Below are 88112 nucleotides of genomic sequence, written 5' to 3'. Positions count from 1 at the left end.
TTCTTTCTCCGGGGGGGGGGGCCCGCGCCCCCCCCCCCCCCCCTAACCCGCTTTTTTTCTCTGCCCTCACCCTGGGGGGGGGCGGGCCCCCGCCCGCCCCCCCCCCCCCCGACCGGAGAGACAGCAGGCGCTCACGACACGACCCGTCGGTTCACCTTCGTCATCACCGAGACGGCGTTGCGTTGGGGCTTCTGCCCGCCGGAGGTTCGAGCGGGGCAGGCTGCGCACATCGCGTCGACGACCACCCTGCCCAATGTCGAGATCGGCGTGATCCCACTCGGCGCGCCAGTGCACGAAGTACCGCTGCACGGCTACGAGATGTTCGACGACCGACTCGTCAACGTGGGCCTGGAGCACGCCACCGTGGCGGTAACCGACCCGAGCGACATCGCGACCTGTCACGGGCTGTTCCGTCTGATGGCGGATGCCGCGTCGATGGGCGACGATTGCCGCGCACTCCTCGACCAAGTCCGCTCGTAGGATGCCGAACGACCGCGTCGGCGGCCCCGCCTGACTGCGCGTCAGCCTCGGGTGGCGATCAGGGTGGTTTCCGGGAGGCGGATGAGGGGAATTCGGCGGTCGGTGCGGGTTTGGTAGTTGGCGTAGTAGGCGCGGTCGGCGGTCAGGGCGGCCCAGGTCTTCGTGTACTCGTCGCCGTCGAGGATTTCCGGGACGCTCCAGTACGTCGCGTGCTGCACGCGGACCAGGAGCTGCGGGTTGGCCGTGCGGTCGGACAGGTTCACGTACCAGGACGGGTGCTTGGCGGCGCCGGCGAAGGAGCCGACCACGATGCGGTGGCCGTTCTCGTCCGCCCAGAACGGCAGGGCGACCTTGTGCATCCGGCCGCTCTTGCGGCCGACCGTGTGTACGAGCACGTGGTCCATCCCGGCCAGCAGCCAGACGTCGTCGCCGTCCGACTGTTCCATCTGCGAGACGTGCTCCTTGGTGAAGAGAACGATCTCCTCGGGCGAGGGCTCGATGAATTCGTCGTTCTTCTGTTCCGCCATGATGGTTTTCGCTCCAGAAAAGGCACGCGCGGCAGTTGGGTTGCGCGACTCTAGTCCGGGTCTCGCCAACCATCAATGCCGGTCTCGGGGATCCGGACGTGGTCCGCGTCACGGCTCCCGACCCCCGTCCGGGCCACCGCCGAGGCCGCTCGGACCAGCGCCGCCACCGCCGTCGAGCGGGACCGTTCGGGCCAGGCGACGGCCAGCACCGACGGCGGCGCGTCCACGACCGGCCGGAACACGACGCCCGGGCGGGGGTAGCGGGCGGCGACGGAACGCGGCAGCAGCGGGGTTCGGCACTCCAGGGTCACCAACGTCAGCAGTTGGGCGAGGTCGCGCCCCGCATGGCGGTGCTCCTGGATGTACCGATCCACCTCCTCGGCGCGCAACCCCAGGTCGGCGAGGGTCAACGACTCCTCGGCCGCGAGCGGGTGCGCGGCGGCGAGGGCGGCCACGCGCGGTTCGGCGATCAGCGTCTCGGCGTCCAGGCCGGCGCGGTCGAACGGCTCATGGACCAGGGCCACGTCCACCTCGCCCCGGCGCAGCAGGTCGGGCTGTTCCTGCCAGCCGCACAGCCGGATCCGTACCGGCATCGCTCCCGGTTCGGCCGCGTAGCGCGCCAGCATCGGCTCCAGCAGGTCCCCGTCACCATCCGCCTTCATCGCCAGCACCAGCTTCGGCGAGGCGTCGGCGGCGCGCCGGGCCCGGCGTCCGGCGGCCTCCAGCGCGTCCAGCGCGGGCCGCGCCTCCGCCAGGAGCACCGTGCCGGCGGGGGTCAGCGCCACACTGTGCGTGGTCCGCTCGAACAGGACCGCGCCCACTTCCGCCTCCAGCGCGCGGATCGCGCGCGACAGCGGTGGCGGCGAGATCCCCAGCCGCTCGGCGGCGCGCGCGAAGTTCAACTCCTCGGCGACGGCGACGAAGTAGCGCAGTGGGCGGGACTCCACGTACTCACCCTCTCCCCTACGTTCGGTTCGGTATTGCCCTGAGGGTAACAACCGGGAGCCGATCGATCCTTCAGTTCGGGGCTGCCGGCCACCAGGCTCGACGACATCCCTTCGAACATCTCCCCTGGAGTATTCGTGATCGTCGTCACCACCCCGACCGGACAGATCGGCGCGCAGGTTCTCACCGGCCTTCTCGACGCCCCGGGCGCCGTCCCGCCCGTACGGGTGATCGCCCGCGACCCCGCGCGCCTGCCCGCGAACATCCGCGAGCGGGTCGAGGTCGTCGCCGGTTCGCACGCCGACCCCGTCGTGTTGAAGGAGGCGTGCGCGGGCGCCGACCGCATCTTCTGGCTGGTGCCGCCGACGCCCGGGGCGGCGAGCGTCGACGGCCACTTCCGCGCCTTCACCGAGCCGCTGCGCGACGTGGTCGGCGACGACGGCATCCGACGTGTCGTCGCCGTCTCCACCCTCGGGCGCGGCGTGGCCGAGAACGCCGGGCAGATCTCGGCCTCGCTCGCCATGGACGAGGCGATCACCACCATGGACGTGCACTACCGGGCGCTGTGTCCGCCCTTCCTCATGGAGAACCTGCTGCACCAGGTCGAGCCGATCCGCCGCACCGGCATGTTCTTCCTGGCCACCACCGAGGACCGAATCCTGCGCACCTGTGCCACCGTGGACATCGCCGCCACGGCCGTCCGACTGCTCCTTGACGACTCCTGGACCGGTTCGGCCGACGTCCCGCTGGTCGGCCCCGACGACCTGACCCCGCCGGCCATGGCGGAGGTCCTGTCCGAGGTGCTGGGCCGGCCGATCGGCTTCCGGCGCACGAGCAGCGCCGAGTACAAGGCGACCCTGATCGGCCACGGCGCGAGCGAGGCGTGGGCCCAGGGGCTCGCCGACATGGTGGACTCGCTGGACGCCCAGGGCTACTACGGCGCCGACGCGGGCAGCACGCCCGAGACCGCACCGACCACGTTCCGCCGGTGGTGCGAGGAGGTGCTGCGGCCCGCCGTCACGGCCTGACCGAACCCGGCCCGCGTGCCGCGCAGTGCCGGTGATCACACCCATACCGGCAGGTCGGGGCGCCCTCCCCCTCGTAGGATCGCGACAAATCCTACGAGGGGACAACGGGGCATGGACGCACGGCGATTCGTGGTGGTCAGCGGCGGGGGCAGCGGCATCGGACGGGCCATCGCACGCCGGTTCGCCGCGCAGGGCGACCACGTGACCGTGCTGGGCCGCCGTCCCGGGCCGATCGCCGCCGTCGCCGAGGAGATCGGCGGCGTCGCGGTCGCCGTCGACCTGACGGACCCTCATGCGGTGGAGCGGGCCCGGGAGTCGCTGCCCGAGCGGGTGGACGTACTGGTCAACAACGCCGGCCGGCGGCTGCCCGCGCTCGACGACCCCGACCTGGCCGCCGTCGCCGACCACTGGCGCGGGATGTACGACCACGTCGTCCTGCCCACCATCTTGCTCACCGAGGCCCTGCTCCCCCGCATCGCCCGCCCCGGCGGCCGCATCGTGTCGATCGGCTCGACCGCCGGACTGCGCGGGAACAACGCGTACGGCGCCGCCAAGGCCGCCGTGCACGCCTGGAACCACACCCTCGCCGCCCGGGTCGGCCCCGACGGCATCACGGCCAATATCGTCGTCCCCGGCTACATCGCCGACACCGAGTTCGCCTTCGACATGGTCCAGGACGCCGCCGAACACGCCCGCCGCGCGGAGGCCACGCTCGTCAAGCGCGTCGGCCGCCCCGACGACATCGCCGCCGCGGTCGCCTTCGTCGCCTCCCCCGAAGCGGGCTACATGACCGGCGAGTTCGTCAACGTCAGCGGCGGCCACGTCCTGGGCCGCTAGGCCCTGTCCGATCCGCCGGACAGGGCCTGGATGACGCGCCGAGGTCCCGGACGCCAACGGCGGGCAGGAGTCGAGTCACCGGTCGACCAGCCGTGGACGCGGGGCCTCACCTGCGGATTCCGCGTCGATGTCGTCGGCCCCGACCGGGCCGCCGGGAAGCATCGAGTCCAGCCACTTCGGCAGCCACCAGTTGGCCCGGCCGAGGAGTGTCATGGTCGCCGGTACCAGCACCATGCGCACGACCGTGGCGTCGATGAAGATCGCGGTGGCCAGGCCGAGCCCGAACATCTTGGTGGAGGGGTCGTCGGTGACGGCGAAGGACAGGAAGACCGCCACCATGATGAGGGCGGCCGAGGTGATGATCCGGGCGGTGCCCGAGATGCCGTCGACGATCGCCGTGCCGTTGTCGCCGGTGCGCAGGTACTCCTCGCGTACGCGGGAGAGGAGGAACACCTCGTAGTCCATCGACAGGCCGAACAGGATGGCGAAGAGGAACATCGGGATGAACGACACGATCGGAACCGTCGCTTCCAGCCCGATGAGTGCGCCTCCCCAGCCCCACTGGAAGACCGCGACCATGACGCCGTAGGCCGCGCCGATGCTCAGCAGATTCAGCAGTACCGCCTTCAGCGGTACGAGTATCGAGCGGAAGACCAGCATCAGCAGCAGGAACGACATCGCCGCCACGGTGGCGACGAACAGCGGCAGGCGTTCGCTGGTGCGTCGGCCCACATCGGACAGGCTCGCGGCGGCACCGCCGACGTGGGCCCTGGCCGGACCGTGCCCGATCGCCGTGGGCAGCACCTCGGTGCGCAGCCGGGCGATGGTGTCGGCCGTGGCCTTGTCCTGGGGGCTGGTGGTCGGGAACACCACGAGGGTCGCGATGCCGGTGGCCCGATCGACGCGCGTCGGCGCAACGGATGCAATGCCCGGATCCGCCGCGACCTTCCCGACGAGTCGGTCCAGCACTCCCGGATCACCGGCGGGGTCTGCGGCGATGACGAGGGGGCCGTTGATGCCCGGGCCGAACCCCTCGGCGACGAGGTCGTAGGCCCGGCGCTCGGTACGGCTGTGGGGCAGTGAGCCGTCGTCGGGCAGGCCGACGCGCAGGCCGAGCACGGGCAGCGCCGCGATCAGCAGCAGCCCCGCCGCGCCGACCGCGTACGGCACCGGGTGCCGGCTGACGTGCCCGATCCAGCGACGCCACCCGGCGGCATGGGCGGCGCCTGCCGCCGGGTTCCGCCGCCGTGCGAGTCGGCCCGGCTTCCTCGTCCGCAGAGCCCGGCCGATCCGGCCGGGCCGGGCCAGGCGTGGGCCGGCCGCGCCGAGGAAGGCCGGCAGCAGCGTCACCGACGCGAGCACCATGGTCAGGACGACGATCGAGACGGCGAACCCGCCCACCGTCATGAACGGTACGTTCGCGACCGCCATGCCGAGGATCGATACGACGACGGTGCCGCCGGCAAAAACCACGGGCCGCCCCGCCGTGGCCACCGCTCGCCCCGCCGCGTCGCGGGGATCGACCCCGCGCGCGAGGTACTCCCGGTGCCTGGCGAGCACGAACAGCGCGTAGTCGATGCCCACTCCGAGCCCGACCATGCTGCCCAGGACCGGGGCGAAGGTCGGGACGTCCGTCACCCCCGCCAGTACCGTCATCGTGGCAACCCCGACGGTCAGCCCGAAGACCGCCATGCCGATCGGCAGCGCGGCGGCGACGAGCGAACCGAACGCCAGGAACAGGATTGCGGCCGCGGCGAGGATGCCGATCAGCTCGCTCACGCCGCCGTCGGGGCTGGAGAAGGCGTAGAAGAGGTCCCCGCCCATCTCGATGCGCAGGGGCAGTTCGGCGCGCAGCCGGTCGCCGAGGTCCACGAGCGCGTCGAGGTCTTTCGCCGACAGCCGGCTCTGGTCGGGGTACTGCACCCGGACGACCGCGATCCGCCCGTCGGCCGAGACCAGGCCGCCGCGCACGGAGGTGTCCTCGCCCGCGTCGAGTGCCCCGACCGGGTCGCTCGTGCCGAGCACGTGCGGCAGCCGCCGCACCTCGGTCTGCAGCCGCGTGAGAGCGGTGCGCGCGCCGCCGTGGTCGAAGAACGTCGCGCCGCCGTCGCGGGGGGTGACGACCACCTGGGCGGTCATGCCCTCCTGGCCGGTGCCGGCCCGCTCGATCAGTTGTGCGGCCCGTTGGGAGTCCAGTCCCGGAACGGTCATCGAGTCCGCGGTCCGCCCGCCGATGGCGATCGCGGCGAGGACGGCGAGCGCGGCGGCGATCAGCCATGCCGCGATCACCCGCCAGGGATGGCGGGCGGCGCTTGCGCCCAGGCGCAACAGGGCTTTCGAGAGCATCGATTTCTCCAACCACCTCGTCGGCCGTCCTTGTCCGGCCGCCGATGCCGAGGTTCGTCGCCACGGCGCTCCGCGGCATCGGCTCGCGGGCCGCGGATCCTTCGGCCCCGGGGCGGAAAGACGCCCCGTACTTTCGGCCGATGCGCGGTACGGCGCGGTCCCTAGGCTGAGAACCGTGCTGCGAAACGACCTGCGAACCCTGTGGACCGAACCCCGACCGCCCGACGCGCCCGCCCGGGTGTGGCGGGACTGGGCGCTGCTCGCCGCGGCCCTGGGCGGTGTGGTGCTGGAGGCCGGCCTGCGCGAGAACGTCGTGTGGCGGCCGGTGGCGGCGGTTTTCGCCGTATGGCTGTGCCTGCTGCTCCTGTGGCGCCGGACCCGCCCACTGGCGATGGTCACGTTGGCGTTCGGCTCGGTGATCCTGCTCCAGCTGGTCTCGCTGGTCGCCGCACCAGGGCCCGTCGGCCTGGACACCGGCGCGGTCGTGCTCGTGCTGGTGTACGCGCTGCCCCGGTGGGGATCGGGACGGGAGATCGTGCTGGGCGGCGGGGTGATCCTCACGGCCTTCGCGCTGTGTGTCGTCACGTACGAAACCCCGGTCACCCAACTGGTCGGGGGTTTTGTCTTCCTGCTGCTGCCCGGCTTGATCGGGGCAGCCGTGCGGTTCCTGGTGACCGCTCGCGAGCGGCAGTTGGAGCAGGTACGCTCCCGCGAGCGTGAGCAACTCGCCCGGGAACTGCACGACACGGTGGCCCACCACGTTTCGGCCATGGTGATCAGCGCCCAGGCGGGCCGGGTGCTCGCGGGCACCGACCCGTCCGCCGCCGTCGAGGCGCTGGAGGGGGTCGAGGAGGAAGGGGCGCGCACGCTGGAGGAAATGCGAGCCATGGTCACCGCGCTGCGCGACCGCGGGACCGGCACCGAGCTCGCGCCGCCTGCCGGTGTCGCGGATCTGGAGCGCCTGGTGCGCACCCCGGGTGGTCGGCTCAGGGTCGACCTGGGGCTCGACGGCGAGCTGGATACGCTGCCCCCGGCCTTGGACGCGGCCGTCTACCGCATTGTGCAGGAGTCGGTGACCAACGCCATGCGCCATGCGGTCGACGCGACCGAGGTCGTCGTCCGGGTCACCGCGGAACGGCGTACGGTACGGGTGAGCGTGCGCGACAACGGCCACCGCACCGGCCGAGGCCGTGCCGGATTCGGACTTGCCGGACTGCACGAGCGCGCCGCCCTGCTCGGCGGCGAACTACACGCCGGCCCCGGCCCCGAACAGGGCTGGCATGTCGAAGCCGAGCTGCCGAGAGGGAGGACCGAGAGCGGTGCCCATCCGCGTCCTCGTCGCTGACGACCAGACCATCATCCGCACCGGGCTGCGGATCATGCTGAACGCCCAGCCCGACATCGAGGTGGTCGGCGAGGCCGCCGACGGACGGGAAGCGGTCCGGATGGCCCGCGAACTGCGCCCCGACGTCTGCCTGTTCGACATCCGCATGCCCGTGATCGACGGACTGGAGGCCACCCGACTGGTCGCCGGCCCGGGCGTCGCCGACCCACTGGCCGTGGTCGTCATCACCACGTTCGACCTCGACGAGTACGTCTACGGCGCGCTGCGTGCCGGCGCCCGCGGATTCCTCCTCAAGGACACGGGACCGGACCTTCTGGCCCAGGCCGTACGGTCGGCGTCCGGCGGTGAGGCGCTCATCGCGCCCAGCGTCACCGTCCGGCTGCTCCAGGCATTCGCGGACCTGCCCGTCGGCCGGCCCGTGGCCCAGCCGATCTCCCCCGTCACCGCCCGCGAGGAGCAGGTGCTCCTCGCCGTCGCTCGCGGACTGACCAACACCGAGATCGCCGACGCACTGCACATCAGCCTCAGCACGGTGAAGACGCATCTGGCCGGTCTGATGGCCAAACTCGGCGCCCGCAACCGGGTCGAGATCGCGATGTGGGCCTACGAAACGCGCCGTATCCTCCCCGGGCCCTGAGCCGGCTGCCGGGCCACGTCCCATGAGTCCCCGTCAGGACCGGGTGAACGCCGGACTGTTGCTGTGCTCGGGGACCGTTGCCAGCGGCTCCGAGACCTCTGCGTGTGTCGGTCCGACCTCCGCCGCGAGCGCGTCCAGTGCGGCCAGGTCGAAGCCGTACAGCGTCGCCGCGTTGCCGGCCAGGATCGCGCGCAGTTCCTCGGGCGACGCGTCGTGGAACGAACGGCGCAACGACTCGCGCGTGTACGGGTAGGTGCCCTCGTCGTGCGGGTAGTCCGCGCCCCACATGTAGCGGTCCACGCCCAGTTCGTGCCGCGCCGCGGCCTCCGTCGGCGACGGGAAGCTCGCGCCCACCCAGCAGTTCCGGGCGAAGTACACGCTCGGCGGCTCGGGCAGCCGGTCCGCCTCGGTGTACTTGAGTTCGCCGATCCGCCCCGACGCCATCTGCGCGTGATAGGCGTCCAGTTGCCGCAGCAGCGGCGGAACCCACGCGGCGCCCTGCTCGGTGATCGCGAACTTCAGCCGGGGAAAGCGCGCGAACGCCCCGGACAGCAGCATGTGGGTCAGTGGCCGACGGGAGAACAGCGTCGCCTCGGCGATCCACAGGAACGTCGCCGCCGGGTAGTCCCCATAGTCCGGACTGCCGGAGCCGCCGTGGTTGACCACCGCCAACTCCAGGTCCTGGCAGACCTCCCACAGCCGATCCCACTCCGGCGCGTACAGCGGCAGGATCCCGGTCGCGTCCGGCGGCGTGGTCGGGATCAGGATGCCCGCGAGCCCGCTCTCCTTCGCCCACACCGCCTCGGCCACCGCGTCGTCGACGTCGTTCAGAAACACCTGGGCAAGCCCGGCCCGGCGTACGGCATTTGCTCCACCACACCACTGGGCCAGCCACCGGTTGTGCGCCCGGATCCCGGCCAGCCGGCGGGCGTAGGAGTGCGCCGACGACGGCGGGCGCGCGAGTAGTTGGCCGGTGGGGAAGAACGGCGGCACCGTGTTCGGGAACACCACCTCGGCGACGATCCCGTCGGCGGCCAGTTCGGCGATCCGCCGCTCGTCGTCCCAGTTGCGGGTACGCCCGTCGCCCTGAAGGTCGCGGAACGGGTTGCGGTAGCGCCCCCGCCAGGCGTCGAACTCCTCATGCCAGGCCGGGTCCAGGAACTCCCGGTAGACGTCCATGCCCGCGCCGGCATGCCCGTCCGCCGAGATGACGGTGTAGCGCCCCGAACCGCCCGACCCGCCTGAACCGACCGCACCGCCCGACCCGCCCATCACCGCTCCCCCAGCTTGAATACCCGCATCGCGTTCTCCCGCAGGAACTTCGCCCGCACCTCGGGCTTGAACGGCACATCCGGCAACTCGCGGAAGATGCGCTCCAGGGACAACCCCATCGGGTAGTAGCCCGCGTACATCACCTTGTCCGCCCCACGCGTGTTCGCGTAGTCGACGATCGCCTTCGGGTAGTACTTCGGCGCGAACGCCGAGGTCATGTAGTACAGCCCCGGCCACTTGAGCATCAGCTTGACCGCCAGGTCCTCCCACGGCTCCGCGCCGTGCCGCATCACGATCCGCAGCTCGGGGAAGTCGTAACAGACCTGGTCGAAGTGCATCACGTCCTGGCACGCGGACGGCACCCGCGGACCGGCGATGCCCGCGTTGGACACGATCGGCAGGTCCAGGTCGATGCAGGTCTGGTAGATCGGGTAGTAGCGCCGATCGCTGACCGGCACCTGCGGATTGCAGCCCGCCGGGAACGTGGTCACCGCGACGATCCCGTGCTCCTCGTACGCCGCCCGGATCCGCCGCACCGCCTTGGTGATGTCGTTCGGATCCACCTCCAACGTCGGCCGGAACCGCTTCGGATACGCGGCGATCGCGCGCAGCGCGGTCTCGCTCAGCCCGACCAGGCCGATCTCGACGCCGCACGCATCCATCCGACCGATCGTCACCTCGACCGGATCGGCTCCTTCGTCCAGCCGGTTCGGCACACCCTTGAACATGTACTCGGCGGGAAACTCCATCTCGCCGCTCTCCGCGTCACGCAGTTGCGGCTTCAGGAAGTCGTAGTGGCTCCTGGCCTGCGCACTCGGGAAGCCGATCATCAGATCGACCGCACCCAAGGCATCGGCGGACCCGGCTTCGGACATGGCGAACCCCCTGCCCATCAGTTGATTGACTCCATCAACTTAACAGCAGCAGGGGGCAACAGCCATAGGCAACGAGCGCGAGCGGCGCGGGCGTCAGCGGTTGGTCATCGCCTGCTTGATCAGCGTCCGACCGAAGTCCCACATCAGCCCCGTGCCCTTGTGCGCGTCGTCCATCACGTCCACGAAGCCCGCGACGAAGTGATCCACGTCCTCCTGCCCGATCACATACGGCGGCAGCAGCTTGATCACGTCCATGTGGTCGCCCGCCACCTGGGTGAGCACCCGGTGCCGCTGGAACAGCGGTACCACCACCATCTGCGCGAACAACCCGTGCCGGGCCGCCTGGAGCGCCGTCCACCCGGCGCGCAACTTCAGCGAGCGCGGCTTGCCGAACTCCAGGCCGATCATCAGGCCCCGCCCGCGCACCTCCGCGAACAGCTCGTACTTGTCGATCAGCGGGGTCAGCGCCGCCGTGAACGCGTCGCCCATCCGCGCGCTGTTCCCGATCAGGTCCTCGTCGTCGAGCACCGCCAGCGTGGCCAGACCCGCCGCCATCGCCTGATTGTTGCCGCCGAACGTGCAGTCGTGCACGAGCACCCGGTCCATCGTCGAATAGACCTTCTTGAACACCCAGTCACGGGTCAGCGTCGCGCCGATCGGCACATAGCCGCCCGACAGCGCCTTGGCGACCGTGACGATGTCCGGCTCGACGCCGTCCTCCCACTGGTACGCGAAGAACCTGCCGGTGCGCCCCATCCCGGTCTGCACCTCGTCGGCGATCAGCAGCGCGCCGTGCTCGCGCAACAACTTCTGCGCGGCGGCCAGCCACCCCGGCGGCGGCGCGAGCACACCCTTGCCCAGGATCGGCTCGATGATCAGCGCCGCGACGTCACCGCGCTTCAACTCCCGGGCCAACGCGTCCAGATCGCCCAGCTTGATACCCACGTCCGGGAGCAGCGGCTCGAAGCCCTTGCGGAACTCGGCCGCGCCGTTGACGGAGAGCGCGCCCGTGGTCAGGCCGTGGAAGGCGTGGTCGATGTAGACGATCCGGCGCCGCCCGGTGGCGAACCGGGCGAACTTCAGCGCCGCCTCGACCGCCTCGGTCCCACTGTTGCAGAAGTACACCCGATCCATCCCGGGCGCGCGGGCGAGCAGCCGGTCGGCCAGCGCGGCGGCCAGCGGCGGGGTGTGGAAGTGCACGATGTCCGGCAGGTCGAGCGCGATCACGTCCTGCATCGCCTTGCGCACCACGGGATGGTGCCGGCCCACCCCGTAGGTGCCGAACCCGGAGAGGAAGTCCAGGTACCGGTCGCCCTTGTCGTCGTACAGGTACGGCCCCTCGGCCCGGACGTACTTCCGGTCCATGCCGATCGTCCGCAGCACGCGCGGGAGTTGCGGGTTGAGGTGCTTCGCGTGCAGCTCGAAGCCGCGGTCCGCGTACGCCTCGTACGTCTCACCCAGGTCGAACGTCATCGCCCGCCGTACCTCCTGACTTGGTTCGCTCGTCGTTGGCCCAGTCAAGCAGGGCCGGGGTGGCGTGGCGCAACGTGCGGAACGCCCGGAACCCGTCCACCACCAGGCGGGGCCGGAGCAGTTCGCGCTCCGGGGTGTCGGTGATCACCCGGATCACCCCGGCCGGCCGCTCCCCCGCCGCCGCCAGCAGCCACACCGACTCCATGTCGGCGGCCAGCACGCCCCGTTCGCGAAGCGTGCCCCGGGCCCGGCCCTTGACCAGCTTGTCCACCGTCTCGATCGGGCCGTGATGCAGCCTCAGCTTCGGCGAGACCCGCTGCATCCACTCCGACAACACGCCGGACGTGGGCAGTTCGACCACGGTCCCATCCGGGCCGCGCACCTCGGAGGCGACCACCACGTCGCCCACCGCGACCCCGGGGCCGACCCCCGCGCCGAATCCCGCCACCGCCAAAGTGCCGAACTCCTCGGCCGGCAGCGCGGACAGGGCCCGCGCGCGGGCACGGGCCTTGTCCGCTCCCATGCCCGCGCGCACCACGCGCACGTTGAAAGCCCCCATCAGCCCCGCCTCGACCGCACGCATCTCGATCCGAAGCGGAGTGACCACCATCAAGGGCATGATCAGCCTGTCGTCCTGGCATAGCGGCCGAGCGCCATCACGGGGAAGACGAGCCGGTACATGTGGTACTTGATGTAGAAGTCGCCGGGGAAGCCGGTGCCGGTGAACTGCGGCTCGTCCCACCCGCCCAGCGCGTTCTGATGCGTGGTCAGCCAGTCGATCCCACGCTGCGCGACCTCGCCGAACTCGCCCGCCGCGTGCAGCGCGAGCAGCGCCCACGCGGTCTGCGACGCGGTCGACTCGCCGCGTCCCGACCAGGTCTCGGCCTCGTCGTAGCTGCGCAGATCCTCGCCCCAGCCGCCATCCGGGTTCTGCCGGGCCTCCAGCCACGCCACCGCACGCCGGATCGCCGCGTGCCTGGGGTCGACCCCCGCGGTCACCAGCGCCGGCACCACCGCGCCGGTGCCGTAGACGTAGTTCGCGCCCCAGCGGCCGAACCAGGAGCCGTCCGCCTCCTGATGCTCCATCAGCCACTTGACGCCGTCGGCGACATAGGAGCTGTAGCGGGCGCCGCCGTCGGCCAGCATCTCCACGATGTGCGCGGTCACGTCGGCCGAGGGCGGATCGGTGACCGCGCCGAAATCACTGAACGGCAACTTCAGCGGCAGGATGCTGACGTTGTCCGCGTCGAACGCGCCCCACCCGCCGTCCTTGCTGCGCATCCCGGCGGTCCACCGCTCGGCCCGGTCCAGGACCGCGGCCTTGCGCGCCCCGTCGGGGTGGTCGGTGTAGCGCAGGGCCATCACGATCTCGGCCGTGTCGTCGGTGTCCGGGTAGTAGTCGTTGGCGAACTCGAAGGCCCAGCCGCCCGGTTCCAGATGCGGCCGGCGCACCGCCCAGTCGCCGACCTCGCGGATCTCCTCGTCCATCAGCCACCCGGCCGCCTTGACCACCCTCGGGTCACCCGCCGGGACCCCCGCGTCCCGCAGGGCGACCAGGGTCAGGCCCGTGTCCCACACCGGCGACTGGCATGCCTCGAACCGGCGGCGCACCTCGCCGTCCTCGTCGGTGTCCACGATGGTGAAGCCGTCCAGGCCCTTGATGCCCTGGGCCATCACCGGGTGGTTGAGCGGATACCCCATCAGCCGCAGCGCGATCAGCGAGTAGACCCACGGCGGTTGGATGCCGCCCCAGCCGCCGTCGGCCTCCTGGCGGCGGATGATCCACTGCTCGGCCTTGCGCATCGCGGCCTGCCGGATCGGCTTGATCGGCCGCTTGCGGTACTGGTGCAGCCCGGCGTCCAGCGCCCGGAACACCCGCGACCACGGGTCGGATGCGGCGGTCTTGCCCACCACCGGCTTGGTCGGGCGCAGTTCGGCCAGGCCGAATGGCGCGGGCCGGACCGGGCGCATCGAGCTGACAATGGTCAGCGGAACGATGGTCTGCCGGGCCCAGCAGGCGAAGTCGTAGACGTTGAGTGGGAACCACTTGGGCAGATACACGATCTCCGGTGGCAGCACCGGCAGTTCGTCCCACGACCACCAGCCGAAGAAGGCCAGCCAAAAGCGGGTGAACACCCGGGTCTCGGCCAGGCCGCCGCCGTCGCGGATGAACTCCGCCGCCGCGGCCATGTGTTTGGCATCGGGGTCGTCGCCCGCCAACTTCAGTGCCACGTAGGCCTCGACCGTCACCGACAGGTCGGCGGGGCCGCCGAAGAAGGTCGACCAGGTGCCGTCGGCGCGCTGGTTGGCCCGGATCCACCGGGCGCTCGCCGCGGTCTGTTCCTCGGTGCGGATGCCCAGGAACTCGCGAAAGAGCAGATCCTCGGCGTCCATCGTGACGTTGGTCTCGAGTTCCCCCTTCCACCAGCCCGCATCGTCCTGAAGCTCCATCAGATGAGCAACGGCCTTGTCGAGCGCGTCCCTGACCCGGTCATCACTGACATCGCCGATTCCCGGCTGGGCGGTCACTGTCATCTCTTCACAACTCCCGAGTGGTGGTGAAGGCCGCGAGAGAGGTCAGGTCCGTGTAGGTACCTTGCGGGACGTCCAGGGAATCCAGGCAGGCCATCGCCTGCTCCAGGCGCCGAGCCGCCTCGGTCTCGGTGCGGGCACGTCCGCCCGACTCCTCGACCAGGCGCGCGGCCAGGGCCAGTCCCTCCTCGTTGCGCGGTCCTTCGTCCGTGTAGATGCGCGCCAGCTCACGGCCGGCGGTCGTGTCGCTCGCGAGCGCGGCGACGACCGGCACGGACTTCTTGCGCCGGCGCAGGTCGTTCCAGGCGGGTTTGCCGGTCACCTCGGGTCGACCCCAGATGCCCAGCAGGTCGTCCACCGCCTGGAAGGCGACGCCGAGGTGGTGCCCGAAGCCGTACAGCGCCTGCACGGTGCGCTCGTCGGCGCCCGCGAGGGCCGCCCCGATCGCCGACGCGCAGGCCAGCAGGGCCCCGGTCTTGTTGCCCGCCATGGTCAGGCACTCCTCGACGGTGACGTCGAGTCGGGCCTCGAAGGACAGGTCCTGGGACTGTCCGTCGATCAACCTGGCGGTCGCTTCGGTAAGCAGGCGGGCGGCGCGATCGCCGTCCGCCTCGTCGGCGTCCATCAGGACCTGTTCGGCCAACACGAGCAGTCCGTCGCCGGCCAGGACGGCGAGGCCGGGACCGAAGACCTTCCACGCGGTGGGCCGATGCCGACGTTCCTCGTCGCCGTCCATGAGGTCGTCGTGGATCAGCGAGAAGTTGTGCACGAGTTCGACCGCGACCGCGCCCGGCACGCCCACGGCGGTCGGCGCGCCGACCGCCTCGGCGGACAGCAGCGCGAGGGCGGGGCGCAGCGCCTTGCCGCCGTTGCCCGGCAGTTCGCGGCCCGCCTCGTCGGCCCACCCCATGTGGTACGCGGCCACGCGAGCCAGGGGCGGTTCGAGTCGGGCGGTCGCGACCCGCAGCGCGGGGCGGCTCGCCTCGCGCGCGCGATCGAGCACGGCGGGGGCGATCGATGCGTCGGCGAGCGTCATAGCGGCGTCGTCCTCTCCGGAATGGCACGGGTGCGGCCGAGATGCGGGAGGGCCTCACGAGCGGCGGAAAGGCCGCTGCGAACGGCGCCCTCCATCGTCGCGGGCCATCCGGTGGCGGTCCACGCCCCGGCCAGGGCGAGACCGGGGATCGCGGTCCGGGGGCCGGGACGAAGCCGGCCCGAACCGGGGGCGGGACGGAAGGTCGCGGATCGTTCCTTGGTGACCACGAACCGCTCCACCCGGGCCTGCCGGGCAGCGGGCAGCACGCGGGCCAGCTCCGGGACGAACCTATCCCGCAGCTGCGCACTCGTCAGGTCGATTTCCCGACCCGCCGCGGACAACGACACCGCCACGTAGCGGCCCGGCGCCAGTCCGTGTCCGGCGCTGCGGTCGAACATCCACTGGACCGGGCTCCCGACGCCCGCGGTGAGCGGGACGTCCAGGACCGGGCGGTCGTAGACCACGTGCAGGTTCACGATCGGCGAGGTGCCGAGGCCGGTGAGCAGGTTCGGGTCGGCGAGCACGTCGTCGAGCAGCAGGGCACCCGCGGGCAACAACCGGGCCGCGTCGTAGTGCGGCACGGCCAGCACCACCGCCTCGGCCTCGATCCGCTCGCCGCCCGCGTGCACGACGAAGCCCCCGGCGCCGGCGTCGAGCGCGTCGACCCGGGCCCGCAGTCGCACCCGGACCCCGGCCTTGGCGAGCGCGCGGGCGGAGGCGTCGCCGTGCAGTTCCTGGAGCGGGACCAGGCTCCACCCGATGTCCGCGCCGTCGTTGCGGTCGAGCACGCCGGTACGGAAGACCTTGACCGCCATGGCGAGCGAGGCCTCGGTCGCGGGCAGGTTGAGCGTGGCGATGCCGATCAGGTCCCACATCGCCTCGCGTTCGCGGGCGGTGACGCCGAACCGGTCCAGCCACGCGGCGAAGGTGACCTCGTCCAGGGCGGGGTCGGTCGGGTCGAGCCGGCGCAGGGCGAGCGCGGCGAGGCCGACCCGGGCCCGGCCGGCCATGGTCAGCAGCGGGTAGCGGGCCAGCGCCGAGGACAGGTGCAGCGGGGTGGGCAGGCCGGAGCGGGCGAGCCGGGTCCGGGTGCCCCAGGGGGTGCGGACCGGGACGTCCATCCGGGGCTGGAGGTAGACCTTGTCGGCACTGCCGATGCGCTCCAGGAACGCGATGTATTCGGTACAGCAGCGCAGGAAGACGTGTTGCCCGTTGTCGAGCCACATGTCGTCGCGGCGCAGCGAGAACGTCGCCCCGCCCAGTCTGGGTCGGCCCTCCAGGAGGGTGACCTCGACGCCGGCGTCGGCGGCGGCGAGTGCAGCGGTGATGCCCGCCAGGCCGCCCCCGATCACCACCATGCGTGCGCTCATGCCTTGCTCCGTACCCACGTGATCAATCCCTGTACCGGCCACTGCGACCGGTTTGTCCCACCGGCTCCGGGCCGGTCAACGCTCGACGTCTCACCGCCCGCGCGCGAGCAGCGAGCGGGCGCCGACCGGCAGTCCGGCCAGCGCGCGCGCGGCGATCTCGGCCTTCTCCCAGCCCGGGAGGGAGAGCCGACCTATCAGCACCCGGCCCGGCTCCTCGCGGATCCGGGTGAGCAGCCGGCGGTAGATGCCCGCCATCGCCCCGGTGCTGGCGGCGCTGCGCCGGTCGAGCAGCGGGAGCAGGGTCAGGCCCCGCTCGAAGAGCTGCTCGGCGCGCTCGGCCTCGAACCGGACCATGTCGTCGAACGCGCCGCTCTGGGTGAACCGGCCGCCCCGGTGCCACGCGTCCTCCAGGCCGAACTTGGCCAGGTCCTCGCGGGGCAGGTAGACCCGGCCGTTGTCCTTGTCCTCCTTGATGTCACGGAGGATATTGGTGATCTGGAGCGCGATGCCCAGGGTGTCGGCCAGGTCGGGCGCGTGCAGCGAGTCGCGGGAGCCGAAGATGCCCAGCGAGAGCCGGCCCACCGTGCCCGCGACGCAGCGGCAGTAGACCCGCAACTCGTCGAAGGTCTCGTATTCGGTCTCGCGTACGTCCATCTCGACGCCGTCGATGAGTTCGTCGAGCGCGGACAGCGGGATCGGAAACCGGGTCGCGGCGTCGGCGAGCGCGACCGCGACCGGGTCGCGGTCCGCGCTCAGGTCCTTGAGCTGCTTGCGCATCCGGGCCAGCTCGGCGACCTTGCGGTCGGCGGGCAGGTCGCCGTCGCCGATGTCGTCGATCTCTCGCGCGAAGGCGTACACGGCGCTGAGCGCGAGGCGCTTGGGCTCGGGCAGCAGCCTGATGCCGTAGTAGAAGTTACGCGCCTGATTGCGGGTCAGGCGCTCGCAATACGCATACGAAGCGTCGACGTCCATGGTTCCCCTTTTACCTCTTTCGTACCAGTACGCCGGACAGCTCGCGCAGCAGGGCGGCCTTCCCGGGCTTCGCCCGGTGGGCCAAGACGTCGAAGCCGACGTCGCCGATCGCGGCCAGGGCCGCTCTTCCACCGGCCACGAACCCGGCGATCGCGAGACGCTCGCGCCCTCGCAGTGTCCCCGCGAGCGGTGCGCCGCTGCGCAGCAGCCGCGTCGCGCGGTGAGCCTCGTAGGCGATCAGCCGCCGCACCGAGGGCGCGGCGGCGGGCGCGGCGAGGTCGGCCTCGGTGACGCCGAACCGGTCCATGTCCTCCTGCGGGAGGTAGATCCGGTCACGGGCGAGGTCCTCCGCCACGTCCTGCAGGTGCTCGACGATCTGGAGCGCGGTGCAGATCTCGTCGGAGCGGGCGATGCGTTCCTCGGTGGCGCGGCCGAACACGTGCAGCACGATCCGGCCGACCGGATCGGCGGACAGCGCGCAGTACGCGACCAGGTCGTCGTAGGTCGCGTAGCGGCGGACCACCTGGTCCTGCCGGTTGGCCTCGATCAGACCCAGGAACGGCTCGATCGGCAGATCGAGTTCGCGCACGCTCGGTTGCAGCCGGCGCAGCACCTCCAGGCGCGGTTCGCCGGTGAAGACCCGGCGCAGGTCCGTCTCGAACGCGTCGAGCTGGGCGACGCGGTCCCCCTCGGCCTCGTCGCCGATGTCGTCGACCAGGCGGGCGAAGCCGTAGACGGCCAGCAGGTGTCGCCGGTGGTCGGGGCGCAGGATCCCCATCGCCACGGGAAAGTTCTCGTGCCCGGCCTGACGCATGACCACGTCCGGGTCGATGATCGCGGCGTCGATGCCCGCCGTGTCGTCGTCACTCGCGCCGGGTGCGCGCTCGAGACCGCGGGAATCACTCCCCATATCTCTCCCTGGGCCCCCGAAAACATCCCCAACATTACAGTTGGCCAGGAATTCGTGCCGTCCCGGTCGGTCTGACGGTTCAGCTTGCCCGATCGAAGTCGGATCGATCAAGCACCGAGAACACGCGTGTCATAGCTCACCCGGACTTTTCCTTCGCGAAACACTTTTGTTATCACCACGAACGTCCGGGGCACCCTCGACGATCCCCGTACCACTCAGGACGTCCGGCATGCCCCGGTGGTTTCCGGGCACCTGAGGAGGTTTCGTCACCCGATCCCCTCCCTGCGGAGTAGTGCGGAGTTCCGCCTTCCGCATGAGGAGTACGGCGATTATCCGTGCGCAATGGACCAAGTGGGGTCGATAAAGCGAGTGCTCGGCGAAATGTTGATCAACTTTCCGGATTTGCGGAATACCCGGAGGATAGCGGTGCGCGCCGACACGCCGCCGTACACCGAATCGATACCCGAATGCGCGACTCCTCGGTGATCGGCCTCCACCCGGCCGACCGACGGTCCACACATCCGGGACTTTTGCCCCTGCGCGGGCGGCCGGCTCCGGAGCACGCTGGAGGCATGCGGCACGACACGAATCGATACGCGCGGGCCCTGCGCGAGCTTGCGCCCGAGGACGCGCTCGCCCTGATGGCCTCCGTGCCGATCGGGCGGGTCGTGTTCACCCTGGACGCGCTGCCCGCGATCCTGCCGGTGTGCTTCCGGCTCGACCGGGGCACGCTCGCCTTCCGCCTGGCCGCCGACCGGCGGCTACACGCGGCGCTGCACGACAGCGTGTGCGCATTCGAGGCGGACGCCTGGGACGCACGCGAGCACGACGGGTGGACCGTCACGGTCACCGGCCGGGTTTTTGGGGTGGACGAATCGCACGAGGGCGCGCGCTTGGCCGAGGTGCTGCCGCCCATGTGGGAGTCGGAACACCCGCACCGGTTCTTCCGGATCGTGCCGGAGGTGGTCGCCGGGCGGCTGCTCCGGGCGGCGGGCCGGCCGATTCCCGCCTGAGCCGCGCCGGGTCTCGGAGCGGGTTCGGGCCGGCCCCGCTCCGGTCTCAGTGCGGGTGGTGGCAGGCGACCTCGACGTCGTCCAGGGCCTCCCGCACCGGCCGCCGCTCGGCGCACACCTCGGTCGCGAGCGCGCAACGCGGATGGAACGCGCAGCCCGACGGCGGGTCGAGCGCCGAGGGCACCTCGCCGATCGCGCCCGCGCCGAAGTCCGCCGCGCTCGCGGGGCCGATGCGCTCGGGGTCGGGCACCGGCACGCTCGCGAGCAGCAGGCGCGGATACGGGTGGCGCGGCCGGGCCAGGACCGCGGTGGCCGGACCCACCTCGACGATCCGCCCCAGGTACATCACCGCGGCCCGGTCGGCGAGCCGGCGGGCGATGTCGATCTCGTGGGTGATCACCACGATCGCCAGGTCCGACTCGGTGCGCAGCCGCAGCAGCAGGTCGACCACGCTCGCCTTGACACTCGCGTCCAGGCTCGCGGTGGGCTCGTCCAGGACCAGCACCCGCGGGCGCACGAGCAGCGCGCGGGCCAGCACCAGACGGGCCAGTTCGCCACCGCTCAGCTCGCCGGGGAAGCGGTCCAGGTGCTCCGTCGACAAGCCGACCCGCTCCACCATCTCGGCCACCAGCGCGTCCCGTTCGGCGCGGCCGGCGCCCAGGCCGTGCACGCGCAGCGGCTGGTCGAGGGCGTGCCGCAGGGTGCGGCGGCGGTTGAACGCGGCGCGCGGGTTCTGCGTGACGAGTTGGATCAGCCGCTGGTCGGCGGGGGTTCGGGCGCCGGTCAGCTCGCGGCCGGCCAGGGCGACGGTGCCCGAGGTCGCGGTGTCCAGGCCCGCGAGCACCCGGGCGACGGTGGTCTTGCCGCAGCCGGACTCGCCGACCACGGCCAACACCTCGCCGGCCGCGACCTCGAACGAGACGTCCTCGACGGCGTGCACCACGCGCGGCGCGGTCCGCCGGCCGAACGGTCGCGGCAGGGTGAACCGACGGGTCAGCCCCTGTACGTCGAGCAGCGCGGTCATGCCCCGACCCGCTCACTCGCGAGGTGGCAGCGCACCATGCCCGCCCCGTGTGCGGTGGGCTCGGGCATGCGCTCCCGACACACCCCCAGCACCTGGGGGCAGCGCGGCGCGAACGGGCAGCCCGGCAGCAGGTTCGCCCCCTCGGCGGTGCCCTCGATCGCGCGCAGCGGCCGATCCGCCGGCGTGGTCGCGGGCATCGCGGCGAGCAGCGCCCGGGTGTACGGGTGGCGCGGCGCGGCGAACAACTCCCGTACGGGGGCGGTCTCGACCAGTCGGCCGCCGTACATCACCCCGACCCGGTCGCAGATCGTGGACACCACCGCGAGGTCGTGCGAGACGTAGATCAGGGCCAGTCCGAGCTTGTCCCGCAGGGTCAGCAGCAGCCGCAACACCTGGGCCTGCACGGTCGCGTCCAGCGTGGTGGTGGGCTCGTCGGCGAGCAGCAGTGCGGGTTCGTGCGCAAGCGCGGCGATGGCGATCACCACCCGCTGGAGCTGCCCGCCGGAGAAGCTTCCGGGCAGGTCGCGCGGGCGGTCCAGGACCGGGCCCAGGCCGATGCCGGTCAGTGTCTCGCGGACCTCGACGTCGTCCAGCCGATCGCCCAGGTACCAGCGCAGTTGGCGCACGACGGGCGTGGTCGGCGCCAGCGAGGTCATCGGTTGTTGCGGCACGAACGCCAGCCGCCGGCCGCGCACCCGGCGCAGGTCGCGCTCGCGCAGCGCGGCCAGGTCGGTGCCCTCGAACTCGATGGCGTCGGCGCGGCGGTGCGCGCTGGCCGGCAGCAGGCCCGTCAGCGCGGTGCACACGCTGCTCTTGCCGCTGCCCGACTCGCCGACCAGGCCCAGGATCTCGCCCGGCGCGACGTCGAAGGAGACCCCGCGCACCGCGGGCACCGGGCCGGGATAGGTGACGTCGAGGTCGCGCACCCGCAGCAGCGGCGCGGCACTCGCGCGCGTGTCCGCCATCACACGAACCGCAGGTGGTGCGGGTCGAGCCGGCTGATCCGCAACATCGTGGGGTCGAGCGGGGACAATTCGGCGCGCTGGGCGAGCGCGAGCTTGGGGTAGACCGGCGGGGTGATCACCGCGTCCTCGGCGAGCAGCCGGTCCACCCGGGACAGCGCGGCCACCCGCTCGGCGTCGTTCGAGGTCTGCCAGACGGTGTCGATCAGCCGGTCCACCTCGGGGTTGGCGTAGCCGCAGGAGAGCACGTTGGTGGATCCGGCGGGGGCGAGCGTGAGGTAGTTCGCCGGGCCGGAGGTGAACCCGGAGGAGAAGGTGTTCATCAACATGTCGTAGTCGCGCGAGAGCCACTTGTTCGACCAGGGACCGCCGGCCAACTGCTCGATGGTCACGTCGAGTCCGACCTGCTTCCAGCCGGCGACCAGCACCTGGGCGACGTCGCGGATGCCCTGGTTGGTACCGATGGTCACGGTGAACGAGCGTTTGCCGGTCTTGGCCCGGGCCAGCAGGTCGCGGGCCCGGGCGAGGTCGGGCGCGGGCGCGAACGGGGCGAACCCGGCGTCCCAGCCGAGTTCGGCGGGCCCGATCGGGCCCTGTCCGATGGTGCCCTCGCCGCCGTACACCCGCTGCAACACGCCCTGGCGGTCCATCGACAGCGCGACCGCCTTGCGGAAGTCCGGGTCGCTGAACGGCTCCTTGCGCATCATCACGTAGCTGAGCACGTCCAGCGGCGCCTCGGTGAGCACCAGCGCGAGCGAGCGGTCCTTGCGGATGGTGTCGAAGGTGGCAAAGGACGGTGCGGTGATCAGGTCGACCTTGCCCTGACGCAGGCTCAGTACGCGCGTGTTGGCGTCGGTGAAAACGGTGTACTGCATGCCGGCGAACGCGGGCGCGGTACCGGCCGGGTACTGGCCGCCGTGGTAGCGGTCGAAGCGGGAGAGGGTGAAGCTCTGGCCGGCCACGAAGGTGTCGAGTCGGTACGGCCCGGTGCCCATCATCGTGTCCTTGCGGGCCACGAAGTCCCGGTGGGTGATCGGCAGGTTGGTCAGATGCGAGCGCAGCAGCCCGTACGGCTTGCTCAGCACGATCCGCACGGTGTGCTCGTCGACCTTCTCGAACCGGGAGAGGTAGCCGAGCATGTAGGTGATCCACTCGCTGCCGGCCGACAGGTCGAGCATGTGCGCGAGGGTGGCCACCACGTCGTCGGCGGTGAACGGCGTGCCGTTGTGCCAGAGCACGCCTTGACGCAGCCGGATGGTCCAGGCGAGTCCGTCGTCGCTGATCTGCGGTTCGCCGTCGGCAAGCAGCGGCACGGAGGCGAGGGTGTTGTCGTAGCGGTACAGGCTCTCCATGATCGGCTCGGCGATCCAGCGGGTGATCTCCGAGCCGGAGTCGAGCGGATTGAGGCTGCTGGGCGCGGAGGCGACGCCGATCCGCAGGATGCCGTCCTTGTGCCGATCGGCCACCCGCTTGGCGCCCGAGGAGCCGGAGCATGCAGTGAGCACGCCGGTGCCGCCGGCCGCCGCGAGCGCCGCGAGGCCGAGAAAGCCTCGACGGTTCAGGCCGACTCTGCGCACCGGGGTCACTGGGTCTCCTTGGGGGTCGGGGTGGAGCTGTGTCGTTGGCCCGGGACGCGAGTGGCGCTCGGGGCCGGTCGCGCGCGGCGGCCCGGTCGGCCGCCGACCGTGTCGCCGAGCAGGTTGAAGCCCAGGATGCCGAGCATCAGGACCGTGCCGGGCAGCGTGGCGTACCACCAGTCGCCGCCGATGATCTGCCCGCCCGCGTCAGCGATCAGATTGCCCAGGGTGGCATGCGGCGGGGCCACGCCCAGACCCAGGAAGCTCAGACCCCCCTCGGCGAAGACCGCGATGGCCATCGCCAGACAGGCCTGACCGAGCACCGGCGGCCAGACGTTGACCAGCACCTCGCGGAACAGGATCTCCCGCTCCGGCACTCCCAGGCCGCGCAGGTTGGCCACGTAGTCCTCCTGCATCTCCACCACGGTCGCGGCGCGCGCGACGCGGGCGAAGTAGGGCACGAAGCCGAGGCCGATGGCGAACGCGACCCGGGCCCCGTTGCCCACGGTGAGCGGCCCGAAGTGCATGTCGGCCGTGCCCATCAGACCGATCAGGAACATCACGAAGACGAACTGCGGCAGCGCCTGGAGGGTTTCCACCGCGCGCATCAGCAGCCCGTCGAGCCGGCCGCCGTGCCGACGCCCGGCCAGCACGCCCAGCGGCACTCCGACCACGATCGCGAGGCCGACCGAGGACAGACAGATCAGCAGCGAGGTCCAGGCGCCCTCGGCGGTCCGGGCCAGCAGGTCGCGGCCCAGGTGGTCGGTGCCGAACGGGTGCCCGAGCGAGGGCGCCTCGGGTCCGGCGGCCACCAGCGCGGCGGGATCGCCCTGCAACCGGCCGACGGTGGCGACCAGGAGATAGAGCAGTACACAGACCACGCCGATCCACCCGGCCACGCCGAGCTTCCGGGCCCTCACGCGGTCCGCCCCGCGAGGTCGCCGGTCACGCCCGCGGCGGTGCGCGGATCGACGAGCGGGTAGAGCAGGTCGACCACCAGGTTCAGGAGCAGGAAGATCGCCGAGGTCGCGACGCACGCGCCGAGCGCGAGCGGATAGTCCTGCCGCTGGAAGGCGGTGACCATCAGCTGGCCGATCCCGGGGATCTGGAACACGTTCTCGATCAGCACGGTGCCCGAGAGCAGGCCGCCGATCAGTACGCCGGCCACGGTCAGCGTCGGCACCAGCGCCCCGCGCAGCGCCACCCGACGCAGGGTGAGCAGCCGCGAGCCGCCCATCGCGCGGGCGAACATCGCGTGGTCGGAGGCCATCGCGTCGGCAAGGCCGCCGCGCAGCGAGCGGGTGAGCATCGCGAAGGTGGCCAGGCCGAGCACGATCGCGGGCAGCACGAGCACCCGGAGGTTGGCCGCGGGATCCTCGCCGAAGGTGACGAAGCCGCCGGCGTTGGGCAGCAGATCGGGATGGCTGTCGCCGACCACCACGAGCGCGACCACGGCCAGCCAGTAGCCGGGCAGGGACATCGCGAGCACGGTCAGCACGCGGGTGCCGTGGTCGACGACCCCGCCGCGGCGCAGCACCGACCACGCGCCCAGGACGACGGCCGGGATCACCGCGAACACCGAGGCGATCAGCCCCAGTTCGAGCGAGACGGGCAGCGCCCGGCCGATCTGGTCGGCGACCGGGGTGCCGTCGTAGAGCGAGGTGCCGAGGTCGCCGCGCAGCGCGTCGCCGACGTAGTCGAGGTATTGGGTCACCAGCGGCCGGTCCAGACCCATCCGGTGCTCGACCGCGGCCCGGGCCACGGGGTCGGCCGCGACCTGCGGCGCGAGTTGGTTGACCGGGCTGACCGGGGAGGCGTGCAGCAGCAGGAACAGGCCGGTCAGGACGGCGAACATCACCACCACGACGCCCAGGACGCGCCGTGCCAGGTAGTTCGTCATTGCTCCCCCTGCCGATCCGATGCGCCATCCATTGTCGGACGGCGCATCGGACGGTGGGCCCCCGGGTCGTGCGGTGAGTCCGAAGCGGCGGGTTCGGAACGGTGCCGGAGGTGGTCTGCCGGCCGGTCGTGCCGAGGGCCGCGGGCGGGTCAGGCGGCCTTGCGGTAGCGGTCCAGGTCCTGACCCAGCTCGCGCAGTACGGCGCTGTTGATGTCGTACGCGAACAGCACCTCCTGGATCACCAGCTCCTGCTCGGCCTCGTCCCACGGGGCGTCGTTCATCGCCGCGCGGTACGCGTCCTTCCACACGGTCAGGTCGCCCAGTCCGTCGAAGACGTAGAAGTCGCTGCCCCGCGTGCCGGGCAGGTCGTAGTGCTTGCGCATCTGCTTGGCGATGAACTGGCCGCCGGACATGTCGCCGAGGTAGCGGGTGTAGTGGTGGGCGACGAAGCCGCCGGCCCAGTCGTAGCACTTCTCCCGCATCCGGTCGGTGTAGCGCCGGGTGGCCTCGTTGGCGGGCCAGCGCTCCTGCCAGCCCTCGCCGGCCAGGAAGAGCATGTCGGCCTCCAGGATCGCCCGGCGGTCGAGGCGCGCGTCCGCGAACGGGGCGCCGATCGGGTGCTCGCGCATGGTGTCGGCGGCGTCGTCGAGCACCACGTACGCCCAGTAGTGCTGGGCCACCATCGCGGTGTAGGCGTCGCGGGTCAGTTCGCCCTTCATCAGGGCCTCCAGGAAGCCCGAGCCCTCGGCCTCCTGGTGGAAGGCCCATGAGCGCTTGCGCAGCGTCTCGGCGAAGGTCGGGGTGGCACCGGCGGTTTCGGCGGTCTCGGTCGTGGTCATGAGGTTTCCCCTAGGTGCGACAAGATCTACCGGACACGCACGAATGGGTGCGTACGGTGCGAACTGTGGAGGATCGGGCGCCTTTGCCCGTGCGGAGTCGGCGCTTCGGCCATGGCGAAGCCCATGACAAAGCATCTGCGGGGAATCGGTTCTTCGCCCGTTTCCGCCGGCCCCCGCAGTCTGTGCGGCGCCGTACGGTGCCGTCAATAAGTTACCGACAACTTGTCGGCACGTTGTCGGTGGGGTCACATCGGGTGGGCCGGCGGGCCGGGAGAAACCCGGAGACGACCCGGGAGGAACATGGCAACGGGCCTACAGCGCCCGTCGGAACGCATCTCGGAAGCGTCTCGGAACCACCCCCCGAGCCTTCCGGTGACCCGACCCGTCTTAGGATAGCCTCACCTCCAATCATTCCGTACGCAAGCGTACGGTCGGCCCAGAGGAAACAACGTGAGCCCAGCCCGCACCGGACGCCTCGGCGGCGCCGTCGCCGCCACCGCGACCCTCCTTCTCGCCTGGCTGGTTCTCGGCCTCGCGGGCCCGGCGCACGCGACCGGCACGCCGGCGGCGGGCAAGGCCACGCTGAGCGCGGTCAAGACCACCGGCCTGAACCCGGCGGGCGACGTGGTCAAGCTGGTCGGCAAGGGCTTCACGCCGGGCGTACGGCTGTTCATCCTCCCGTGCGACCCCGCCCAGGGCGCGGGCCGCGCGTGCGACATGGGCTCGTTCGCCGGCCCCACCGAGGCGGACGCGACCGGCTCGTTCAGCACCGACATCAAGGTGGCCGCCAAGTTCGGCGCGGTCGACTGCCTGAAGACGCGATGCGCGATCGCCACCTCGAACTCGGCCAACGGCAAGGACCGGACCCAGGAGGTCTACCTGCCGATCGGCTTCGAGGGCGAGATCGCGGGCCTGCCGGCCACGCCGGGTCCGGCCACCGCCGCCCCGCAGGCCGGCGCCCCGGGCGCGGGCGGCGCGGCGCAGCCCCCGGCCTCCGCCGGCGCACCGGCCGCGACCGCCTCCGCTCCGGCGAAGTCCTCGGCCGCGGACAAGGACGACGACGACAGCAACACCGGCCTGATCATCGGCGTGGTCGCCGGCGTCGTGGTGGTCCTGGTCGTCGCCGGTGTCCTGGTCAAGCGCCGCCGCCCGAGCGCCTGATCCGCCGGCCCGCTCCCGCACCTCCCCTACCTCCTCACCAGCCAGTCTTCGTTCGGAGTCCACATGCACAAGTCCCGTACGGCCGCGGCCGTCGCCGCGACCGCGATCGCCGGCCTCGGCCTCACCGCGTTCGCGAGCGCTCCGGCCTCGGCCGCCGACGCGCCGACGATCACCCTGTCCAAGTCGACCGGCCTGGCCGCCGGCGGCGAGGAGATCACCGTCACCGGCAAGGGCTACAAGCCGGGCAAGGGCGTGTACGTCGCGCAGACCGTGGCCAAGCCGGCCGGCGGCGTGCCGACCCAGTACGGCAACGCGGGCTACGTCCCGCAGGTCGGCCCGGACGGCACGTTCACGGTCAAGCTCAAGCCCACGCAGAGCTTCGAGGGCAAGGACAAGGCGAAGGTCGACTGCGCCGCCACGGCGTGCTTCGTGGCCACCTTCAACGACCACACCGACCTCGCCAACCGCGACCAGGACGTGTGGCTCCCGGTGTCCTTCGCCGGCGCGGCCGGCGCACCCGCCGCCAAGGCCCCGACCGACACTCCGCCGCAGACCGGCACCACCAACGAGGCCGGTCAGCCGCAACTGCCGAAGACGGGCGCGTCGAGCACGCAGCTCGGCTACGTGGGCGCGGGCATGCTGGTGCTCGGCGTGGGCTCGGTGCTCGCGTCGCGTCGGCGCCGCGACTCCGTGTCCGGCTGACCACTCCCCCACCCGTATCCCCCACCGCATCCCCACCGCCGACCGCCGGAGGCGACCCGCATGAGCGAGGCGACCGTCAACCCGTTCGGAGCGGACGCGATCACCGCCGTCTGCAAGCACATGAACGACGACCACCCCGACGACTGCCTGCTGATCGCACGCGGTCTGGGCGGCCGGCCGGAGGCCACCTCGGCGACGATGACCGGCCTGGACGGCGACGCGGCCTACTACTCGGCGATCGTGGCGGGTGCGCCGGTCGAGGTCCGAGTGCCGTGGAGCCGTTCGATCACCGAGCGCCGGGACGTCCGGATCGAGGTCGTCGCGCAGTACAACGCGGCGTGCGAGGCATTGGGCCTGCCGCCCCGGGGCGAGGGCGAGCACTGAGCGCGCGAGCGGGGAACCGACGGGCGAAGCGGCCCGACCACCTGTAGGACGGGGTAAAGAACGGGGTAACGAGCGTCACGCCGACGGTCCGGGAGGAAGGTCTCCCGGACCGTCGGCGTTGTGGTGTCCGGGGCGCGGGGGCCGGGAACGCGCCCGGGCCGCAAATAACCTGTGGGCTACACGCGTACGAAAAGATATACTGAGCTTCGCTCAGTATAAATAAGCTGCGCCCGCTCTCCCCCTCCTCGCCTCCTGATTGAAGGCCCCACCCGTATGCCGCCCATATCCGCGTCACGTCTCAGCCAGAAGGTCGTGGTCGGCGCCGTCTTCGTCGCCGCGATGTTCGTCAACATCCTCGACGTCACCATCATCAACGTCGCGCTGCCCGCCATCGGCAAGGACCTCGGCGCGTCCCAGGCGTCGCTCGCCACGGTCGCCGTCGGCTACCTGGTCAGTCTCGCGGTGTTCATCCCCGCGTCCGGGTGGCTGGGCGACCGGTTCGGCACCAAGCGCGTCTTCCTGATCGCGCTGGCCCTGTTCACCGGCGCGTCCGCGCTGTGCGGCCTGGCGCAGAGCATCGACCAACTGGTGCTCTTCCGCATCCTCCAGGGCGCGGGCGGCGGCATGCTGACGCCGGTCGGCATGGCGATGATGTTCCGGGTCTTCCCGCCCGAGGAGCGGGTCCGCGCCTCGCGCATCCTGATGGTGCCCACGGCGCTGGCCCCCGCGCTCGGTCCCGTGCTCGGCGGGTTGCTCGTGGACAAGGCGTCCTGGCACTGGGTCTTCTACATCAACCTGCCGGTGGGCGTGGCCGCGTTCGTGTTCGGCCTGATGTTCCTGGAGGAGTACCGCAACCCCAAGGCGGGCCGCTTCGACCTGCCCGGTTTCGTACTGTCCGGGGCCGGCTTCGCACTGCTGATGTACGCGCTGAGCGAGGGCGCGACCAAGGGCTGGGGCTCGCCGATCATCCTGTCCACCGGGATCGTGGGGCTGCTCCTGTGCGTGGCGATGGTCTTCGTCGAACTGCGGGTCAAGGAGCCGATGCTGCACCTGCGGCTGCTCCGGGACCGGCTGTTCGTCAGCACGAACGTGGTGTCGATGGTCAACTCGGCGGCGTTCCTGGGTGTGCTGTACGTCTTCCCACTGATGCAGCAGCAGGCGTTCGGGAAGTCGGCCCTGGAGACGGGTCTGCTCACCTTCCCGGAGGCGTTCGGCGTGGTGATCGCCACCCAGTGGGTCTCGCGCCTGTACCCGGTGGTCGGCCCGCGCCGACTGATGGCGGGCGGCCTGCTCGGGATCGGCGCGTGTGCGTCGCTGCTCGCGCTGGTCGACGGGGACACGGCAGCCGTGCTGATCGTGGTGCTGATGTTCTGCACCGGCGCGTCGATGGCGCACGTGATGATCCCGATGCAGGCGGCGGCTTTCGCGCGGACCGCGCCGGCGGACAACGGCCGCGCCTCGACGATCTTCAACGTGCAGCGCCAGCTCGGCTCGGCCCTGGGCGTGGCACTGCTGGCCAGCATCCTGGCCGGCATCGGCACGATGACCGGCCACGGCGGCGGCGCGCCGACCCCGAACCTGCACGCGTACCACGTAGCGTTCCTGGTCGCCGCGGCCCTGGCAGTCCTCGGCGCCATCGCCGCCCTGACCATCCGCGACAACGACGCAGCCTCCACACTCCGCAAAAACCCGGAGCCCACCACGACAACCCCGACCCCGTCCACGGAACCGGCCAAGGTCTGACCCAAACCTCGCGTGGGCCCACACCAACCGGGAGACACCCACCCCACCCCGTCCGGGCCCCACGCGCCGAGGGGAACGGCACCAACTCAGCCGGCCCCTTCCGGCGCAGCCCACGCGTCGAAGGGAACCTCACCACCTCCAGCCCGTCCGGCGTTTGAGGACGCCCGCCGCAGGCGCCACGGACCGCAACCAACGGCACCAAGCACAACCAACACCAGCCCACCCGGCGCGAAGCCCGCGCGTCGAGGGGAACGGCACCGCCTCCAGCCCGTCCGGCGTTTGAGGACGCCCGCCGCAGGCGCAACCAACCGCAGCCGCCGGCCGCACGCAACGACCCACCACCCGGCCGCCAGGCTCGGGCCCGGGCCCGAGCCCGGGTTCAGGCCCGGAACCGCCAGGCCACGTGTTCCGCGCGCCTTCGCAGGGACTCGTGCCGCTCGGCGGCCCCGATCGTGCGCGTCGACGGGTGCACGTGCTCCCGCACCGACGTGCGCGGAACGACCACCGCCCGAACCGCCGGCTGCGCGTACGGGTCGAGCCACCGGTGCGTGGCGAAGACCTCCGCCCGCCCCTCGGTGTCCAGCCAATTCGGCACGCCCGGATCCACCGCCCCGATCACGACCCGGATCCACCCGTCCGGATCGTGCTCGGCCTGCACGTGGTTCAGCGAGGTCTGCCGGTTGGCGAAGTCGAGCGATTCGAACCAGCCGGGGCTGTACAGCTGCAGGTCCCACTGCCCGGAAACCCGGGGATCGGTCTCGACCACAAGCACCTGATCATCCGTCAGCCGCACCCGCGCAAAGCCGTAGACGACCTCCTTGACCCCACCGGCCACCGTCGAGGGCGTACTGAACGTGTTCACCGGCTGCCGATCACCCGTCGCCCGAACCCAGTCGTTCCAGACCTCGATCGAGTTCTCCACCGAGGTCGCCGCGCCGGCCAGCATGCCCGCGACCCGCTCCGGGGTGACCCGCGAGGCCGGTCGCCCCTGGGTGTCCAGGCGTTCCAGAGCGAGCATCGCGGGTTGTTCCGGCGTCCAGTCGAAGTAGTAGTCGCGCACATGCAACACCCGCGCGTCCGGCGTGAGTTCGATCCAATTGCCCGGCTGCCGGTCGGCACTGAGCACGATCTCGACCGTATCGCCCGGCCCCACACCCAGCACGGTGGAGGAGGTCTCCGCCAACACCTCGGTGCGCCCCGCGTGCATGTCCCCCGGCTTGACCTGGAGTACGAACTTCTCGCAGGCGTTCATGGTCACGGTCAGGCGGTACACGCCGTCCCCGGCGATCGGCGCACGCCGCGCGTTCTGGTCCACGTTCGGGCCGCCCCAGCGGTAGGCCAGGTCGTTGTGGGTGAAGAAGGCCGGGTTCTCCGGATCGGTCGCGGCGAGTTGGTAGGTCAACCAGCACGCGACCTGATTGGCCAGGTGCCGGATGCCCTCGGCCCGGTCGGCGTCGGTCGCGCCGGGGAAGTCGGCCTCGAGAATACGATCGCCCAGCGCGGCCATGCGCTCGCAATAGGCGCGCCAGGCAGTGCCGTCGACCACACCGGAGGCGGAAGTGTCGGGCCGGGGCCGGTCGTTCGGGTCCAAGTGCACGTCAGATCTCTTCCGTCGGAACCCGGAACCGCTTCTGATAGTCCGTCAGTCGGGATCGTACGTCCTCCCGCTCCAGGCCGAGGTCGCCGAACGCATAGGCGTGCCGCCCGTGCCGCCCCTGCGGGCGCGCGGCCAGATACGCCCGCATCCGGCCCTCCGCCTCCGCACCGAACTCCAGCCCGAACCCGGCGTACAACTCCCGTACCACCACGATCGGATCGCGCATGAAGTCCGCGTAGGTCGAGTCGTGCCAGTCGGATTCGGCGATCCGGCCCGCGTCGCGAAACGCGGTGAGCCGGGCATAGGCGGTGCACCACAGGTCGCTCTGGGTCCGCGCGACGTCGCGGATGTCGGAGCGATTCCCGTACGCGTGGTGAATGGTGGCGATCAGGCTGCTCAGCGAGGCCAGCACGGTGAGCGGGTCGCGGTGGGTCACCGCCAGGCGCGCGTCGGGATACACGTCGACCAGCGCGTCCAGGGTCAGCAGGTGCGCGGGCGACTTGAGCACCCAGCGGGTCGCCCCCGGCGTACGTCGCTGCAGGATCTGCAGGACCAGCCGGTGGTAGGCGTACGCGGGCCGCATGTCGCAGTCGGCCAGCCACGCGGCGTACGACGGGATCGCGAACTGCCCGGTGAAGTCCTCGGAGCGGAACGCGAGCGCGTGCGCGCTGATGCACTCCTTGGGCAGCGTGCCGCTCTTCTCGTGGATCGCATCCATCGCGGGAACGGCCGCGGTGACGAAGCGAATCTCCCGCTCGGCGAGCGCGATGCGCGGATCGGCGTCGCGCGTGGCGGGCTCCGGCGGAGGGACGGGGCGCAGGAACTCCCAGGTGGTGGGCACCCGGTTGGCCGGATCGCGGGCGAGCAGCGCATGCAGGATCGAGGTGCCGGTGCGAGGGCCGCCGGTGACGAAGATCGGGCGCTCGATCTGCTCGTCGCGCACGCCGGGGTCGGCGCGGACGTAGCGGGCGACCTGGAGCCGGACGTCCAGGAGCCGATTCACCCAGGTATACGCCCACCAGCGGCCGACCCGGTCCAGATTCGCCTCGTGTTCGAGGGAATGGAGGAGGCGGTCCAGACCCTCGCGGAAGGCGGGGTCGGTGTCGGTGAGGGCGCGGTCGACGTCGGCGGTCTCCGGGTCGCCGGCCGGGTCCACCGCGCCGCCGGCCCGGGCGCGGGCCTCGCCGAGGAGGGTGTCGGCGTCGAAGGGGCGGTCGAGGTCGTCGGTGAGCGGTGGGATGGCGCCGGCCGCCAGGATCTCGGTCCAGGCGGCGCGTTGTGGTGGTGTCCAGGCCATGGCCGGTCGGCCTCCCTCACGTTCGGGTCTCACATCTCGCGTCTCGCGTCTCGCGTGTCGCGTCTCGGGCCCGGGCGGGTGTGGCTCGGTCCCGCGCGCAGGTTAGCTCTTTGTGAAGGTAAATCTGAAGAGGCGTCAGATTCGCATCGGTTTCGCGAATCGCCTGCTCGGCGTCCGGGTGCTGGACCGGGACCGGGCCGCGCCCGGGCGCCCCGTACGGTACGAATCCTCGGGTTCAATGCGAACGGGCGGATGGAGAGTCGTGAGCGAGCGCAACGTGGTCTGGCACGAGGGCGGAGTGACGCGCGAGCAGCGTCCGTCGCTCGGGGCGACGGTCTGGTTCACCGGCCTGTCGGGTTCGGGCAAGTCGACGGTCGCGGTGATCGCCGAACGGCTGCTGGTCGAGCGCGGGGTCACCGCGTATCGCCTGGACGGCGACAACGTGCGGCTGGGCCTGAACGGTGACCTGGGCTTCGGCGCCGAGGACCGGACCGAGAACATCCGCCGGGTCGGCGAGGTGGCCAGGCTGTTCGCCGACGCGGGCGTGGTCGCGATCGTCCCGGTGATCAGCCCGTACCGCGCCGACCGCGACCGGGTCCGCGCGCTGCACGCCCGGGACGGGTTGCCGTTCCTGGAGGTGTTCGTCGACACCCCGATCGAGGAGTGCGAACGCCGCGACCCGAAGGGCCTGTATGCGAAGGCCCGGCGCGGCGAGATCGGCGACTTCACCGGCATCTCCGCCCCGTACGAGGCCCCTGAGAAGCCGGAGTTGCGCCTCACCCCGGCGGACGGCGACCCGGAACAGCAGGCGGAGCGGCTGCTGGCGTTGTTGGAGACGATGGTGGGCGAGGGATAGTCGGCCGGGTCGCCGACCGAATCACTGGCGGGTATCGCCGACGCGGCGTCAGATCCGGTGAATCCCCCTCGGATCCACGGGTCCTGACGCCGCGTCACACACCGCGAGCGGGTGTGCGATCGGTGGTGCGGCCGGCTCGCGCCTGCGCGGGCGCACGCACAGGCGCTAGTGGAGCAGGCCGCCCGTGGCGGGCTTGCGGCCGTGCCGCATGACCAGCGCGATCACCAGCGCCAGCAGTCCGCATACGATCAGGATCCAGAAGCCGGTGGTGAAGGCGTCCGTGGTGTAGGTGCAGCCGCGCGGGTCGCAGGCGTCCTGAGTGGCCAGGCCCTGGCCGCTCGGCGCCGGACCGGTGATCCGCAGGCGGTTGTTGGTGAAGATCGGCGACAGCAGCGCGACGCCGACCGAGGCGCCGAAGGACTGGGCGACGACCAGCATGCTGGACGAGATGCCCTGCTGCTCCTGCGGCACGGCCTCGATGATCAGGTTCGGCGCGGCGGCGTAGTACATCCCGAAGCCGATGCCGTAGACCACGCCGCAGATCAGCATGAGCTGCCAAGAGTCGTGCATGAACACGTACATGAAGCCGGCCAGGGTCAGCGTCGTGACACCCACGATCATCGGCATCCGCAACCCGCTGCGCTGTCCCCAGAGGCCGGCCAGCGGGCCCGCGATCATGCTGGACATCGACTGCCAGATCAGTACGTGCAGGGCGAGGCCGAGGAGGGTGAAGCCGAGCGCGTAGTCGAGCGAGTCGTTGAACGACACCGCCGCCTTGACCTGGTCGGCGATGCCGGCCCACATCGCCTCGGGCGCGCCCATGGCCTTGGCGCTCTGGACGGCGCCGTCGCCGTACTTGTCGAGCGTGCTCTGCTTGACGTTGTCCGGGGTCAGGCCCATGTAGCTGGTCAGGTAGTTCTGGATGCCGATGATCATGTTGGCCAGGAACGCGATCCCGAGCACCAGGGCCACGCGCGGCGCGGTGAGCAACTTCAGGTCGATGATCGGGTTCTCCACCCGCTTCTCCCACAGCACCCACAGCCCGATCACGGCCACGCCGGCGAGCGCGTACCCGAACGCCGAGGGCTTGCCCCAGCCCCAGGCCTGTCCCTGGCTGATGTACAGCAGGATCAGCGCGAGTCCGCCGCCGAGGATGACGCCGCCGACGTAGTCCACCTTCTGTGGAACCCGCAGCTTGGACTCGGGCACCACGATCAGCAGCAGCGGGATCAGCACGGCCATGTAAACGACCAGGAACCAGAACAACGAGCGCCAGGAGTAGTGCTCGGTAAGCAGTCCGCCGACCACCGGCGCGAGCGCGGCGGACAACCCGAGCCCGGTGGCCGAGACGCCGATCGCGACCGGGATGAACTTGCGCGGCATCAGGTCGCGAATCAGCCCGTACACCACGGCGGTCATGCCGAAGGCCACCGCCTGGAGCGCCCGGCCGACCAGGAACAGCGGCCAGGAGCTGGTCACCGCGCAGATCAACGACCCGACCAGGAACGACACGCTGGTCGCGAGCAGCAGCCGCTTCTTCCCGTAGACATCGGAAAGCTTGCCGATCAGGGGGCTGACCGCGCCGCCGACGAGGCCCAGGATCACCACCATCCACGAAATGCTCTCGCCGACGGACCGGAACGACGGGGCGATCTCCGGCACGGCCGAGGAGATCATCGCGTACTGGAGCGGCACGACCTCGGAGAACATCACGACGACGGCCAGGACGGCGAACACCCGGCCCTTGGAGACCCCTTCCAGTCGACCGGTGTCGACGGAGGACGGGTCGGATCCGGGCTCCGGCGGCTTCGCGGATACTTCAACGGTCGCAGACATACCGGTACTTTCCGTTCTGTGCAGGGACGCGCACCGGACACGTGTCACTAGGGCGACACGCCCGGTTTTGTACGGAATATGCGGGGGCAAAACGCCACTCGGCCTCGATGAGGCCGGCATGTCTCGTGGACATCGCCAACCGGATCGGTGCACTCCAGCCGAACTGATTGACAGTGTTTAGCACGCCGGGGAAGTGCGCGGAAGGGTGAGGGCGGGAGAATTGGGAGGTTGATCCCGCTTTAGTATACAAATTCCCTGACGGGCCGTCAGCTCCCTGTCGGGGTCTGGGACGGGGTCTGGGACGGGGTCTGGCGGCCCGAGGCGCGTGGGGGTGGGAGTGGGAGTGGGGGCGTTACGACTCTGCCGTGCCCGACCGGTCGCACGGGGGCACGGGGTTCTCCGGCAAGACAAGGCCGTTGGCCCCGAGCGGGCGCCGGGCAACGGGTCCGCCGGGAGCCTTCCCGAGTGGGTGGGGTGTTTCCGGCGCGCGTTGCGCTTGTGGTTGCGGGTGGCCGGTGCGGGGCCGGTCTGCATCGGTGGTGGGCCGCCGCCGGTGTGCGGGGATCCGAGACTCCGGCTTTTGGCGAGACGGGCGCGTTGGTCGGCTTAAAAGCGGCCGGCAGCGGCGGGCGGGGTGGGTGCTCGGGTTGGGTTCGCCGGGCGTGCGTTCCGGAGTGGGTCGGGCAGGGCATTTCTTCGAGATGCAGTGGGCGGGTGTGGGGCGAGAGTTCACGAAACCGGACGGCGTTGGGTGCCGTGGCCTCGGTGTGGGAGAAAACCGCAGGTCAGCGCGGAGAGGAGAGCGTTTGGGGTGCCTCGGGATCCGATTTCGGCTCTCGCTGGGCACTTTCGGTCGTCTTGACGGCCTCTTTGGAGTGGCAGTGTTCGAAGCCGGCTCCGAGTGTGCGGTTTCGGTCTTCGCTCCGGCGTTGAGGGGGTCGGAGCGCACGAAACCGGCACTCGTCGCCCGACTTTCCGCCTCGACCTCGCAAAACCGCAGGTCACCGAGCCTCGAAGCCCACAACCACCCATCGCTATCCGGTTTCGAGCCCCAACTCCCCTCCAACGCCCCCGCAACGTCCCGACCCACCCGGGAAAGCTCCCCGGAGGGCACGACCCGAGCGCTCTCCGGCCCCCGCTGCCGGCCGGTTTTCACCGACCAACACGCCCGCCTCGCCGGAAGCTTCCGGTCTCGGATCCCCGCACGCCGGCGGCGGCCCACCACCGACTCAGACCAACCCCGCACCAGCCACCCGCCACCCGCCACCCGCCACCGACAGCGCAGCGCTCGCCGGGAACGCTCAGCTCCGTTCGTGGAACTGGCGTGTCACCTCTGTCCAGCGTTCGAGCAAGGCCGGGTTCTCGCGCCAAGTGCTCACTGCCGAGTATGCGACCACTCGGGTTGCCACCCCTTCGTAGCGGGTCAGGAGGGACTGGGCCAGGTCGGTCCACGGGGCCGTTACCGTGAGGGTGTCCAGGATCTCGTCGGTGATGGCGGTGGCCATGGCCTGGCGGTCCTTGGTGGCGAAGAGGCGGTTGAGGCGGGGTTGGAGGTCGTTCCAGCCGTGGGTTTCGAAGACCTTCGCGTAGCCGGGGGTCGAGCCGTAGAAGGCCAAGCGCAGGCGCAGCTTCTCGCGTTCGGTCTCGATCTCCTCGTCGGTGTCGCCGGTGGCCGTCATCACCGGGCAGACCAGCGCGAAGTCGTCGGCCGCGCCGCCGGTTGCCAGTTCGGGGCGGACCACCTCGTCGATGTAGCGCACGCTGTGCAGCGGGTGGACGTGCAGGCCGTCGGCCACCTCGCCGATCATGCGCAACATCCACGGGTTGACCCCGGCCAGGTAGATCGGCGGGTCGGCGATCGAGCCGCCCGGCGTCCACTCCGGCGTCATCAGGGTGAACCGGTAGAAGTCGCCCTTGAACCGCAGCCGTTCCTCGCCGCGGAAGGCCGCCCAGATCGCCCGCAGCGCGCCGACGTACTCGCGCAGTCGCGGGCCCGGCCGGTCGAACTCGGCGGAGTAGCGCCGTTCGATGTGCGGCCGCACCTGGGTACCCAGGCCCAGTACGAACCGGCCGCCGGTCGCCTCGGCCAACTCCCAGGCCGCCGACGCGGTGACCATCGGGCTTCGGGCGAACGCGACCGCGATGCCCGTTCCGACGGTCAGGTGCTCGGTGGCCAGCGCCGCGGCGGTGGCGGCGGTGTACGCGGTGCGGCCGCCCTCGGTGAGCCACAGGCCGTCGAACCCGGCGCGCTCTGTGGCGGCGGCGGCCCGTTGCATGTCGCGGAGGGTGAGGCCGGCTGCCATGACATCGAGCTGAGGGGTTGTCAGGCGACGGGGTGTCGGCGGAGAGGGGGTCACTGGTGCTCCTGTCGTACCGAAGGGGCCGGCTGTTGCGATGATTCCGCCGCCAGTACACCGTCCCACGCGCCGGTGACCGTGCCGGTCCAGCGTGGTGTGCGCCGTTCGGACCACGCGCGCGGGCCCTCGCGGGCGTCGTCGGTGCCCATCAGCACGCGGTGGTAGGCGGTTTCCAGGCGTTCGACCTCGTCGAGCCCGGCATCGGCCCACAGCAGTCGTTTGGTGAGCGCCGCCGACACCGGGTGCACGTTGGTCGCGATGTCGCGCGCGATCTCCAGCGCGGCGGGCAGCACCTCGTCGGCGGGCAACGCGCGGGACACCAGGCCGAGTACGGCCGCCTCGGCGCCGCGGAAGGTGCGCCCGGTCAGCAGGATGTCGGCGGCCACCGCCCGCGACGTGGCCGCCGGTACCGTCCAGTGCGACTGGGCGTCGGGGACCATGCCGCGCCGAACCTGTGGAATCGCCAGCTTGGCGTCCGCGGCCACGAGCCGGATGTCGCACTGCATCGCCAGCGTGAAACCGATGCCGATCGCGTGCCCGTTGATCGCCGCGATCACCGGCTTGCGCACCTCCCAGGCGGCCGGCCGCACCGGCGACGCGCTGAACTCCCGCGACCGCGCCGCCACTCCGCCCCCCGCGCTCGGCGCCGGCCCCGGCCCAGGCCCAGGCCCCGCGAAGCTGTCCGCCTCCGGCGACATGTCGGCGCCCGCGCAAAACGCCCGCCCCGCGCCGGTGAGTACCACCGCGCGCACCGCGTCGTCGGCGTCGCACCGCGCGTAGGCATCCCCGAGGGCCGAACCCATACCCCCGGAGAACACATTGAGTTTGTCGGGCCGATCCAGCGTGACGACGGCAACCCCGTCGCGGATGTCGAACTTGATCACCCTGGGACGGTAAGCGGGATCCTTGACCAAATCAAGTGATGACTTCGCGCATTCCGACCGCCCACCGCACCCGCGCGATTGCCCACAAAAATTGCCGGGGCCCGCCGTCGAATGTCACGAACGCAGCTGCTGCGAACGCCCGTACGGCCAACCCCGGCAATCAATATGGAATATGACGAACAGTCGGATGGTCAGACCGCGCTGTCCTCGACCTCGGCCGCGGGAATCTCACCCTGGGCCATCTCCTCGACGAATCGCTGCAGCAGCGTGGCGAACGTCTCGCGATCCTCGTCGCTCCAGCGGTCGAGCATCTCGCTCATCCGTCGATCCATGACGTCGTTCAACCGGCGCCGCACGGAATCGCCGCGCGGGGTGAGCGAGACGAGGCTGACCCGACCGTCGTCCGGACTGGGCGAGCGCCGGACGTAGCCGTCCCGCTCCAACTGGCCCACCTGGCGCGCGGTGGCGCCCGGGTCCATGTTCGTCATGCGCGCCAACTCCCCCATGGGGAGCGGGCCTTGCTTCTCGATTCGGCGCAGCAGCACATAGGCGGGCTGCGAGATGGTCGCGCCCGCCGCGGCGGCCTGGCCCGCGTACACTCGGCGGCTGGCGTGGCGCCGAAGCAGGGCCTCCAGCGCCCGCTGGATCGCTTCGACGTTTTCGGTGGAGTTCACCCCGCCATGATAGCAGTCCTTGACTACGTCAATTTAATACTGTGCGATAACGTGCATTACCCGTATCGGATTCCGGATTCCGTGCCCGAGCGGCCGGATCGGCCCGGTGGGCAACTCGGCAAATGCGTCGCATTGTGGAGTGGGTGCCTCGGTGCCTCGACGGATGTACGTGCGTGTACGGGCATGTGCGAGTGCGTACAGGCCTACCGGAGGCGGGTGTTGCGGGCTCGATCCGAGCGGTCGCCTCGGTCCCGACGGAGGAAACGAGACCGAGACGACCTGCCCATGGACTATGTCAGTCGTCCGACGATCAGACAATGGCAACCGGATTGATGGGACTGCCCGTTGCACCGGTGACCGGAAGCGGGGATACGCACAGCAGGCACGAATAGGTACCCGCCTGCGCCATGCCCTCCGCAAGATCGGTCAACCACAGGTGTTCGAGCAGCGGTACACCCGATTCCACCAGCAACGCGATATGTACCGACAGGAACCGGTCGTCAAACGGAATGCACTCGATCGCGCTGTTGTCGGCGCCCACGACGCTGATCTCCCGGTCCCGGACGTAGTCGACCGCGTCGAGCGACAGGCCGGGCTGGGCGAAGGACGGCTCGCGGCCGGATGCCTCGATCGCCCGGTATTCGTCGAGGTAGCCGGTCCGCACCAGCAACGCGTCGCCGGACCGCACCTCGGCCCCCTGCCGCTCGGCGCAACCCGCCAGATCCGCGGCGGTGATCCGGTAGCCGCCCTCCAGGTGCGGCGTGTCGAAGTGGCGGGGCAGGTCGAGCAGCACGGCCCGCGTCGCGAAGGCGCCCAGCTTGTCGATGCCACAGCGACCGGCGCCGGTGTGCGAGCGGAACGTGTCGGCCGGGAAGCCGTTGTAGAAGCGGCCCTTGGCTTGGACGTGGCACAGCGCGTCCATGTGGGTGAGGTTGTGTGACGGGATGATCAGCACGTCCTCGTTGGATCCGACGTCGCCGCCGCCCTCGAAGCCGTCGTACATTGCGTCGGTCTGACTCACCAGGGTCAACCGCTGCGGCGAGCCGCGGAAGTCGAAGGCCGGTTGGTTCCCGCGCGTGATGGGCAGCGCGAGGGAGTACGTGCGCCCGGTCCGGACCTCGTGCGCGGCGGCTCGCACCCCCTCCGGTTCGATCAGGTTCAGCGCCCCGCGCTCGTCCTCCGCGCCCCAGCGGCCCCAGTTGCCGCCGGGGGGCGGGGCGACGGACGACGCGGCCCCTTCGGTCGAGCGAGTCTCCGTCATGCCTGCCGCGATCCTCTCGGGGAACGGGTGAACGAATGAGCGGGGGAACGAACGAATGAGCGGGTGGACGGCTCCGCGACCCGGTCGGGCTTCGGCGTTTCGGGGCGGGCGGATCAGAACGCGATGACCCCGCGCGCGATCCGTCCGTGGTGCATGTCGTCGAGGACGTCGTGGAAGCCCTCCGCCGGATAGACCTTGGACACCAGCGCGTCCAGGTCGAACTTGCCCTGGCGGTACAGCTCGACGATGGTCCGGATGTCCTCGTGCGGACGTACGCCACCGGCCCGGGTGCCCAGGATGCCCCGGTCGCACTGGAGCAGGTTGGCGATCCGGATGCTCGCGGTCGCGGTCTGCGCCGGTTGGCCGACGGCGATCAGCGTGCCGCCCCAGTCCAGCGCCTCCATGGCGTTCTCGAGCACGGCCGGAATGCCGGTGCACTCGAAGATCCAGTCCACGCCGCCCGCGCCGAACACGCCGACCTTGACCTCGTCGCTGTACGGGAACAGGGTGCGGATCTCGTCGGCGACATCGACACCCTTGCCGGACTTGACGAAGTCGGTCGCGCCGAACGCGCCGGCCAGTTCGAACTTGCCGGGCACGGTGTCGATGCCGACCACCCGGCCCGCGCCCTTCAGGCGCAGCGCCTGGACGGCGGACAAACCGACGCCGCCGAGGCCGATCACCGCCGCGGTCTGCCCGGGGAGCACGTTGGCCCGGTTGAGTACGGCGCCCGCGCCGGTGACCACGCCGCACGGGACCAGGCACGCGGAGGTCAGCGGCACGTCCTTGGGGATGGACACGCACTGGATCTCCTTGACCAGGGTCAGCTCGGCGAAGGTGGAGGCCCCGGCGAAGTTCCACACCGGCTCGTCGCCGATCGCGAACGGCGTACCGCGGTTGCCCAGCGTCTGCCGACAGCGGTTCGGGTGTCCGGTCTGGCAGTGCCGGCACATCCCGCACGCGGCGATCGTGGTGATCACGACGTGGTCGCCCGGCGCGACCGCGCCGACCCCCGCGCCGACCTTCTCCACGATGCCGGCGCCCTCGTGGCCGAGCACGGACGGTGTGGGCCACTCGATCACGCCTTCGAGCACGCTGACGTCGCTGTGGCAGACACCGGTGGCGACGATCCGCACCAGGACCTCACCGGCCTCCGGATCACGTACGGTGACGTCGTCCCGGATCTCGGCGCCCGTGGCGGTGTGCAGGATCGCGCGCATGTACCGTCTCCTCGTTCCGGGCGGACGGCCCGCCGCGAGGTGTTTTCGCCGCGCCCCGGACCGGCCCACCCCAAGCCGAACACTCACATCCTTGGTCACTACAACCGATCTCGATTATTCATCGGTGTCCGGAGAGGTCAAGGCATACCGGGATGGGATCTGACGGACCGTCGGATCCGCGCGGGTCAGCCCACCGTGGGGCTGCGACGTTCCAGGAGGGTGACGTCGCGCCAGCGGTCGCGGTGGCGGCCGACGCGTTCGCGCACGCCGATGGTGCGGAAGCCGAGGGCGGCGTGCAGGGCGAGGCTGCCGGCGTTCTCGGGGAAGACGCCGGCCTGGATGGTCCATACGCCGGCTGCCTCGGTCGAGGCGATCTGGGCGGCGAGCAGCGCACGGCCGACGCCCCGGCCGGCCGCGTCGGGGTGGACGTATACCGAGGTCTCCACCACACCGTGGTAGACCGGGCGGCGCGAGGTCGCGCTCGCGGCCACCCACCCCAGCACCGCGCCGCCGGTCCCGTCGAGCGCGACGAAGCGGTGGTCGGGCAGCTTGCCCGCGTCGAACTCGGCCCAGTCGGGCGCGTGTTCCTGGAACGTGGCGTTGCCGGTATCGATGCCGAGCTGATAGATCGCGAGCACCGACTCCGCGTGCTCGGCGCGCATCGGCACGATCGTGACGGCGGCGAAATCGCGGCCGTCGGGGGCTGGGGCAGTCGAGGTCATGGCGTTCTCCGAGGACGGGACGATCCGGCGAACACGGCCGTCGGCAGCGATCGACGGGACGGTGAGCGGAGCCACGGGCACGGCTCCATCCTCACCCGCGCCCCCACGGGCCCCACACGGGGGTGGCCGCCGGCGATAGTCGCGTGCGTTCCCGCAGTCGCGCCGGTATAACTCGCCGGATGGGAACACACGCAGCGCAGGATCTGGAGGCGACGGTCGCGCACGCCGTCACCGTGTTGGCCGAGGCGACCGAAGGCGATCGGGACTGGTCGCGGCCGGCCGGCGACCTCGACTGGGACTGCTGGGACACGCTGGTCCACGTGGTCGGGGATCTGTACGGCTACGCGGGTCAGGTCGCGTCGAGTCGGATGGACGACTACGTCCCGGTCGACATCCACGCCGAGGACGACCCGACGCCGGCCCAGATGTTGTACGCGGTCCGTGCCGGCGGCACGATCCTGGCGTCGGTGGTCACCACGCAGCCGGACTCGAACCGCGCCTATCACCCGTACGGCGTCTCCGACCCGGACGGCTTCGCCGCGATGGGCATGGTCGAGGTGATGGTCCACATGCACGACATGGCGGCCGGGCTCGGCCTCGACTACCGGCCCGACCCGGAGATCTGCGCCCGCGTCCTGGCCCGGATGTTCCCCGACGCCCCCGCCGGCTTCGAGCCGTGGCCGGCCCTGCTGTGGTGTACCGGCCGCACCGAGTTGCCGGGCCATCCGCGCCGGGTGGGCAAGTGGCGTTGGAAGGGCGCCCCGGACGAGTAGAGCGGGAAACGTCCGAAACCGGAAAACGTTCGGGAGTGAGGATCCTTCGGGAGCGGAATTCTTCCCCGGTCGACGATCCGACCCCGGAATCGGGCCCCGGGAAACGGCACCTACGCTGCGGGCTACCAAGCGCCGATGCGCCTCGCGCTCGCACCCGAAGGAGCCCGCAATGACCGCACCTTCCCTGGATGGACTTCGCTTCGCCCCGCTCGGTCGGCCCGAGCACGGAGAGGTGGACGCGTCCACGCTGTTCGCGTACCACGAGGTGGACGGCCGGATCTGGGCCGAGTACGACGGCGGCGACATCGTGCACGGTCACCTCGTCGGTACCCGCGACGGGGACACGCTGGACTTCCGCTATGTGCAGTTGAACCGCTCCGGGGGCACCGCCTCCGGGCACTGCGTGAGCGCCGTCGTCGTATTGCCCGACGGTCGGATCCGGTTGGACGAGACCTGGGAGTGGGAGTCGCGCGAGGGCAACGGGACGAGCGCGGTGGAGCAGGTCGCCGAGACCGGGAACTGACGCCGGCGGCGGGTCCGGGCCGCGACGGGAGAGTCGCCCGGTGCCGTCGCGCGAGGACCCTCGGCACACCCTCCGTCCCCGGCACCCGGTCGGTTGTCGGACGTGGTACCTACGTTGGGCCGCAACGGACATCGCGACCGAAGGGGTGGCCATGGGGTTCAACGGGGACATCGTCGTTTTACGTGCGGACACGCCGCTGGCCGACCTGGCGCCGTATGTCGGCGGGGAGGGCCATCCGGTCTATGCCGAGTGGGCCTACCGCGACGGCTGGCGCGCGGTGCACGTGCGCCACTTCGAGGATCCGTACGCCTTCCAGGGCCCGTGGTTGACCGACCTGGCCGCCCGGACCGGCTCCCCCGTGCTGGTGTGCGGGGTGTTCGAGAGCGATGTCGCGCATGTCCAGGGACTGAGCGGGACGCACTTTTGGGAGGGGTGGCTCGACCCGGGCACCGCCGCCTCGCGGTTGGCGCAGAACCGGTGGGATCGGGGCGGCGGGCGGGGCGACTTCGCCCGGTTCCGGGACGAGGCCGCCGCGTGGCTGGAGCAGGACCGGCCGCGCGTCGCCGAGGCGGCGGTGCGGTGGGCGGCGGCGGCCGGTTACGAGGTGCGGCCCGAGCCGATCCTGGAGTTGTTGGGTTTGTGCCGGGATCCGTTCGTCGAGCAGCTGTTCTTCACCCTGCTCGACCACCTCGGGCTCACCGAAGTCCCGGGCAGGTAGCGCGGGTTCGCCCGGTCGGTCAGTCTTGGCCGACCTCGCCGACCCGCTCCACCTCGGTGTCCTCCGGCCGGATCGGACGGCCGTCCGCCGCACGCACCTCCAGGGTGCGCAGCGGGCGGCCGTCGCGTCGGTCCAGGAGCCTGGACATCGGCTCGCCGGGCCCGAACCAGTGCGCCTCGCCCCACTGCCGCAGCGCGACGACCACGGGGAACAGGTCGCGCCCCTTCGCGGTCAGCACGTATTCCCGGTAGGCGCTGCCGTCCGACGCGGGCACCGTCTCCAGGATCCCGCCGGCCACCAGGGCCCGCAGTCGGGCGGTCAGGATGTTCTTGGCCACCCCGAGACTGCGCTGGAACTCGCCGAACCGGCGGCTCCCGTCGAACGCGTCGCGCACGATCAGCAGCGACCACCAGTCGCCGATCGCGTCCACCGAGCGCGCCACCGGACAACTGTCCTCGTCCAACCGCGTGCGCTGCACCATGGCTCGTCCTCTCGCTCATCCCACCGGTTGCAACATGCTACCAAGGTTGCCTATGGTCACCTGGTGGCAACTTGCAACCAGATATCTCGCGCCCTCACCCTGCTCTTCGCGATCGCCGCCGGCGTCGCGGTCGCCAACGTCTACCTCGCCCAGCCGCTCCTGGTCACCATGGGCCACGACATCGGCCTCGCCCCCGGCACGGTCGGCGTCGTGGTCACCCTGACCCAGGTCGGCTACGGGTTCGGCCTGTTCCTGCTCGTCCCGCTGGGCGACCTGATCGACCGCCGCCGCCTGATCGTGGGTCAATTCGCGCTGCTCGCGGTCGCGTTGGTCGCCGTCGGGACGGCCCGGGGAGCCGCCCCGCTGTTCCCGGCGATGATCGCGGTCGGCCTGCTCGCCGTGGTCACCCAGGCGGTGGTCGCCTACGCGGCCTCGCTCGCCGCCCCCGCCGAACGAGGTCGCGTGGTCGGCGCGGTCACCAGCGGCGTGGTCGTCGGCATCCTGCTCGCCCGCACCGTCTCGGGTGTGCTGGCCGACCTCGCGGGCTGGCGCGCGGTGTACCTGTGCTCGGCCGCGCTGACCCTGGTCCTGGCGGCGACGCTGTACCGCGTACTCCCGAGGCGGCGCGCCGGCACTGCCCCGCTGTCGTACCGCAGGCTGCTCGGCTCGACCGTGAGGCTGTTCGTCGAGGAACCGGTCTTCCGCGTCCGGGCCGGCTTCGCCCTGCTGATCTTCGCCGCGTTCAGCACCCTCTGGAGCAGCATCGCCCTGCCGCTGAGCGAACCTCCGCTGTCCCTGTCGCACACCGCGATCGGCGCGTTCGGCCTGGCCGGCGCGGCCGGCGCGCTGGGCGCGATCCCGGCCGGGCGGCTGGCCGACCTCGGCCACGCACACCGGGTCACCGGGATCGCGCTGGTGTTGCTGAGCGTGTCCTGGCTGCCGCTCGCCTTGACCCGCCGGTCGTTGTGGGCCCTGGTGGTGGGCACGATCGTGCTCGACCTCGCCGTCCAGGCGGTACACGTGACCAATCAGAGCCTGATCTACCCACTCCGTCCGGACGCCGGCAGTCGGCTGATCGGCGGCTACATGATCTTCTACTCGATCGGCAGCGCGGGCGGTGCGATCGCCTCGACCACGCTGTACGCGGCGGCGGGCTGGACCGCCGTCTGCCTGCTCGGCGCGGGCTTCGGCGCGCTCGCGCTGCTGCTGTGGGCACTGGACCCGACGCGACGCGGCCGGCCCGCGCCGGTCGGCGCGTGAGCCCGCCTCCCGTCGCATCGACGCTTTCGGTGACGAGTTGCCGATCCTGGACGAACGCGGCCTGGACGGCGCCGCCGCCGCGCGGACGCCCTGGACGGCCGGGTGACGCTGCACGGTCCGGCCGGCGGACCGACCCGGCTCCGGGCGGGGTCGCCGTGCGGGTGGTGATCGCCGAGGACGACGCGCTGCTGCGTGAAGTCCTGACCCTGCTGCCGGCCGGCGAGGGCTTCGAGGTGGTCGCGGCGGCCGAACGGCCGAACCCGCGCCCGGTCGGCGGCCCCGGGCGGGGTTCGCCGGCCGGGCGTCGCCGGCTCACGCGTCGAAGGAGTCCCTGCGGGTGCGCGGGCGCTTGCGCGCCGCCGGGATGGGCTGCGGGGCCGCGCCCTCGACGACCGTGTTGGCCACCGTACCGATGCCCTCGACCGTCAGCGAGACCGTGTCGCCGGCGCGCAGCGACGGCAACTCGCTTCCCCGGCCCCACAGTTCGCCCAGGCAACCACCGTTGCCACAGGTGCCGGTGCCGAGCACGTCGCCGGGCCGGATCCAGGTGCCGCGCGAGGCGTAGGCGACCAGTTCGGCGGGCGGCCAGCCCATGTTGACCAGCGAGTCCCGACCGACCTCGACGCCGTTGACCGAGGCGCGCATGGCGAGGTCCAGGAAGCCGTCCGCGTCGCGGTACTCCTCGAACTCGTCCGCCGTCACCAACCACGGGCCGAGCGTGGTCGCGGTGTCCTTGCCCTTGCACGGGCCGAGGCCGACCCGCATCTCGCGGGACTGGAGGTCGCGGGCCGACCAGTCGTTGAAGATGGTGTAGCCGATGATGTGTTCGGCCGCCTGATCCACCGTCAGGTCCCGCCCCACCCGGCCGATCACGATGCCGACCTCCAACTCGAAGTCGAGTACGGCCGACCCCGGCGGCATCGGGACCGGGTCGTTCGGGCCGATGATCGCGTACGGGTTGGTGAAGTAGAAGGTGGGCAGCTCGTACCACTCCGGGACCACGACCGCGCCCGGTCCCTGCACGGTGATCATGGCCCCTTCGACGTGCTCCTCGAACGCCACGAAGTCGCGGACCGTGGGCGGCTGGAGCGGCGGCAGCAGGCGTACGTCGGCGAGCGCGACCGAGGGACCGGCCAGGGCCTGCTCGCCCGCCGCGCGCAGGGCCTCGGCGCCACGCTCGATCAGGCCGAGCAGGGTCTCTCCGGCCGGCAGCGGATGTACCGCCTCCTCGCCCGACACCACTCCGGAGTGGATCGAGCCATTCAGGTCGAAGGTCGCGAACTTCACGATTGGTGCTCCTTGTTCCGGTACGTGCCGAGGACCGGCGACGATGCGTCGGTATCGCTAAATGATCACATCGGCGCCGGTCGATCCACGCCCCGACCTCGGCGGACGGCGTCAGGTCAGCAGCCGCGCACCGGTCTTCGCGCGCACCTCGTCCGCGGTCACCCCGGGGGCGGTCTCGATCAGGAGCAGGCCGCGATCGGTCACGTCGAGCACCGCGAGGTCGGTGATGATCCGCCGCACGCACCGTTTCCCGGTGAGCGGCAGGGAGCACTCGTCGACGATCTTGTGTTCGCCCTTCCTGGTCACGTGCTCCATCAGCACGATCACCCGGCGGGCGCCGTGCACGAGGTCCATCGCGCCGCCCATGCCCTTGATCATGCTGCCGGGGACGGTCCAGTTCGCCAGGTCGCCGACCACGCTGACCTGCATCGCGCCCAGGATGGCGGTGTCGATGTGGCCGCCTCGGATCATCCCGAAGGAGAGCGCCGAGTCGAAGTAGGAGGCGCCGGGCAGGACCGTGACGGTCTCCTTGCCGGCGTTGATCAGGTCCGGGTCGACCGCGTCCTCCGTCGGGTACGGCCCCACGCCGAGCAGGCCGTTCTCCGAGTGCAACACGACGTGTACGCCGGCCGGGATGTGGTTGGGCACGAGGGTGGGCAGCCCGATCCCGAGGTTGACGTAGGAGCCGTCGATCAGCTCGGCCGCTGCCCGCGCGGCCATCTCGTCCCTGGTCAGGGCCATCAGTCGCGCACCGTTCCGCGCACCGCCGGCGCGCCGTTCGTGGTCTTCTTCTCGATCGGCTTCTCGGCGACCTGGGCGGGGGTCAGCGCCACCACGCGCTGGACGAATACCCCGGGCAGGTGTACCGCGTCGGGATCGAGCTCGCCCGGCTCGACCAGTTCCTCGACCTCGGCGACGGTGATCCGACCGGCCATCGCCGCGAGGGGGTTGAAGTTGCGCGCCGACTTGTCGAACACCAGGTTGCCGTGCCGGTCGCCGCGGGCCGCCCGGACCAGGGCGAAGTCGGTGGTGATGGCCTCCTCCAGGACGTACTCGACGCCGTCGAAGACGCGGACCTCCTTGCGCGGCGAGGCCACCAGTACGTTGCCCGCGGCGTCGTAGCGCCACGGCAGTCCACCGTCGGCGACCTGCGTCCCGACCCCGGCCGGCGTGTAGAACGCCGGGATCCCACAACCACCGGCCCGCAATCGCTCGGCCAGTGTGCCCTGAGGGGTCAGCTCCAGTTCCAGTTCCCCGGCGAGGTACTGCCGGGCGAACTCCTTGTTCTCCCCCACGTAGCTACCGGTGGCCCGAGCGATCCTCCCGGCATGCAGCAGGATGCCGAGCCCCCACCGATCGACGCCGCAGTTGTTCGAAACCACCCTCAGCCCGGCGGCCCCCTGCGCATGCAGGGCACCGATCAACACCGAAGGAATCCCACAGAGCCCGAACCCCCCAACGGCAATCGAGGCCCCGTCCCACACATCCGAAACCGCCTCAGCAGCCGCCCCGACCACCTTGTCCACACCATCTCCATTCACCGCCCCGCCCCCGGACGCTAACCCCACCCCGCCCAACCCCCCACAGCCCCCTTCCACTCACCGGAAGCCCGAGGACAGGCAACAACCAAGCGAACACACCGGCAACCCGAAGCCGCACACAACGACGCCGACCGGGCCAAAAATCCAGCCCAGCCGGCGTTTGGGACCACTCACCAAAAGCCCGAGGGCGGACAACGACCGAGCAGACCCGCCCGACACCCCGAAGCCGCACACGACAACGCCGACCGGGCCAAAATCTCAGCCCGGCCGGCGTTTGAGGCCACTCGGCCGAAGGCCGGACAGATCAGCCCGGCCGGCGTTCGAGGCCGGCCAGGCCACCAGGCCGGCCAACCACAACTACGCGTAGCACGAGAGCGGCTTGCCCCCGTTGAACGTCACCATGTCCCCGAGCGCCGCGTAGATGTCGATCGCCCCCGCCCGCTCCACCCCGCCCAACTCCGCGTAGGCCCGGTGCAGGTTGCCCACGATCCGCTCCGAGTCGGACAGCGCCGCGTACTCGCCCAGGTCCGTCTCCCGCGCCACGCTCAACGGGTCCAGACCCGCGTCGAGGCCCTTGCGCGCGGTCTCCAGCACGAACTCGGTGTACCCGATGGCGTAGTCGATCTGGTCCGGACCGCACACCTCGCCGTGCCCGGGGACCAACGTCGTCGCGCCCAACTCCTTTACCTTCTCCAGCACTTCGAGGTAGCCGGCGGGCGAACCCATCAGCAGGAACGGAGTACCGCCGTTGAAGATCAGGTCGCCCGTGTACAGGACGCTCTGCTCCTCCAGCCACACCACCGAGTCGTTCGAGGTGTGCGCGGCACCGAAGTGCCGGACCTGGGCCCGCAGTTCGCCCGCGTACACGGTGACGCCCTCGGTGAAGGTGAGGAACGGCGGCACCGCCCGCACGCCGCCCCAGCCCACGCCCGGCCAGATCGACTCGACCTCCATGATCCCGAGGTTCAGTATCTCGGTCCGGGTCTTCTCGTGCGCGACGATCGTGGCCGTCTCGAACAGGTAGTTCCCGTTCGTGTGGTCCCCGTGGTGGTGCGTGTTGATCAGCGTGCGCACCGGTGCGTCGGTGTGCTTGGCGATCGTCTCCTGGAAGGTCCGGGTGCGGGCCTCGGTGGCGCAGCCGTCGATCGCGACGACGCCCTCCGGACCGACCAGGAACCCGGTGTTGTTGATCCACCAGGTGCCGTCCGGCTGGATGTACGCATACGCTCCGTCGGCCACCTCCTGGACGCGAGGCGGATCCATCCGGCCGTGATCGTGCTGCGACGTGCTCATCGATACTCCCGATCGACTGGGGGTGTGCGTTGACGTGCTTACACCGCCGACCGCCCTCCGCGCAGCCTGACGTACCGTCAGTTGCCGCGTCCGGGAGGGCTTGTCCCGGGATGTCCCGGGCCCGATCGGCGATTTGCGGTCAGTTGACCACGCGTCCGGTGAACGCGGCGAGTCGGTCCGCGGCCGGCGCCTCCGGGTCGACCGGCTGCTCCGGGCCGAACGCGCGGCCCTCGCCGCGGGCCGCGTCCGGAAGCGTCTGCCGCATACGCTCGAGCAGTTCCTCGGCGAGTTCGGGGTCCAGGTCGCTCGGCCGGCCCAGCGCCCGGGCCAGGTCCCACGCGTGCACGAAGATGTCGCCGGTGGCCATGCCGAGCAGGAAGCCGCCGGTCCGCTCGCCGAACGGGGTCTTGATGGCGGCGGCGACCCGCTCCGGGGTGAAGGTCGCGACCATCGTCTCGACCGCCGCCTCGAAGTCTTCGCGGGGGTCCTCGGAGACCGGCTCGTTCGGCCCGGTCAGCGCCGACGCGAGGCCGCGCTGCGCGCCGGTTGCATGCGCCAGCAGGGCCCGGACGTCCCATTCCGAACACGGACAGGGCAGGGTCAACTCCGCGTCGCCGACCTCGGCCAGCAGCAGGCGGAAGCTCTCGACGGCGCGCCGATACTGGGTGATCCGGTCCACGATGACTCCTCGGGGGTGACGCCGCGCCCACGCGGCGTGATGTCCGGGTGACGGGAGACGAGCAGCGGACAGGCTATGCCCAGGCCCCGAAGCCGCGATACGTCGCGGTTGGGGAATGATGACGCCTGCACGAATGTTTCGTCTCGGGTGCGTCCGGCACCGGGGCCGCCGGTACACCCGACCCGCGCCCGTCCCGTACACCGCCCGAATTTCCCGCGTCCCGACGCGCCGTCGCGGCCCGACACCGCGCGCCGACCCCGGGCCCCCGATCCGGAAGGCTGGAGAGCAAGTGAAGGTCGAGATCTACAGCGATATCGCGTGCCCGTGGTGCTACGTCGGCAAGCGGCGCTTCGAGCGCGCGTTGGCCGTGTTCCCCGGCGGCGAGGACGTCGAGGTCACGTACCGCCCGTACGAACTGGACCCGAGCACGCCCACGGAACCGGCCCCACTGCGCGAGCGGCTGGCGAAGAAGTTCGGCGCGGGCAACCTGGACGCGATGAACGCCCGGCTCGCCGAGATCGGCGCGGGCGAGGGCATCACCTTCGACTTCGCCAACGCGCTGGCCGTGAACACGCTGACCGCACACCGGGTGTTGCGGCTCGCGCTGACCGAGTACGGCCCGGCGGCCCAGGCCGCGCTCAAGGACCGGTTGCTCGCCGCGTACTTCACCGAGGGCGAGAACGTCGCCGACCACACCCGCCTGGCCGAGTTCGCGGTCGAGGCCGGCCTGGATCGTGATCGGGTGCTCGCCTACCTGACCTCCGACGAGGGCGTCGCCGAGGTGCGGCGGGAGATCGACGAGGCGCGGGAGATGGGCGTCACGGCGGTGCCGACGTTCGTCTTCGAGGGCACGTGGGCGGTGCAGGGCGCGGAGGAGTCCGCCACCTTCCTCCGGGTGCTCAAGCAGGTGCGGGAGGGGATGCGCGAGCGCGACGGCTCGTCGTCCGCCCCGGAGCCGGCCGCCGGCGACGCCTGCGCCGACGGCTCCTGCGCGGTGTGAGCACGCTGGGGGAACGGGCCGAGACACCGTCCGTCGCGCGGCTGCGTCGCGCGCGGTTCGCGGCACTGTTCGTCTTCTTCGCGTTCAGCGCCGCGGTGGCCGACTTCCTGGCCCGGATCCCCCAGTTCAAGGAGGATCTGGACCTGGACGACGCCCAGTTGGGCCTGGCCCTGCTCGGCTCGCCGGTCGGCGCGCTGGTGGCGGTACAACTCGCGGGCACCGCCGCCGGGCGCTGGGGCAGCAGACGCGTCGCCCGGGTGTCGGTGATCGGCGGCTGCCTGTCCCTGCTGCTGCCGGCGTTCGCGTGGGACCTGCCCTCGCTCGCGGTCGGGTTGCTGGTCCTGGGTGGCCTGATGGGCTTCACCGATGTCGCGGCCAACGCCCAGGGCGTGGCGATCGAACAGCGGTTGCGCCGCCCGATCATGAACAGCCTGCACGGCGGCTACAGTCTGGGCGGCCTGTTCGGGGCCCTGATCGGCTCCGGCGCGGCGGCGCTCGGCATCACCCCCAGGGTGCACCTGTCGATCATGGCCGGCGTACTGGCGGTCGCGGTGTGGGTGGGGTCGCGGGCACTTCTGGGTCCCGCGGACGACCCCCATGTCCGCGAGCCGGTACGCGCGCCGGAGACCACCACCGACGCGGACCGCGCACCCGCCCCGACCGAGGGCGGCCTGGGCCGACTGCTCGCGGGCTACCGTGCGGTGGTCCTGCTCGCGCTGATCGGCCTGTGCTCCTTCGTCGGCGAGGGCGCGGTCGCCGACTGGAGCGGGGTGCACCTGCGCGAAACGCTGGACAGTTCGGCGGGCGTCGCCGGCCTCGGCTTCGCGGGGATGTCGGTGGCCATGGCGGCCGGCCGCTTCGCGGGCGACCACGTGGTGGAACGCTTCGGCCCGGTGCGCGTGTTGCGCGTGGGCGCGCTGATCGCCGCGCTGGGCATGACGATCGCGCTGGTCACCCCCTGGCCGGCGGTATCGGTACTCGGCTTCACCCTGTTCGGCATCGGCGTGGCTCCGGTTGCCCCGGTGACGTTCAGCGCGGCCGGCAACACCCCCGGGGTTCCGGCGGCATGGGCCATCTCCCGGGTGACCGGCATCGCGTACATCGGCCTGCTGGCCGGCCCTCCGGTGATCGGCTTCATCGCCCACCACACCAGCCTGACCACGGCTCTGGCCATCCCCGCGGTACTCGTGGCCGTCATCGCCCTCACCGCGGGAGCGGTCCGCCGCTGACCGGGAGTTCGGCACCGAACCGGGGCAAGTCATGCCCGAACGGGACAGGTTCGGTGCCGAATCGCCGTCGACCGGGCGCCGACCCGGGGCCGGAGCGGCATGCCTCCAGCAGCCTCCCCGCGCAACACGACCGGCTGTCGGGGCACTTGATCGATGTAGGTACAGGTCGACCAATAGCCGGCGGACAACCGACGCGCGGGCGGTGTACGAGGCGGCGGAATCGGTCCGGGCCGGGCGGTACCGACGCCGAGGAGTCGCGGCCCACTCGTGCCCTCGGGCCGCCCGACGGCCGTCCCACGTCCCCCGACATGTGACTCTCCCGACCCCGCCTCGCCATCGAATTCACCCGGGCGGCTTCCGACGACCCCCGCCGCGCCACGCCGACCTCCGGATAAACGGAGCGCAACGATCCGGTATATCCCAACCAATGGTTGGCAAACGGGCACCACTTCTCGGGTGTAGAAATCAGGATATAGACCTGCGACAACCGACGCCCGACCCCAAATCGCTCGATATCAGGACCTGTATTGCCATGCGGTACAATCCATATTCCTTCGCATAGTTAACTTACGCGTGTCAACATTCGGCACCGTATGCGGGCCGGCGTGCGTATTACCCACCGGCAACTGCGAGCACACGTGCGAATGCCGCTAGGCTCTGCCCGTCGTGCACGGAATAGGACGCGATCCGCGTCACCGAAAAGGCAAGACCGGAAAGTGCGAATCATCGGGAAAATGACGTACTTGACAAGCGGAATAATTGACTCCGCATCCCTGGCTCTCTCCCCCGCCCCCTCCTCCCTCCGGGCGCCGATCGGGTGGTGGACAAACTGAACATCACTCGCAAACTCGTCCTGCTCGTCGCCGTGCCGCTCACCGTGATGGTGGGTTCGGCGGGCCTCGCCGTGTCCACCACGACCGGCGAAGCCCTGGACGCGAATCGCCTGCGCTCGCTGACCAAGGTGTCCGCCGAGGCGGGCGAACTCGCGCACCGGCTGCAGAGCGAACGCGCCGCGGCCACCGCAGTGTTGTGGCCCGACCCCGGCGCGCTGGCGGCGTACCACCAGCGCACCGCCGCGACGGACGAGAGCGCCGCGCGCTACCACAAGCTGCGCAAGGACCTCGGCTCGATCCCGGGCAACACGAAGGAACGGTTGCGCAAGCTGGACGCGGGCCTGACCGACCTGGTCGCGCTGCGCAAACAGGTCCAGGAGCCCAAGGGCACCTCGCTGACCGCCGTCGTCTTCCGCTACCGCATCCTGATCGCCGCCACGCTCGACTACCGTGACAGCGTGGCCCAGGCAGGCGGCGCCGGTCCCGACAACTCGGACCGACTGCGCGCAGCGGCGGCACTGTCCCACGCCACCGAATGGCTCGGCCAGCAACAGAGCGCGGTGTTGCGTGCGTTGGCCGCCAAGACGCTGTCGCCGGCCCAACAGCAGGACATCCTGGCCACCCGCACCGGCTACGACGAGAGCGAGTCGTCGTTCGAGTCGCTCGCCGACGCCGACTGGATCCCCTGGCTGGAACAGGCCCAGACCGGGCCGGAGATCCAGGCCGTGCACCTCCTCGAGGACGCCGTCTCGCGGATCCGCGTGGACAGCTCCGTCTTCATCTCGCAGGTCGAGTGGACCAAGGCGACCAACGACCGCATCGCCAAGATGAGCGACGTGGAGCGCAAGGTCGACGCCTCCGTGCTGTCCTCGGTCACCGACGAGCGCGACTCCCGCCGCTGGTGGGCGATCGGCCAGGGTGGCGCGGTGCTGCTCGCGCTGATCGCCGCCGTGCTGCTCGTGCTGCGCCTCGGCCGGCCGATGACCCGTGAGCTGGTGCGTCTGCGCGACACCGCGCACGATGTGGCCTACACCGGTCTGCCGGAAGCGGTCGCCAAGCTCCAGCAGGGTCGTTCCCTCGACGGCGCGACCGCCGAGGAGATGGCCGAACGCGCCGGCACCCCGATCGAGGTGCGCGGCAAGGACGAGATCGCCGAGGTCAGCTCGGCGTTCAACACCATGTTCACCTCCGCGGTCAAGATCGCCGCCGAACAGGCGGTCCTGCGCGCCGGTATCGCGACCGTGCTGGTCGCCCTCGCCCGCCGCAACCAGCGTCTGACCGACGGCCTGGTCAAGGTCTTGGACGAGGCCGAGGCGCACGAGCAGGACCCGGACCGGCTCAAGCGGCTGTACTCGCTGGACCACTTGGTCCAGCGGATGGGCCGCAACAACACCAGTCTGCTCGTGCTCGGCGGCGAGGGCACCGCGCGCGTGCGCGAGGACGCCCTGCTCCTGGACGTGGCGCGCGCGGCGGTCGGCCGGATCGAACGGTTCACCCGGGTCGACCCCGGCGCGGTGGACCCGCGCATCCTGATCGCCGGTCGGGCCCGCGACGACGTCGCGCACCTGCTCGCCGAACTCATGGACAACGCGACCAAGTTCAGCCGCCCGGAGACCTGGGTGGTGCTCCAGGCGAACCGGCGCGGCGACGGCGCGGTGCTGACCGTGACCGACAGTGGCGTGGGCATCACCCCCGAGCGACTGGCCGCGTTCAACGAACGCCTGTCCTCGCCGGCCCAGTTGGACGTGCACGCGGTGCGCACGATGGGTCTGACCGTGGCCGGGCACCTCGCCGCGCGCTACGGCATCACCATCACCCTGGGGCCCGGGCCCCAGGGCGGCACGGTCGCCGAGGTGGATCTGCCCGAGACGATCGTGGTCTTCCGCGATCGCCCCGGCCGGCACCGCGCGGGCGCGCCGAAGAACGAGGCGCCGGCGCTGCCGAAGCCGACTCCCACGCGCGCGATCGACAGCGGCGTACGTGCCGGCGGTCACCCCGACCCCGGTCCGTTCGAGCCCGTGCAGAACGTGTTCACGCCGGTCAAGCCGCAACCGGTCAGCGACGCGAGCGCTCCGGGACCGCAGGTACCCGCGCCCTCGGGCCTGCGCTTCACCGGCTCCCGGCCGCCCGCCCCGGCGGCACCCACCCCGCCGACGCTCGCTCCGCCGATTCGCACGCCGGCGACCCCGGCGGCACCGGCGAACCCGGGCACACCGGCCGGCCCGGCGAACCCGGCACTCCCGGGGACCCCGGCGACGCCGGACCGCTCCGCCGGACGCGGGGCCGAATCCCTGCCCCCGCGTTTGACTCCGGAACCCTCCGAGTCCGGCCGCACCACCAACAAGGGCCTGCCGCTGCGCGTACGCCGGGACACCCCGACCGTGCACCCCGGCACGCCCCCCGCGCCCGCCGCGCCGCTGGTCGGCTCGGCCGGGGCACCCGCCCGGGCGAACCCCACGACGCCGGACCGCCGAGACGCCCGCCAGGTGTCCGCGGCGATGTCGGCCTTCGCCCAGGGCATCGGGCACAGCCGGGCCCGACGCGCCCCCTCGCCCCGTCCCGACGGCGGCGAACCGGATCCCAAGGAGAGATCGTGACCCACCCCACCGCAGCCGATCTCAGCTGGCTGCTCAACGATTTCGCCACCCGGGTGCCCGATGTGCTGCACGCCGTCGCGGTCTCCGCGGACGGCCTCGTGGTGGCCAACACCAGCACGCTGCCGCAGGACCGCGCCGACCAGCTCGGCGCGGTCGCGTCCGGCCTGGTCAGCCTTCTGGCCGGTGCCGCACGGCTGTTCGGCACCGACCCGGTGGCCAGCAACCTGACCGAGATGAACGGTGCGTTCATGTTCTCGATGCAGGTCAGCGACGGTGCGTCGCTGCTCGTGCTGGCCTCGCGCGAGTGCGACATCGGCCAGGTCTCGTTCGAGATGGCCGAGCTGATCAACCAGGTCGGCCCGGCCCTGACCCCCGCGGCACGGGAGCGCTTCCTGCACGTGCAGCGCGGCGCGCTGAGCTGACCGACGCACCCCCGCGTCCCTCCCGACGCGACGCATCCCACCGATCGACCGCTGTACCCGTCCGAACCCTGGAGCACGTCATGACCCCGGCAAGTCCCATATCCCGTCGCTCGTTCCGCGTCAGTGCCGCGGGACTCCTCGCCGGCGCGCTGGCGTTCACCGCCGCGTGCAGCGGCAGCGCGGCCGACGACAAGAAGGGCGGCTCGTCCTCGGGCACGCTCAAGATCGGCCTGACGATCCCGCTCACCGGTGTGTACGCGGCGCTCGGGCCGGACCTGCAGAACGGCTTCCAGACCTATCTGGACCAGCACGGCGGCAAGCTGGGCGGGCACAAGGTCGAGCTGGTGATCACCGACGAGGGCGACGGTCCGCAGACCTCGGTGCCCTCGGTGACCAAGCTGATCAAGCAGGACAAGGTCACCGCGGTGGTGGGTCTGTCCAACGCCGCCACGGTGGCGGCCAACGTGGACCTGGTGAACGACAACAAGGTGCCGATGATCGGCGCCGTCGGCCGCCCCGGCGAGATCAAGCGGCAGGACTACGTCTGGCACACCAGCTACCTCTCCGAGGAGCCGGGTGTGGCTGCGGCGCCGTACATCAAGGAGGCCGTGCAGGGTCCGGTCTACGCGATCGGCCCGGAGTACCAGGGTGGGTTCGACCAGCTGCGCGGCTTCACCGAGACGTTCGACAAGCTCGGCGGCAAGCTGGCCAACCCGGACGGCAAGACCAAGTGGACGCCGTTCCCGGCGACCACCAACTTCCAGCCGTACTTCAACGAGATCAAGAACTCGGGCGCCAAGGCGGTCTACACGTTCTACGCGGGCACCGCCGCGGTGAACTTCGTCAAGCAGTACAAGCAGTCCGACATCAAGGACATCCCGCTGTACGCGGCGGGCTTCCTCACCGAGGGCGCGGTGCTCGGCGCCGAGGGCGACGCGGCCAAGGGCGTGTTCACCTCGCTCAACTACACGCCCACGCTGGACATCCCGGCCAACCGCTCGTTCGTCGCGGCCTACCAGGCGAAGTACAACACGCTGCCGACGATGATGTCGGCCACGATGTACGACGCGGCCGCCGTGCTGGACAAGGCGATCGCCGCCGCCGGCGACAAGGTCACCCCGGAGGCGGTCAACGCCCAGATCGCCAACACCGGCAAGGTGGACAGCCCGCGCGGTCCCTGGGAGTTCAACACCAAGTCGCACGCCCCGGTGCAGAAGTGGTACCTGCGTGAGGTCAAGCAGGACGGCACCGCGCTGAGCAACGTGATGGTCCGCGAACTCGGCACCCTGGGCTGACGGCGGATCGGGAGCGAAAGGGAGCGTGCCGTGGGCTGGTTCGACGACAATTTCATCCCGGCCCTGGACGGAGTGGCCTACGGGTTGCTGCTGTTCGTCGTGGCCGCGGGCCTGACTCTGGCCTTCGGTTCGGGCGGGGTCCTCAACCTCGCGCACGGCACGCTCTACGCGTTCGCCGCCTACACCGCCACCGAGGTCGCCGACGGCTCGTGGCTGGGCCTGGTGCTCGCGGTGCCGGCGGGGATCGCCGCCGGCGCGGCCGGCGGCGGGGTGCTCGCGGTGATGACCGCGCCGATCGCCGGCAGAGGACACATGGCGCAGGCCATGTTGACCTTCGGCGTCGCCCTGGTCGGCGGCGACCTGCTGATGACCGTGTTCGGCAAGGAAGACCCGCAGGTCTCGGTGCCGAGCGCGCTGGAGAAGCCGGTATCGATCCTGGGCCACAACTACCCGGGCTATCGGCTGGCGTTCATCGTGGTCGCCGTCGCGCTCGGCGCCGGCGGCTGGTACGTGCTGGCCCGCACCCGGATCGGCGCGGCCGTGCGCGCCTCCGTGGACGACCCCGAGATGCTCGCGGCCGGCGGCATCTCGCCCGCCCGGGTGCGCTCGGGCGTGCTGATCGCGGCCGGCGCGCTGGCCGGTCTCGCGGGCGGTCTGGGCGCGCCGATCATCGGCCCGTCCACGTCGGTGGCCAACACCGTGCTGTTGCAGTCCCTGCTGGTCGTGGTGATCGGCGGCCTCGGCTCGGTCGGCGGCGCGCTGCTCGCCGCGATCCTGGTCGGCGAGGTGCAGACCCTCGGGGTCACGCTGATGCCCGACTTCGCGCCGTATCTGATGTACGCCACGATGGCCGTGATGCTGATCGCGCGAACCGCGCGCTTCGGCCCGACGGGGAGCCGAGTATGACCACCCTTGCAACGGCCGTCCTGCGCGCGCGTACCGCGCTGCACTCGCCGCGCGGGATCCTGGCCGGTCGGATCCTGGCCGTGGCGGCGATCGTGTGGCTGGTCGCGGCGCCGTACATGGTCGACCTGTTCACCATCATCCTGCTGTCCCAGGCGCTGTCCCTGGGCCTGCTCGCGGTCAGCGTCGCGGTGCTCGGCGGCGGCGCCGGGCTGCCCTCCCTCGGCCAGGTCGCGCCGTACGCGGTCGGCGGCTACACGGCGGCGATCCTGGCCGACCACGGCATGCGGATCGGCGTCGTCCACACCCTGCTGGCAGCCGCGGCGGGCGCCCTGTTCAACGCGCTCACCGCACCGATCGTGGTCCGCACCCGCGGCGTCACGGTCCTGATGATCACGCTGGCCGTCGGCGAACTGGTGCGCACCGCCGCGGAGAAGTGGAAGTCGGTCACCGGCGGTACCGACGGCAAGTCCGGCATCCCGCCGATCGAGCCGTTCTGGGGCATGGGCGACCTCGCCGACGACGTGGACACCTACTGGTACGTACTGCTCACCACCCTCGTGGTGATCGCCCTCACCGCGCTCGTGCTGCGCTCGCCGGCCGGGCTGCTGCTCGACGGCGCGCGCGAGAACGAGACCCGGATGCGCGCGACGGGCCACCCGGTGACGGGCTATCTCACCGTCACCTACATCGGGGTCGGCGCCATCGCGGGTGTCGCGGGCGCCCTGTTGATCTCGATCCAGCGCTACATCTCCCCCTCGCACATCGGCTTCGACACGTCCTCGCTGGTGCTGCTCGCGGTGGTCATCGGCGGCGGCGCGTCGCTGGTGGGCGCGATGATCGGCGCGGCGCTGATCGTGTTCACCCGGGACTGGCTGTCCGGTCCGTGGCCGGGGCACGGGCCGCTGCTGCTCGGCCTGCTGTTCCTGATCGCGGTGTACACGCTGCCGGGCGGGCTGGCCGGAGTGGTCGCGGGCGGGCCACGCGCGGCCTGGCGAAGTCTGGCCAAGGTAATCCGGCCGGACGGGAGGTCCACGGAAGCGGACGAGCCGGCGGCGAGCAAGTCGGAGGCGGACGAGCCGACCGCGGGCGAGTCGGCCGCGGGCGAACCGGCCGCGGACAAGCCGGCCGCGGACGAACCGGCCGCGGACAAGCCGGCCGTGGGCAAGCCGGACCTCGCCAAGAAGGCGGCGGACCCGAGCGCCGAAGTCGTCCCCGACCCCGACGCGTTGCTCACCATCACCGGTCTGACCCGGCGCTACGGCGCGCTGGCCGCGGTGGACGGTCTCGACCTGACCGTGCGTCGCGGCGCCCGGCACGCGCTGCTCGGTCCCAACGGCGCGGGCAAGTCGACCGTGCTGGCGATGATCGCGGGCGCGAACCCGGTCACCTCGGGCAGCATCGTCTTCGACGGTCGCGACATCACCGACCTGGCCCCGGCCCGGCGCTCCCGTCTGGGCATCGCGCGCGCATTCCAACAGCCCGCGGTGGTGCCCTCGTTGTCGGTCCTGGACAACGTGACGCTGGCCGCCTGGCGGCACGCCCGGCGCGGCGGCATCGGGTGGCGCCCGGCCCGCTACCGCGCTCTCGCGGGCGAGGCGGCGATCCATCTGGAGACGGTCGGCCTGACCGCGCGCGCCGACGAGATCGCCGGCGAACTCTCGCACGGCTCGCGCCGGTTGCTGGACATCGCGATGGCGCTCGCGGGGCGTCCGAAGCTGCTGCTCCTGGACGAGCCGGCCGCGGGTCTGACCGACACCGACATCGAGTTGCTGGCCGACGTGCTCAAGGCACTGCCCGCCGAGGTGACCATGGTCCTGGTCGAGCACAACTTCGCGCTGGTGCGTGAAGTCACCGACACCGTCACGGTGTTGGCCTCGGGTCAACTGCTCGCCACCGGCACGCCGGACGAGATCGCCGAGGACCGGGCGGTGCGCGACACCTATCTGGGCGCGTCCGAGCCCGAGCACCAGGAAGTGGGCTGACATCGTGCTGGAGATCGGCGAACTGACGGCGGGTTACCAGGGCGGCTCGGTGCTGCACGGGGTCGACCTGAGCGTGCCCGAGGGCACCGTGCACGCGCTCCTGGGCGCCAACGGGGCGGGCAAGTCCACCCTGATCCATACCGTCGCGGGCCTGCTCAAGCCCTCCGGCGGAAGGGTCGAACTGGCCGGTGTCGACCTCACCGGGCGCCCGGCACACCGGGTCTCGCACGCGGGCATCGGCCTGGTGCCGCAGGGCCGGCGGGTGTTCGCGAGCCTGACCGTGGCCGAGCATCTGCGCCTCGCCCACCGCAAGCACGCCGCGTGGACGCCCGCGCGGGTGTTGGAACTGCTGCCGCGACTGGGCGAGCGGGCCGGCAACCGCGGCTCGCAACTCTCCGGCGGGGAACAGCAGATGCTGGCGATCGCCCGGGCACTGCTCGGTGGTCCGCGGCTGATCCTGCTCGACGAGCCGACGGAGGGCCTGTCCCCCGTGATCGCCGAGCAGATCCGGCAACTGATCACCACGCTCGCCGACGAGGGCCTGACGATCCTGATCGCGGCGCCGCAACTGGGTTTCGTGCAGGGCATCGCGGACCGGCTGACCGTGCTGTCCACGGGCCGGGTCACCGCCCGGATGACCGCGGCCGAGGCGGCGGCCGACCCGGAACCGATCCTCGCCGCACTGGCCCCGGGTGTGGCCCACGTGGGCTGAACCACATCGCGCCGGTCGGGATCACCCCGACCGGCGCCCGGCCCCCTGTCTCACAGGTCCACGCGTCGGATCTCCAGCGTGGTCCAGGCACCCACGTGCACCCGGTCGCCGTCCTTCAGGTGCACCGGGTCGCGACGGACCCGGTCGTAACCGGAGTTGATGGTGGTGCCGTTGGCCGCGCCGAGGTCCATCACCTCCCACGTCCCGTCTCCGCAGCGCAGAAACATCGCATGCCGACGCGAGACGCCCGGGTCGTTGATCGCAATCTCGGGCGGAGCGGAAGTGGTACCGGCGACGCGCCGGCCGATCCGCATCGACTCGCCGGTCAACTCCAGCGTCCACGGCTCCTGTTCGTGCGGGAAGTGCATGTTGTGCGCGTCCGGGCCGTCCCATTCGAGCACCCTCAGGAAGTAGTCGTGATCGGGCACGACGCGCACGGTCCACAGGGTGCGGGTGGGGGGCGATGACGGCTCGCCCGGCCCGTCGTCCGGCTCCGTGGGCGTCACGTTCACGATGGGCTCGTAGACGATCGCCGTCGAGGGGTTCTCGTGCCCGCAGCCCTCACAGAACTGGTCGTCGGGCGTGTACTCGGTGGCACAGATCCGACAGATCAGCGTGCCTGCGGGCGGCTGTTCGGCGCGCCGGTCACCGCCGCCGCCGAGCTGCTGCGGATCCTCCGCGACGGTCATGGTGCGCCCGCACTCGTCGCAGTAGTCCGCGGCGGTGGACTGATGGCCGACCGGACAGATGTGCATGAGCGGACCTCCTTCCTGTTCCCCTACCCGACCCGACGTCGCCGAGCGGCGACGCTCAGTCCCTGGTGGGCGGTCCGACGCGGGCGGTCTTGTGCGACTCGACGTCGATGATCATCATGCCCTCCTCGTCGTTGCGCAGCCGGCTGGTGCCGTCGGCCTCGACCTCGACGACTCGGCGGAGCAGCTTCGCGGTGTGCTCGTCGCCCGCCTCGTCGGCCAGTTCGAGCGCCTGGACCAGGCGTGCGGTCGCGGTGGTCTCGTCCCCCCGCGTGCGCGCCTCCAAGCCTTCCTGGACGGCATTGGCCAGTTTCTCCCGGCCGGTGACCTTGGCGACCTCGGAGTTGATCCGGGTGGACAGTTCCTCGTCGTCGGTCCACTGCGCGAAGACGCCGGCCTTGGCCAGTTCCAGACCGCCCGAGCCGTCCGGCAGGACCACCGAGACCTGGCACGGCCGGCGCTTGCCGCCCGGGTTGACCTCGTCCGGTTCGACCTCGAGGCAGATGTGGTAGTGCTTGCTCTCGCCGCCCCATGAGCCGGTCGGGTAGTCACCGGCGTTCGGTCCGACGTCGGTACGCCGGGCGGTCAGGTCGTCGATCACCGGGTAGGTCTGCTTGACGTACTTCACCCGCGCGTTGTTGATCGTCCGCACGCGCAGGGCCACGTCGGCCACGGCCTTGCCCATCGCGTTCTCCATCATCCTGGTGAAATCCGCGACCAGGTCGGCCGGTTCGCTCACCAGGCCGATGTCGCCGAGCAGCGCGTTGGAGATCTTGCGCACCTCGTCCACCCGCCAGTCCAGGCCGATGCCGCGGCAGTCGCAGACGAACACGCCCTCGCAGTAGGCGATCGCCTCGGCCAGGTCCTGCTCGCGCTCGCTCTCGTTCTTGCCGTCGGTGAGCAGGATCGCGTGCCGGATCGCGTCGCGGTGCGGTTCGAGCAGCCGGCGGGCCATCAGCAACCACTGGCCCATGGCGGTGCCGCCGCGCGCGCGGAGCTTGTCCACCTCCCGCTTGGCCTCCTTGCGGCTGCGGTCGTCCGCCGGTACCAGCACCTCGTCGAACGGGTAGACCATCGACGCCATGCCGGTCCCGGAGACCACCGCGAACAACGTGCCGTCACGTAGCGTGTCGATCGCCGCCTTGGTGGCCTGCTTGGCCGCCTTGAGCTTGCTGGAGGGGAAGTCCATCGAGCCCGAGGTGTCCACCATGATCACCTCGGCGCCGCGCCTGGCGGAGCCCAGACCCGTCGGCAGTCCGGAAGCCTTGATGTGCGCCACGGCGTGGACCTCGTGTCCACCCATCGGCAGATAGGCGTTCTGGTTGATCTCGATGGTGAATTCGGGGGCGCCTGACATGAATCCGACTCCTTCGCGTCTCGGGTCAGTCGTGGAGGGGGCCGCGCGCGGCGTCCCCGGGCGGGAGGTACGGGATGAGTGCGACGGTGATGTTGTCCGCGCCGCCCTGGTCCAGGGCGAACCCGGTGAGCAACCGGGCGGCGGCCAACGGCTGTTCCAGCGCGTCCGGGAGCACCATCGCGGCCAGCGTCGGCGCCACCGAAAGGTAGTTCCACAATCCGTCGCTGCACAGCAGCAGCACGCCGGGCCCGGAAGGGCGCACGCTGGTCACCCGGGGCCGCACCTCGCCGGCGTCGGCGCCGAGCCAGGACACGATCGCGTGCGCGCGCCGATCCGCGTACGCCTCGGCCTCGGTCATCGCGCCGAGCGCGATCATCCGGGTCGCCCACGAGTCGTCCTCGGTCAGCAGCGCGGAGGGGGTACGCCGGCCCTGCTCGTCGTCGGCCCCGTCCGACTCGCCGACCGCCCCGCGAGGCAGCGTGCTCGCGCCGGGCAGCGTGTCGTCGCCGTCCGCCGGATCGTCGGCCCCGCTGCCCGGATCGGCCAGCCAGTAGGCGCGGCTGTCGCCCACCCAGCCCACGGTGATCTCGCCGGGCGCCATGATCGCCGAGACCAGGGTGCACGCGGGCGCGTTGCCCTGGTCCTCGGTACCGGGCATCCGGGCCACCGCGCTCGCGGCGGCGGCCACCCCGGCGCTGGTGGCCTTGGCCGGCGCGCACCCCTCGATCAGGGTGGCCGCCATCGTCGCGCACGCGGTCGCGGCCGCGGTCGCCGACGCCTCGTCGGGCCGCGGCGAGGAGGACACCCCGTCGCAGACCACCGCGACCACCCGCTTGCTGCCGTCGGGCATCTCGAACGCCCGCAGCGCGGCGGAGTCCTCGTTGCGTCGGTGGCGCAGGCCCCGGTTGCTCACCATCGCGACCAGGCCGCTCAGGTCGCTCTCCACGTGGTCGCGCGGATTGAACGGCCGCCCGCACGCCTCGCACCAGCCGTCCGAGCCGATGGTGGCGGTGCCACAGGCGGAGCAAACCGGTCCGTGTCCGCTGGGCGTGGGTACCCGCCGCGGCGGCGGACGTTCGGCCACCGGGGTCGGGGGGATGTCCAGGTCGTAGCCGCACGACTCGCAGTAGCGGTCGTCGGCGTCGCCGGCCAGACCGCAGGCCGGACACCCGTCGGGGACGGCCGTCGCGGGCGGCTCGGGCGGCGGGGCGGCCTCGCCCCCGTTCGGGGCGCCCCCGAGCCCGGTCGCGTCCAGTCGTCCATATCCAGCCACTCTGATCACACCCACGTCCACGGTCGCACTTCGTTCGCCCGGTCGACGAGCGCGATGCGCTCCGCATGCGTCGTCACATGCCGGGCCAGATCGCGGTAACACTTTTCCAGGGCGAACCGCAGAGGCTTTTCCTTCAACTCGCTGCCGAGCACCCTCGCGGTTCCATCCGCGCCCCCGGCGCCCGAATTTCCCCCGTTCGCACCCGCCTTCACCCACTCCAGGGCCGTCTCCAACAACTCCACGGCGAGCCGGTCGTGCGCTTCGCCCTCCAGCCGCAGCGCACCGAGCCGATCGGACGCGGTGGTCAGGTCCGGCCCCAGCGGTTCGGCCGCGGCCCGACCGCTGATCCGGGTGCGCAACGCCGCGGTCTGCGCGGCGACATGGTTGGCCGAGGTATCCGGCACGCTCTCCAGGATGCGGACCGCGCCCGCCCGGTCGCCGGTCGCGAGCAGGCAGCGGGCCAGGCCGAAGGCGGCCGAGACGTACGCGTGGTCGGTCGACCAGACGCCGCGATACTCGGCGGCGGCTTCTTGGTGGCGGCCCATCAGCTCGCGGCAGGCGCCCAGCGCGATCCGCGGCGCGGGCTCGCCGGGCAGCGCGCCCCGCACCCCGTCGAAGAACTCGTGGGCGCGCGGGAGATCGTGTTGGGACAGCGCCGCCAGCCCCTCGAACCAGGGCAGTCGCCAGTCGTCGGCGTCGATGTCGGCCAAAAACGCCCGGGCCCGCACCACGTCGCCCTGTTCGATGCACATCCGGACCAGGCGCAGCGTGCCCTCGGCCGAGGAGATGCCCGCGGCGGTGAGCGCGGAGAGCAGTTCGTCGGGGTCGGTGGTGGCGACCGTGGCCAGCAGGTTGGCGGCCGGGTCGAGGGGGTCGACCCGGGGCACCGGCAACGCGCCCGCGATCACCGCCGGATCGGGCGCGGGCGCGAGCAGGCCCGGTTCGGTGTTGCGCGCGGCCACCTCGGCGTGCACCACCCGCGTCTCCGGCCCGAACAGGCCGGACACGCCCGGGCGCGGCTCGCCGGAGCGGATCGCGACCACCTCGCGCAGCACCGCGACGCACTGCTCGGCCATGTCCGCCGCGGAGGCGAAGCGCTGCTCCGGGTCGGGGTGGGTGGCCCGCAGCAACAGGCGGTGGTAGGACTCGAATTCGGTGAACAGCGGCACGTCGGCGGCGGGCGGCAGGGATGCCTTGTACTTGCGGGTGTAACCGGCGAAGTAGAAGCTGAGCACCGCCATCGTGCGACCGATGGTGAACAGGTCGGACTCCACCGACGGTTCGGCCCGCACGGTCTCGATCTCGGGTGCCTGGTAGCCGACCGTGCCGTAGGTGAACTTGCCCGGCCGGGCCAGGTCGGTGACCGCGCCGAGGTCGATCAGCTTGAGCTGGTCCTCGGTCTGGATCACGTTGTCCGGCTTGAAGTCGCAGTAGACCAGGTTCTGTTGGTGCAGGTAGCCGAACGCGGGCAGGATGTCGATTGCGTAGGCGAGGACCTGCTCGACCGGCAGCACGGCCTTGGGGTCGACCTCGCGCATCTGCTTGAGCCGGTCCATCAGCGACAGGCCGCCGACATACTCCATCACCAGGTAGGTCTCGTCCTGGCCGGTGAGCGGGTCGGGGTGCTGCACGACGGTCTGGATGTGCACGATGTTGGCGTGCTGGATCTGGGTGAGGATGCGCTGTTCGGCCAGGGCCGCGGCGCGCGAGTCGGCGTCGTCGCTGCCGAGCAGGCCCTTGAGCACGACCCACATGTTGTGCGCGGCGGTGTCCTGGGCGAGGTAGACCCAGCCGAAGCCGCCGCGGGCGAGGCAGCCGATGATCCGGTACTGGCCGACCATGTCGTCGCGCTGGAGCTTGGGCGCGAAGGAGAACGGCGTGCGGTCGCGCGGGCAAAAGCCGTTGGCCACCCCGGGTCGGCCGCCGCGCCCGCGCCCGACGGGCTGTTCGCACTTGCGGCAAAAGCGCTTCTCCTCCGGGATGACCGGATTGCGGGCCAGCGCGCTCTCGGGGTTGCGGCGCGGCACGTTCGGCATCTCGACCAGACCGCCGCCCAGCCGCCGACTGGTCCCGGTGCTGCCGCGTCGCGAACTGCGCCCGGAGGCGCTGCGCGAGGAGGACGAACCGGCGGTGCCGGCCGTGCCCGACGTACCGGAGGTGCCCGCCGTCCCGGAGACCCCGGACCGCCCGGTCCTCGGGTCGGGCACCGGCGCGCCGGTCGGCAGCGGCTCGTTGCCGCACGCGTTGCAGAAGCCGTCGTCGATCTCGCCCGGGCAAGGCGGGCGATTGCACTTGATCATCTCTGGTCCCCCTTGTCGTCCGGACGATCCTTGCGTTGCGCGGCGATGACCGCCTCCTGATAGCGGGTCACCACCCGTACCGCCACGTCGAGTTCACACGGTGCTCGCCACAACAGCTCCTTGGCGTGGTCGTACAGCGACTCGAGCACGGCCTCCTCGCCGTGTCCGCTGCGCGCGGCCATCGCCCGGTAGGACTGCACGAGGCCGCGCAGTTCGTCCCGCCGGGCCAGTGGCGCGTCGATGTGCCCGCGGGTGGCGGCCAGTCGGTCCCGGGCACCCTGCGCGTCGTTCTCCAGGGCGCTCAACTCGCGCGAGACGCGCACCCAGTCGCCCTGCGCGCCGAGCCCGGAGACGGTGGTCACCCGCTCCCGCAGGCCGGCGGCGCGCAGCGGTACCTCCGGTACCCGCTTGTCGCTGATCCGGGTCAGCACGTGCGCGCGCCGCCGGATCGTGTCGCCCTCCTGGTAGTCCAACTCCTCCAGCACGCCCGCGAGTCGCCGTACCCGCTCCTCGAAGCGGGCCCGGACGATGGTCAGGTGCCGCACCTCGTCGGCGACTCGGCGCAGTTCGGCGTCCAGGGCGTCGACGTCCACGCCGCCGATGCGCCGGTCGTCGCCGGCGGTCAGCGCCAGCGGGTCGCTCGCCACCAGGCTGCGGGCCGTCTCCAGGCGGCGGCGGACCCCGTCCAGGGCGGCGGTCTGCTCCGGCATCGTGTCGGGGCCGCCGAGTTCGGCGATCCCGGCCTCGGCGGCGGCGATGCCCGCGTCGACCCGGTCCAAGGTGGGCACCAGACGGGTCCAGACCGCGTCCGCGGCCTCCACGACCGCGGTCGCCTCGCTCCAGGCCGGCGCCATGTCGGCGACCAGTTCGCCCAGGCTCATCCGGTGTACGTGCATGGCCGGGTCGAGCAGGCCGCGCTGCCCGATCGGCACGTCGCGCGCGGCGAGTTCGGCGGATTGTCCGAGCAGCAGGAAGGACAGCTCCTCCAGCTCGGGCCGTTGCGGCTTGCCGCGCCGTCCACGCAACGTCCGGGCCCGGTCCAAAACCGCGCCGTACGCCTCGCGGTGTCCCCACAGCAGCGCGATCGCCCGGCGGCCGATCTCCCAGCGCTCGGCGGTGCGGCCGGTCAGCGTGCCGCCTTCGAGCAGTTGCCGGCCCGGGTGGCTCTCCAGCTCCATCAGGCCGGCGGTGATGCCGTCGTACTCGCCTTCGTGACGCACGATCAACTCGTCGATCTCGTCGCGGCCGAGCACGCGGGGGGCTCGGTTCACGGGGCGTCCCGATATTCGGCCTCGGGCGGCGCGGGCGTGTCGGCCCCGAGCGAGGTGCCCAGATACTCCCGGTACAGCTCGCCCCATCGTCCGTTGCGGCGCAGTTGTTCGAGCACCGCGTTGACGAACCGGACGAAGTCGCCGCGGTTCTTGGCGATCGCCATGCCGTACGGCTCGAAGGTGAGCTTGTCACCGACCACGACGGTGAAGACGTGGTCCTGTGCCTGGAGCCCGGCCAGGATCGTGTCGTCGGTGGTGACCGCGTCGGCCTGGCCCTGCTGGAGCAGGACCAGGCAGCCCGCCCAGGTGTCGCCCTCGATCACGTTCACCTGCGGGGCCTGTCGGCGCAGCATGCCGATCGAGGTGGAGCCGGGCACCGAGCACACCCGCATGCCGCGCGGCAGGGCGGCCAGTCCGCCCGAGTAGTCGGCGCGGTCGGCGGTGCCGTCGCGTTGCACCAGCAGTCGCTGGCCGGCGCGGAAGTAGACGGAGGAGAACTCGACGCTCTGCCGACGCTCGCAGTTGATCGTCATGGTCTCGGCGACGATGTCCACGTCGCCGCGCGCGATCGCCACGGTGCGGTCCTCGTTGCGCACCACTCGGAACTGGATGCGGTTGGGGCCGGCGTCGCCGAAGATCGCCTTGGCCACCTCGCGGAGCAGGTCGATGTCGAAGCCCCGCAGTGTGTTGCTCCTGGGGTCGACGAAGCCGAACGGGAAGCTGCTCTGGTCGATGCCGGCGATCAGGAAGCCGCGTTTGCGCAGGGTGTCCATGGTGCTGCCGGCGGGCAGCGCGGTGGGGGCGGGCAGCGAGCCGGTGGGGCGCAGGCTGGCCAGCACGTTCGGGCAGGAGGTGTCCGGGCCCGGTGGGGCCTCGGCGGGTGCGCGCGGCGCGCCGGCGGGGGGCGCGGCCGGGTGGGCGAGGTCGCGCTCGGCCGACCCGGCGCCACACCCGGCGACGGTCAGCGCGAGGGCGCACACCAGTGCGGGCAGGGCGATGCGGGTGCTCATGGCCGGTTGTACCTCCCGACCTCGCGACGGACGCCGTCCACGGTCGCGGCGGCGGCGATCAGGGCCAGGACGCCCATGCCGACGCCGAGGCCGCCGAGCGCGTCGCGGCCCTGGCGGACCGAGCGGGCGAAGTCGCCCTGGTCCTCGGTGACCGCGGCGGCCAGCGCCTCGTCGATCCGGGTGAAGGCGGTGCGCGACGCGCCGTCGGCCTTGGTCACCTTGGCGACGGCCTGTTCGAACTGGCCGTTGCCGTAGAGCGTGATGACGTCGTCGTGGGCCTTCTTCCAGTCGGCGGCGGCGGCCCGCGCGGCCTTGACCTTGGCGAGCGTGCCGGCGTCGGAGCGGGTGACCCGCTCGGCGGTGGCCAGCATGCCGGTCACCGCGGGTCGGCCGTCGCGCGCGTCGACGCCGACGAGCCTGCCCCACACCTCGTTGAAGTCGGCCTCGTACTGGCCGTTGTCGCTGCCGCGCATGACCAGGGTCAGGCTCTCGTCGCCGTGTGCCTGCAGGGTCAGGAAGCGGGCCTGGGCCAGCGTCTCGACCGGTCCCCAGCCGTCGCTGCGGCTGCGGTCGAGGTGGTCGCGCGAGTCGCCGGAGGCCGCCCACAACCAGCCGATCGACACCAGGGTGGCCAGGCCCGCGATCAGCAGGCCGATGTTGATCCGGCGGTGGGTGCGCCGGGCGAAGAACCACAGCGCCCCGGCGCAGGCCGCGAGGGAGAGCAGAAGCAGCGACAGCGGTGTCCACGGGGTCGAGGTCGCGTCGCGGTGGTCGCCCGCGAGGCGCTTTTCGGCGATGTCGTGCAGGGCGGTGGCGGCGGGCAGGATCTTGGCCCGCATCACGTTCTTGGAGGCCGAGCGCAGGTAGGCGGCGCCGACGGTGTTGCCCTGCCGGGTCTCCGCCCGGGCCCGCTCGACCAGGCGCGCGTATTCGGGCAACTGCACGCCGATCACCGCGAGTTTGTCGGCCACCTCGCCGGAGGCGCCCGCGGCGGTGGCCTCGATCAGCTTGCGCGACGCGGTCTCGATCGCCTGCTGGTAGCGCTCGCGCACGTCCACCGATTCGACGCCGCCTTCGAGCAGTCCGGCCGCCGCCGTCGCGTCGGCGTCGGCGAGCGCCCGGTAGATGTCCTGGGTCTTGACCCCGAGTGGTTCGCTGCCGGTGGCCACCGCCTTGGCCGCGTCGGCGCGTTGGCCCACCGCCAGGACCGCGAACAGTCCGGCGAGCAGGCTGATCAGGACCAGGGCCACGCCCGTGACGAGCATCAGCCCCGGGGTGGTGTTGCCGACCCGAATCAGCCGGCCCGCGGATATCCGGCGGGGCCTGAACGCACGGGGAGAACGGCCCGCCGCCCGTGCGGGCGTCCCCGGACCCGGTGCTTGCGAAATCGGAACGGCTGCCGCCAACGCCTTGCCTCCCCCACTGTCGCGTGTGCCCCCTGCCGGTCGACCCGACACACCCTGCCGTCTTCGTCGAACGCCGAACATCGACCGCCGAGGTGCCCGGTGAACGCCGTCACCCAGAAGTTATCGCGAGCGTGTCACGGCTCCCGATGGTCTTCCCTCGTTCTCCCCACAAGACCCCTCAGGGCCAGGACACTACCGCTGCCGGCGGCCCACGTGAGCGCGAGACCGGTTCCGATCGGCCGGGCGGCCGGGCGGCGGATCAGCCCGCTGCCGGCGGTGCCGGCGGCGTGTGCGCGCGATGCCGGCGCCCCGAGTGACTCTGGGATCCATACACGGCGAGCCCCGTCGATCCGTCGACGAGCGCCCGCCGGACGAATGCGACGGATACCTACGGGGAGCAACCCATGACATACGCGATCGAGACCGAGGGCTTGGTCAAGCGGTACGGCGACACCACCGCGTTGGCCGGGATCGATCTGCGGTCCGAGGCGGGCACCGTGCTGGGCCTGCTCGGCCCCAACGGCGCGGGCAAGACCACGATGGTGCGGGCGCTGGCCACGTTGATCAAACCGGACGCCGGCATCGCCCGGGTCGGCGGGTTCGACACGGTGCGCCAGGCGCACGAGGTACGCCGGCTGATCGGGCTGACCGGGCAGTACGCGTCGGTGGACGAGGAGATGACCGGGTTCGAGAACCTGCTGCTGCTCGGCCGACTGCTCGACCTGCCCCGTGCCGAGGCGAAGGCGCGGGCGCGCGAACTGCTCGCCCGGTTCGACCTGACCGAGGCGGGCGGGCGCAGCCCCGACACGTATTCGGGCGGTATGCGGCGCCGCCTCGACCTGGCCGCCTCGCTGGTCGGGCGCCCGTCCTTCCTCTACCTGGACGAGCCGACCACCGGCCTGGACCCGCGCAGCCGCGGCGACGTGTGGCAGATGATCCGCGACCTGGTCCGCGACGAGGGCGTGACCGTGCTGCTGACCACGCAGTATCTGGACGAGGCCGATCACCTGGCGAACGACATCGTGGTGATCGACCACGGCCGGGTGATCGCGAGCGGCACCTCCGACGAGCTCAAGGCGCAGATCGGCGGCCGGAGCCTGGAGGTGCGCCCGGTCGACCCGAGTCGACTGCCCGACGTGGTCGAGCTGTTGCGCGAACTCGCCGGCCGGGAGCCGTTCGTGGAGCACGAGCGCGGTCAGGTCACCGTCGCGGTGAGCGACGAGGACGTGCTGCCGGTGGTGGTGCGTCGGCTCGACGAGGCGGGCATCCGGGTCAACGAGTTCACCCTGCAACTGCCCAGTCTGGACGAGGTGTTCCTGACCATCACCGGGCACCGCAGCCAGGACTCGGGCGAACAGGACGACGACGCGGACCCGAAGAGGAAGGCCGCGTGAACCGACTCCCGGACCGTTACGGCACACGTGTGATGCCGATGCTCGCCCTGCTCCTCACGATCGTCTCCCACCTGGCCCTCATCCCTGGAGCCTCCCGATGACCACGACCACCGTCCGCCCGGCCGACAAGAGCGCCGCCCCGCCTCCCGCCCACGGCACGCCCGGGGCACATCGCAACGACCCGAGCGCCGTGGTGCGGCACACGCTCACCCTCACCTGGCGCAGCCTGGTGAAGTTGAAGAAGCAGAGCGAGCAGCTGATCGATCTGACGCTGCAGCCGATCCTGTTCATCGTGATGTTCGTGTACCTGTTCGGCGGCGCGATCGAGGGCAGCACGCACGACTATCTGCAGTTCGTACTGCCCGGCATCATGGTGCAGACCGTGGTGTTCGCGTCGGTGGGCACCGGTGTCGGGTTGTGCACCGACATGTCCACGGGTGTGTTCGACCGGTTCCGCAGCCTGCCGATATCGCGTCTCGCGCCGCTCGCCGGCACCGTGCTCGGCGACGTGTTGCGCTTCTTCGTCGCCATCACGTCGGTGTTCGTGTTCGGCACCATCATCGGTTTCCGGTTCCAGACCAATGTGCTCGCGGTGGCGGCCGCGGTCGGTCTGGTCCTGGTTTTCGCGTTCGCGTTCTGCTGGGTCGTGGCGCTGCTCGGGGTGAGCATGAAGCAGCCGCGCACCGTGCAGGGCGTCTCGTTCCTGATGATGTTTCCGCTGACCTTCGGGTCGAACCTGTTCGCCAAGACCTCGACCATGCCGGGCTGGTTGCAGGCGTGGGTGAAGGTCAATCCGGTCACCGCGGTCACCAACGCCTCGCGCGGGCTGTTGACCGGGGGGCCGGTGGCGCACCACGCGATCGTGGCGCTGCTGTGGGCGCTGGGTCTGATGCTGGTGTTCATTCCGCTGACGGTGCGTCAGTACAACCGGCGGGCCTGACCTGCCGCTCCTGGCTCGACCACCCGTCGCCCGCCACCCACAGCGGTGGCGGCGCGACGGGCAGGTCGGCCGTCACCAGGGAGACCACCTCTTCCCGGGTCATCGCCGTGCCGATGGCCCGGGCCCGGTCGTACTCCTCCACGCTCATCCGCTCCAGGATCCGCCCGGCCACCCGGTCCGCGTCGACGTCGCCCAGATCGGGATGGCCGCGCACCACCTGCGCCCCGCCGAGCAGGATCGCGGCCTGCTCCGGATCGCCGCTGAGCAGCGCCAGCGCGGAGAATCCCTCGACGCAGCCCGCCAGGATCGGCATGTCCTGGCTCTCCAACGCGAACGGCAGCCCGGTCCGCAGGTCGGCGCGCGCCGCCGCCACGTCGCCTCGCGCACAGGCCACGTGCGCCCGGCCGACGTACAGGCTGCAGATGAACTGCGGCGGCAACTGCCGCAGTCGCGGCGCCGGCGGCAGCGCCGCGATGACCTCGTCGTAGCGTCCTCCCGCCTCGTCGAAGTCCCCGACGAAGCGGGCGAGTTCGGCCAGGCCCAGGGTGGTGCCCAGGCCGGTGGTGAGCGAGGCGCCGGGTGCGCCCGGCCGGCGCGAGATGTCCTCCATCACCTGCCGGGCGAGGGCGATGTGGCCGGCCCGCGCGTGAATCATCCCGCGACGCACCATCAGTTGCGGGATCTCGTCCTCGGCCTGGAGCGCGCCCAGCAGGCCCAGCGCCTCGTCCACGGCGGCCAGCGCCGCGTCGTAGTCGGCCATGTACATCAACAGTTCGGCCAGTCCCGAGATCGCCGAGGCCCGGCCCCAGCGGTCCCCGATCGCCGCGAACCGATCCCGGGCGTCGGTCAGGAAGGTCACCGCCTCCTTGGGGCTGCCCAGGTTGACCGCGAAGTGTCCGCGCATGAGCCGGGCCATGGCCTGGACCCACGGGTCGTCGATCTCGTCCGCGTCCTGCAACGCGGCCCGCAGAGCCGCCTGGTCGGTGCGGATGACGGACGCCAACAGCTCCATGAAGACCGGCAGTTCGGGCACCTCGTCGGGTTCGAGCCGACGGGTGATCAGCCGGGCCCCGGCGTAGGAGCGCAGCGCGTTGCCCCGCTCTCCCGCGGAGAAGGAGTGCAGCGCGTGGAAGGCGAGCGCGGCGGCCCGGCGGGCCCGCGGCACGGGGCCGGGCAGGGCGAGCGCCTCGTGGCCCCAGGAGTACGCCTCGGCGTGGGTGCCGCGCATCGCCCAGTACCAGGAGAGCGCGTCGACCAACCGGGTCGCCAGCCAGGCGTCGGCGTGGTCGACGGCGTAGCGCAGCAGGAGCGCGAGGTTGTCGTGCTCGGCGGTGATCCGGTTGATCGCCTCGATCTGTCCCGGGCCGCGCAGCCGGGCGCCGGCCGCCTCGACGTAGTCGATGAACCAGCGCGCGTGCCGCTCGGAGGTCGCCTCGGCCTCGCCCGCCTCGGCCAGTTTCTCGCTCGCGTACGCCTGGATGGTCTCCAGGAGCCGGTAGCGGGTCTCGGTGCTGCCGATCACGTCCACCAGCGACTTGTCCACCAGTCCGGCGAGCAGGTCGAGTACGTCGGCGGGGTCGAAGTCGTCGCCGGGCAGCACCGCCTCGGCGGCCTCCAGGGTGGTGCCGCCGGCGAACACCGACAACCGGCGCAGCGCGGTGCGTTCGCGCTCCTCCAGCAGATCCCAGCTCCACTCGACCACCGCGCGCAGCGTCTGGTGGCGGGGCAGCGCGGTACGGCTGCCGCCGGTGAGCAGCCGGAAGCGGTCGTCGAGGCGATGCGCGATCTGCGCGGGGGTGAGCGAGCGGGTGCGGGCGGCGGCCAGTTCGATGGCCAGCGGCTGGCCGTCGAGCCGGCGGCAGATCTCGCCGACCGCGCCGATCGTGTCGGCGTCGACGGCCAGACCCGGCCGCACCGCGCGGGCCCGGTCGGCGAACAGCCGCACCGAGGCGTAGCCCAGCGCGTCGGCGGCGTCGACGCCGACCGGCGGCAGGGCCAGCGGGCCCAGCGGATACAACATCTCGCCGTCGATGCCCAGCGGCTCGCGGCTGGTGGTGAGGATGCGCAGCGACGGCGCGCGGGCGAGCAGTCGGCCGGCGAAGCTCGCGGCGGCGGCGATCAGGTGCTCGCAGTTGTCCAGGATCAACAGACTGGGCGGGCCGGTGAACGCGTCGACGATCCGGTCGACCAAATCGCGCGCACCGGCCAGATGCGGGTCGAGCAGGCCCACCTCGCGGCGGCCCAGCGCCCCCAGGACCGCCTGCGGTACATCCAACGGGTCGAGTACGGGGGCGAGTTCGACGAACCAGATGCCGCCGTCCACGCCCACGCCGCGGGTCGCGATCCGGCTGCCGGCCTCGGTGCTCAGTCGGGTCTTGCCCGCGCCGCCGGGGCCGACGACGGTGACCAGGCGCGATTGGCCGAGGAGCCGGTCGACCCGATCCACCTCGTCCTCGCGGCCGACGAAGGTGGTCAGCCGGGCGGGCAGATTGCCCGGGGCCGGGCGGACGGCGACCGGCGGGGCGGGCGCGGGCGACCCGGAGGCGGCGGGCGCGGGCGCCGGCGCGGGCCGCGAATCGCCACCACGCAGCACGGCCAGGTACGCGGCCTCCAGATCGGGCGAGGGATCGATGCCGAGCTCGTCCGCCAGCCGCTCGCGCAGGTCCTGATACAGCGTCAGCGCGTCCGCCCGGCGGCCCTCCTCGTGCAGCGTGCGGATCAGCAGGCCGTACAGCCGCTCGCGCAGCGGATGCTCGCGGGTGAGCTGCTCCAACTCGGCGGCCAACCCCTGGCTGCGGCCCAGGATCAGCTGCGCCTGGACCCGGTCCTCGATCGCGCCCAACCGCTGCTCGGCCAGCCGCGCCGCGGGCCCCAGCGCGAAGCCCGCGTCGGCGGCGTCCACCAGGGCCGGGCCGCGCCACATCGCGAGCGCGCGCGTGAGCGTCTCGGCCGCGCCGGCCGGGTCGCGCTCGTCGAGTTGCCGGCGTCCTCGCACCGCCAGCTCGGCGAACACGTGCGCGTCCAGGTCGTCGGGGCGGATGTCGAGCCGATAGCCGGCCGGCCCCGAGTCGAGCCCGACGGGCAGTTGCCGGCGCAGTCGGGAGATCAGCGACTGCAACGCGTTTCCCGCACCGGAAGGGGGGTCCTCACCCCACACGGCCGTGATCAACCGGTCGGCGGAGACCGGTCTGCCGGGGTCGAGGGACAGGCGGATCAGCAGCGCGCGCAGGCGCGCGCCGCCGATCGTCACGGATCGACCGTCGTCGTCCCACGCCTGGAGCGGGCCAAGCACCGAGATGTACACCCCACCACTCTTCCACCCCGACGGGTCGCCCGGGGGTGTCGGCCGGCGGCGCGCGGAGCGCGGTGGGGGTCGGCGACGGGGAGTTGCGCATTGGGAGCGCCCCGGGGCACGGGAACCCGGGACGATCATCTGGAGAATTCACTCGTTCGTGGGATTAATTCCCACTCGTGGGAGTGAGCGCCCCGAACAAATCAACCGTTCGGTATCGGATCGGATCCGACTCAGGCGCCGATACGACCGATAAACGTTTGCCACGCACCGGATTCCAGTTCGAGGACCGGACCGGCGGCAACTTTCGAGTCGCGCACCAGGACGGCGTTGGTGTCGGGGGCCGTCTCGACGCAATTGCTGGTGGCCCCGCTGTAGGTGCTGCGCCGCCAGGCGTGGCCGGTCGCAACCTCGTGACCTGCGATTTTCCCACCGGAGTGGGAATCGATCGCAGCCTCTTGGGAAACGGACGGGAAATGCGATCCCTGCTTTGTGTTGCTCAAGACAATTCCTTTGCTGTGAGCTCGATCATGGACAAGGATTCACCGTACGACAGTGCGGTCGCGCGGATGTCCTCAAACATCCGCTCATAGACACTGACGTGTTCGGGCTCCTCGAGATAGAGGCTACTCGTATGCGTGTCGAGGACGACGACATCCAGATCGGAAAGTTCGGGGAATCCGATGATCGCGAATGAACCCTCGATCGCGGGGTGTGCGCCGGCGGCGAACGGAAGGATCTGCAACCGCACGTGCGGCCGGGCCGCGGCGGCCATCAGATGCTCCAGTTGGGCCCGCATCGTCTCCCGCCCGCCCACCACCGTGCGCAGCACCGACTCGGAGATCACCACGCTGAGCCGAAACGTCGCCTCGCCCTGCGCGCCGACCCGGTCGAGCACCGCCTGCCGCTCCTGACGCACCCGCACCAGCATGTCCACCTCCTCGGCCGGCATGTCGTCGCGGACCGCCGCGATCACCGCCCGCACGTAGTCGGGCGTCTGCAACAGGCCCGGAATGAGCGAGAGTTCAAAGCCACGCATACCCGAAGACTCGGCCTCCAGGCTGAGCAACTCGGCGTAGGAGCTGGGCAGGATCGACGAATAGCTGTGCCACCAGCCGCGCTTCTTGGCCTCGCGGGCCAGGGTGAGCAACGAATCCCGCTCCCGCTCGTCCGCGACCTCGTACAGGTCGAGGAGGATTCGCAGGTCCACCGGTCGTACCCCGCTGCGCCCCAACTCGATCCGACTGACCTTGGAATCCGAGCACTCCAGACGTACGGCGACGTCTTCGAGGCTCAGGCCGCGCGCTTCGCGCAACCGGCGCAGCTCGGTCCCGAGTCTGCGCTGCCGAACGGTCGGATTGGGCGCCATGGCCACGCCGCACCTCCATGTACACGCTGTTGACGCACCGAAGCGGAACGTCGGCGCGTCCGATCGGGGGACAGTGTGCCCTACTGGGCGTGGAAGTGTGGTTACTACCGGAATCTTCCCGTGCATCCAAGAGTGGGAGTTGCACACTCGTTGTCGGCCGGGCACGCTCCATGCCGGTCATGACTTACTGTTGTCCACGGGTCGCTCTGGGTGCATGTTCCGGATCGTGCGACCCCCTGCCGCACGTCCGGAGGTCGACATGCCGGTGATGGCGGAGGACGTCCGTCACTATTGCGTTCAGCTGGCCGCCTCGGCACCGGCGGTGGGCCGTGCCCGCCGGACCACCGGCAAGGTCCTGCACGACTGGGGCCTGGCCGAATTGGTCGACGTGGCAGAGGTGTTGCTGACCGAACTGCTGACCAACGTGCTCGTGCACGTCGGTCCCGGCGCCTGGCACGCGCTCACCCTGCTGCACGACGGCGACCTGCTGCGGGTCGAGGTGCGCGACTCGTCGCCGCGCATGCCGATCGCCCGGGTCGGCGCCTGGGACGAGGAGTCGGGCCGGGGACTGCGGATGATCGACGGCCTGGCGCACGCGTGGGGCGCCGACCGGCTCCCGCCGGGGAAGGTGGTGTGGTTCACCCTGCCCGACGCGCCATAGCCGCGCACCGGCCCGGACCCGCTCAGCGGGCGGTCGATCCGGCGACCGCGAGCAGGCACTCCTCGGCGAAGGTCAACACCCGCAGGTGATAGGCGCGCGCGGCGTGGTGGAGGCTGATGTTGTGTCCCACGCCGCGCTGGGTGTACGTCTCCACCGTGCGCGCCCGGCGCAGCGACTCCCGTGCCAGAGCCGGTACTTCGGGTCCCGACGGGTGGGACCGCTCGAACTCGGCGACGGTCCAGTGCACCGCCGGCGTCACCCTCGCGAGCACGTCCGGCAGCGTGTTCGGGCTCTCCCGCACATCCACGAACTCGGCCATCGGCACCGGCGCCACCACCCGACCCGCCCGGGTCAACAGCGCGGGATCGTAGGATCCCGGCGGCCCGAAGAAGGCGTCCGGGGCGGCGCCTCCGGTCGAAGGGACGAAGTCGCCCTCTGTGGGGACGGCGGCGAACTCGGCGAGCCGGGCCGGGGTGTACCGCAGCGGCACGCCCGCGACGGCCAGGCCGAGCAGATCGTGGCCACGCTTGTCGGCGCCCATGCGCAGCGCCAGGACCGCGCCCATCGAGTGCGCGACGACGAACACGGGCAGGCGCGCGGGCGCGGCGGGGTCGTCGGCCGACGGGTCGGGGTCGCCGCCGGGGACGTCTCCGGGATCCGGCGCCGTGTCGAGCGCCCCCGTCGTCAGCTCCTCGACGAGGGCGAACAGGGCGTCCGCCTGCGCGTCGAGTCCCTGACGGGCCCGGTCCAGCCCCGCGGACGCGCCGTACCCGGGGCGGTCGATCGCCAGCACGGTCCAGCCGAGCGCCGCGCCGAGCAGCAGGAGCGAGCCGTCGGGGGCGTCGTCGCGATGCCAATAGGCGGCGCGGGAGCCGCCGCCGTGGATCGCCAGGAGCAACCCGCGCGGGCGGACGCCGGCCTCGGGTCGGGCGAGCAGACCCGACAGGGTCGTACCCGCGATGTCATAGCCAACGTTCTCGACCCGGCCGGGCATGGTGCTGACCTCCACGTGCGATTGCCCCCCGATGACACCACATCGCCTCGCCGGACATTGACGGGGTATCACCCCCGACCAACAATGTAACGGTGTAACAGAGACGAGGTCGGAGCACGGACGCCCACCCGTCGCGGATATTCACCCCTACGGGACAACGGAGTCACCCTTGAAGCACCAGGACGTGGTCGCCACCGGGCGGCGCATCATCGAGCACATCACCCACCGCACGCTCGACCTCGGCGCGGCCCCCGTCGTCCTGGACGGCTCGGCCTTCACCGATCCGGTCCGACACGCCCGCGAGCGTGAGGTGTTGTTCCGACGCACGCCGCAGGTGATCGGGTGGGCGGGCGAGGTCGCCGAACCGGGCGACTTCATCGCGCGCGACGTGGACGGCGTGCCGGTCCTGGTCACCCGCGACCGGGACGGCGAGCTGCACGCGTTCCTGGACGCGTGCACCCACCGGGGGATGCGGGTCAGCCGGGACACGCCCGAAACGGAGGGGCTGTCCGGGACCGGGTGCGGCAGCGCGCAGCGGTTCCGCTGCGGCTACCACGGGTGGACGTTCGGCAACGGCGGCGAACTCACCGGCCTGCCATCGCGTCCGCAGTTCCCCGGCATCGACCCGAAGCGGTTCGGGCTGCGCCGGCTCCCGGTCGCGCTGTCCGCGGGCCTGGTCGTGGTCGGCCTGCGGCCGGAGGTCGAGGTGACCGGCGCGCTGGACGAACTGGCCGACGCCTACGCCGGTTTCCCCTACGACCGGACCCGGGCGGTGGTGAGCGAGCGGTTCGAACTCGACTGCAACTGGAAGCTCACCGTCGACGTCAACGTCGAGGCCTACCACGTACCGTTCCTGCACACCGCGACCATCGACGGCATCGTGCTCAACCACGGCATCGTCGACACGTGGGGACCGCACACCCGCTTCGCGGTGCCGATCGTCGGCTTCGAGCAGCTGGCCGAGGTGCCCGAGGAGTCCTGGCCCGCGCGGTTGCCGATGGTCAACGTGCAGACCGTGCTGCCCTCGACCGTGCTGATCGAGAGCCCGCTGAGCACCACGATGTTGCGGATCTACCCGGGCGATCGGCCGAACCGGTCGGTCGTGCACATGACCGAGGGCACCTGGGAGCCGCTCGGCGAGCAGAGCATCGCCACCGCCAGGGCCAACCACGAGACCAACAAGCGGGTGCTGGTCACCGAGGACTTCCCGGGGGCCGAGTCCTGCCAGCGCGGGTTCGACGGGGGGCTGCCGACGATGGTCGTGGGCATGGGCGAGTCGGCGGTGGCGCACTGGCACCGGGTGTGGGACGACACGCTCGCCACGGCCGGGGACTGACGGCTCGGGACGGGACGGGACGGGCGGGGCGGCCGGCAGAGCACCGGACGCGGCGGCGGACGGAGCGGACGGGGCAGCGGGCGGGACTCCGGGCGCCGTCGGGTTATGATCGTCTCGCTCGCGAAACGCTGTGCGGTTCGCGAAGGAGGCGCCTTTGGCCGGGCGCCTCCTTTTCTTTTGCCCGAATACCGCCTCTTCGCCCGAATCCCGCGCCGGTCCGAGCCCGCGCGGCGGGTGTGCGCGGCGCGGGCGCACGAACCGTTTCCGGATCGTTTTTCCCCGCTCTACCCGTGCCGTGCCGCAGGTCCTACTCTGCTCTCCAGCAAGCACGTCGACGGGTCCCGAAGGGGCGTGGGCGATGCCCGGGGTGCGCACGCTCGAAGAAGTGCTCGACCACGACGGCCCGCTCGCCGAGGGGCCGTTACGCGAGGTCGCGGCGGGTATCGCCGATGCGTTGGCCCGGGTGCACGCGATCGGCCTCGTGCACGGCCGGCTCGGTGCGGACCAGGTCCTACTCACCCCGTACGGCCCGCGCGTGACCGGGTTCGCCGGCCGCGCCGACACGGACGACGGCGGCGATCCGTCGGAGGACGTGTACGCCTTCGGAACCCTGATCACCCTGGCCGGCGGCGGGGCGTCCTCCGGCGAACTCGGCCCGCTGCTGCGCCGCTGCCTCGACCCCGATCCCGGGCGGCGCCCGACGGCGGTCGACGTGGACCGGGTGCTCACCCCGAGGCCGGCCGTGCTGACGGTACCCGCCGGGGTGGACGACAGCGCCGACGTACCGCAGGAGGCCCGCGCGCAGGAGCCGCCGACCGGGCGCGGGCTGACCCGTCGGCGCCTGCTCGTCGGCGGCGGCTTCGCGCTCACCGCGGCCACCGTGACCTCCGCCGGCGTCGCCTTCGCGCGCTATGCCGGGGGCGGTGGCTCGCGCCCCAGGATGCGGTGGCGGCGTTCGGTGGAGGGTCGGGTGACCACCCTTCAGGTTTTCGACAACGTCGCCTACTGCACCACGACGGACAACGTGGTGATGGCCGTTGGCACCGAGACCGGGGTCGCGCTGTGGACGGCGCGGACCGAGTCGATGGTCTGGTCCCAGCCGGTGGTCTCCGGCACCGCGATGTTCCTGGCCTGCGTGGCCGGACAGGTCACCGCGCTCGATCCGAGCACCGGCGAGCGGCTGTGGCAGCAGCACGCGGGCGACCAGATCCTCGGCGCGCCGGTGCTGTACGGCTCGTCCCTGGTGGTCGGCACCCGGGACGACCGGGTGGTGGGCATCGACATGACGCAGGGCGGGCAGAGTTGGCAGTGGAGCGAGGGCACACCACACGGCGGGGTGATGCCGGCCGTCTCGGAGACCGGCGGCGACTTCCTGTACCTGACCCACAGCGACGGTACGGTCGGCGCGATCCGCGACGATCGCCGGGAGCCGAGGTGGTCGACCCGGCTCGACTCGCCGATCGCCCGCCCGGCGCGCGCGATGGGCGATCTGGTCTTTGTGGTGTCGGGTTTCACGCTGGTGGCGCTCAGCGGGTCGACCGGCGAGGTGCGGTGGCGTTTCCAGGGCGCCCCGGATATGACCGTCCCGGTGGTGACCGAGAATCTCGTCTACACCACCGATGTCGGCGCGCTGTACGCGCTCGACGCGCGTACCGGCCGGGAGCGCTGGCGGCAGCCCACCGGCGCGCGGGTGCCCAGTCCGGTGGCCCTGGTGAACGGGACCGCCTATGCCGGCGGCACCGACACGCTGTACGCGTTCGACCCGGTCACCGGCGGGCGGCACTGGCGGCACGGGCTGCCGACCTACCTGACCGCCGCCCCGGCGGGGGCCGGCAAGGTGCTGCTCCTGGGTACGGCCGGGTCCGAACTGGTCGCGCTGGAGACCTGATCGGTCCGGGTCGCGGCGGCGAGCGCGGCGTGGGCGGCCGGCACGTCGGCCGCGGTCACCGTGATCAGCCGGCCGCCGCCCGCCAACGCGCACACCGCGCGTCCGGGGGCGCTCGACGCCGGTTCGGCCGGGGCGGGCAGGGTCAGCCGGGTGCCCACCACGGTCCCGCCGGCGGTGCCGGCCGGTCCCCGCCACCCCGGCGGCGCGGCGGGGCCGTATGCGCTCCGCTGCCGCAGCACCGGCCGGCCGGCCACCACCGCGTCCCAGCGCGAGAGCACGTCGCCGCAGGGTTCGCCGGCCCGGCCCAGGATCAGCGTCTCCTGGGCGAACAGACGTGCGTCCTCGGCGAGTTCGGCGTGCACGACGGTGTGGAACGTGGCCCGCGCGGCGACCACGACCGGCTCGGGCGACCAGTCGAGGACGGCGCCGGCGGCGATCACCAGGTCGACCCGCTGCCGGGCCGGGGTGCCGTCGCCGATCAGCACCACCGCGGCGGCGGCGGTCCGGATCCGCAGCCGGGCGCCCGGCCCCACCTCGACCCGCACCGCCAGGTCGTCGCCGCCGATCGGGCCGGCCGCGCCGCCGACGAGGACCACCTCGGGGATCGGCCCGGGTACGGACACCTCGCGCGGCGCCAACGGCACCTGTCCGCGCAGTCGGGTCACCACCGAGCGGCCGTGCCGAACCTGCGCGCGGATCAGGGCGGTCGCCCTCACCCGCCGACCGTGGCCGGGCGCGCCGCGGGGACGGGGGTGCCCGCCCGCCAGGCGGCGATCTGGTCGAGCACCCACGCGGCGACCACGTCCGCGTCCGGGGTCTCGCGCAGGGACAGGAAGGCCACCGGGGTGCCGGGGCGCATCCGGGCGGCGTCCCGGTCCATCACCGCCAGGTCGGCGCCGATCTGCGGGGCGATGTCCGTCTTGTTGATCACCAGGAGGTCGGAACGGCTCACGCCGGGGCCGCCCTTGCGCGGGACCTTGTCGCCGCCGGACACGTCGATGACGAACATCTGCACGTCGGCCAGTCCCCGGCTGAACGTCATGGTCAGGTTGTCCCCGCCGGATTCGATCAGCACCAGGTCCAGGTCCGGATGCGCCGCCTCCAGGTCCTCGACCGCGTCCAGGTTGCCGCTGATGTCGTCGCGTACCGCGGTGTGCGGGCAACAGCCGGTCTGTACCGCGGCGATCCGGTCCGCCGCCAACACCCCGGCCGCGCGCAGGAAGTCGGCGTCCTCGGTGGTGTAGATGTCGTTGGTGACGACGGCGAGCGAGAACCGCCCCGCGAGGACTCGGCACAGCGCGGCGACCAGCGCCGTCTTGCCGGATCCCACGGGACCGCCGACGCCGATCCGCAACGCGCGCGTGCCGGGCGCCGCGGGCTCGGGGTGTGCCGGGTGTGTCGGGTGCGCCGACGGCCCGCCGTTGCCGGGTGTGTGGTCAAGATGCAAAGTGGACGACCTCCTCCTGGACGTGCAGTTCGTGGCAGACGTCCAGGCCCACCGCGGACCAGCAGGGCAGCCGGTCCCAGTCGCCGTCGGCGGAGACGGTACGGGCGGCGTCGGCGGCCTCCTCCGCCACCTGGTCGCAGTGCCCGGCCATCTCGGCGAGCACCACGGTGACCGAGATCGGGTCGAGGGAGAGCAGTTTCACCGCGGCGGAGGCGGGCCCGTTGACCACGTTGGTGGCGGCCAGCACGGCCGCCTCGCGCGCGTCCAACCGGGCCCGGGTGGCCGCGGCGCCGAGCACGATCGCATGGTGCGGGGACACCCCGAGCGCGGTCCACGGCTCGGTGGGCCAGGCGGCCTTGACCACCCGGCGCAACGACCGGCCCTGTGCGCGCGAGGCGGCCCGGGCGGGCGCCGACGCGGTCCTGGCGTCGAGTTCGGCGTCGAGTTCGGCCCAGGGCCCGTGTTCGGGCAGTGTGTAGGGGCCGGCGGTCAGCGCGGCGACGGCGGCGAAGGCCGCCTGTACCGCGCCGGTGGAATAAAGCTTGCCGAGCAGGAACTCGGTGAGCGTGTCGAGGTCGTGCACCTCGCCGCGCAGGACCGCGTTCTCCAGACCGCCGGAGTGCGCGTAGCCGCCGGCGGGCAACCGTGAGTCCCCGAGCAGGAGCAGTCCAGCACCCATCAGTACCACCTCTTACTGGTCGTAACGTGTCGATGTCGGTCCCGGCCGGTCACCGCAGTCACAGTTCTCTCCCCTGACGGTGAGTCAGCTTTCCCTGACCCTCCGTCAAGAAGCAAGCATGTGCAATCAGAAAAGGAAATAACGTTGGGCCATCGGCAGGGTTCCGGCCGGCGCGGCGACCACCTTCTCGCCGTCAACCCGGACGGAGAACGTCTCGGGATCCACCTCGATGCGCGGCATGGCGTCATTGAGCGGCATGGCCGACTTGCCCCGACCCCGCACGTCGCCGGTGGGCACGAGTCGACGATCGAGGTCCAGCCGCCCCGCGAGCCCGTCCTCCAGAGCCGCCGGCGCCACGAAGTGCACCGAAGTGGCCGCCGCGGTGCGCGCCGTAGCGCCGAACATCGGCCTGGGCAGCACGGGTTGCGGGGTCGGGATCGACGCGTTCGCGTCGCCCATCGCGGCCCACGCGATCGCCCCGCCCTTGACCACCAGATGCGGTCGCACACCGAAGAATCTCGGGTCCCACAACACCAGGTCGGCGAGCTTGCCGACGGCCACCGAGCCGACCTCGTCGTCGAGGCCGTGGGCGACCGCCGGGCAGATCGTGTACTTGGCCACATACCGCCGGGCCCGCAGATTGTCCGCGGCCCCGTCGCCGGGCAGCGAACCGCGCCGGACCTTGTTCACGTGCGCGGTCTGCCAGGTGCGCAGCACGGTCTCGCCGACCCGGCCCATCGCCTGGCTGTCCGAGCCGATCATGGAGATGGCGCCGAGGTCGTGCAGCACGTCCTCGGCGGCGATGGTCGAGGGGCGGATCCGCGATTCGGCGAACGCCAGGTCCTCGGCGACGGCCGGGTTCAGGTGGTGGCAGACCATCAGCATGTCGAGGTGCTCCTCGACCGTGTTGACGGTGTGCGGCCGGGTCGGATTGGTGGACGAGGGCAGGATGTTGGGCAGTCCGGCCACGGTGATGATGTCGGGCGCGTGTCCGCCCCCGGCGCCCTCGGTGTGGTAGGCGTGGATGGTGCGCCCGCCGATCGCGGCCAGCGTGCCCTCCACGAAGCCGGTCTCGTTGAGCGTGTCGCTGTGCAGCGCCACCTGGATGCCGGCCGCGTCCGCCACGCGCAGCGCGGCGTCGATCACGGCCGGGGTCGAGCCCCAGTCCTCATGCAGCTTGAGCCCGCCCGCGCCGGACCGGATCTGCTCCCACAGGGCCTCCTCGGACACGGTGTTGCCCTTGCCGAGAAGCACGAAGTTGATCGGTACGCCGTCCAACGCCTCCAGCATCCGGGCCAGATGCCACGCACCGGGCGTGACGGTGGTCGCCTTGGACCCCTCGGCAGGACCGGTCCCACCGGCGACCATGGTGGTCACCCCGGCGGACAACGCCTCGGGAAACTGCGTCGGCGAGATCAGATGCACGTGGCAGTCCACGGCCCCGGCGGTCAGGATGCGCCCGTTGCCCGCGATGATCTCGGTGGACGGCCCGATCACCAGGTCGGGATGCACCCCGTCCATCGTGTCGGGGTTGCCGGCCTTCCCGATCCCACACACCCGGCCGTCCCGGATCCCGACGTCGGCCTTGACGACGCCCCAGTGATCCAGGATCACCGCCCCGGTGATCACGGTATCGGGAGCCCCCTCGGCCCGAGTCCGAAGCGACTGCCCCATCGACTCCCGAATCACCTTCCCTCCACCGAAGATCACCTCGTCCCCGGCAGCCCCCAGCGGCCGAGTCAAATCCTCGGTCACCTCCACAAGCAACTCGGTATCGGCCAGCCGAATGCGATCCCCGGTGGTAGGCCCATACAAAAGCGCATACCGATGCCGATCGACGGTCGTCACCGAGAGCCCTCCTCGGGAACAGCCACTCCCGAAGCCGCACCCGGCACCGCTTCACCGGGCAACTCGTCGAGAACCCCGCCCCGTCCGACCCGAAGCCCGGGCACCACCCGAGCCCCCGCGAGCGGCACCAACTCCACCTCGCGCCCGACCCCCGGCTCGAACCGCACCGCGGTCCCGGCCGGCACATGCAGCCGATGCCCCCAGGCCGCGTCCCGATCGAACTCCAACGCATCGTTGGCCGCCGGAAAATGCAGATGCGACCCCACCTGCACGGGCCGATCCCCGGTGTTCAACACCATCACCGTCACCACAGCCCGCCCGGGATTGAGCACAATCTCCCCCGAGCCCAACAAAACTTCCCCAGGCACCACAGCAGCCAACGACCGCCGAGCCCGCCCCCCACTCACGGAATCGGCCGATGCACGGTGACCAGTTTCGTCCCATCCGGAAAGGTCGCCTCCACCTGCACCTCGGCCACCAACTCCGGGACGCCGTCCATCACATCGTCCCGCCCAAGCACATGCCGCCCGGCCTCCTGAAGGTCCGCCACCGACCGCCCATCCCGAGCCCCTTCAAGCAAGAACGAAGCCAACACCGCAGTAGCCTCAGGATGATTGAGCCGCAGCCCTCGGGCTCTCCGCCGCTGCGCAAGCTCAGCCGCATACGACACCATCAACCGCTCCTGCTCATGCGGCGTCAACAACACGCGGCACCCCTCCCGACCATCCGAACCGACTCGTTGCCCTCGCAAGCCTGGCGGCCTCGTGTTA

78 protein-coding genes are annotated in these 88112 nt (G+C 71.5%); 28 read left to right on the top strand and 50 right to left on the bottom strand.

Features of this window, described 5'->3' with window-relative positions:
- Window positions 1-60 precede the first annotated feature (60 nt).
- On the top strand, window positions 61-480 hold the full coding sequence (locus tag ACWGR4_RS01060; protein WP_452134167.1) for a Scr1 family TA system antitoxin-like transcriptional regulator: 420 nt from the start codon (window positions 61-63) through the stop codon (window positions 478-480).
- Window positions 481-521: 41 nt separating this feature from the next.
- On the opposite strand, the gene ACWGR4_RS01055 is transcribed toward ACWGR4_RS01060, so the two are convergent.
- Window positions 522-1007 (bottom strand): nitroreductase/quinone reductase family protein, encoded by a 486-nt coding sequence (locus tag ACWGR4_RS01055; protein WP_379996581.1) that lies wholly within the window; start codon window positions 1005-1007, stop codon window positions 522-524.
- A 50-nt stretch (window positions 1008-1057) separates the two neighbouring features.
- The gene (locus ACWGR4_RS01050; protein WP_452129903.1) at window positions 1058-1954 is read right to left on the bottom strand and encodes a LysR family transcriptional regulator; all 897 of its coding nucleotides are present in this window, start codon (window positions 1952-1954) and stop codon (window positions 1058-1060) included.
- A gap of 135 nt (window positions 1955-2089) precedes the next feature.
- On the opposite strand from ACWGR4_RS01050, the gene ACWGR4_RS01045 reads away from it, so the two are divergent.
- The gene (locus ACWGR4_RS01045) at window positions 2090-2980 is read left to right on the top strand and encodes an NAD(P)H-binding protein (RefSeq protein WP_379996577.1); all 891 of its coding nucleotides are present in this window, start codon (window positions 2090-2092) and stop codon (window positions 2978-2980) included.
- A gap of 111 nt (window positions 2981-3091) precedes the next feature.
- Window positions 3092-3817, top strand: a complete 726-nt coding sequence (locus tag ACWGR4_RS01040) for an SDR family NAD(P)-dependent oxidoreductase (protein WP_379996575.1) — start codon at window positions 3092-3094, stop codon at window positions 3815-3817.
- A gap of 75 nt (window positions 3818-3892) precedes the next feature.
- Here ACWGR4_RS01040 and ACWGR4_RS01035 read toward each other — a convergent pair whose 3' ends face one another.
- On the bottom strand, window positions 3893-6163 hold the full coding sequence (locus ACWGR4_RS01035; protein WP_452129902.1) for an MMPL family transporter: 2271 nt from the start codon (window positions 6161-6163) through the stop codon (window positions 3893-3895).
- 175 nt (window positions 6164-6338) lie between these two features.
- Here ACWGR4_RS01035 and ACWGR4_RS01030 point away from each other — a divergent pair, with 175 nt between their 5' ends.
- Window positions 6339-7508, top strand: coding sequence for a sensor histidine kinase (locus ACWGR4_RS01030; protein WP_452129901.1), 1170 nt, complete (start codon window positions 6339-6341; stop codon window positions 7506-7508).
- The gene (locus tag ACWGR4_RS01025; protein WP_379996569.1) at window positions 7483-8145 is read left to right on the top strand and encodes a response regulator; all 663 of its coding nucleotides are present in this window, start codon (window positions 7483-7485) and stop codon (window positions 8143-8145) included. Before ACWGR4_RS01030 ends, ACWGR4_RS01025 begins: the two co-directional genes overlap by 26 nt.
- Before the next feature lie 33 nt (window positions 8146-8178).
- Here ACWGR4_RS01025 and ACWGR4_RS01020 read toward each other — a convergent pair whose 3' ends face one another.
- From ACWGR4_RS01020 to hpnC, 9 genes are all read right to left on the bottom strand, one after another.
- Window positions 8179-9417 carry an amidohydrolase family protein gene (locus tag ACWGR4_RS01020; RefSeq protein ID WP_452129900.1) on the bottom strand — a complete coding sequence of 413 codons (1239 nt, stop codon included), beginning with the start codon at window positions 9415-9417 and terminating at the stop codon, window positions 8179-8181.
- Window positions 9417-10292, bottom strand: a complete 876-nt coding sequence (locus ACWGR4_RS01015) for an amidohydrolase family protein (RefSeq protein ID WP_452129899.1) — start codon at window positions 10290-10292, stop codon at window positions 9417-9419. Before ACWGR4_RS01015 ends, ACWGR4_RS01020 begins: the two co-directional genes overlap by 1 nt.
- Window positions 10293-10385: 93 nt before the next feature.
- Entirely contained in the window at window positions 10386-11765 is a 1380-nt protein-coding gene (locus ACWGR4_RS01010) for an aminotransferase class III-fold pyridoxal phosphate-dependent enzyme (protein ID WP_439677105.1), read from the bottom strand.
- Entirely contained in the window at window positions 11746-12375 is a 630-nt protein-coding gene (locus ACWGR4_RS01005; protein WP_379996561.1) for a phosphorylase family protein, read from the bottom strand. Before ACWGR4_RS01005 ends, ACWGR4_RS01010 begins: the two co-directional genes overlap by 20 nt.
- A gap of 11 nt (window positions 12376-12386) precedes the next feature.
- Window positions 12387-14300, bottom strand: coding sequence for a squalene--hopene cyclase (gene shc, locus ACWGR4_RS01000; protein ID WP_452129898.1), 1914 nt, complete (start codon window positions 14298-14300; stop codon window positions 12387-12389).
- A gap of 4 nt (window positions 14301-14304) precedes the next feature.
- Window positions 14305-15333: a polyprenyl synthetase family protein gene (locus ACWGR4_RS00995; RefSeq protein WP_379996557.1), complete on the bottom strand. Its 1029-nt coding sequence runs from the start codon at window positions 15331-15333 to the stop codon at window positions 14305-14307.
- Window positions 15330-16703 carry a hydroxysqualene dehydroxylase HpnE gene (gene hpnE, locus ACWGR4_RS00990; protein ID WP_452129897.1) on the bottom strand — a complete coding sequence of 458 codons (1374 nt, stop codon included), beginning with the start codon at window positions 16701-16703 and terminating at the stop codon, window positions 15330-15332. The genes ACWGR4_RS00995 and hpnE overlap by 4 nt, the downstream gene beginning before the upstream one ends.
- Before the next feature lie 90 nt (window positions 16704-16793).
- A complete protein-coding gene (gene hpnD / locus ACWGR4_RS00985; RefSeq protein WP_452129896.1) occupies window positions 16794-17675 on the bottom strand; it encodes a presqualene diphosphate synthase HpnD in 882 nt (293 codons plus the stop codon).
- Between the two features lie 10 nt (window positions 17676-17685).
- The gene (gene hpnC, locus ACWGR4_RS00980; RefSeq protein WP_452129895.1) at window positions 17686-18585 is read right to left on the bottom strand and encodes a squalene synthase HpnC; all 900 of its coding nucleotides are present in this window, start codon (window positions 18583-18585) and stop codon (window positions 17686-17688) included.
- Window positions 18586-19157: 572 nt separating this feature from the next.
- On the opposite strand from hpnC, the gene ACWGR4_RS00975 reads away from it, so the two are divergent.
- Window positions 19158-19598, top strand: a complete 441-nt coding sequence (locus ACWGR4_RS00975; protein ID WP_379996549.1) for a pyridoxamine 5'-phosphate oxidase family protein — start codon at window positions 19158-19160, stop codon at window positions 19596-19598.
- 46 nt (window positions 19599-19644) lie between these two features.
- On the opposite strand, the gene ACWGR4_RS00970 is transcribed toward ACWGR4_RS00975, so the two are convergent.
- The 6 genes from ACWGR4_RS00970 to ACWGR4_RS00945 form a co-directional block, all read right to left on the bottom strand.
- Window positions 19645-20622 (bottom strand): oligopeptide/dipeptide ABC transporter ATP-binding protein, encoded by a 978-nt coding sequence (locus tag ACWGR4_RS00970; protein WP_452129894.1) that lies wholly within the window; start codon window positions 20620-20622, stop codon window positions 19645-19647.
- A complete protein-coding gene (locus ACWGR4_RS00965) occupies window positions 20619-21587 on the bottom strand; it encodes an ABC transporter ATP-binding protein (protein ID WP_452129893.1) in 969 nt (322 codons plus the stop codon). The genes ACWGR4_RS00970 and ACWGR4_RS00965 overlap by 4 nt, the downstream gene beginning before the upstream one ends.
- The gene (locus ACWGR4_RS00960) at window positions 21587-23170 is read right to left on the bottom strand and encodes an ABC transporter substrate-binding protein (RefSeq protein ID WP_452129892.1); all 1584 of its coding nucleotides are present in this window, start codon (window positions 23168-23170) and stop codon (window positions 21587-21589) included. The genes ACWGR4_RS00965 and ACWGR4_RS00960 overlap by 1 nt, the downstream gene beginning before the upstream one ends.
- Window positions 23167-24081 (bottom strand): ABC transporter permease, encoded by a 915-nt coding sequence (locus tag ACWGR4_RS00955; RefSeq protein WP_452129891.1) that lies wholly within the window; start codon window positions 24079-24081, stop codon window positions 23167-23169. The genes ACWGR4_RS00960 and ACWGR4_RS00955 overlap by 4 nt, the downstream gene beginning before the upstream one ends.
- Complete coding sequence (locus tag ACWGR4_RS00950; protein ID WP_379996539.1) at window positions 24078-25061, bottom strand: ABC transporter permease; 984 nt, start codon at window positions 25059-25061, stop codon at window positions 24078-24080. Before ACWGR4_RS00950 ends, ACWGR4_RS00955 begins: the two co-directional genes overlap by 4 nt.
- 149 nt (window positions 25062-25210) lie before the next feature.
- On the bottom strand, window positions 25211-25900 hold the full coding sequence (locus tag ACWGR4_RS00945) for a biliverdin-producing heme oxygenase (RefSeq protein ID WP_379996537.1): 690 nt from the start codon (window positions 25898-25900) through the stop codon (window positions 25211-25213).
- 450 nt (window positions 25901-26350) lie between these two features.
- Between ACWGR4_RS00945 and ACWGR4_RS00940 the strand changes: the two genes are divergently transcribed.
- From ACWGR4_RS00940 to ACWGR4_RS00925, 4 genes are all read left to right on the top strand, one after another.
- Window positions 26351-27061, top strand: a complete 711-nt coding sequence (locus tag ACWGR4_RS00940) for a neocarzinostatin apoprotein domain-containing protein (RefSeq protein ID WP_452129890.1) — start codon at window positions 26351-26353, stop codon at window positions 27059-27061.
- Between the two features lie 63 nt (window positions 27062-27124).
- On the top strand, window positions 27125-27763 hold the full coding sequence (locus ACWGR4_RS00935; RefSeq protein WP_379996532.1) for a neocarzinostatin apoprotein domain-containing protein: 639 nt from the start codon (window positions 27125-27127) through the stop codon (window positions 27761-27763).
- A 60-nt stretch (window positions 27764-27823) separates the two neighbouring features.
- Window positions 27824-28147, top strand: a complete 324-nt coding sequence (locus tag ACWGR4_RS00930; protein ID WP_379996529.1) for a DUF2470 domain-containing protein — start codon at window positions 27824-27826, stop codon at window positions 28145-28147.
- Window positions 28148-28420: 273 nt separating this feature from the next.
- On the top strand, window positions 28421-29890 hold the full coding sequence (locus ACWGR4_RS00925; protein ID WP_452130165.1) for an MDR family MFS transporter: 1470 nt from the start codon (window positions 28421-28423) through the stop codon (window positions 29888-29890).
- Window positions 29891-30269: 379 nt separating this feature from the next.
- Here ACWGR4_RS00925 and ACWGR4_RS00920 read toward each other — a convergent pair whose 3' ends face one another.
- Complete coding sequence (locus ACWGR4_RS00920) at window positions 30270-31487, bottom strand: DUF1214 domain-containing protein (RefSeq protein ID WP_452130164.1); 1218 nt, start codon at window positions 31485-31487, stop codon at window positions 30270-30272.
- Between the two features lies 1 nt (window position 31488).
- Window positions 31489-32784: a sulfotransferase family protein gene (locus ACWGR4_RS00915; RefSeq protein ID WP_452130163.1), complete on the bottom strand. Its 1296-nt coding sequence runs from the start codon at window positions 32782-32784 to the stop codon at window positions 31489-31491.
- A 262-nt stretch (window positions 32785-33046) separates the two neighbouring features.
- On the opposite strand from ACWGR4_RS00915, the gene cysC reads away from it, so the two are divergent.
- The gene (gene cysC / locus ACWGR4_RS00910) at window positions 33047-33640 is read left to right on the top strand and encodes an adenylyl-sulfate kinase (RefSeq protein WP_078974805.1); all 594 of its coding nucleotides are present in this window, start codon (window positions 33047-33049) and stop codon (window positions 33638-33640) included.
- Window positions 33641-33805: 165 nt separating this feature from the next.
- Here the strand turns inward: cysC and ACWGR4_RS00905 are convergent, their stop codons facing one another.
- The 7 genes from ACWGR4_RS00905 to ACWGR4_RS00875 all read right to left on the bottom strand — a co-directional run bounded on the left by ACWGR4_RS00905 (window position 33806) and on the right by ACWGR4_RS00875 (window position 42534).
- Complete coding sequence (locus ACWGR4_RS00905) at window positions 33806-35476, bottom strand: MFS transporter (protein ID WP_379996521.1); 1671 nt, start codon at window positions 35474-35476, stop codon at window positions 33806-33808.
- A gap of 1301 nt (window positions 35477-36777) precedes the next feature.
- Entirely contained in the window at window positions 36778-37779 is a 1002-nt protein-coding gene (locus ACWGR4_RS00900; protein WP_452130162.1) for a TIGR03617 family F420-dependent LLM class oxidoreductase, read from the bottom strand.
- A 50-nt stretch (window positions 37780-37829) separates the two neighbouring features.
- Window positions 37830-38717 carry an enoyl-CoA hydratase/isomerase family protein gene (locus tag ACWGR4_RS00895; protein ID WP_452130161.1) on the bottom strand — a complete coding sequence of 296 codons (888 nt, stop codon included), beginning with the start codon at window positions 38715-38717 and terminating at the stop codon, window positions 37830-37832.
- A 191-nt stretch (window positions 38718-38908) separates the two neighbouring features.
- Complete coding sequence (locus ACWGR4_RS00890; protein WP_160161547.1) at window positions 38909-39391, bottom strand: MarR family winged helix-turn-helix transcriptional regulator; 483 nt, start codon at window positions 39389-39391, stop codon at window positions 38909-38911.
- A 310-nt stretch (window positions 39392-39701) separates the two neighbouring features.
- Window positions 39702-40652 (bottom strand): cyclase family protein, encoded by a 951-nt coding sequence (locus ACWGR4_RS00885; protein WP_452130160.1) that lies wholly within the window; start codon window positions 40650-40652, stop codon window positions 39702-39704.
- Between the two features lie 113 nt (window positions 40653-40765).
- Complete coding sequence (locus ACWGR4_RS00880) at window positions 40766-41872, bottom strand: alcohol dehydrogenase catalytic domain-containing protein (RefSeq protein WP_379996512.1); 1107 nt, start codon at window positions 41870-41872, stop codon at window positions 40766-40768.
- 185 nt (window positions 41873-42057) lie between these two features.
- Window positions 42058-42534, bottom strand: coding sequence for a GNAT family N-acetyltransferase (locus ACWGR4_RS00875; RefSeq protein ID WP_379997308.1), 477 nt, complete (start codon window positions 42532-42534; stop codon window positions 42058-42060).
- Window positions 42535-42773: 239 nt separating this feature from the next.
- Here ACWGR4_RS00875 and ACWGR4_RS00870 point away from each other — a divergent pair, with 239 nt between their 5' ends.
- From ACWGR4_RS00870 to ACWGR4_RS00860, 3 genes are all read left to right on the top strand, one after another.
- Window positions 42774-43367, top strand: coding sequence for a hypothetical protein (locus tag ACWGR4_RS00870; RefSeq protein WP_452130159.1), 594 nt, complete (start codon window positions 42774-42776; stop codon window positions 43365-43367).
- 169 nt (window positions 43368-43536) lie between these two features.
- The gene (locus ACWGR4_RS00865; protein WP_078974814.1) at window positions 43537-43890 is read left to right on the top strand and encodes a hypothetical protein; all 354 of its coding nucleotides are present in this window, start codon (window positions 43537-43539) and stop codon (window positions 43888-43890) included.
- 151 nt (window positions 43891-44041) lie between these two features.
- Window positions 44042-44608, top strand: coding sequence for a hypothetical protein (locus ACWGR4_RS00860; protein ID WP_452130158.1), 567 nt, complete (start codon window positions 44042-44044; stop codon window positions 44606-44608).
- Window positions 44609-44627: 19 nt separating this feature from the next.
- On the opposite strand, the gene ACWGR4_RS00855 is transcribed toward ACWGR4_RS00860, so the two are convergent.
- Window positions 44628-45089: a winged helix-turn-helix transcriptional regulator gene (locus ACWGR4_RS00855; RefSeq protein ID WP_379996506.1), complete on the bottom strand. Its 462-nt coding sequence runs from the start codon at window positions 45087-45089 to the stop codon at window positions 44628-44630.
- Between the two features lie 63 nt (window positions 45090-45152).
- On the opposite strand from ACWGR4_RS00855, the gene ACWGR4_RS00850 reads away from it, so the two are divergent.
- Window positions 45153-46349 (top strand): MFS transporter, encoded by a 1197-nt coding sequence (locus ACWGR4_RS00850; RefSeq protein ID WP_452130157.1) that lies wholly within the window; start codon window positions 45153-45155, stop codon window positions 46347-46349.
- A gap of 312 nt (window positions 46350-46661) precedes the next feature.
- Here ACWGR4_RS00850 and ACWGR4_RS00845 read toward each other — a convergent pair whose 3' ends face one another.
- The 5 genes from ACWGR4_RS00845 to ACWGR4_RS00825 all read right to left on the bottom strand — a co-directional run bounded on the left by ACWGR4_RS00845 (window position 46662) and on the right by ACWGR4_RS00825 (window position 51149).
- Window positions 46662-47636 (bottom strand): fumarylacetoacetate hydrolase family protein, encoded by a 975-nt coding sequence (locus ACWGR4_RS00845; RefSeq protein ID WP_452130156.1) that lies wholly within the window; start codon window positions 47634-47636, stop codon window positions 46662-46664.
- Between the two features lie 111 nt (window positions 47637-47747).
- Complete coding sequence (locus tag ACWGR4_RS00840; RefSeq protein ID WP_452130155.1) at window positions 47748-48377, bottom strand: CoA transferase subunit B; 630 nt, start codon at window positions 48375-48377, stop codon at window positions 47748-47750.
- Window positions 48377-49162, bottom strand: a complete 786-nt coding sequence (locus ACWGR4_RS00835; protein WP_452130154.1) for a CoA transferase subunit A — start codon at window positions 49160-49162, stop codon at window positions 48377-48379. Before ACWGR4_RS00835 ends, ACWGR4_RS00840 begins: the two co-directional genes overlap by 1 nt.
- A 372-nt stretch (window positions 49163-49534) precedes the next feature.
- Window positions 49535-50470 carry an MBL fold metallo-hydrolase gene (locus tag ACWGR4_RS00830; RefSeq protein ID WP_379996493.1) on the bottom strand — a complete coding sequence of 312 codons (936 nt, stop codon included), beginning with the start codon at window positions 50468-50470 and terminating at the stop codon, window positions 49535-49537.
- Between the two features lie 139 nt (window positions 50471-50609).
- Window positions 50610-51149, bottom strand: coding sequence for a TIGR03086 family metal-binding protein (locus tag ACWGR4_RS00825; RefSeq protein WP_452130153.1), 540 nt, complete (start codon window positions 51147-51149; stop codon window positions 50610-50612).
- A 289-nt stretch (window positions 51150-51438) separates the two neighbouring features.
- Between ACWGR4_RS00825 and ACWGR4_RS00820 the strand changes: the two genes are divergently transcribed.
- The 8 genes from ACWGR4_RS00820 to ACWGR4_RS00785 all read left to right on the top strand — a co-directional run bounded on the left by ACWGR4_RS00820 (window position 51439) and on the right by ACWGR4_RS00785 (window position 62125).
- Complete coding sequence (locus ACWGR4_RS00820; RefSeq protein ID WP_452130152.1) at window positions 51439-52149, top strand: DsbA family oxidoreductase; 711 nt, start codon at window positions 51439-51441, stop codon at window positions 52147-52149.
- Window positions 52146-53378, top strand: coding sequence for an MFS transporter (locus ACWGR4_RS00815; protein WP_379996486.1), 1233 nt, complete (start codon window positions 52146-52148; stop codon window positions 53376-53378). Before ACWGR4_RS00820 ends, ACWGR4_RS00815 begins: the two co-directional genes overlap by 4 nt.
- A gap of 820 nt (window positions 53379-54198) precedes the next feature.
- Window positions 54199-56808 carry a sensor histidine kinase gene (locus tag ACWGR4_RS00810; RefSeq protein ID WP_379996484.1) on the top strand — a complete coding sequence of 870 codons (2610 nt, stop codon included), beginning with the start codon at window positions 54199-54201 and terminating at the stop codon, window positions 56806-56808.
- A complete protein-coding gene (locus tag ACWGR4_RS00805) occupies window positions 56805-57230 on the top strand; it encodes a roadblock/LC7 domain-containing protein (protein WP_078974825.1) in 426 nt (141 codons plus the stop codon). Before ACWGR4_RS00810 ends, ACWGR4_RS00805 begins: the two co-directional genes overlap by 4 nt.
- 80 nt (window positions 57231-57310) lie before the next feature.
- Window positions 57311-58525, top strand: a complete 1215-nt coding sequence (locus ACWGR4_RS00800; RefSeq protein ID WP_395791312.1) for an ABC transporter substrate-binding protein — start codon at window positions 57311-57313, stop codon at window positions 58523-58525.
- A gap of 30 nt (window positions 58526-58555) precedes the next feature.
- Complete coding sequence (locus ACWGR4_RS00795) at window positions 58556-59431, top strand: branched-chain amino acid ABC transporter permease (RefSeq protein ID WP_452130151.1); 876 nt, start codon at window positions 58556-58558, stop codon at window positions 59429-59431.
- Window positions 59428-61413 (top strand): ABC transporter permease subunit, encoded by a 1986-nt coding sequence (locus ACWGR4_RS00790; RefSeq protein ID WP_452130150.1) that lies wholly within the window; start codon window positions 59428-59430, stop codon window positions 61411-61413. The genes ACWGR4_RS00795 and ACWGR4_RS00790 overlap by 4 nt, the downstream gene beginning before the upstream one ends.
- A 4-nt stretch (window positions 61414-61417) precedes the next feature.
- On the top strand, window positions 61418-62125 hold the full coding sequence (locus ACWGR4_RS00785; RefSeq protein WP_379996475.1) for an ABC transporter ATP-binding protein: 708 nt from the start codon (window positions 61418-61420) through the stop codon (window positions 62123-62125).
- A gap of 50 nt (window positions 62126-62175) precedes the next feature.
- On the opposite strand, the gene ACWGR4_RS00780 is transcribed toward ACWGR4_RS00785, so the two are convergent.
- Genes ACWGR4_RS00780 through ACWGR4_RS00750 form a run of 7 tightly spaced genes read right to left on the bottom strand, consistent with a single transcriptional unit; the run spans window position 62176 to window position 71353 of the window.
- A complete protein-coding gene (locus ACWGR4_RS00780; RefSeq protein WP_452130149.1) occupies window positions 62176-62880 on the bottom strand; it encodes an FHA domain-containing protein in 705 nt (234 codons plus the stop codon).
- Between the two features lie 55 nt (window positions 62881-62935).
- Window positions 62936-64234, bottom strand: a complete 1299-nt coding sequence (locus tag ACWGR4_RS00775) for a VWA domain-containing protein (RefSeq protein WP_379996471.1) — start codon at window positions 64232-64234, stop codon at window positions 62936-62938.
- Between the two features lie 25 nt (window positions 64235-64259).
- Window positions 64260-65516, bottom strand: a complete 1257-nt coding sequence (locus ACWGR4_RS00770; RefSeq protein ID WP_452134160.1) for a PP2C family protein-serine/threonine phosphatase — start codon at window positions 65514-65516, stop codon at window positions 64260-64262.
- A complete protein-coding gene (locus ACWGR4_RS00765; protein ID WP_379996467.1) occupies window positions 65513-67807 on the bottom strand; it encodes a serine/threonine-protein kinase in 2295 nt (764 codons plus the stop codon). The genes ACWGR4_RS00770 and ACWGR4_RS00765 overlap by 4 nt, the downstream gene beginning before the upstream one ends.
- A complete protein-coding gene (locus ACWGR4_RS00760) occupies window positions 67804-69078 on the bottom strand; it encodes a hypothetical protein (RefSeq protein ID WP_452130147.1) in 1275 nt (424 codons plus the stop codon). The genes ACWGR4_RS00765 and ACWGR4_RS00760 overlap by 4 nt, the downstream gene beginning before the upstream one ends.
- Window positions 69075-70088: a glutamate ABC transporter substrate-binding protein gene (locus ACWGR4_RS00755; protein WP_379996463.1), complete on the bottom strand. Its 1014-nt coding sequence runs from the start codon at window positions 70086-70088 to the stop codon at window positions 69075-69077. The genes ACWGR4_RS00760 and ACWGR4_RS00755 overlap by 4 nt, the downstream gene beginning before the upstream one ends.
- Window positions 70085-71353 (bottom strand): hypothetical protein, encoded by a 1269-nt coding sequence (locus tag ACWGR4_RS00750; RefSeq protein WP_452130146.1) that lies wholly within the window; start codon window positions 71351-71353, stop codon window positions 70085-70087. Before ACWGR4_RS00750 ends, ACWGR4_RS00755 begins: the two co-directional genes overlap by 4 nt.
- Window positions 71354-71898: 545 nt before the next feature.
- Between ACWGR4_RS00750 and ACWGR4_RS00745 the strand changes: the two genes are divergently transcribed.
- Complete coding sequence (locus ACWGR4_RS00745) at window positions 71899-72888, top strand: ATP-binding cassette domain-containing protein (protein WP_452130145.1); 990 nt, start codon at window positions 71899-71901, stop codon at window positions 72886-72888.
- 97 nt (window positions 72889-72985) lie between these two features.
- Entirely contained in the window at window positions 72986-73828 is an 843-nt protein-coding gene (locus ACWGR4_RS00740) for an ABC transporter permease (protein ID WP_452130144.1), read from the top strand.
- Here the strand turns inward: ACWGR4_RS00740 and ACWGR4_RS00735 are convergent.
- From ACWGR4_RS00735 to ACWGR4_RS00725, 3 genes are all read right to left on the bottom strand, one after another.
- On the bottom strand, window positions 73788-77132 hold the full coding sequence (locus ACWGR4_RS00735) for an AfsR/SARP family transcriptional regulator (RefSeq protein ID WP_452130143.1): 3345 nt from the start codon (window positions 77130-77132) through the stop codon (window positions 73788-73790). The two genes, ACWGR4_RS00740 and ACWGR4_RS00735, sit on opposite strands and share 41 nt — an antisense overlap.
- Before the next feature lie 221 nt (window positions 77133-77353).
- Entirely contained in the window at window positions 77354-77623 is a 270-nt protein-coding gene (locus tag ACWGR4_RS00730; RefSeq protein WP_452130142.1) for a DUF397 domain-containing protein, read from the bottom strand.
- On the bottom strand, window positions 77620-78489 hold the full coding sequence (locus tag ACWGR4_RS00725) for a helix-turn-helix domain-containing protein (protein ID WP_379996451.1): 870 nt from the start codon (window positions 78487-78489) through the stop codon (window positions 77620-77622). The genes ACWGR4_RS00730 and ACWGR4_RS00725 overlap by 4 nt, the downstream gene beginning before the upstream one ends.
- 226 nt (window positions 78490-78715) lie before the next feature.
- Here ACWGR4_RS00725 and ACWGR4_RS00720 point away from each other — a divergent pair, with 226 nt between their 5' ends.
- Window positions 78716-79150 carry an ATP-binding protein gene (locus ACWGR4_RS00720; RefSeq protein WP_452130141.1) on the top strand — a complete coding sequence of 145 codons (435 nt, stop codon included), beginning with the start codon at window positions 78716-78718 and terminating at the stop codon, window positions 79148-79150.
- 22 nt (window positions 79151-79172) lie between these two features.
- Here the strand turns inward: ACWGR4_RS00720 and ACWGR4_RS00715 are convergent, their stop codons facing one another.
- Entirely contained in the window at window positions 79173-80159 is a 987-nt protein-coding gene (locus tag ACWGR4_RS00715; RefSeq protein ID WP_452130140.1) for an alpha/beta hydrolase, read from the bottom strand.
- Window positions 80160-80313: 154 nt separating this feature from the next.
- On the opposite strand from ACWGR4_RS00715, the gene ACWGR4_RS00710 reads away from it, so the two are divergent.
- Together ACWGR4_RS00710 and ACWGR4_RS00705 are read left to right on the top strand one after the other, a co-directional pair.
- Window positions 80314-81480, top strand: coding sequence for an aromatic ring-hydroxylating oxygenase subunit alpha (locus ACWGR4_RS00710; RefSeq protein ID WP_379996445.1), 1167 nt, complete (start codon window positions 80314-80316; stop codon window positions 81478-81480).
- Window positions 81481-81838: 358 nt separating this feature from the next.
- The gene (locus ACWGR4_RS00705) at window positions 81839-83368 is read left to right on the top strand and encodes an outer membrane protein assembly factor BamB family protein (RefSeq protein ID WP_452130139.1); all 1530 of its coding nucleotides are present in this window, start codon (window positions 81839-81841) and stop codon (window positions 83366-83368) included.
- On the opposite strand, the gene ACWGR4_RS00700 is transcribed toward ACWGR4_RS00705, so the two are convergent.
- The 6 genes from ACWGR4_RS00700 to ACWGR4_RS00675 form a co-directional block, all read right to left on the bottom strand.
- Window positions 83284-84084 carry an urease accessory protein UreD gene (locus ACWGR4_RS00700; protein ID WP_452130138.1) on the bottom strand — a complete coding sequence of 267 codons (801 nt, stop codon included), beginning with the start codon at window positions 84082-84084 and terminating at the stop codon, window positions 83284-83286. The genes ACWGR4_RS00705 and ACWGR4_RS00700 overlap by 85 nt on opposite strands.
- Complete coding sequence (gene ureG / locus ACWGR4_RS00695; RefSeq protein WP_379996439.1) at window positions 84081-84815, bottom strand: urease accessory protein UreG; 735 nt, start codon at window positions 84813-84815, stop codon at window positions 84081-84083. The genes ACWGR4_RS00700 and ureG overlap by 4 nt, the downstream gene beginning before the upstream one ends.
- Window positions 84805-85494 (bottom strand): urease accessory protein UreF, encoded by a 690-nt coding sequence (locus tag ACWGR4_RS00690; protein WP_078974844.1) that lies wholly within the window; start codon window positions 85492-85494, stop codon window positions 84805-84807. Before ACWGR4_RS00690 ends, ureG begins: the two co-directional genes overlap by 11 nt.
- Window positions 85495-85620: 126 nt before the next feature.
- A complete protein-coding gene (locus tag ACWGR4_RS00685) occupies window positions 85621-87342 on the bottom strand; it encodes an urease subunit alpha (protein WP_452130137.1) in 1722 nt (573 codons plus the stop codon).
- Complete coding sequence (locus ACWGR4_RS00680; RefSeq protein ID WP_452130136.1) at window positions 87339-87713, bottom strand: urease subunit beta; 375 nt, start codon at window positions 87711-87713, stop codon at window positions 87339-87341. The genes ACWGR4_RS00685 and ACWGR4_RS00680 overlap by 4 nt, the downstream gene beginning before the upstream one ends.
- Before the next feature lie 32 nt (window positions 87714-87745).
- Entirely contained in the window at window positions 87746-88048 is a 303-nt protein-coding gene (locus tag ACWGR4_RS00675; RefSeq protein ID WP_126639422.1) for an urease subunit gamma, read from the bottom strand.
- Window positions 88049-88112: the final 64 nt, after the last annotated feature.

This window comes from Embleya sp. NPDC055664 (genome assembly GCF_053618075.1).
The sequence above is the reverse complement of the archived record's forward strand: the minus strand, read 5'-3'. Positions and strand labels throughout refer to the sequence as shown.

Coding starts and splice junctions, on each gene's coding strand:
- ACWGR4_RS01055 (WP_379996581.1), bottom strand. CDS start 1,007: ATGGCGGAACAGAAGAACGACGAATTCATCGAGCCCTCGCCCGAGGAG.
- ACWGR4_RS01040 (WP_379996575.1), top strand. CDS start 3,092: ATGGACGCACGGCGATTCGTGGTGGTCAGCGGCGGGGGCAGCGGCATC.
- ACWGR4_RS01035 (WP_452129902.1), bottom strand. CDS start 6,163: ATGCTCTCGAAAGCCCTGTTGCGCCTGGGCGCAAGCGCCGCCCGCCAT.
- ACWGR4_RS01020 (WP_452129900.1), bottom strand. CDS start 9,417: ATGGGCGGGTCGGGCGGTGCGGTCGGTTCAGGCGGGTCGGGCGGTTCG.
- ACWGR4_RS01015 (WP_452129899.1), bottom strand. CDS start 10,292: ATGTCCGAAGCCGGGTCCGCCGATGCCTTGGGTGCGGTCGATCTGATG.
- ACWGR4_RS01010 (WP_439677105.1), bottom strand. CDS start 11,765: ATGACGTTCGACCTGGGTGAGACGTACGAGGCGTACGCGGACCGCGGC.
- ACWGR4_RS01005 (WP_379996561.1), bottom strand. CDS start 12,375: ATGGTGGTCACTCCGCTTCGGATCGAGATGCGTGCGGTCGAGGCGGGG.
- shc (WP_452129898.1), bottom strand. CDS start 14,300: ATGACAGTGACCGCCCAGCCGGGAATCGGCGATGTCAGTGATGACCGG.
- ACWGR4_RS00995 (WP_379996557.1), bottom strand. CDS start 15,333: ATGACGCTCGCCGACGCATCGATCGCCCCCGCCGTGCTCGATCGCGCG.
- hpnE (WP_452129897.1), bottom strand. CDS start 16,703: ATGAGCGCACGCATGGTGGTGATCGGGGGCGGCCTGGCGGGCATCACC.
- hpnD (WP_452129896.1), bottom strand. CDS start 17,675: ATGGACGTCGACGCTTCGTATGCGTATTGCGAGCGCCTGACCCGCAAT.
- hpnC (WP_452129895.1), bottom strand. CDS start 18,585: ATGGGGAGTGATTCCCGCGGTCTCGAGCGCGCACCCGGCGCGAGTGAC.
- ACWGR4_RS00975 (WP_379996549.1), top strand. CDS start 19,158: ATGCGGCACGACACGAATCGATACGCGCGGGCCCTGCGCGAGCTTGCG.
- ACWGR4_RS00970 (WP_452129894.1), bottom strand. CDS start 20,622: ATGACCGCGCTGCTCGACGTACAGGGGCTGACCCGTCGGTTCACCCTG.
- ACWGR4_RS00965 (WP_452129893.1), bottom strand. CDS start 21,587: ATGGCGGACACGCGCGCGAGTGCCGCGCCGCTGCTGCGGGTGCGCGAC.
- ACWGR4_RS00950 (WP_379996539.1), bottom strand. CDS start 25,061: ATGACGAACTACCTGGCACGGCGCGTCCTGGGCGTCGTGGTGGTGATG.
- ACWGR4_RS00945 (WP_379996537.1), bottom strand. CDS start 25,900: ATGACCACGACCGAGACCGCCGAAACCGCCGGTGCCACCCCGACCTTC.
- ACWGR4_RS00935 (WP_379996532.1), top strand. CDS start 27,125: ATGCACAAGTCCCGTACGGCCGCGGCCGTCGCCGCGACCGCGATCGCC.
- ACWGR4_RS00930 (WP_379996529.1), top strand. CDS start 27,824: ATGAGCGAGGCGACCGTCAACCCGTTCGGAGCGGACGCGATCACCGCC.
- ACWGR4_RS00925 (WP_452130165.1), top strand. CDS start 28,421: ATGCCGCCCATATCCGCGTCACGTCTCAGCCAGAAGGTCGTGGTCGGC.
- ACWGR4_RS00915 (WP_452130163.1), bottom strand. CDS start 32,784: ATGGCCTGGACACCACCACAACGCGCCGCCTGGACCGAGATCCTGGCG.
- ACWGR4_RS00905 (WP_379996521.1), bottom strand. CDS start 35,476: ATGTCTGCGACCGTTGAAGTATCCGCGAAGCCGCCGGAGCCCGGATCC.
- ACWGR4_RS00900 (WP_452130162.1), bottom strand. CDS start 37,779: ATGGCAGCCGGCCTCACCCTCCGCGACATGCAACGGGCCGCCGCCGCC.
- ACWGR4_RS00885 (WP_452130160.1), bottom strand. CDS start 40,652: ATGACGGAGACTCGCTCGACCGAAGGGGCCGCGTCGTCCGTCGCCCCG.
- ACWGR4_RS00880 (WP_379996512.1), bottom strand. CDS start 41,872: ATGCGCGCGATCCTGCACACCGCCACGGGCGCCGAGATCCGGGACGAC.
- ACWGR4_RS00875 (WP_379997308.1), bottom strand. CDS start 42,534: ATGCGCGCCGAGCACGCGGAGTCGGTGCTCGCGATCTATCAGCTCGGC.
- ACWGR4_RS00870 (WP_452130159.1), top strand. CDS start 42,774: ATGGGAACACACGCAGCGCAGGATCTGGAGGCGACGGTCGCGCACGCC.
- ACWGR4_RS00865 (WP_078974814.1), top strand. CDS start 43,537: ATGACCGCACCTTCCCTGGATGGACTTCGCTTCGCCCCGCTCGGTCGG.
- ACWGR4_RS00860 (WP_452130158.1), top strand. CDS start 44,042: ATGGGGTTCAACGGGGACATCGTCGTTTTACGTGCGGACACGCCGCTG.
- ACWGR4_RS00855 (WP_379996506.1), bottom strand. CDS start 45,089: ATGGTGCAGCGCACGCGGTTGGACGAGGACAGTTGTCCGGTGGCGCGC.
- ACWGR4_RS00840 (WP_452130155.1), bottom strand. CDS start 48,377: ATGGCCCTGACCAGGGACGAGATGGCCGCGCGGGCAGCGGCCGAGCTG.
- ACWGR4_RS00830 (WP_379996493.1), bottom strand. CDS start 50,470: ATGAGCACGTCGCAGCACGATCACGGCCGGATGGATCCGCCTCGCGTC.
- ACWGR4_RS00800 (WP_395791312.1), top strand. CDS start 57,311: ATGACCCCGGCAAGTCCCATATCCCGTCGCTCGTTCCGCGTCAGTGCC.
- ACWGR4_RS00790 (WP_452130150.1), top strand. CDS start 59,428: ATGACCACCCTTGCAACGGCCGTCCTGCGCGCGCGTACCGCGCTGCAC.
- ACWGR4_RS00780 (WP_452130149.1), bottom strand. CDS start 62,880: ATGCACATCTGTCCGGTCGGCCATCAGTCCACCGCCGCGGACTACTGC.
- ACWGR4_RS00775 (WP_379996471.1), bottom strand. CDS start 64,234: ATGTCAGGCGCCCCCGAATTCACCATCGAGATCAACCAGAACGCCTAT.
- ACWGR4_RS00765 (WP_379996467.1), bottom strand. CDS start 67,807: ATGATCAAGTGCAATCGCCCGCCTTGCCCGGGCGAGATCGACGACGGC.
- ACWGR4_RS00755 (WP_379996463.1), bottom strand. CDS start 70,088: ATGAGCACCCGCATCGCCCTGCCCGCACTGGTGTGCGCCCTCGCGCTG.
- ACWGR4_RS00750 (WP_452130146.1), bottom strand. CDS start 71,353: ATGCTCGTCACGGGCGTGGCCCTGGTCCTGATCAGCCTGCTCGCCGGA.
- ACWGR4_RS00745 (WP_452130145.1), top strand. CDS start 71,899: ATGACATACGCGATCGAGACCGAGGGCTTGGTCAAGCGGTACGGCGAC.
- ACWGR4_RS00740 (WP_452130144.1), top strand. CDS start 72,986: ATGACCACGACCACCGTCCGCCCGGCCGACAAGAGCGCCGCCCCGCCT.
- ACWGR4_RS00725 (WP_379996451.1), bottom strand. CDS start 78,489: ATGGCGCCCAATCCGACCGTTCGGCAGCGCAGACTCGGGACCGAGCTG.
- ACWGR4_RS00705 (WP_452130139.1), top strand. CDS start 81,839: ATGCCCGGGGTGCGCACGCTCGAAGAAGTGCTCGACCACGACGGCCCG.
- ACWGR4_RS00690 (WP_078974844.1), bottom strand. CDS start 85,494: ATGGGTGCTGGACTGCTCCTGCTCGGGGACTCACGGTTGCCCGCCGGC.